At 53.1% G+C, this 115,343-nt stretch carries 117 protein-coding genes, 1 other RNA gene and 3 other annotated features (2 of these 121 running past the window's edge); of the genes, 93 read left to right on the top strand and 25 right to left on the bottom strand.

All coding sequences use genetic code 11. The features are described from left to right. From KNP75_RS09765 to KNP75_RS09705, 13 genes are all read left to right on the top strand, one after another. On the top strand, positions 1–721 hold the 3' portion of the coding sequence (locus KNP75_RS09765; RefSeq protein WP_215190280.1) for a DUF2785 domain-containing protein. 116 nt of this gene lie to the left of the window's left edge; only the last 721 of its 837 coding nucleotides appear in the window; its start codon lies beyond the left edge, outside the window; its stop codon occupies positions 719–721. Between the two features lie 204 nt (positions 722–925). Further along, complete coding sequence (locus KNP75_RS09760) at positions 926–1,963, top strand: rod shape-determining protein (protein WP_034776859.1); 1,038 nt, start codon at positions 926–928, stop codon at positions 1,961–1,963. Positions 1,964–1,976: 13 nt separating this feature from the next. After that, complete coding sequence (mreC, locus tag KNP75_RS09755; RefSeq protein ID WP_034776861.1) at positions 1,977–2,867, top strand: rod shape-determining protein MreC; 891 nt, start codon at positions 1,977–1,979, stop codon at positions 2,865–2,867. Between the two features lies 1 nt (position 2,868). Then, a complete protein-coding gene (gene mreD, locus KNP75_RS09750; RefSeq protein WP_052090206.1) occupies positions 2,869–3,363 on the top strand; it encodes a rod shape-determining protein MreD in 495 nt (164 codons plus the stop codon). 5 nt (positions 3,364–3,368) lie between these two features. Next, entirely contained in the window at positions 3,369–4,037 is a 669-nt protein-coding gene (locus KNP75_RS09745) for a septum site-determining protein MinC (RefSeq protein WP_232939187.1), read from the top strand. Positions 4,038–4,042: 5 nt separating this feature from the next. Beyond that, a complete protein-coding gene (gene minD, locus KNP75_RS09740) occupies positions 4,043–4,900 on the top strand; it encodes a septum site-determining protein MinD (RefSeq protein WP_051627738.1) in 858 nt (285 codons plus the stop codon). 42 nt (positions 4,901–4,942) lie between these two features. Next, positions 4,943–6,268, top strand: a complete 1,326-nt coding sequence (locus KNP75_RS09735; protein WP_215190279.1) for a ribonuclease E/G — start codon at positions 4,943–4,945, stop codon at positions 6,266–6,268. Positions 6,269–6,323: 55 nt separating this feature from the next. After that, positions 6,324–6,395, top strand: a sequence feature (ribosomal protein L21 leader region). Between the two features lie 15 nt (positions 6,396–6,410). Next, positions 6,411–6,719 carry a 50S ribosomal protein L21 gene (gene rplU, locus KNP75_RS09730; RefSeq protein ID WP_015881153.1) on the top strand — a complete coding sequence of 103 codons (309 nt, stop codon included), beginning with the start codon at positions 6,411–6,413 and terminating at the stop codon, positions 6,717–6,719. Positions 6,720–6,722: 3 nt separating this feature from the next. Further along, positions 6,723–7,058 carry a ribosomal-processing cysteine protease Prp gene (locus KNP75_RS09725; protein WP_034776866.1) on the top strand — a complete coding sequence of 112 codons (336 nt, stop codon included), beginning with the start codon at positions 6,723–6,725 and terminating at the stop codon, positions 7,056–7,058. Between the two features lie 12 nt (positions 7,059–7,070). Then, on the top strand, positions 7,071–7,352 hold the full coding sequence (rpmA, locus tag KNP75_RS09720) for a 50S ribosomal protein L27 (protein ID WP_016508537.1): 282 nt from the start codon (positions 7,071–7,073) through the stop codon (positions 7,350–7,352). A 76-nt stretch (positions 7,353–7,428) separates the two neighbouring features. Next, positions 7,429–7,869: a Spo0B domain-containing protein gene (locus KNP75_RS09715; protein ID WP_034776867.1), complete on the top strand. Its 441-nt coding sequence runs from the start codon at positions 7,429–7,431 to the stop codon at positions 7,867–7,869. Then, complete coding sequence (gene obgE, locus KNP75_RS09710; RefSeq protein WP_215190278.1) at positions 7,870–9,159, top strand: GTPase ObgE; 1,290 nt, start codon at positions 7,870–7,872, stop codon at positions 9,157–9,159. It begins immediately after the preceding gene. A gap of 15 nt (positions 9,160–9,174) precedes the next feature. Next, the gene (locus KNP75_RS09705) at positions 9,175–10,461 is read left to right on the top strand and encodes a hemolysin family protein (protein ID WP_034776869.1); all 1,287 of its coding nucleotides are present in this window, start codon (positions 9,175–9,177) and stop codon (positions 10,459–10,461) included. 44 nt (positions 10,462–10,505) lie between these two features. Here KNP75_RS09705 and KNP75_RS09700 read toward each other — a convergent pair whose 3' ends face one another. The 4 genes from KNP75_RS09700 to KNP75_RS09685 all read right to left on the bottom strand — a co-directional run bounded on the left by KNP75_RS09700 (position 10,506) and on the right by KNP75_RS09685 (position 13,740). Next, positions 10,506–11,282 (bottom strand): NUDIX domain-containing protein, encoded by a 777-nt coding sequence (locus KNP75_RS09700; RefSeq protein ID WP_034776870.1) that lies wholly within the window; start codon positions 11,280–11,282, stop codon positions 10,506–10,508. A gap of 124 nt (positions 11,283–11,406) precedes the next feature. After that, a complete protein-coding gene (locus KNP75_RS09695) occupies positions 11,407–11,988 on the bottom strand; it encodes a DedA family protein (RefSeq protein ID WP_215190277.1) in 582 nt (193 codons plus the stop codon). Positions 11,989–12,092: 104 nt separating this feature from the next. Further along, positions 12,093–12,632, bottom strand: a complete 540-nt coding sequence (locus KNP75_RS09690; RefSeq protein ID WP_034776872.1) for a transcription repressor NadR — start codon at positions 12,630–12,632, stop codon at positions 12,093–12,095. Then, positions 12,610–13,740 carry a cysteine desulfurase family protein gene (locus KNP75_RS09685; RefSeq protein WP_251128226.1) on the bottom strand — a complete coding sequence of 377 codons (1,131 nt, stop codon included), beginning with the start codon at positions 13,738–13,740 and terminating at the stop codon, positions 12,610–12,612. The genes KNP75_RS09690 and KNP75_RS09685 overlap by 23 nt, the downstream gene beginning before the upstream one ends. Positions 13,741–13,835: 95 nt before the next feature. Here KNP75_RS09685 and KNP75_RS09680 point away from each other — a divergent pair, with 95 nt between their 5' ends. The 9 genes from KNP75_RS09680 (at position 13,836) to KNP75_RS09640 (ending at position 23,326) form a co-directional block, all read left to right on the top strand. After that, positions 13,836–15,269: an L-aspartate oxidase gene (locus KNP75_RS09680; protein WP_215190275.1), complete on the top strand. Its 1,434-nt coding sequence runs from the start codon at positions 13,836–13,838 to the stop codon at positions 15,267–15,269. After that, the gene (gene nadC, locus KNP75_RS09675; protein WP_214752550.1) at positions 15,223–16,092 is read left to right on the top strand and encodes a carboxylating nicotinate-nucleotide diphosphorylase; all 870 of its coding nucleotides are present in this window, start codon (positions 15,223–15,225) and stop codon (positions 16,090–16,092) included. Before KNP75_RS09680 ends, nadC begins: the two co-directional genes overlap by 47 nt. Next, the gene (gene nadA / locus KNP75_RS09670; RefSeq protein WP_215190274.1) at positions 16,055–17,134 is read left to right on the top strand and encodes a quinolinate synthase NadA; all 1,080 of its coding nucleotides are present in this window, start codon (positions 16,055–16,057) and stop codon (positions 17,132–17,134) included. Before nadC ends, nadA begins: the two co-directional genes overlap by 38 nt. 83 nt (positions 17,135–17,217) lie before the next feature. Beyond that, positions 17,218–17,805 carry a Holliday junction branch migration protein RuvA gene (ruvA, locus tag KNP75_RS09665; protein ID WP_034776877.1) on the top strand — a complete coding sequence of 196 codons (588 nt, stop codon included), beginning with the start codon at positions 17,218–17,220 and terminating at the stop codon, positions 17,803–17,805. Between the two features lie 10 nt (positions 17,806–17,815). Continuing rightward, on the top strand, positions 17,816–18,811 hold the full coding sequence (gene ruvB / locus KNP75_RS09660; protein WP_034776878.1) for a Holliday junction branch migration DNA helicase RuvB: 996 nt from the start codon (positions 17,816–17,818) through the stop codon (positions 18,809–18,811). Between the two features lie 19 nt (positions 18,812–18,830). Next, positions 18,831–19,874, top strand: coding sequence for a tRNA preQ1(34) S-adenosylmethionine ribosyltransferase-isomerase QueA (gene queA / locus KNP75_RS09655; protein WP_215190415.1), 1,044 nt, complete (start codon positions 18,831–18,833; stop codon positions 19,872–19,874). Further along, the gene (gene tgt, locus KNP75_RS09650; protein WP_021066897.1) at positions 19,871–21,016 is read left to right on the top strand and encodes a tRNA guanosine(34) transglycosylase Tgt; all 1,146 of its coding nucleotides are present in this window, start codon (positions 19,871–19,873) and stop codon (positions 21,014–21,016) included. The genes queA and tgt overlap by 4 nt, the downstream gene beginning before the upstream one ends. Positions 21,017–21,100: 84 nt before the next feature. After that, the gene (yajC, locus tag KNP75_RS09645; RefSeq protein ID WP_021066898.1) at positions 21,101–21,379 is read left to right on the top strand and encodes a preprotein translocase subunit YajC; all 279 of its coding nucleotides are present in this window, start codon (positions 21,101–21,103) and stop codon (positions 21,377–21,379) included. A 186-nt stretch (positions 21,380–21,565) separates the two neighbouring features. Then, positions 21,566–23,326 (top strand): methyl-accepting chemotaxis protein, encoded by a 1,761-nt coding sequence (locus KNP75_RS09640; protein ID WP_215190273.1) that lies wholly within the window; start codon positions 21,566–21,568, stop codon positions 23,324–23,326. 40 nt (positions 23,327–23,366) lie between these two features. On the opposite strand, the gene zupT is transcribed toward KNP75_RS09640, so the two are convergent. Next, on the bottom strand, positions 23,367–24,221 hold the full coding sequence (gene zupT, locus KNP75_RS09635) for a zinc transporter ZupT (RefSeq protein ID WP_034776881.1): 855 nt from the start codon (positions 24,219–24,221) through the stop codon (positions 23,367–23,369). A gap of 220 nt (positions 24,222–24,441) precedes the next feature. Here zupT and secD point away from each other — a divergent pair, with 220 nt between their 5' ends. The 9 genes from secD to KNP75_RS09590 all read left to right on the top strand — a co-directional run bounded on the left by secD (position 24,442) and on the right by KNP75_RS09590 (position 37,020). Then, positions 24,442–25,743, top strand: a complete 1,302-nt coding sequence (gene secD / locus KNP75_RS09630; RefSeq protein WP_200881475.1) for a protein translocase subunit SecD — start codon at positions 24,442–24,444, stop codon at positions 25,741–25,743. Continuing rightward, positions 25,733–26,656, top strand: coding sequence for a protein translocase subunit SecF (secF, locus tag KNP75_RS09625; protein WP_200881476.1), 924 nt, complete (start codon positions 25,733–25,735; stop codon positions 26,654–26,656). The genes secD and secF overlap by 11 nt, the downstream gene beginning before the upstream one ends. A 102-nt stretch (positions 26,657–26,758) precedes the next feature. Next, positions 26,759–29,050 (top strand): single-stranded-DNA-specific exonuclease RecJ, encoded by a 2,292-nt coding sequence (gene recJ, locus KNP75_RS09620; protein ID WP_214797087.1) that lies wholly within the window; start codon positions 26,759–26,761, stop codon positions 29,048–29,050. Between the two features lies 1 nt (position 29,051). Further along, entirely contained in the window at positions 29,052–29,570 is a 519-nt protein-coding gene (locus KNP75_RS09615) for an adenine phosphoribosyltransferase (RefSeq protein WP_034776883.1), read from the top strand. A 244-nt stretch (positions 29,571–29,814) separates the two neighbouring features. Further along, positions 29,815–31,947, top strand: coding sequence for a RelA/SpoT family protein (locus KNP75_RS09610; protein WP_371743396.1), 2,133 nt, complete (start codon positions 29,815–29,817; stop codon positions 31,945–31,947). 16 nt (positions 31,948–31,963) lie between these two features. After that, positions 31,964–32,407: a D-aminoacyl-tRNA deacylase gene (dtd, locus tag KNP75_RS09605; protein WP_034776885.1), complete on the top strand. Its 444-nt coding sequence runs from the start codon at positions 31,964–31,966 to the stop codon at positions 32,405–32,407. A gap of 38 nt (positions 32,408–32,445) precedes the next feature. After that, positions 32,446–32,681 (top strand) — a binding site (T-box leader). A gap of 39 nt (positions 32,682–32,720) precedes the next feature. Then, a complete protein-coding gene (gene hisS, locus KNP75_RS09600) occupies positions 32,721–34,001 on the top strand; it encodes a histidine--tRNA ligase (protein ID WP_215190272.1) in 1,281 nt (426 codons plus the stop codon). Next, complete coding sequence (gene aspS / locus KNP75_RS09595) at positions 33,998–35,770, top strand: aspartate--tRNA ligase (RefSeq protein ID WP_215190271.1); 1,773 nt, start codon at positions 33,998–34,000, stop codon at positions 35,768–35,770. The genes hisS and aspS overlap by 4 nt, the downstream gene beginning before the upstream one ends. A gap of 116 nt (positions 35,771–35,886) precedes the next feature. Then, positions 35,887–37,020 (top strand): hypothetical protein, encoded by a 1,134-nt coding sequence (locus KNP75_RS09590; RefSeq protein ID WP_215190270.1) that lies wholly within the window; start codon positions 35,887–35,889, stop codon positions 37,018–37,020. A gap of 99 nt (positions 37,021–37,119) precedes the next feature. On the opposite strand, the gene KNP75_RS09585 is transcribed toward KNP75_RS09590, so the two are convergent. The 3 genes from KNP75_RS09585 to KNP75_RS09575 form a co-directional block, all read right to left on the bottom strand. Beyond that, the gene (locus tag KNP75_RS09585; RefSeq protein ID WP_215190269.1) at positions 37,120–37,971 is read right to left on the bottom strand and encodes an alpha/beta fold hydrolase; all 852 of its coding nucleotides are present in this window, start codon (positions 37,969–37,971) and stop codon (positions 37,120–37,122) included. 84 nt (positions 37,972–38,055) lie between these two features. Then, positions 38,056–38,274, bottom strand: coding sequence for a hypothetical protein (locus KNP75_RS09580; protein ID WP_214797082.1), 219 nt, complete (start codon positions 38,272–38,274; stop codon positions 38,056–38,058). Further along, the gene (locus tag KNP75_RS09575; protein ID WP_034776892.1) at positions 38,247–38,597 is read right to left on the bottom strand and encodes an iron-sulfur cluster biosynthesis family protein; all 351 of its coding nucleotides are present in this window, start codon (positions 38,595–38,597) and stop codon (positions 38,247–38,249) included. Before KNP75_RS09575 ends, KNP75_RS09580 begins: the two co-directional genes overlap by 28 nt. Positions 38,598–38,716: 119 nt before the next feature. Between KNP75_RS09575 and KNP75_RS09570 the strand changes: the two genes are divergently transcribed. Together KNP75_RS09570 and KNP75_RS09565 are read left to right on the top strand one after the other, a co-directional pair. Then, positions 38,717–40,429 carry an ABC transporter ATP-binding protein gene (locus KNP75_RS09570; RefSeq protein WP_214752572.1) on the top strand — a complete coding sequence of 571 codons (1,713 nt, stop codon included), beginning with the start codon at positions 38,717–38,719 and terminating at the stop codon, positions 40,427–40,429. Between the two features lie 91 nt (positions 40,430–40,520). Further along, on the top strand, positions 40,521–41,555 hold the full coding sequence (locus KNP75_RS09565) for a zinc-binding dehydrogenase (protein ID WP_215190414.1): 1,035 nt from the start codon (positions 40,521–40,523) through the stop codon (positions 41,553–41,555). 47 nt (positions 41,556–41,602) lie between these two features. On the opposite strand, the gene KNP75_RS09560 is transcribed toward KNP75_RS09565, so the two are convergent. After that, positions 41,603–42,247 carry a YczE/YyaS/YitT family protein gene (locus KNP75_RS09560; protein WP_215190268.1) on the bottom strand — a complete coding sequence of 215 codons (645 nt, stop codon included), beginning with the start codon at positions 42,245–42,247 and terminating at the stop codon, positions 41,603–41,605. 344 nt (positions 42,248–42,591) lie between these two features. Here KNP75_RS09560 and KNP75_RS09555 point away from each other — a divergent pair, with 344 nt between their 5' ends. The 3 genes from KNP75_RS09555 (at position 42,592) to KNP75_RS09545 (ending at position 44,930) form a co-directional block, all read left to right on the top strand. Next, a complete protein-coding gene (locus KNP75_RS09555) occupies positions 42,592–43,806 on the top strand; it encodes a DASH family cryptochrome (protein ID WP_215190267.1) in 1,215 nt (404 codons plus the stop codon). A 75-nt stretch (positions 43,807–43,881) separates the two neighbouring features. Next, positions 43,882–44,068: non-coding RNA, 6S RNA (gene ssrS / locus KNP75_RS09550), on the top strand. 94 nt (positions 44,069–44,162) lie between these two features. Beyond that, positions 44,163–44,930: a tRNA threonylcarbamoyladenosine dehydratase gene (locus KNP75_RS09545; RefSeq protein ID WP_034776899.1), complete on the top strand. Its 768-nt coding sequence runs from the start codon at positions 44,163–44,165 to the stop codon at positions 44,928–44,930. 23 nt (positions 44,931–44,953) lie between these two features. Here KNP75_RS09545 and KNP75_RS09540 read toward each other — a convergent pair whose 3' ends face one another. Further along, positions 44,954–46,261, bottom strand: coding sequence for a replication-associated recombination protein A (locus KNP75_RS09540; protein ID WP_034776901.1), 1,308 nt, complete (start codon positions 46,259–46,261; stop codon positions 44,954–44,956). Between the two features lie 60 nt (positions 46,262–46,321). On the opposite strand from KNP75_RS09540, the gene cymR reads away from it, so the two are divergent. The 4 genes from cymR to KNP75_RS09520 are packed head-to-tail and all read left to right on the top strand — an operon-like array spanning position 46,322 to position 49,678. After that, positions 46,322–46,729: a cysteine metabolism transcriptional regulator CymR gene (gene cymR, locus KNP75_RS09535; RefSeq protein WP_021066920.1), complete on the top strand. Its 408-nt coding sequence runs from the start codon at positions 46,322–46,324 to the stop codon at positions 46,727–46,729. A 17-nt stretch (positions 46,730–46,746) separates the two neighbouring features. Beyond that, positions 46,747–47,883: a cysteine desulfurase family protein gene (locus KNP75_RS09530; protein ID WP_215190266.1), complete on the top strand. Its 1,137-nt coding sequence runs from the start codon at positions 46,747–46,749 to the stop codon at positions 47,881–47,883. Between the two features lie 3 nt (positions 47,884–47,886). Beyond that, complete coding sequence (gene mnmA, locus KNP75_RS09525) at positions 47,887–49,008, top strand: tRNA 2-thiouridine(34) synthase MnmA (RefSeq protein WP_034776905.1); 1,122 nt, start codon at positions 47,887–47,889, stop codon at positions 49,006–49,008. Between the two features lie 4 nt (positions 49,009–49,012). Continuing rightward, positions 49,013–49,678: a tetratricopeptide repeat protein gene (locus tag KNP75_RS09520; RefSeq protein WP_215190265.1), complete on the top strand. Its 666-nt coding sequence runs from the start codon at positions 49,013–49,015 to the stop codon at positions 49,676–49,678. Positions 49,679–49,722: 44 nt separating this feature from the next. Here KNP75_RS09520 and KNP75_RS09515 read toward each other — a convergent pair whose 3' ends face one another. Beyond that, positions 49,723–50,169 (bottom strand): hypothetical protein, encoded by a 447-nt coding sequence (locus KNP75_RS09515; RefSeq protein WP_215190264.1) that lies wholly within the window; start codon positions 50,167–50,169, stop codon positions 49,723–49,725. 334 nt (positions 50,170–50,503) lie between these two features. Continuing rightward, complete coding sequence (locus KNP75_RS09510; RefSeq protein WP_235420143.1) at positions 50,504–51,052, bottom strand: VOC family protein; 549 nt, start codon at positions 51,050–51,052, stop codon at positions 50,504–50,506. 118 nt (positions 51,053–51,170) lie between these two features. On the opposite strand from KNP75_RS09510, the gene KNP75_RS09505 reads away from it, so the two are divergent. The 15 genes from KNP75_RS09505 (at position 51,171) to KNP75_RS09435 (ending at position 67,725) form a co-directional block, all read left to right on the top strand. After that, positions 51,171–51,857 (top strand): magnesium and cobalt transport protein CorA, encoded by a 687-nt coding sequence (locus KNP75_RS09505; protein ID WP_215190263.1) that lies wholly within the window; start codon positions 51,171–51,173, stop codon positions 51,855–51,857. Positions 51,858–51,927: 70 nt separating this feature from the next. Continuing rightward, on the top strand, positions 51,928–54,135 hold the full coding sequence (recD2, locus tag KNP75_RS09500) for an SF1B family DNA helicase RecD2 (RefSeq protein WP_251128225.1): 2,208 nt from the start codon (positions 51,928–51,930) through the stop codon (positions 54,133–54,135). A gap of 310 nt (positions 54,136–54,445) precedes the next feature. Further along, complete coding sequence (gene alaS, locus KNP75_RS09495) at positions 54,446–57,085, top strand: alanine--tRNA ligase (RefSeq protein ID WP_034776913.1); 2,640 nt, start codon at positions 54,446–54,448, stop codon at positions 57,083–57,085. A gap of 37 nt (positions 57,086–57,122) precedes the next feature. Beyond that, a complete protein-coding gene (locus KNP75_RS09490) occupies positions 57,123–57,389 on the top strand; it encodes an IreB family regulatory phosphoprotein (RefSeq protein ID WP_029595797.1) in 267 nt (88 codons plus the stop codon). A gap of 1 nt (position 57,390) precedes the next feature. Next, entirely contained in the window at positions 57,391–57,813 is a 423-nt protein-coding gene (ruvX, locus tag KNP75_RS09485; RefSeq protein WP_034776916.1) for a Holliday junction resolvase RuvX, read from the top strand. Positions 57,814–57,826: 13 nt separating this feature from the next. Beyond that, positions 57,827–58,129 (top strand): DUF1292 domain-containing protein, encoded by a 303-nt coding sequence (locus KNP75_RS09480; protein WP_034776918.1) that lies wholly within the window; start codon positions 57,827–57,829, stop codon positions 58,127–58,129. Between the two features lie 71 nt (positions 58,130–58,200). Next, on the top strand, positions 58,201–59,343 hold the full coding sequence (gene mltG / locus KNP75_RS09475; RefSeq protein ID WP_034776920.1) for an endolytic transglycosylase MltG: 1,143 nt from the start codon (positions 58,201–58,203) through the stop codon (positions 59,341–59,343). Between the two features lie 66 nt (positions 59,344–59,409). Then, positions 59,410–60,051: an O-methyltransferase gene (locus KNP75_RS09470; protein ID WP_138859710.1), complete on the top strand. Its 642-nt coding sequence runs from the start codon at positions 59,410–59,412 to the stop codon at positions 60,049–60,051. A 16-nt stretch (positions 60,052–60,067) separates the two neighbouring features. Next, positions 60,068–60,703: a uridine kinase gene (gene udk, locus KNP75_RS09465; RefSeq protein WP_034776924.1), complete on the top strand. Its 636-nt coding sequence runs from the start codon at positions 60,068–60,070 to the stop codon at positions 60,701–60,703. A gap of 66 nt (positions 60,704–60,769) precedes the next feature. After that, the gene (gene greA, locus KNP75_RS09460) at positions 60,770–61,243 is read left to right on the top strand and encodes a transcription elongation factor GreA (protein WP_029595793.1); all 474 of its coding nucleotides are present in this window, start codon (positions 60,770–60,772) and stop codon (positions 61,241–61,243) included. Between the two features lie 55 nt (positions 61,244–61,298). Continuing rightward, positions 61,299–62,003 carry a 5'-methylthioadenosine/S-adenosylhomocysteine nucleosidase gene (mtnN, locus tag KNP75_RS09455; RefSeq protein WP_029595792.1) on the top strand — a complete coding sequence of 235 codons (705 nt, stop codon included), beginning with the start codon at positions 61,299–61,301 and terminating at the stop codon, positions 62,001–62,003. Between the two features lie 75 nt (positions 62,004–62,078). Beyond that, entirely contained in the window at positions 62,079–63,038 is a 960-nt protein-coding gene (locus tag KNP75_RS09450) for a beta-ketoacyl-ACP synthase III (RefSeq protein ID WP_034776926.1), read from the top strand. Then, positions 63,035–64,267 (top strand): beta-ketoacyl-ACP synthase II, encoded by a 1,233-nt coding sequence (fabF, locus tag KNP75_RS09445; protein ID WP_214823285.1) that lies wholly within the window; start codon positions 63,035–63,037, stop codon positions 64,265–64,267. The genes KNP75_RS09450 and fabF overlap by 4 nt, the downstream gene beginning before the upstream one ends. Positions 64,268–64,333: 66 nt before the next feature. Then, positions 64,334–65,866 (top strand): peptide ABC transporter substrate-binding protein, encoded by a 1,533-nt coding sequence (locus tag KNP75_RS09440; protein WP_215190261.1) that lies wholly within the window; start codon positions 64,334–64,336, stop codon positions 65,864–65,866. Positions 65,867–66,069: 203 nt separating this feature from the next. Next, positions 66,070–67,725: a peptide ABC transporter substrate-binding protein gene (locus KNP75_RS09435; protein ID WP_215190260.1), complete on the top strand. Its 1,656-nt coding sequence runs from the start codon at positions 66,070–66,072 to the stop codon at positions 67,723–67,725. Between the two features lie 110 nt (positions 67,726–67,835). On the opposite strand, the gene trpS is transcribed toward KNP75_RS09435, so the two are convergent. After that, positions 67,836–68,837 (bottom strand): tryptophan--tRNA ligase, encoded by a 1,002-nt coding sequence (gene trpS, locus KNP75_RS09430; RefSeq protein ID WP_034776932.1) that lies wholly within the window; start codon positions 68,835–68,837, stop codon positions 67,836–67,838. A 49-nt stretch (positions 68,838–68,886) separates the two neighbouring features. Next, positions 68,887–69,094, bottom strand: a binding site (T-box leader). Positions 69,095–69,140: 46 nt separating this feature from the next. Next, the gene (locus KNP75_RS09425) at positions 69,141–69,509 is read right to left on the bottom strand and encodes a DUF3899 domain-containing protein (RefSeq protein ID WP_034776934.1); all 369 of its coding nucleotides are present in this window, start codon (positions 69,507–69,509) and stop codon (positions 69,141–69,143) included. Between the two features lie 272 nt (positions 69,510–69,781). Between KNP75_RS09425 and KNP75_RS09420 the strand changes: the two genes are divergently transcribed. The 5 genes from KNP75_RS09420 to KNP75_RS09400 all read left to right on the top strand — a co-directional run bounded on the left by KNP75_RS09420 (position 69,782) and on the right by KNP75_RS09400 (position 75,700). Next, positions 69,782–71,398, top strand: a complete 1,617-nt coding sequence (locus KNP75_RS09420) for a peptide ABC transporter substrate-binding protein (RefSeq protein ID WP_215190259.1) — start codon at positions 69,782–69,784, stop codon at positions 71,396–71,398. Positions 71,399–71,700: 302 nt separating this feature from the next. After that, positions 71,701–72,627 (top strand): oligopeptide ABC transporter permease, encoded by a 927-nt coding sequence (gene opp3b / locus KNP75_RS09415; protein ID WP_034776936.1) that lies wholly within the window; start codon positions 71,701–71,703, stop codon positions 72,625–72,627. Further along, positions 72,627–73,652, top strand: a complete 1,026-nt coding sequence (gene opp3C, locus KNP75_RS09410; protein ID WP_034776938.1) for an oligopeptide ABC transporter permease — start codon at positions 72,627–72,629, stop codon at positions 73,650–73,652. The genes opp3b and opp3C overlap by 1 nt, the downstream gene beginning before the upstream one ends. Positions 73,653–73,676: 24 nt before the next feature. Further along, the gene (locus tag KNP75_RS09405) at positions 73,677–74,750 is read left to right on the top strand and encodes an ABC transporter ATP-binding protein (protein WP_215190258.1); all 1,074 of its coding nucleotides are present in this window, start codon (positions 73,677–73,679) and stop codon (positions 74,748–74,750) included. Beyond that, on the top strand, positions 74,750–75,700 hold the full coding sequence (locus tag KNP75_RS09400) for an ABC transporter ATP-binding protein (RefSeq protein ID WP_034776942.1): 951 nt from the start codon (positions 74,750–74,752) through the stop codon (positions 75,698–75,700). Before KNP75_RS09405 ends, KNP75_RS09400 begins: the two co-directional genes overlap by 1 nt. A gap of 73 nt (positions 75,701–75,773) precedes the next feature. Here KNP75_RS09400 and KNP75_RS09395 read toward each other — a convergent pair whose 3' ends face one another. Next, complete coding sequence (locus KNP75_RS09395; RefSeq protein WP_034776944.1) at positions 75,774–76,304, bottom strand: HD domain-containing protein; 531 nt, start codon at positions 76,302–76,304, stop codon at positions 75,774–75,776. 544 nt (positions 76,305–76,848) lie between these two features. Here KNP75_RS09395 and spxA point away from each other — a divergent pair. The 3 genes from spxA to KNP75_RS09380 all read left to right on the top strand — a co-directional run bounded on the left by spxA (position 76,849) and on the right by KNP75_RS09380 (position 79,385). Further along, positions 76,849–77,247 carry a transcriptional regulator SpxA gene (gene spxA, locus KNP75_RS09390; RefSeq protein WP_015881217.1) on the top strand — a complete coding sequence of 133 codons (399 nt, stop codon included), beginning with the start codon at positions 76,849–76,851 and terminating at the stop codon, positions 77,245–77,247. Between the two features lie 180 nt (positions 77,248–77,427). After that, entirely contained in the window at positions 77,428–78,084 is a 657-nt protein-coding gene (mecA, locus tag KNP75_RS09385) for an adaptor protein MecA (RefSeq protein ID WP_034776946.1), read from the top strand. A gap of 68 nt (positions 78,085–78,152) precedes the next feature. Next, entirely contained in the window at positions 78,153–79,385 is a 1,233-nt protein-coding gene (locus tag KNP75_RS09380) for a DUF2254 domain-containing protein (protein ID WP_215190257.1), read from the top strand. A gap of 43 nt (positions 79,386–79,428) precedes the next feature. Here KNP75_RS09380 and KNP75_RS09375 read toward each other — a convergent pair whose 3' ends face one another. After that, positions 79,429–80,151: an SDR family NAD(P)-dependent oxidoreductase gene (locus KNP75_RS09375; protein ID WP_214752607.1), complete on the bottom strand. Its 723-nt coding sequence runs from the start codon at positions 80,149–80,151 to the stop codon at positions 79,429–79,431. 81 nt (positions 80,152–80,232) lie between these two features. On the opposite strand from KNP75_RS09375, the gene cls reads away from it, so the two are divergent. From cls to pepF, 3 genes are read left to right on the top strand one after another with little or no spacing between them, the layout of a single operon-like run. Further along, complete coding sequence (gene cls / locus KNP75_RS09370) at positions 80,233–81,744, top strand: cardiolipin synthase (RefSeq protein WP_034776952.1); 1,512 nt, start codon at positions 80,233–80,235, stop codon at positions 81,742–81,744. A 12-nt stretch (positions 81,745–81,756) separates the two neighbouring features. Further along, positions 81,757–82,818: a competence protein CoiA gene (locus tag KNP75_RS09365; RefSeq protein ID WP_215190256.1), complete on the top strand. Its 1,062-nt coding sequence runs from the start codon at positions 81,757–81,759 to the stop codon at positions 82,816–82,818. A 17-nt stretch (positions 82,819–82,835) separates the two neighbouring features. Beyond that, entirely contained in the window at positions 82,836–84,638 is a 1,803-nt protein-coding gene (gene pepF / locus KNP75_RS09360) for an oligoendopeptidase F (RefSeq protein WP_214823279.1), read from the top strand. A gap of 221 nt (positions 84,639–84,859) precedes the next feature. On the opposite strand, the gene KNP75_RS09355 is transcribed toward pepF, so the two are convergent. Both KNP75_RS09355 and KNP75_RS09350 read right to left on the bottom strand, forming a co-directional pair. Next, positions 84,860–85,633, bottom strand: a complete 774-nt coding sequence (locus KNP75_RS09355; protein WP_214823278.1) for a DsbA family protein — start codon at positions 85,631–85,633, stop codon at positions 84,860–84,862. Between the two features lie 85 nt (positions 85,634–85,718). Next, entirely contained in the window at positions 85,719–86,300 is a 582-nt protein-coding gene (locus tag KNP75_RS09350) for a CYTH domain-containing protein (RefSeq protein WP_200881479.1), read from the bottom strand. 107 nt (positions 86,301–86,407) lie between these two features. On the opposite strand from KNP75_RS09350, the gene yjbM reads away from it, so the two are divergent. From yjbM to KNP75_RS09335, 3 genes are read left to right on the top strand one after another with little or no spacing between them, the layout of a single operon-like run. Next, positions 86,408–87,052 (top strand): GTP diphosphokinase, encoded by a 645-nt coding sequence (gene yjbM, locus KNP75_RS09345; protein WP_034776960.1) that lies wholly within the window; start codon positions 86,408–86,410, stop codon positions 87,050–87,052. Between the two features lie 11 nt (positions 87,053–87,063). Continuing rightward, complete coding sequence (locus KNP75_RS09340; RefSeq protein WP_034776962.1) at positions 87,064–87,861, top strand: NAD kinase; 798 nt, start codon at positions 87,064–87,066, stop codon at positions 87,859–87,861. A gap of 3 nt (positions 87,862–87,864) precedes the next feature. After that, a complete protein-coding gene (locus KNP75_RS09335) occupies positions 87,865–88,731 on the top strand; it encodes an RluA family pseudouridine synthase (protein WP_215190255.1) in 867 nt (288 codons plus the stop codon). Positions 88,732–88,771: 40 nt separating this feature from the next. Here the strand turns inward: KNP75_RS09335 and KNP75_RS09330 are convergent, their stop codons facing one another. Then, positions 88,772–89,938: an FtsW/RodA/SpoVE family cell cycle protein gene (locus tag KNP75_RS09330; protein ID WP_034776964.1), complete on the bottom strand. Its 1,167-nt coding sequence runs from the start codon at positions 89,936–89,938 to the stop codon at positions 88,772–88,774. A gap of 149 nt (positions 89,939–90,087) precedes the next feature. Between KNP75_RS09330 and fabI the strand changes: the two genes are divergently transcribed. After that, a complete protein-coding gene (gene fabI, locus KNP75_RS09325) occupies positions 90,088–90,861 on the top strand; it encodes an enoyl-ACP reductase FabI (RefSeq protein WP_215190254.1) in 774 nt (257 codons plus the stop codon). Between the two features lie 85 nt (positions 90,862–90,946). Next, positions 90,947–91,135, top strand: coding sequence for a hypothetical protein (locus tag KNP75_RS09320; RefSeq protein ID WP_021066964.1), 189 nt, complete (start codon positions 90,947–90,949; stop codon positions 91,133–91,135). Between the two features lie 2 nt (positions 91,136–91,137). Here KNP75_RS09320 and KNP75_RS09315 read toward each other — a convergent pair whose 3' ends face one another. Beyond that, positions 91,138–91,647, bottom strand: coding sequence for a YjcG family protein (locus KNP75_RS09315; protein ID WP_034776969.1), 510 nt, complete (start codon positions 91,645–91,647; stop codon positions 91,138–91,140). A 173-nt stretch (positions 91,648–91,820) separates the two neighbouring features. Between KNP75_RS09315 and KNP75_RS09310 the strand changes: the two genes are divergently transcribed. The 7 genes from KNP75_RS09310 to KNP75_RS09280 all read left to right on the top strand — a co-directional run bounded on the left by KNP75_RS09310 (position 91,821) and on the right by KNP75_RS09280 (position 97,421). Next, a complete protein-coding gene (locus KNP75_RS09310) occupies positions 91,821–92,366 on the top strand; it encodes a phosphatidylglycerophosphatase A family protein (protein ID WP_034779805.1) in 546 nt (181 codons plus the stop codon). After that, positions 92,366–92,950 carry a phosphatase PAP2 family protein gene (locus KNP75_RS09305; RefSeq protein ID WP_215190253.1) on the top strand — a complete coding sequence of 195 codons (585 nt, stop codon included), beginning with the start codon at positions 92,366–92,368 and terminating at the stop codon, positions 92,948–92,950. The genes KNP75_RS09310 and KNP75_RS09305 overlap by 1 nt, the downstream gene beginning before the upstream one ends. After that, a complete protein-coding gene (locus KNP75_RS09300; RefSeq protein WP_215190252.1) occupies positions 92,947–93,480 on the top strand; it encodes a hypothetical protein in 534 nt (177 codons plus the stop codon). Before KNP75_RS09305 ends, KNP75_RS09300 begins: the two co-directional genes overlap by 4 nt. Next, a complete protein-coding gene (locus KNP75_RS09295; protein ID WP_214823275.1) occupies positions 93,477–93,668 on the top strand; it encodes a hypothetical protein in 192 nt (63 codons plus the stop codon). Before KNP75_RS09300 ends, KNP75_RS09295 begins: the two co-directional genes overlap by 4 nt. 170 nt (positions 93,669–93,838) lie before the next feature. Then, a complete protein-coding gene (locus tag KNP75_RS09290) occupies positions 93,839–95,863 on the top strand; it encodes a BglG family transcription antiterminator (protein ID WP_215190251.1) in 2,025 nt (674 codons plus the stop codon). Then, on the top strand, positions 95,860–96,126 hold the full coding sequence (locus KNP75_RS09285; RefSeq protein ID WP_034776979.1) for a PTS sugar transporter subunit IIB: 267 nt from the start codon (positions 95,860–95,862) through the stop codon (positions 96,124–96,126). Before KNP75_RS09290 ends, KNP75_RS09285 begins: the two co-directional genes overlap by 4 nt. A 32-nt stretch (positions 96,127–96,158) precedes the next feature. Continuing rightward, a complete protein-coding gene (locus KNP75_RS09280; protein WP_214797064.1) occupies positions 96,159–97,421 on the top strand; it encodes a PTS ascorbate transporter subunit IIC in 1,263 nt (420 codons plus the stop codon). Between the two features lie 53 nt (positions 97,422–97,474). Here the strand turns inward: KNP75_RS09280 and KNP75_RS09275 are convergent, their stop codons facing one another. Together KNP75_RS09275 and KNP75_RS09270 are read right to left on the bottom strand one after the other, a co-directional pair. Continuing rightward, entirely contained in the window at positions 97,475–97,702 is a 228-nt protein-coding gene (locus KNP75_RS09275; RefSeq protein WP_251128224.1) for an FHA domain-containing protein, read from the bottom strand. 333 nt (positions 97,703–98,035) lie between these two features. Continuing rightward, a complete protein-coding gene (locus tag KNP75_RS09270; protein ID WP_215190250.1) occupies positions 98,036–98,767 on the bottom strand; it encodes a hypothetical protein in 732 nt (243 codons plus the stop codon). Positions 98,768–98,918: 151 nt separating this feature from the next. On the opposite strand from KNP75_RS09270, the gene KNP75_RS09265 reads away from it, so the two are divergent. The 8 genes from KNP75_RS09265 (at position 98,919) to nadE (ending at position 104,507) form a co-directional block, all read left to right on the top strand. Beyond that, on the top strand, positions 98,919–99,488 hold the full coding sequence (locus KNP75_RS09265; RefSeq protein WP_034776985.1) for a GNAT family N-acetyltransferase: 570 nt from the start codon (positions 98,919–98,921) through the stop codon (positions 99,486–99,488). Beyond that, a complete protein-coding gene (locus KNP75_RS09260) occupies positions 99,488–100,201 on the top strand; it encodes an alpha/beta fold hydrolase (protein WP_215190249.1) in 714 nt (237 codons plus the stop codon). The genes KNP75_RS09265 and KNP75_RS09260 overlap by 1 nt, the downstream gene beginning before the upstream one ends. Further along, a complete protein-coding gene (locus tag KNP75_RS09255) occupies positions 100,194–100,754 on the top strand; it encodes an NADPH-dependent FMN reductase (RefSeq protein WP_034776989.1) in 561 nt (186 codons plus the stop codon). The genes KNP75_RS09260 and KNP75_RS09255 overlap by 8 nt, the downstream gene beginning before the upstream one ends. A gap of 69 nt (positions 100,755–100,823) precedes the next feature. After that, positions 100,824–101,063: a hypothetical protein gene (locus tag KNP75_RS09250; protein ID WP_138859680.1), complete on the top strand. Its 240-nt coding sequence runs from the start codon at positions 100,824–100,826 to the stop codon at positions 101,061–101,063. 71 nt (positions 101,064–101,134) lie between these two features. Continuing rightward, positions 101,135–102,226, top strand: a complete 1,092-nt coding sequence (locus KNP75_RS09245) for a virulence factor (protein ID WP_138859679.1) — start codon at positions 101,135–101,137, stop codon at positions 102,224–102,226. Positions 102,227–102,469: 243 nt separating this feature from the next. Beyond that, positions 102,470–102,664 (top strand): hypothetical protein, encoded by a 195-nt coding sequence (locus KNP75_RS09240; RefSeq protein ID WP_021066980.1) that lies wholly within the window; start codon positions 102,470–102,472, stop codon positions 102,662–102,664. Between the two features lie 100 nt (positions 102,665–102,764). After that, on the top strand, positions 102,765–103,574 hold the full coding sequence (locus tag KNP75_RS09235) for a BsuPI-related putative proteinase inhibitor (RefSeq protein WP_353049026.1): 810 nt from the start codon (positions 102,765–102,767) through the stop codon (positions 103,572–103,574). Positions 103,575–103,691: 117 nt separating this feature from the next. Next, positions 103,692–104,507, top strand: coding sequence for an ammonia-dependent NAD(+) synthetase (nadE, locus tag KNP75_RS09230; RefSeq protein ID WP_215190248.1), 816 nt, complete (start codon positions 103,692–103,694; stop codon positions 104,505–104,507). Between the two features lie 379 nt (positions 104,508–104,886). Here the strand turns inward: nadE and KNP75_RS09225 are convergent, their stop codons facing one another. Then, a complete protein-coding gene (locus KNP75_RS09225) occupies positions 104,887–105,276 on the bottom strand; it encodes a disulfide bond formation protein B (protein ID WP_215190247.1) in 390 nt (129 codons plus the stop codon). A 110-nt stretch (positions 105,277–105,386) separates the two neighbouring features. Here KNP75_RS09225 and KNP75_RS09220 point away from each other — a divergent pair, with 110 nt between their 5' ends. The 5 genes from KNP75_RS09220 (at position 105,387) to KNP75_RS09200 (ending at position 110,857) form a co-directional block, all read left to right on the top strand. Beyond that, on the top strand, positions 105,387–106,265 hold the full coding sequence (locus tag KNP75_RS09220; RefSeq protein WP_034776997.1) for a transcriptional regulator CcpC: 879 nt from the start codon (positions 105,387–105,389) through the stop codon (positions 106,263–106,265). Continuing rightward, positions 106,262–107,383, top strand: coding sequence for an N-acetyldiaminopimelate deacetylase (locus tag KNP75_RS09215; RefSeq protein ID WP_034776999.1), 1,122 nt, complete (start codon positions 106,262–106,264; stop codon positions 107,381–107,383). Before KNP75_RS09220 ends, KNP75_RS09215 begins: the two co-directional genes overlap by 4 nt. Positions 107,384–107,652: 269 nt before the next feature. Beyond that, positions 107,653–109,041, top strand: a complete 1,389-nt coding sequence (locus tag KNP75_RS09210) for a cytochrome ubiquinol oxidase subunit I (protein WP_034777000.1) — start codon at positions 107,653–107,655, stop codon at positions 109,039–109,041. Between the two features lie 14 nt (positions 109,042–109,055). Then, positions 109,056–110,087: a cytochrome d ubiquinol oxidase subunit II gene (locus KNP75_RS09205; protein WP_034777001.1), complete on the top strand. Its 1,032-nt coding sequence runs from the start codon at positions 109,056–109,058 to the stop codon at positions 110,085–110,087. A gap of 107 nt (positions 110,088–110,194) precedes the next feature. After that, positions 110,195–110,857, top strand: coding sequence for a potassium channel family protein (locus tag KNP75_RS09200; RefSeq protein ID WP_034779811.1), 663 nt, complete (start codon positions 110,195–110,197; stop codon positions 110,855–110,857). A gap of 28 nt (positions 110,858–110,885) precedes the next feature. On the opposite strand, the gene KNP75_RS09195 is transcribed toward KNP75_RS09200, so the two are convergent. Then, positions 110,886–111,662, bottom strand: a complete 777-nt coding sequence (locus tag KNP75_RS09195) for a Cof-type HAD-IIB family hydrolase (RefSeq protein ID WP_034777002.1) — start codon at positions 111,660–111,662, stop codon at positions 110,886–110,888. 221 nt (positions 111,663–111,883) lie between these two features. Here KNP75_RS09195 and rnjA point away from each other — a divergent pair, with 221 nt between their 5' ends. Together rnjA and KNP75_RS09185 are read left to right on the top strand one after the other, a co-directional pair. Further along, the gene (gene rnjA / locus KNP75_RS09190; protein WP_034777003.1) at positions 111,884–113,551 is read left to right on the top strand and encodes a ribonuclease J1; all 1,668 of its coding nucleotides are present in this window, start codon (positions 111,884–111,886) and stop codon (positions 113,549–113,551) included. Between the two features lie 65 nt (positions 113,552–113,616). After that, on the top strand, positions 113,617–115,074 hold the full coding sequence (locus tag KNP75_RS09185) for a phospholipase D family protein (protein WP_215190246.1): 1,458 nt from the start codon (positions 113,617–113,619) through the stop codon (positions 115,072–115,074). A gap of 99 nt (positions 115,075–115,173) precedes the next feature. Here KNP75_RS09185 and KNP75_RS09180 read toward each other — a convergent pair whose 3' ends face one another. After that, a protein-coding gene (locus KNP75_RS09180; RefSeq protein ID WP_215190412.1) for an alpha/beta hydrolase crosses the window boundary here: on the bottom strand, positions 115,174–115,343 show its end. It continues 1,456 nt past the right edge of the window; the window shows 170 of its 1,626 coding nt (coding positions 1,457–1,626); the start codon falls outside the window, past its right edge — the gene reads right to left on this strand; the stop codon is at positions 115,174–115,176.

The following is a 115,343-nucleotide window of genomic DNA, read 5'->3' as shown; positions in this document are numbered from 1 at the left end:
CCATCATATCGGATCGACGGATGCGGAGCTCCGAGATCAGTTGATTTACACGTTATTCTATCGATTCATCATCGAAGACGAACAACTGGCGAACGAACAACTGATTTATCTATTCAATATGACGCTCAAATACCACTTGTTTCATGGTATCGGGGAGACGTCATCAGATACCGTCTTCACGCGGGCGTTCTCGACGCTATTGATCGCCTTGATTTTGTACCAAGACCGTCAACAAGAATTTTTATCGGAACCGAATCTCGAGATGTTGAAAGCGAAGCTCCTGGCATATCTCGATTGTGAAATCGATACGAGAGGGTACGTGCCCACAAAAGGTTGGGCCCATGCGATCGCCCATGTGGCCGATGCCTTCGACGAGCTCGTCCTGCATCCGCACCTCGACGAGACGGAGTTCGGTGAGATCCTCGAGGCGCTATGGGACAAAGTGATGTTTCCGACCGTTTATTTGCACGACGAGGATGAGCGCTTGCTGAATCCCATCTTCGCCTTGCTAGAGCGAGGAATGGACGAGCACGAAATCGTCGTTCTATTAGACGGCTTACCGGCTCAACTGAGCGCACAAAAGCAGCAACTCGAGCCCGAGCAGTATTGGCACGTCGTCCACAACGTGAAAACGTTTCTAAAGAGCTTCTTCGTGAAATTGTACGATGCAAACCGACCGATGCTTCAAACCGCCGTATTCGAGACGTTAAAGCAGATTTGACGAGAACCCATAAAAATCTAGGCAGGCGCTTTCACGCGCTTGCTTTTTGATTTGCCTTTTTGCCGAAAAGAAGGCACACTAATAAACGGTGAGACAGGACTGAGATTCGCGTTATTGTAAATAACCTGTAATCGAATGAACGTTTTCAAACATGATTTTTCCGTTATAATAAAAAATAGTGTAACCAAGAGAGGAGCAGCACGTATGTTTCGTAGTTTTAACCGAGAAATCGGAATCGACCTTGGAACGGCAAATACGCTCGTTTATGTAAAAGGTCAAGGCATCGTTGTTCGTGAACCGTCCGTAGTGGCGTTCCGTACAGATACAGGTAGAATTGAGGCCGTGGGTAACCAGGCCAAGGATATGATTGGACGTACGCCGGGCAACGTCACGGCACGCCGTCCGATGAAAGATGGGGTTATCGCCGACTTCGAGACGACAGCGACGATGATCAAATACTTCATGGAGCAAGCACAGAAGTCGAAGAGCGGTTTGTTCTCATCGAAGACGAACGTCATGATTTGTGTGCCAAGCGGCATCACGTCAGTCGAAAAACGTGCCGTCGAAGACGCAGCCAAGCAAGCGGGCGCACGTGAAGCGTACACGATCGAAGAACCGTTCGCGGCAGCAATCGGCGCCGGTCTCCCGGTTTGGGAACCGACAGGCTCGATGGTCGTGGATATCGGTGGCGGTACGACCGAAGTCGCAGTGATCTCACTCGGCGGCATCGTGACGAGCCAATCGATTCGTGTCGGCGGTGACGAAATGGATGACGCCATTATTCGTTACATCAAAAACAAATACAACCTCATGATCGGGGAGCGGACGTCAGAGACGCTCAAGATGGAAGTCGGTTCGGCTCGCATCGACGCTTCGAACGAGAATGAGAAAATGGAAATCCGTGGTCGCGACCTCGTGACAGGTCTTCCAAAACAAATCGAAGTCTCGGCTTCTGAAGTGTGCGAAGCACTCTCGGATACGGTCGAAGCGATCCTCGCGGGCGTGAAACAAACGCTCGAGCAGACGCCGCCGGAACTTGCTGCTGACGTCATGGACCGCGGCATCGTCCTCACAGGCGGTGGAGCCCTCCTTAAAAACTTGGATGACGTCATCTCGGACGAGACACACATTCCGACACTCGTCGCGGATGAGCCGCTCGATTGCGTCGCCATCGGGACAGGAAAATCTCTTGAAATGATGGACGTCCTCCGTTCAAAATCAGGCATCTCGTCGCGTCGATGAGTGGTGACACACGATGAGCCGGTTCGTACGCAATAAAAAGCTCATCATCACGCTGATCGGTATCATCTTATTCGTTGTGATTTTAGGGGTTTCGATTCGAGGACGGTCGGAATCCGCCTGGTACCAAGACGTCACGCGTGATGTGGTCGGAACGTTCCAACGGGTGTTCACGGTGCCGATCGGCTGGATGGACAGTACCGTGTCCTCGATTTCGAACGTACGAGATATTTATGAAGAGAACCGTCAATTGAAACAACATTTGACGAAATACGCGGAAGTGTCGGTCGAGGCCGATGACTTGCGCCGTGAGAACGAAGAATTGCGGCAAATGGTCGAGGCGTCCGACACGTCGCTCCGTGACTTTGACTTGATTCCCGCCGAAGTGATCGGGCGTACGCCGAACGACTGGCAGCGCTACGTAACGGTCAACGTCGGGGAAGAGCGCGGTGTCGAGAAAGGCATGGCCGTCACGGCCGCCGGCGGTATGGTCGGTCGCGTCATCCAGACGAGCGCCTATACGTCGCAAGTGCAACTCCTCTCTGACAACAACCGGACGAACAACGTCTCGGCCGTCGTCAAGGATGCGGACGGCAAAGCGACGTACGGGACGATCGATGGCTTCGACAGCGAGACGAACGAGCTCTTCTTCACGAAGGTCTCGAACAGCGTCAAGTTGAAAGAAGGCGAAATCGTGTCGACGTCAGGTCTCGGTGGGCGCTATCCGGCCGGTCTCGTCATCGGTACGGTCGAGTCGATCGAAACCGACGAATACGGCGTGTCTCAAGTCGCCCGCATCAAACCTGAGGCGGACTTCAACGAGTTCTCGCAAATGTTTGTCATCGATCGAACGCTAGACGAACCGTTCTTGACGGGTCCCGAGGAAGGAGGAGCAGCGGGTGAGTAACATGAAAGTGTTCATCGCCCTGTTCCTCCTCTTTCTTATTGAAGGGACATGGGCCGCCATCTTCTCATGGCACTATGTGACGCCGTTCTTGTATTTGACGTTGATCGGCTTGATGTACGTCAGTTTGTATGGCCGCTGGGAGTCGGCGCTCGGATTCGGTCTCGTCTTCGGGCTATTGTATGACATCGTCTACACCGACTTGCTCGGAATTTACTTATTTACTTTTTCACTCATTCCTCTCTTAGTCAGCTTCGTGTTAAAATATATAGGTGAGAACTTCTTCTCGGTCGTCATCACGTTCACATTCATGATCCTCGTGTTTTCTTTCGGGATTTTCAGTGTCATGACGGCGGTCGGTGGGACGACCATGACCATTCAAACACTATTAGTTGAACAGATTCCAGGGACGCTCGCCGTCAACGCTGTCGCCATCGCACTGTTATACGTGCCGATGACACGATACGTGGCGCCGCGGCCTGTAGCGAAAAGAGGGTAGCCATGATGGAGCGTAAACGACATATTACGATAAAAGGACATCGCAACGGTATTGCAATCCACTTCAATCCACGGAGTGGCATCGATGAGGTGCTCGGAGAGCTTGAGGCCACGTTACAAGAAATGGAGCCGCCCTCTGGGAAGATTGCACTCAAATTGCACGCGGGTACTCGTTACATCGACGAGGAGCTGTCACGTCAAATTCGTGAAGTCGTCGCTCGTCATGGCGTTTTTTATATCGAGGAGCTATCGAGCGAGGTCATGTTGACCGAAGAAGCGAAAGCGACCTACGGCAAAAAGACGTTCCACTACCATAGCGGGACGATTCGAAGCGGGCAAGTGCTCGATTTCGATGGCTCGGTGCTCATTATCGGAGACATCAACCCGGGGTCCGAGGTTCGGGCAACGGGCAGCATATATTGTTTAGGGACGATACGAGGAAATGTGCGTGCCGGTGTCGAAGGATGGGAGGAAGCGGTCATCACCGCCAGTCTGCTCCATCCGAAGTTTTTAGCGATCGGTGAACATGTGCTCGCGTCGGACGACGACGAAGAGCTTCCGGAGATCGAGATGGGATGCGCGTATCAGACGAATCAGGGCATTGAAATGACGCGTCTTCGTCAAGTCATGACTGGGCTGAAAGACGCATATGCAATGGAATTACAGAGAGGGTGAGTTTGATGGAGCAAGTAGTAGAGCCTGTACATACAGCTAAAGAAGTGAAGAAAGGTCGGGCCATCGTCGTGACGTCGGGGAAAGGTGGCGTCGGGAAGACGACCACGACCGCGAACCTCGGGACGGGCCTCGCATTGTCTGGCCACTCGGTCTGTCTCGTCGATACGGATATCGGTCTACGGAACTTGGATATCATCTTAGGACTCGACAACCGGAGCATCTATAACCTCGTTGACGTCATCAACGGGCAGTGCAAGCTGCATCAGGCGCTCGTCCGTGACAAGCGGTTCGAAGAGATGTATCTCTTGCCTGCGGCCCAGTCGAAAGACAAGACGTCGGTCCAACCGGAGCAAGTGAAAGAGATCATCGACCAGTTGAAGACCGAATACGACTTCGTGTTGATCGACTGTCCGGCCGGTATCGAGCAAGGTTTCATGAACGCCATCGCCGGCGCCGACGAGGCTGTCGTCGTGACGACGCCTGAGAAGGCTGCCGTTCAAGACGCGGATCGCATCATCGGCATGCTCGAGCAAGCGGAACACGTCGCGGCACCGAAACTGATCGTCAACCGCGTCAAGAACCACCTCGTCGAATCAGGCGACATGCTCGACATCGATGACATCATGCGTATCTTGTCGATCGACTTGCTCGGCGTCGTCGTCGACGATGAAGAAGTCATCGCTGCTGCGAACCGCGGAGTGCCGGTCACGATGAACCCGGACAACAACGCTGGACAAGCGTACCGCAACATTACGCGCCGCATTCTCGGCGAGTCGGTGCCGCTCATGTCGATTCAGACCGAACAAAAACCGGTCGGTTTCTGGACGCGGCTCATGATGAAGTTTGGAATGAAAAAAGCCTAAGGCAACGAAAGTTGCCTTTTTGTGTCGAAAGGAGAGATACGTGTGCGATTGATCTATGAACGGACCCCGTCCATCGAACGGGCCATGCTCGTCGATGGGGAACGCCTCCTCGAGGTCGAGGAACGCTTCATCGACCAACTGTCGGTCGGGACGATTCTCGAGGCCGCGATCGAACGGATTCACCCGTCGCTCGGCGCCGCGTTTTTGACGACCGGCGAGACGACGTTCTTCCTGCCGATTGCCGAGACGCTCAAAGCGCTCGAGGCGTATCCGAACGTGCCGGGCATCGGCCAGGCGGCCGTCGTCGGTGACAAACGCCTCGTCCAAGTGACGAAAGAAGGCATCAACGGAAAACATCATAAAGTGACGGAAAACATCCGCTTCGGCGGACGCTACATCGTTTACTTCCCATACGGCCGGCGTAAGCTGTATAGCCGGAAGCTCGACCTCGTCACCCAGGACCGGTTATCTAAAGTGTTCGAGCTCGAAGAAGCGGAAGGGGTCTTGTTTCGGACGGAGTCAGGGCAAGCGAGCCCGGACGTCCTTCAAGAAGAACTTGCCTTGCTTCGGCGTCGCGCCGCGGACGTCGTGACGGCACGACGCGGGCAGGATGAGCTGCTGTGTGAACAGTTCGTGCGCCGCCATGCGGTCGAGTCGGTCATGTTGAACGACAAGGAAGCACAAGAGCGGTTATCACGGCTCGAGGTCAACGTCGAACGCCATGTCGGCAAAGGTCGGATGAAAGAAGCGGCCCGGCTCGACGGGGCGATTGAAAAGCTCGGACAGCGCGTCGTCTGGCTTGAAGGTGGTTCTTACGTCTTGGTCGAACAAGTTGAGACGATGACCGTCATCGACGTCAACAGCGGCAAGAACGTCGCCGTCAAGGACAAGGGACGGGCAGCCGACACAATCAACGAGGCCGCCCTCTACGCGGTCATGGAGCAGCTCCGGCTGCGCAATATCGGCGGCATGGTCGTCATCGACTTCTTACGCGGGTCAAAAGACGGGCAGAACCGGCTCTTGAAAAAGATGAAAGAGCTCGGCGCCCGTGATCCACGCCGCGTCGAAGTGTACGGTTTCACGCGTATGGGCTTGTTCGAGCTGTCCCGGGAACGCACGGGACGTTCGATTCAAGACCGGATGACGCACGACGGGAAGCCGTCGAAGCTCGCCCTCTTCTCTCGGATTGAACGTGCTTTGATGGAGCTCGCGCCGGAAGTCGAAGCGGTCGTCTTGACGCTCCCGGGCAAGTGGCACGACGCGTCGTGGGATGGGTTTGCCTGCACGGTCCTCCTCGTCGAGGGAGAACCGGATGTGGCGTTCTACGGGACGCTCGAGGAATGTCAGAATTTCGTATCTCGTCATTGACAACGATGAAACGAGAGTGGTATTATCTATAACGTTAGTTCGTTTGGAAGCACCCAAATGGCTACAACCGCACAGAACGGGTTGAAACGGTTTCGCCCTGCCCTGGATGGCGAGTCTGAGTTTAATAAGGAGGTGCACGTATATGTACGCAATCATCAAAACTGGTGGTAAGCAAATCAAAGTTGAAGCAGGTCAAGAGATCTACATCGAAAAACTCGATGCTGATGTCGAGGGTACTGTAGAATTCGGTGAAGTTCTTTTCGTTGGTGGTGACGATGTTAAAGTCGGAGCTCCACTCGTAGAGGGCGCTAAAGTTGTCGGTACTGTGGTAAAACACGGCCGCGCTAAGAAGATCACTGTCTTCAAAATGAAAGCTAAGAAAAACTACCGTCGTAAGCAAGGTCACCGTCAGCCTTACACGAAAGTTCGCATCGAGAAAATCGAAGCGTAAGCTATGATTCGAGTAACGGTCAGACGAGACGAGACGAAGTCGATTCGTTCCGTCGAAGTGACAGGTCACGCCAACTTTGCCGAACCCGGTTCTGACTTGGTATGTGCCGGCGTTTCTGCCATCATCTTTGGGGCATACAACGCTGTCGAGGTACTCGCCGGTCAGTCGCTTCTTGTAGAAATGGCAGACAAAACAGAGGGTGGCTACTTTTATGTCGAGACGTATCCTGACCTATCACCGGAGGATATGACTCGCACCCAATTGTTATTAGAAGGGATGCTCGTGCAACTAGACACGATCGCCCAGAGTTACGGTGATTATATCCAAATTGAACAATAGGAGGTGGACCTCATGTTACAATTGAACCTTCAGTTCTTCGCATCGAAAAAGGGAGTAGGATCGACTAAAAACGGTCGTGACTCGATTTCGAAACGCCTCGGCGCTAAACGCGCTGACGGACAAACGGTTTCAGCTGGATCGATTCTCTACCGTCAACGCGGTACGAAAATTCACCCAGGTGAAAACGTCGGCCGTGGTGGCGACGACACATTGTTTGCTAAAGTTGACGGCGTAGTACGCTTCGAGCGTCTTGGTCGCGACAAGAAACAAGTGAGCGTTTACCCAGTTGCGTAAGTAGAACCACGCAGAAGACTCTAGCCACTTATTTGGTTAGAGTCTTTTTTACTAGTTTTACCTAGGAGAGGATTGCATGAACTCACAGGCAGCACTGAAACTATTATCGACCGTCCGTCACGAATGGATGAATCGGCTTCAGATGATCTCCTTGTATGCGGCGCTCGAGCCTGAAAAACTCGAGGAGCTGTACGAGCGATATCGTCAGCACGCCGACGAGGAGAGTGCGCTCATTCGTTTGGATTTGCCGATGACGAGTCTCGTCATCATACAAGCGAATTGGGAAGGACGGTTGACCTACAAGGTATCGGCCGACCGTGTGTCGCTCGACGACGCGCGTGTGGCGGACAAACTTGTCCGTCTTCTGTCAGGAACGGATGGACCGATTCATGTGACGTTCACGGACGGACTGATGGTCCGCGTCTTCGGTCATGTGCCGGACGACGTGTTCACGTCAGACGAAGTGTACGAGCAGACAGTAGAATGTTCTACGTTCGTTATAAAGGAGGGGAATTAAATGTTTGTCGATCAGGTTAATATTTTTGTAAAAGCTGGAGACGGCGGTAAAGGGATGGTCGCGTTCCGCCGCGAGAAGTATGTTCCAGACGGTGGACCAGCAGGAGGAGACGGCGGTCACGGTGGTGACGTCGTATTCGAAGTAGAAGAAGGATTGCGCACGCTCGTAGATTTCCGCTTCTCGAAAAAGTTCATCGCCCATGACGGTGAAAAAGGGATGTCGAAAGGCATGCACGGACGAAAAGCGAAGCCGCTCGTCGTCAAAGTCCCACCAGGTACGATCGTATTTGATGCATCGACCGATACGGTCATCGCCGACCTTACCGAGCACGGCCAACGGGCCACGATCGCCAAAGGCGGACGCGGTGGCCGCGGGAACTGTCGTTTTGCGACGCCAGCCAACCCGGCACCAGAGATCGCCGAGAACGGGGAGCCAGGTCAAGAGCGCGAATTGCGTCTTGAGTTGAAATTGCTCGCTGACGTCGGTCTCGTCGGATTCCCGTCAGTCGGGAAATCGACGCTCTTGTCAGTCGTCTCGTCGGCACGCCCGAAAATCGGCGCGTACCACTTCACGACGATCACACCGAACCTCGGTGTCGTCAAGACGGCGGACGACCGTGACTTCGTCATGGCCGATCTTCCAGGACTCATCGAAGGGGCGAGCCAAGGCGTCGGTCTCGGTCACCAGTTCCTTCGTCACATCGAGCGGACGAAAGTCATCGTCCACATGATCGATATGAGCGGCATGGAAGGGCGCGACCCGTTCGAAGACTACACGACGATCAACCGCGAGCTCGAGTCGTATAACTTACGCCTCCTCGAGCGTCCGCAAATCGTTGTCGCCAACAAGATGGACATGCCGGATGCGCCGGAATTATTGAAAGAGTTCCAAAAGAAAATCGGAGATGACGTCAAAGTCTTCCCGATCTCGGCACTCGCCAAAGAAGGACTTCGCAACCTGCTCATCGAAGTAGCTAATCTCGTGGACTCGACACCTGAGTTCCCACTCGAAGAGCTCGAAGAGAAGACGGCCACACCACGTGTCGTTTATCGTTACGAGAAGGAAGAGAAAGGGTATCAGATTCATGTCGATGAATACGAACGCTTCGTGATCACGGGGCCGCGCATCGAGAAGCTCTTCAAGATGACGAACTTTGATCACGATGAATCGATCAAACGCTTCGCGCGTCAAATGCGTCAAATGGGCGTCGATGACGACCTTCGCAAGTTGGGTGCCGAAGACGGCAGCGTCGTCGCCATCTTGGACTTTGAATTCGAATTTGTCGAATAATCTTTTATTAATGAAATGGAGTGTGAAGTAAACGTGGACCCTGTGCCCTCGTCTAGTTTAATTCTTTATGCAGTTTTAGTTATGTTGTCAGCCTTTTTCTCTTCTGCCGAGACCGCGCTCTCGAGTGTGAACCGCGTCCGGATGATTCGTATGAGTGAAGACGGGGACAAGGGCGCCAAGCGCGTCCTCCACCTCGTCGACCGCTTCGATGACACGCTCTCGACGATCCTTGTCGGGAACAACATCGTCAACATCGGTGCCGCGACGGTGTCGACGGCCATCGCCACGAGTATTTACTCGGGTGGGGCCGGACTCGTCATCTCGACGTTCGCGACGACGATTGTCATCTTGATTTTCGGTGAGATTTTACCGAAGTCGCTCGCGAAAGAGTTCGCGGAGAAGTATTCGCTTCTCATCAGCGGCATTTTGTTGTTCCTCGTCAAAGTCTTGAAACCGGTGACGATGATCTTTACCGGGTTGAAGAAGTTGGTGCTCCGCATGATTGGGATGAACGACAAAGAGCCGTCGGTGACGGAAGAAGAGTTGAAAGTGCTCGTCGATATGGGAGAAGAAGAAGGGGTGCTCGGCGAGACCGAAGCGGAACTCGTGCATAGCGCCTTCGCCTTCAACGACATTACCGTCGACGATGTGTTGACGCCGCGGATTGATATCCTCGCCGTCGACATTGACGATACGCTTGAAGAGATCAAAGACACGATCTTTAGCGGTGGACATTCTCGTCTGCCGGTGTATAAAGACTCGATTGACAACGTCATCGGGGTGTTGTCAGAGCGTGATTTCCTTCGTTCGATGATGCGTGATGAAGTGACGGACGTCCGTTCGCTCATTCGTCCGCTCACGTACGTATCGCCGCAGACAAAATTGATTGAGCTGCTTCCTGTACTCCAGCAAAAACAATCGCACATGGCCGTCGTCCTCGACGAATTCGGCGGGACGGCCGGTCTGATCACACTCGAAGATATGCTCGAGGAGCTCGTCGGAGACATTTGGGACGAGCACGACGAATCGATCGTCTATTTGAGACGACTCCGTGACGGCGTCTACGAGTGTATGGCCGACATGGATGTCGATGAGTTCGCTGATGAGATGGGAATTAAAGAACCTGAAGTAGATGCCAACACGATGGGTGGTTGGATCGTCGAACTATTAGGAGACATTCCAGAGAAAGGTGCGCGTGTCACGTACGATGACATGACGTTCACCGTTCTCCACGTCGAAAAGCGTCGGATTCGCAAATTGCTCGTCGAGACGGGTCAATCCGAACCGGTCGAACAAGCGTAAACGAACTGAAGGAGGGGCCGCCAACTGGCGGTCCCTCCTTTTGTTTAGACGGTATGATGGCGCTCGACGCGTTCGAGCAGCTCGTATGGCCGAACTTTATAGATGGCGTGCGGCATATACGTCGGGTCGATCGCATCAACGAGACGCATTTGGAAGTGCTCCCGTTTGATGTAGTCGCCGACGTTCGACGCATCGACCTTGAAGAAGCCGACCTCTTGCGTCTCGCCTTCCTGCGGTTGCAGGTCGCCGGAGACGTAGCGGGCACGGAACGTGACGCAGAGCACGCGCGAGGAGACGTTTTGATAAATACCGGTGATGCCTTCGACTTCAATATCGACACCGGTCTCTTCTTTTACTTCACGATGCACGGCGTCGACAATCGATTCATGCTCCTCGACTTGTCCGCCCGGCATCTCATACGTGTCGCTCCGGTGCGTGTTTTGAACGAGCAACACTTCACCGGCCTCGTTCGTGACATAGGCGGTCACGGAGACAATCGTGCGCGGCGGGGTATAGTGACCGGTCGGCATCATGAATTCCTCACTCGACTTGATATATAAATCTTTCCCGAGACGGGCTCGCTTCTTCATCGCCTCGCGGCGCAAGCCGCTCGAACGGTAATCGCGTTCGACTTGCTCGTAGTGCTCGCGGTCGCGGTATTCCCACAGGGCCATGACCTCGCTCTTGTCTTCGGTCACCCAACGACCGACGAGACGGGCGCCGTGCGATACCTGAATCGGATACAGGTATGTATGGAAAAACTCGGTGAATTCATCTAAGCGTTCAGGACGGATGGTGTACGTTTTTCGACGATGGAACATGGTAATTCCTCCTTTGAAGGTGGTATCTCTATTCCGAGAAAAAAACGCTTTCCTCATGACTCTATATTCGTCATCACGATCCGTTTTCCCTCTATATCAAAAAAGTCAGCTCGAGCGCATCTGCTCAGGCTGACTTTTTGAATAGGCGCGGATTCGCGCGGACGTAGCGGACGAGAAAGAACAGTCCGATGCCGATGCCGACGTACGGCAAGAACCCGTGTGTGACTTCACCGATGTGACGCCAATTGTCGCCGAGCATCATCCCGAGTTTGACGAAGATGAACGACCAGACGGCGAAGATGAGGACGGTCACCGTCAAAAACTTCCGGAACGATAACCGCATGACCCCGGCGCTGACGGCGAACAGTTGGCGCCAAATGACGCTCAGACAGACGATCCAGGCGCCATACGTCTCGAACCAGACTTCGGCCCGGCGTTGCTTCGCCTCGTTGATGCGGAACGACCGATAGAGGCGAAGGGCGACAGGGCGTCCTCCGTAGCGGCCAATCCCATATAAGACGATTTGACTGATGACGAACGCCGCCCAGGCAAGCAGGAAGACGAACAGGAACGACGTATCAAGGGAACCGATCAAGTGGCCCCCGTAAGCGAGCACGAGCTCGTTCGGGATGAATTGGATGAAGATGCCGAGCGGGACGCTGAAAATGCCGCACCCGAGCAACAGTTGTTCGAGAAAGTGCCACATGACCGGTTCCCCCTTTCCAAATTTTGTACAGGATGCATTCCATCCATCAGTATAACGAACATGAGTCGAAAGCAAAAGAAAAGATGTCACGTATTTGTGACATCTTAGTCGAGCTCGGAGACGAGGACGCCGAGTCGTTCAAGTTCTGAGACGGCGGCATCGATGGCGTCTTCACTATCGGCCTCGAGCGTATGAATGTGGAGACCACCCGTCAAATGCGACAACGGGGCGGCCTGGTTCGCCTCGACCCGTTCGAGGAAAGCACGGACGTCGCGGCGGCTCTTCACCATCAATTGTCCGGTCAATGAACCGTAGACAGGATGGTCGATGATGACGTCGCGAATCGTGACGCCCTCGTCGACGATGGCGTTCATCTCCGCCTCCATGTCCTCGGCCTCGTGGCGACAGACGATTTTGCGGGTATAGGCGGACGGTGACGCCTCACCTGGTAAATAGACGTACCCGCGGGCGGTCGCGACGATCTGATGGCCCTTCGCCTTCAAGAGCGACAAGTCTTGGACGACGACTTGTCGGCTGACGGCGACGCGGCGGGCGAGCTCGGAGCCGGTGATCGGCTCGGAACTCTGTTCAATCATTTCCAGTAACGTGCGCCGGCGTTCTTCACCGGCTAAGCGTTTGTTCATAAGATCCTACTCTCCTTGCTAAAGTGACGATGGCTTCGGCGAGTGCCGTCGTGGCCTCGACGGTCGTGTCTTCGCCGAAAGAAATGCGGACGAGCCCGTGACAGGCGCTCGTCTCATAGCCGAGCGACTCGAGCATGCGGTTCGGTCCGTTCTGGCCGGCCCGACAGGCCGACCCTGCCGACACTTGGAACCCGAGCCCGTCGAGTTCGGTCATCCACCATTGCCCGTCCCGCTGTTTCGAGACGAACGAGAAGATGGCGGGGCTCTGCTGGTCGAACTCGAGCCAATCCACGTAAGACGATGTCTTCTCTTTCAAGATAGCACGAAACGCCAAGAAATTTCTTTCATGACGTGTCCGTTGCTCGTGACGGTCGGTGAACGCTTTGACGAAAGCGCAGATGCCGGGCACGTCGATGGTGCCGGGACGGATGCCGTATTGATGGTGTCCCGGATAATAGGGCGGTGGCAACAGCCTTTCCATATAGAGGCCGCCGACGCCTTTCGGGCCCCCGACTTTATGGGCGCTGAACGAATAGGCGTCAATCCCGTCGACGGAGACCGGGATCTTGCCGAGCGCCTGGACACCGTCGACGTGGAACAACACTTTCTTATATTTCAATTGGCAGAGGATGTTGTGGAGCGGGAGCGTCCAGCCGGTGTCCGAGTTGACGTGTTGAAACGTGACGAGCCCGATGTCACGGTCGAGCAAATGCGTGAACATCTCGTGGTCGAACCGTCCGTCCTTCAGCTTCAAGCGGTGAACGGTCACGCCTTCGGCTTCCCACTCGTCAAGCAGAAGCGCGACCGAGTCGTGCTCTTGCCACGACGTGATGACTTCACGACCTTTCATGCGCTTCCGGAGACTCGTGAGGGCGATGTAGTTGCTCTCGGAGCCGCTTCCGGTGAAGAGGAGCTTGCCGCGGAGCATGTCGAGCCCGAGCGCCTGCTTCAACAGACGTCGGGATTCGGTCAAGTAATCTTCCGCCATATAGCCGTGCGTGTGCAGGGAAGACGGGTTACCGTATACGCTTCGTGCCATGGCCACGTAATGGTCGAGAGCGGATTTTGTCATCGGGTGCGTCGCCGCATAATCAAAGTAACGGTTCATCGTAAGTTCCCCTTTTCTCATGTTGTCTTCTTCACAAAATTATGCGAAACTAGTTTACAAGTCAACATTACATATGAAAAACAGGTGATATACAGATGTCTTTACAGTTTGAACGGGTCGATGTGTTGATCGTTGGGGCTGGCTTGGCCGCTGTGACGGTGGCACTCCATTTGCCTCATTCATTGAACGTCCTTGTCGTCTCTAAGCATGAAGTGACAAGCGCGAACTCAGATCTGGCCCAAGGCGGGATTGCGAGCTCGTATTTGGAGCCGTCGAGTGTCGACCATGAGCGGGATACGCTCGTCGCCTCGAAACTCGCAGCCGTGCCCGACCGTGTCTATACACTCGTCGAAGAAGGGCGGAGCGCGATCCGCGATTTGGAGCGCTTCGGTGTCGTCTTCGACCGGGAGGGTGCTGAGTACGCCGTCGGACGTGAAGGGGCGCATGGCATGAATCGGATCTTTCACGTCGGCGGGGACGAGACCGGACGGCACGTCATGGCGACGCTTCGTCGTCAATTGCCGGATAACGTGACCGTCATGGAACACGTATTGATCGATTCGTTGGTGAAGACCGACGGCCGCGTGACCGGGGCGACCGGATTCAACGGAGAGACACGTCTTCACGTCCAGGCCGGAGCCGTCGTCTTGGCGACCGGGGGAATCGGTGGACTCATCGATTGGACGTCGAACTGTCGCTCGGTCACGGGGGACGGGCTCGTCTTGGCGGATGAGATCGGAGCGAGACTCACGAACTTGTCTCGTATCCAATTCCACCCGACGTTACTCGCGGTCGATTCGCCCCACCTCGTCACGGAAGCGTTAAGAGGAGCAGGCGCGACGCTCGTCGATGCGTCAGGACGTCACGTGATGGCCCACCATCCGCTCGGAAGCCTCGCCCCTAGGGACGAGGTCGCTCGGTCACTCACGCGTCATGACGGCACCGTCTACTTGGATACGAGTCGCGTCGAGCGAATTGATGAACGGTTCCCGAAACTCGTCGAGACGTGCCGGATGTATGGGCTCGACGCGACGCGAATCCCAGTGCGGCCCGGGCTACATTTTCATATGGGCGGTGTGGACGTCGACGTAGACGGGCGGACGACCGTCGCTGGGTTATATGCGGTTGGTGAGGTCGCCGATTCGGGCGTCCACGGGAATAATCGACTAGCATCAAATTCGTTACTCGAATGCTGGGTGTTCGGAAAGCGGGTGGCGGCAGCGGTGATGGTGGAGGAGAAGCCGTTCACGGTGAACGAGACGACCGTGTATGAGGTTTCGGATGATCTGTTCAGCCGCTATCGGCAACAGATTGGGGAATGGTTGACAATCTCGCCTCAGATTGGCGAAATCGTAAGTTTCTTAGAAAATACCCAACAACTGGCACAGACGAAACACGTGTCAAGACAATTAAGTGAACAGACGTTGAGTCTGAAAGCGGCACGCCTGTTGGCCAGTGCCGTCATAAGAACGGAGGATTCAGATGAACAAAATCGCCTTGCGCGAACAGCTGACAGCATTTTTACATGAGGACATCGGGTTTGGGGACGCCTCGAGTGCCTTGATTGACCACCGCGAGACGTCGCTCGCCACGGTCAGCGCCAAGGCAGACGGCGTCTTCTGCGGCATGGACGTCGTCCTCGAGCTGGCGCAGTTGCAACGTCTCGTCGTCGAATCGTGCCAACCGGACGGCACGAACGTCACGGCAGGTGACACGCTCTTTATTTTGCGAGGCAAGACGCGGACGCTCCTTGAGACGGAACGGGTGCTGTTGAACCTCGTCCAGCACTTGAGCGGGATCGCGACGATGACGCGGCGCTGCGTCGAACGGCTCGACGACCCGACGATCGCCGTCACGGACACCCGAAAGACGACGCCCGGGCTTCGTATGCTCGAGAAACATGCCGTCCGTTCGGGTGGTGGGAAGAACCATCGGCTCCGTCTCGACGATGCCATCATGATCAAAGACAACCACATCACGGCCCTCGGCGGGATCACGAACGCGGTCGCACGGGCTCGGATGCTTGCCGGCCACACGACGCCGATTGAAGTCGAGGTCGAGACGCTCGAACAATTGCATGAGGCGATCGCGGCGAACGCCGACATCATCATGTTCGACAACCGGGCGCCCGAAGAACTGAAGGCGTGGCGTGCGCTCGTGCCAGAGCATATTAAAACGGAGGCGTCAGGAGGCATCACTGTCGAAACGATTGCAGCGTATCGCGGTACGGGTGTCGACGTCATCTCGATCGGACAGTTGACGCATTCGGTGACGGCGCTCGATTGCAGTCTAAATCTTGTAGGAGGAATCAAACATGCAATTACTCGGAACGATGCCAGCGCAGTACGCTGAGTTGACGATTGAACAGATGGAACAACGGATTGAAGCCATCAAATCCAGGCTCGGCAGCCGCCTGTTTTTACCGGCCCACCATTATCAAAAAGACGAGGTCGTCCAGTTCGCGGACGCGACCGGAGATTCGCTCCAGCTCGCACGGCTCGCCGAACAGATGAGCGAGGCGGAGTTCATCGTCTTCTGTGGCGTCCACTTCATGGCCGAGACGGCCGACATGCTGACGCGTGACGACCAGCTCGTCATCTTGCCGGACATGCGGGCCGGATGCTCGATGGCGGACATGGCCGATATCGACCAGACGGAGGTCGCTTGGGAAGAGCTGACCGATACGTTCGGCGATGATATCATTCCAATCACGTACGTCAATTCGACGGCGGCGATCAAGGCGTTCGTCGGCAAGAACGGGGGCGCGACGGTCACATCTTCCAATGCCCATGACATCGTCCGTTGGGCGCTCGAAGCGGGCGAACGGATTCTGTTCTTACCGGACCAGCATCTCGGACGGAACACGGCGTTTGATTTGGGTGTGCCACTCGAGGCGATGGCCGTCTGGGACCCGCTCCGGGAACGACTCGTCTATGAGGGTGACATCGAGGATGTGCGGGTCATTCTGTGGAAAGGGCACTGCTCGGTCCATGAGAAGTTCAACGTCGCCCAAATTGAGGCGTTACGGAAGAACGACCCGGAACGACGCATCATCGTCCATCCCGAGTGCACGTTCGACGTCGTGCAGGCGGCGGACGAGGCCGGATCCACGTCATACATCATCGACCAAATCGAAGCGAGCGCGCCGGGGACGAAGTGGGCCGTCGGCACCGAGATGAACTTGGTCAACCGTCTCGCGGCGACGCACCCCGAGCTCGATATCATCTCGCTCAATCCGTACATGTGTCCATGCTTGACGATGAACCGCATCGATTTGCCGCATCTGCTCTGGGCGCTCGAGTCGCTCGAGACCGATCCGGTCAACGTCATCCGTGTCAATCTAGAGACGACGAAGTGGGCGACACTCGCCCTCGAGCGGATGCTCGCGCACTGAGGACAGGCAATCGCCTGTCCTTTTTTCGTGGCGGTGGTTATGGTACAATGAATGCAGTTTTCCCATGAAGAGGAGATATGACCGTGATTGAATTCGTAAAAGGCTCCGTCGCCTATGTGTGCGCGGAATATATAACGTTGGATGTTTCGGGCGTCGGCTACAAAGTACATGTGCCTAACCCGTTTTTTTATCGTGAACAAGACGAACATGTAATCGTGTTTACGCATCATTATGTGCGTGAAGATCAACAGACGCTGTACGGTTTCCGCTCACGTCGGGAACGCGAACTGTTCAATAAACTGCTCGGCGTCAACGGGATCGGACCGAAAGGCGCACTCGCCATCGTCGCCTCAGGCGATATGGACGCGCTCATCGACGCAATCGAGACCGAGAACGAGAAGTATTTGACGAAGTTCCCGGGTGTCGGCAAGAAGACGGCGAAGCAGATGGCGCTCGATTTGAAAGGCAAGCTGTCCGAGCTCGCCCCGGATTACGTACCGAACACCGGACTGTTCGCTCAAGGGGCTTCCGAACTCGACGAGGCGTGCGAAGCGCTCGTCGCACTCGGGTATTCAGAGCGTGAGATCACCCGTGTCCGCAAGGAACTGAATTCAGAAATATTGACGACAGACGCTTACATAAAGCGCGCCCTGCAATTGCTATTGAAATAAGGAGGAGACCATGGACGAACGATTGTTGTCACAATCCCATCAACAATATGAAGACTCTGAAGAGTGGAGCTTGCGTCCGCAAAAGTTCGAGCAGTACATCGGACAGGAGAAGGCGAAAGGCAACTTGTCGATCTTTATCCAAGCCGCGAAGCTCCGCAGCGAGACACTCGACCACGTCCTCCTTTACGGTCCTCCGGGACTCGGAAAGACGACGCTTGCCCAAATCATCGCCAACGAGATGGGCGTCGGCATCAAGACGACGGCCGGCCCGGCCATCGAACGCCCGGGTGACCTCGCGGCGATCCTGTCGACGCTCGAACCGGGCGACGTCCTGTTCATCGATGAGATTCATCGATTGAGCCGCACGATCGAAGAGATTCTCTATCCGGCGATGGAAGACTACTGTCTCGACATTGTCTACGGACAAGGCGAGATGGCGCGAAGCGTCCGCATCGATTTGCCACCGTTCACGCTCGTCGGCGCGACGACGCGGGCCGGCATGTTGTCGGCGCCGCTCCGTGACCGTTTCGGTGTGACGTTGAAGCTCGAATACTACGAGCCGCATGAGCTCGCCGCCATCGTCAGTCGGACGGCCCAGTTGTTCCGCCTGTCGATCTCACCAGAGGCGAGCGGTGCCATCGCGAAACGTGCACGCGGTACGCCGCGGATCGCCAACCGGCTGTTGCGCCGGGTTCGTGATTTCGCCCAAGTGGCAGGAACGAAAGAAATCGATCCGGTGCTCGCCTCAGACGCGCTCGACCGGTTACACGTCGACGCCCTCGGGCTCGATGAAGTCGACCACCGGCTGTTACGGGCGATGGTTGAACGGTTCGGCGGTGGACCGGTCGGACTCGAGACGCTCGCCGCGACGATTGGGGAAGATGCTCAAACGATCGAGGACGTGTATGAGCCGTACTTGTTGCAACAAGGTTTTCTGCAACGGACGCCGCGCGGCCGGATGATTACCCAGTACGCAAAGACGCATTTTGGCTATGAAGAGGAGTAACGATATGCAAGACATTCAATTGAACGTAAACGACTATGATTTTGACTTACCGGAAGAACTGATCGCCCAAGTACCGCTTCTTGACCGGACGAGCTCACGACTGCTCGTCCTCGACCGCGATACGGGCGATATCGAGCACCGTCATTTCCGTGACGTGCTCGACTACTTGCAGGCAGGCGACGCTCTCGTCGTCAACGACTCGCGCGTGCTCCCGGCCCGATTGTTCGGGGCGAAGCAGGAGACGGGCGGGAAAGTCGAACTGCTCTTACTCAAACAGACGGAAGACGATGTCTGGGAAGCGCTCGTCAAACCGGCGAAGAAAGTGCGCGTCGGCGCCATCGTCGAGTTCGGCAACGGGTTGCTCCGGGCTGAATGTGTCGAAGAACTCCCAGAAGGTGGTCGCCGCTTCAAATTCGACTACGACGGCATCTTCTACGAGATTTTAGATGAGCTCGGCACGATGCCGCTTCCGCCATACATCCGTGAACAGCTCGACGACCAGGATCGTTATCAGACGGTGTACGCCCGTGAACGCGGGAGTGCGGCCGCACCGACGGCAGGCCTCCACTTCACGGAAGAACTGCTCGCAGCGGCAGAGGCGAAAGGCGTCAAGCTAATCCCGCTCACGCTCCACGTCGGGCTCGGTACGTTCCGCCCCGTCACGGCCGATACGATCGAAGAGCACACGATGCATAGCGAGTATTTCGAACTATCGGCCGCTTCGGCCGAGGCGCTCCGCGACGTCCGTGCAAGCGGCGGCCGCGTCTTTGCCGTCGGGACGACGTCGACCCGGACGCTCGAGACGATCGTGCGCGACCATGGGAATTTCGTCGAGTCATCGGGCTGGACGGATATCTTTATTTACCCGGGAGTCGAGTTGAAGGCGATTGATGGACTGATCACGAACTTCCATCTGCCGAAGTCAACGCTCGTCATGCTCGTCTCGGCGTTCGCGTCGCGCGACATCATCTTGAACGCGTACCGCACGGCGGTACAAGAACGTTACCGCTTCTTCAGCTTTGGAGACGCGATGCTCATCACGAGGAAGGAAGAGAACAAATGACCAAACATGCAGTCACATACGAACATATCCACACATGTAAACAGACGGGAGCGCGGCACGGAATCGTCCATACGCCGCACGGCTCGTTCGAGACACCTGTCTTCATGCCGGTCGGCACACAGGCAACCGTCAAGACGATGGCCCCGGAACAAGTTAAGGCGATGGGAGCGAACATCATCCTCTCGAACACGTACCACCTTTGGATTCGTCCAGGACATGAGGTCGTCAAACAAGCCGGCGGCCTTCATAAGTTCATGAACTGGGACGGCGCGATTTTGACGGACTCGGGCGGCTTCCAAGTCTTCTCGCTCGCCGACCTTCGCAACATCCAAGAAGAAGGCGTCCATTTCCGCAACCACTTGAACGGCGACAAGTTGTTCTTGTCACCGGAGAAGGCGATGGAGATTCAAAACGCGCTCGGTTCGGATATCATGATGGCGTTCGACGAATGCCCGCCATTCCCGGCGACGCATGAATACATGAAGAAATCGGTCGAGCGGACGAGCCGTTGGGCAGAGCGTTGCCTCGCGGCACACGAACGTCCGGAAGACCAGGCGTTGTTCGGTATCATCCAAGGCGGCGAGTACGAAGATCTCCGTCGTCAAAGTGCGGCCGACCTCGTCTCGCTTGATTTCCCAGGTTATGCCGTCGGTGGATTATCGGTCGGTGAACCGAAAGACGTCATGTACCGCGCACTCGAGTTCACGACACCGTTCATGCCGGAGAACAAGCCGCGCTATTTGATGGGCGTCGGTTCACCGGATGCGTTGATCGAAGGCTCGATTCGCGGCATCGACATGTTCGACTGCGTCTTGCCGACCCGGATTGCCCGCAACGGGACGCTCATGACATCGAAAGGCCGCGTCACGATCAAACATGCGAAACATAAGACGGACTTCGGACCAATCGACGAGAAGTGCGATTGCTACACATGTAAGAACTATTCGCGCGCGTACGTGCACCACTTGATTCGCGCCGACGAGATGTTCGGGCTTCACCTCTGTTCGACACACAACCTTCACTTCCTCGTGAACTTGATGAGTCAAGTACGTCAAGCCATCCGCGAAGACCGTCTCTTGGACTTCAAGGAAGAGTTTTTCGAAGAATATGGGTATAACAAACCAAACGCCAAGAATTTCTAAATTGTTCTGACAGCGATTATGTGACAACGTTTCAGTTTCACGGTATAATGAACCTGATATTGAAGGAAAGGGTGAATTTTACGCATGGAAACTCTCGTAGCACTATTACCGATGATCCTTATTTTCGTCGTGTTCTACTTCTTGTTGATCCGTCCGCAGACGAAACGTCAGAAGGAAGTACAATCGATGCAAAACGCGCTTGAGCGTGGGGATCACGTCGTAACAATCGGCGGCCTTCACGGCGTCGTCCACCAAATTGAAGACACGCAAGTCACATTGAAATGTGACCAGTCACTCCTTAAGTTCAATCGCAGTGCGATTGCTGAAGTGACGAAAAAAGGCAACTCATCATTCGCTGAGTGACCAAACAACGCCTGGCCATCACTGGTCAGGCGTCTTTTTTTTGTCATATCTTGAAAAATGATTTATTTTTGACAAACTTCGTCAATCCGCCGAATCATCCACCTTATTTCCAAAAATCAAATTGAATCGTGAAAACGTTTGCATTATCGTCAAGTTGAGAAGAATTGGAAAGAAGGAGAAGAGAACATGGATGTGAAACGATTGCTACGCCCACTCAAAAAATGGAAGGTACGACGTCGCCCTGACCGCGTGAAAGGACGCTCGTCGATGCGCCGTAAGATGGCGATGGCGCTCGTGCCGACACTGATCGCTTTATTGATCGTCGGTGCGCTCGGCTCGTATCAATTACAGAACGCGACGTCAGAGTATGACCGCGTCTTGAACGAGCGGCTCCAAGATATGCTCGTCGCCGAAGATTTGGCGTTGACCGTGACCGATGCCGAGCGTTATTTGAACTACTACCTGCTCGTCTCGAACCCGAAAACGTTGATTAGCCTTGAGGCTTCTCAAACGAAACGGGACGAATTGATGAATACGCTCCAACAGTCGACAGAAGATCCGAAAGTGCTCGCCTGGCTTGATGATCTCGAGAAGTTCAATCAACATCTCGACACGGAGATGGCGCGCGTCATCGACCTCCGTCAACAACAAGACGAGATCGGATACAAGACGGTGCTCAATACGAGCGTGACACCGACGACGGATCGTGTCCGAATGACGGTGACCGACCTCGTCACGTATCAGGGCGAAGCGCTCGCCGCTGAGTCGGAAGCGGTCCAGTCGAGTGCCGGGCAATCGATCATCTGGATGGTCGTCATCAGCATCATCGGCGTCGCTGTCGGTCTACTTTCACTAGTAGCCCTCCAAAAGCTGTTCTTGAAGCCGATCAATCGACTCGTCAGCGAAGCGCGCGTCGTTGCCGAGGGAGACTTGACCGGAGACGATATCGAGGTCGGTTCAAACGATGAGCTCGGTGACCTCGTCACGGCGTTCAACGATATGAAACGGAACCTCGTCGGCCTGATTCGCCAAGTCGGTGCAGCCTCGGATAAAGTGACGGCCTATTCGGAAGAGCTGTACGCCAGTACGGACCATGTCGCCACGACGACACAAGGCGTGGCCGGCCTGTTCGAACAGATGAACCTCGGCGCCCAAGTATCGGCGAAACGGGCTGAGGAAGGGACGTCCGGCGTCAACCAAGCCGTCGTCGGGTTGAACCAGATCGCCGCGGCCTCGCAAGGCGTGAACGAACAGACGATTCATACGCTTGAAGCGGCTAGTGGGGGACTTGAGACAATCCAGTTGGCCGAACGACAGATGCGTGAGATTCAACAAGCGAACGACTTGACGCAACAGATGGTCGAGCGCTTGTCGAACCAGTCGCTCGAGATCGAGAAGATCACGCGCTCGATCACCGCCATCACGGAACAGACGAACTTGCTCGCCCTAAACGCCGCGATTGAAGCGGCCCGGGCCGGTGAACACGGGAAAGGGTTTGCCGTCGTCGCGGCCGAGGTCCGAAAACTCGCCGAAGAGTCGAAACAGTCGGCCAAACAGATTCAAGCGGTCGTCGTCGACATTCAGCGTGACACGTCGGAAGTCGAAGCGGCGTTCGACGTCACAAGCCAGCATGTGACGAGCGGCGTCACCCAAATGGGAGAAGTCGCCGGTGCGTTCCGTGAGATCGTCTCTGTCATTCAAGAGACATCTCGTCAAATGAGTGAGATTGCGGCGGCGACGGAAGAAGTGAGCGCGAACACGACCGAGGTAGCGGTCTCGGTCGAAGATATGTCGACGAATGCCGTGTCGACGCAACGAAGCGTGGAAGAAGCAGGCGCGAACGTCGAAGAACAACTCGCCGCCATTCAAGAAATCAACGGCATCGCCGAGACGATGAGCCATATGTCCGTCGAGTTGAAAGATCTTGTTCATTTATTCAAGGCATGAAAACAGCGTCTCCTCGACAATCGGGGAGACGCTGTTTCGGTTACATTAACAAAATCAGACTGGCTGCCATGACCATCATACCGGCGACCATGCCGTACACCGCATGGTGGGCCCGTCCGTATTCACGGGCAGCTGGGAGTAACTCGTCGAGCGAGATGAACACCATGATGCCGCCGACGCCTGCGAACAAGAGGCCGAACACCGTGTCACTCAAGAATGGCATCAAAAGAAGGAAACCGACGACCGCTCCGAGCGGTTCGGCAAGTCCGGACAAGAAGGACAGTTTCAGCGCCTTCTTCCGAGAACCGGTCGCATAATAAATCGGGACCGAGACGGCGATGCCTTCCGGAATGTTGTGTAACGCGATCGCGATCGCGATGGCGAGACCGACCGCTGGGTCATCGAGGGCCGAGATAAATGTCGCCAAACCTTCCGGAAAGTTATGGATGGTGATGGCGAGCGCCATGAACAGACCCATTTTATGAAGCCGCTGTTTCGTCTCTTGGTTCAACGGGACACGTTCGGTCGCCGTCGTCGCAAGTTCCTGGGACGACGGGTCGTTTTGCATCGTCTCGACGAATTTGACTTCGTGTGGGTTTTCCGGAGACGGGATGAACTTGTCGATCAAGGCGATCAACAACATCCCCCCGAAGAAGGCGAGGACGGTATAGAGCGTCCCAGCCTGCTCTCCGTGGGCCCCGACGAGTTCATCGAGCGCTTTCGGAAAAATCTCGATAAAGGATACGTAAATCATGACCCCACCTGAGAAGCCAAGGGATACCGACAAGAATGCCGTGTTGGTCCGTTTGGCGAAGAAGGCGATCATACTTCCGATCCCCGTCGCGAGTCCAGCGAACAGCGTCAGTAAAAAGGCATAGAGTATCGTACTATCCATTAGAAAGGACTCCTTTGCATGTAGTGTGTAAGTTGATAATCACATCATAGCTCAAGTTTTGCCCTAATGCAACTTTTAGTCGCAAGTGCAAAAAAGCGTGGGAAATCAACGTGTGGGTGTTACAATTTCAGGAAAACGATTGATAAATGTTTAGAATATTTGTAATGTTAACGAGAGAAGTTTTTTTACGAGAACATGTGTTTAGAAAGGAAATAGTCGTATGTACAAAAAAGGGAATATCGCGATTTTTGCGGTCATCATGATTGCAACGATCCTGCTCGCCGCCTTGTCGACGCCATGGGTCGTCAAGAACACGAACCTCGGCCTCGATCTTAAAGGCGGGTTCGAAGTGCTGTACGAAGTCCAGCCGCTCGAAGACGGCGATGTCATCGATCAATCAGCGATGAATGCAACCGTTCGCGCCATTAACAACCGTGTCAACGTCCTCGGTGTCTCGGAACCGGACATCCGGATTGAAGACGAGAATCGCATCCGCGTCCAACTCGCTGGCGTAGAGAATCAAAACGACGCCCGTGAAGTGCTCTCGTCGACCGCCCAGCTCACGTTCCGCGATGTGGATGATAACGTCCTACTCGACGGGAAAGACCTCGCTCCGCGTGGCGCAGCACTCAGCTATGACCCACAAGGCAACCCGGTCGTTGAACTGACGTTGCAATCGGCGGACCAGTTCGGTGAAGTCACGTCGCAAATTGCCCAGCGTCCGGCACCGGAAAACCGGCTCGTCATCTGGCTTGATTATGAAGAAGGCGACACGTACGCCGAAGAGATTCAAAAAGAGAACTCGAAGATCGTGTCGGATGCATCCGTCACGTCTCCGATCCTATCGGATAAAGCCATCATCTCAGGTGGCGGCATCGATGCCGAGAGTGGTCAACGTCTCGCTGACATCTTGAACGCCGGGGCGCTCCCGGTCAAACTTGAAGAAATCTATTCGACGTCGGTCTCGGCCCAGTTCGGTCAAGACGCGCTCGACAAGACCGTGTTCGCGTCTCTCATCGGGATTGCAGCCATCTTCTTGTTCATGTTGTTCTTCTATCGTTTACCCGGTCTCGTCTCGATCATCACGCTCATTTTGTATATCAATTTGATTATGTTGTTCTTTAACGGCATTAACGCCGTCTTGACGCTCCCTGGTATTGCCGCTCTCGTCCTCGGTGTCGGGATGGCGGTCGATGCGAACATCATCACGGCCGAGCGCATCAAGGATGAACTCCGGTCAGGGAAGTCGGTCCTCTCGGCATTCCGTGCCGGGAACCGGCGCTCGCTCAGTACGATCATCGATGCCAACTTGACGACCCTCATCTCGGCAGCGGTCTTGTTCTATTTCGGGACGAGCTCGGTCCGTGGGTTCGCCATCATGCTCATGATCTCGATTGCGATGACGTTCATCTCGAACGTCTTCATCTCGCGTTATTTGATGCACCTCCTCGTCTCGAGTCGTCTGTTCGACAAACGAAAAGGCTGGTTTGGTGTGAAGGAGAGTGAAATCCGTGAACTTTAAGCTCACTGAATTAAACTATGTGAAACATATGCGCACGATGTTCATCGTCTCGTGTGCCATCGTCATCATCGGTCTCGGCATCTTGTTCTTCCGTGGCTTGAACCTCGGGATTGACTTCGCATCCGGTACCCGGGTCGAAGTGTTGACCGAATCACAAGTATCGCAAGAAGAATTGGCGTCGGCGTTTGAAGAAGCCGGTGTCGATGAAGAGATTTCGTCGGTCCAATACGCGGAAGGCGGAACGCTCGCCAACGTGACGTTCGTCGGCCAGCTCGCTCAAGACGAAGTCGCGTCGGTGAAGACCGTGTTCACGGAAACGTTCGGGAACGACCCGAACATCAGCACCGTGTCGGCCGAAGTCGGCCGTGATATCGCTCGGAATGCCATCTATGCGGTCGCACTCGCGTCGCTCGGGATTATCCTCTATATCACGTTCCGCTTCCAATTCTCGTATGCGGTCGCAACGGTCGTCGCCATGCTTCACGATGCGTTCTTCATGATCGTGGCGTTCTCGATTTTCGGTATCGAGGTCAACTTGTACTTCGTCGCCGCCATCTTGACGATTATCGGTTACTCGGTCAACGATACGATCGTCACGTTCGACCGCGTCCGTGAGAACATCCAAGCGTATGAGAAAGAACGGAAAATCAAATCGATGGACGTGTATCGTGACATCGTCAACACGTCGATTCAAGAGACGATTGTCCGCTCGGTTAACACGGTCGTCACCGTGCTCTTGACGGTCATCGCCTTGTACGTGTTCGGTGCCGAGTCAATCCGTGGCTTCTCAATCGCGTTGCTCATCGGTCTCGTCATGGGGATGTACTCATCGATTTTCATCGCCTCGTACTTGTGGATGCTCCTCAAAGGCATGTCGCTCAACAAAAAGAAAGAAACCGCCCCAGAGGCGTAACAGCAGGTCTCCCGCATCGTTCGGGGGACCTTTTTTGAATGTCAAGACGGCACTTCACTCGCTCGTTCTGATATAATCAACAATTGATTGGAGTGAAGGACTATGTATCATGCAAAGAAACGATGGGTGTATCCGGAGACGGATACGGCCGCGGTTGAACAGTTACAGACAGAATTGAATATATCGGAGCAACTCGCGACGCTCCTCATGCAGCGGGGGCACCGTGACGTCGATGCGGCGAAGGCGTTCCTGCACATCGAGGACGAGTTGACGTTCCACGATCCGTACTTATTTGAACAGATGAACAAAGTCGTTGACCGTTTGAAACGCGCGGCCGATGACGGGGAGATGGTGCTCATCTACGGCGACTATGACGTCGATGGTGTCAGCGCCTCGGCCGTCATGTGGCACGCCTTGACCGAGATCGGTGTCATGGCGGAATGTTATATCCCGAACCGGTTCACGGAAGGATACGGTCCGAACAAAGAGGCGTTCAGCTGGGCCGCGGGTGAAGGGTTCACGCTCATCATCACGGTCGACTGTGGGATCTCAGGGATCGAAGAGGCAGCGCTCTTAAAAGAGCTCGGTGTCGATTTGATCATCACCGACCACCACGAACCGAAAGAGACGCTCCCAGATGCGTTCGCCATCATCCATCCTCACATCGATCCGTCATATCCGTATGACAAGCTCGCCGGGGCAGGCGTCGCACTCAAAGTGGCCCATGCCGTGCTCGGACGGATGCCGGAAGAGTTGCTCGACTTGGCCGTGCTCGGTACGATTGCCGACCTCGTCCCGCTCGACGGGGAGAACCGTTTGCTCGCGAAGCTTGGTCTGAAAGCGCTCGATGACTCAAAACGTCCAGGCATTCTCGCGCTCCGCGAAGTGTGCGCGTTGACGGACGGGACATTGAACGAAGAGTCGGTCGGTTTTGCGTTTGGACCGCGCATCAACGCTGCCGGTCGTCTTGACTCGGCGATGCCGGCGCTCCAAATGTTGCTCGCCGAGAGCGTCGAGGAAGCACTCGAACTGGCTCAAAAGCTCGACAAACAGAACAAAGAACGTCAAGACATCGTCAAGACGATCGCCAAAGAAGCGACGGAACTCGTCGAGGCATCGATGACGGACGACCGCGTTCTCGTCGTCGCCAGCGAACGATGGAATCCGGGTGTCGTCGGGATCGTCGCCTCAAGACTCGTCGAGGCGTACTATCGTCCGGTCATCCTATTGTGCCACGACCCGAAAACAGGGAAGGCGAAGGGGTCGGGCCGTTCGATCGACGGTTTCGACTTGTTCAAAGAACTGTCGAAAAATGAAGACATCTTGCCGCACTTCGGCGGACACCCGGCCGCAGCCGGGATGACCTTGTTATCGGAGAACGTGGCCGAACTGCGCCGGCGTCTGAACGAACAAGCCGAATCGATTCCGGACGAGACGTTCGTCGCCCGCGTCAACGTCGACTTGAAGCTCGACGTGAACGACGTGTCGCTCGACTTGATCTCAGAGATTGGCAAGCTCGCCCCGTTCGGGATGGGTAATCCGTCACCGCGTGTCGTCGTGGCAGACGCTAGACTTCGCGATATCCGTCAAATCGGGCGCGACAACACCCATTTGAAGGTTCAGCTCGCCGGGGATAAGCGGGAACTTGATGGCATCGGCTTCGGTTTCGGTCACGTCGTCTCTGAAATCTCGAAGATGGCCCACGTCTCGGTCATGGGCAGTCTGCAAGTAAATGAATGGAACGGGATGCGCAAGCCGCAGCTCATGATTCAAGACATCCGTGTCGACGGGTTCCAAGTGTTCGATTATCGGGGCAAGAAAAATTCGCTCGACGAATTGAAACAGCTCCCGGGCGACACGACGTCGTTCATCTCGTTCCAAGGCCGGGACGACTTCCCGCTCCACGATCTCAGCACGCCGCTCAAACCGTTCGTCGTCCTGCTCGATTTGCCGGACGAGGAAGATGTGCTCGCAGACATGTTGACCGAGGATGTCGAGCGCGTGTACTGTGCGTTCGGACAAGGCGGCTCATTTTTTGAGAAGTTGCCGACGCGAGAAGATTTCCGAACATATTACGTCCATATGGCGACGTGCGAACGGAAAAACCTGCGCGAAAACTTGATTCGTTTGTCAATCGAGCGAAAATGGTCAAAAAATACGATTCAATTTATGCATCAAGTATTCTCTGAACTCGAATTTCTTGTTACAATGGAAGACGGACTGCCTGGAGTGAATCCAGAAGCGCCGAAACGTGATTTGACCGAAGCGCCATGTTATAAGCGCCGGGTCGGACGAGTCCAACTCGAGGAGCGTTTCATCTATGCGTCGTTGGCAGAACTGAAAGAGCGGTTACAATCATTGCGATCGAACAAGATGCAGGAGGCTTACACATAAAATGGATTTCAAACAGCATATTAAAGAAGTAGCGGATTACCCGAAAGAAGGGATCAGCTTCAAGGACATCACGTCACTCATGCAAGACGGCCCGGCCTATAAAAAAGCGGTCGACGAGCTCATCGCTTACGCACAGGAGCGCGGTGCTGAACTCATCGCCGGCCCTGAGGCACGCGGCTTCGTCGTCGGTTGCCCGGCAGCGTACGCACTTGAGCTCGGGTTCGTCCCGGTCCGTAAAGAAGGCAAGTTGCCACGTGAGACGGTTCGCGTCTCTTACGGACTCGAATACGGCACAGACATTTTGACGATGCACAAAGACTCGATCAAACCGGGCCAACAAGTCGTCATCTTGGATGACTTGCTCGCAACAGGCGGAACGATCGAAGCGACAATCAAAATGATTGAACAGCTCGGCGGCGTCGTCGCTGGGATCGGATTCTTAATCGAGCTTGATGGACTTGGTGGACGTGAGCGTCTCGAAGGATACGACGTGTTCTCACTCATCCGTTACGAAGATTAATCAAAGGGAAGCGATGGCTTCCCTTTTTTAAATAGTTTTTTAAGTAAAACAACCCACAACCTTTGACAGGTCGTCAGATTTTTTCGATAATAGTAAGTAAAATTAGAACAACCACGTACGTTAACTACTACCATGCTGCGACTTGTCCGAGTCGATTGGAGCGGTAAGAAAAAGGGTGTCGAATGTTATGACCAAAAAACAAATCGTAAGTATTGAGGACCTTCTCGACGCGCTCGGGGAGTATATGGGTGAAGACGAGATTGCCGAAGTAAGACGCGCTTACGAATACGCCAAACTGCATCATACCGGTCAGTTCCGACGTTCAGGCGAACCCTACATTCTGCATCCGGTCCAAGTGGCTGGTATTCTCGTTGATATCGGGTTAGACGCGACGACCATCATCGGGGCGCTCTTGCACGACGTCGTCGAGGATACGGACGTCACGCTCAAAGAACTCGCCGATGAGTTCGGTGTCGATGTGGCCATGCTCGTCGATGGAGTGACGAAGCTCGGTAAAATCAAATATAAATCGAAAAAAGAAGAACTCGCTGAGAATCACCGTAAAATGATTATCGCGATGGCAGAAGACGTGCGCGTCATCTTGATCAAGCTGGCCGACCGTCTGCACAACATGCGGACGCTTCAACATATGCCGAAAGAGAAACAAGTTCAAAAGGCGGAAGAGACGCTCGAAATCTTCGCCCCGCTCGCCCACCGGATGGGGATCTCGACGATCAAATGGGAGCTCGAGGATATCTCGTTACGTTACATCAACCCGCAGCAATACTATAAGATCGTCTCGATGATGAAACAGAAGCGCACTGAACGCGAAGCGCTCGTCACATCGGTCATCACGGAAGTGAACACCGTTCTCGAGGACGTGAGCATCGAGGCCGATGTCAACGGCCGTCCGAAGCATATCTACTCGATTTACAACAAGATGGTGAAGCATAAAAAAGAGTTCAATGAAATTTATGACTTGATGGCCGTCCGGATCATCGTCGATTCGATTCGCGACTGTTACGCCGTCCTCGGCATCATCCACACGCAGTACAAGCCGATGCCAGGTCGGTTCAAAGACTACATCGCCATGCCGAAACCGAACATGTATCAGTCGCTCCACACGACGGTGATCGGACCGAAGGGTGAGCCGCTCGAAGTGCAAATCCGCACGAAGGACATGCACTTCATCGCCGAGTTCGGGATTGCCGCGCACTGGGCGTATAAAGAAGGAAAGAGTGTCGCGACGAACGGGTTCGATGAAAAGATCGCCCATTTGCGCGAGATTTTAGAGCTACAAAAAGATACGACCGACGCTGAGGAGTTCATGGAATCGCTCAAAGTCGATTTCTTCAGCGATATGCTCTACGTCTTCACACCGAAAGGGGACGTCTTCGAGTTACCGAAAGGCTCGGTCCCGATCGATTACGCGTACCGCATCCATACCGAGATTGGTCACCGGATGACGGGCGCGAAAGTGAACGGACGGATGGTGCCGCTCGACCATAAACTCGAGACGGGTGACATCATCGAGATCATCACGTCGAAACACAGCTACGGGCCGAGCAAGGACTGGCTCAAACTCGCCGTCTCGAGCCAAGCGAAGAACAAGATTCGCCAGTGGTTCAAGCGCCAACAGCGTGAAGAGAACGTCGAGAAAGGCAAAGAGCTCGTCGATGTCGAGATCAAGAAGCTCGGTTTCGAACCGAAAGAAGTGATCGATGACCAGTCGCTTGCCGTCGTCGTCGAGAAGTTCAACTTCGGGAACGAAGAAGAGATGTACGCCGCGGTCGGGTATCATGGCATCACGGCGGCGCAAGTGGCCCACAAGTTGACGGAGAAGCAGCGGAAAGAACCGAAACTCGAACTGTCGGACGCGATCAACGAATTGAAAGTCAGTCAGTCACCGAAGAAGAAGACGGCCGAGGCCGGCGTCTCGGTGAAAGGGATCGACAATATGCTCATCCGCATGAGCCGATGCTGTAACCCGGTACCGGGCGACGAAATCGTCGGGTATATCACGCGCGGACGCGGCGTGTCGATTCACCGGAAAGACTGCTTGAACATCATCAATGAGCAGCATCCGGAGCGGCTCCTCACGGTCGAGTGGGAAGCCGGGCAAGCAAAAGAGAAGAACTATAACGTTGACATCGAGATCACAGGCTACGACCGTTCAGGGCTCTTGAACGACGTGCTTCAAGCCGTCTCGGCGACGAACACGAACATCGTGGCGGTGAGTGGACGCGGAGACCAGAACAAACAGGCCCGCATCTCGATGACGATCTCGATTCCGAACGTGAACCATCTGCAAAAAGTCGTCGACCGGATCAAGCAAATCTCGGACGTGTACTCGGTCAGCCGAGTCATGATGACGTAACGAAAGGAAGATTTCAGTGCGTGTATTGTTGCAACGAGTGAAACAAGCCTCGGTCACCGTCGACGCGGAGACGGTCGGCCAAATCGAGGCCGGCTATCTGCTCCTCGTCGGGGTGACCCACGAGGACACCGAGACGGAAGTAAACTGGCTCGCCGACAAGGTGGCCGGACTCCGTGTCTTTGAGGACGCGGACGAGAAGATGAACCTATCGATTCAAGACGTCGACGGGAAAGTATTGTCCGTATCACAGTTCACGCTGTACGGCGACACGCAGAAAGGCCGTCGTCCCGCGTTCACGCAAGCAGCGAAGCCGGACATCGCCGAACGTCTTTACGAGAAGTTCAACGAGCGTTTGCGGACGCACGGGCTCGTCGTCGAGACCGGACAGTTCGGGGCGATGATGGACGTCGCACTCGTCAATGACGGACCGGTCACGCTCATGCTCGAAAAAAACGCTTGACAGAAGCGGGCACGATTCGGCATCATGAACCATATAACCTAACACCTGCGATAAAGAAGAGTACGGTCACCCCACCAGCAAAGAGAGCGATGCCTAGGCTGAAAGCATCGACTGGATGATGACCCGAACGACACTTTGGAGGTGCTTCCTTGAACGCTTAGTAGGGGGAGCCGTTTCATCGGGCGTTAACCGATTTCGAGTGGCAGAGTTTCAAGTATTGGCTCTGCAACGAGGGTGGTACCACGGGAAACTTTAACAGGCTCTCGTCCCTTTGCGGACGAGGGCCTTTTTGTATTCTAAGGAGGGAAATTGGATGAAAGCACCACGCGGCACACAAGACCTGCTTCCGGGCACGGTCGAGACGTGGCAGTATGTCGAAGAGAAACTACGCGACATCAGCGCCCGTTACAACTATAAAGAGATTCGTACCCCGATTTTTGAAACGACCGACCTATTCACAAGAAGCGTCGGCGAGACGACGGACATCGTCCAAAAAGAGATGTTCACACTCGTCAAGAAAGGCAAGGACGAGTATACGCTCCGTCCGGAAGGAACGGCCTCGGTCGTCCGCGCCTTCGTCACGAACAAGCTGTTCGGTAGCCCTGACCAGCCGACGAAACTGTATTACATGGGACCGATGTTCCGCTACGAACGTCCACAAAAAGGACGGTTCCGCCAACTGCACCAATACGGTGTCGAGGCGATCGGCAGTAGCGACCCAGCCGTTGACGCCGAGGTCATCAGCCTCGCCTACACGATTTACAAATCGTTCGGGCTTAAAAAAATCAAAGTCGTCGTCAACTCGCTCGGTGACGCCGAGAGCCGCAACGCTCACCGCGAATCGCTCATCCGTCACTTCGAGCCGGTCCAAGACGAGTTATGCCAAGATTGCCAGACGCGGCTTCACCAGAACCCGCTTCGCGTCCTCGACTGTAAAGTCGACCGCGACCACCCGTCGATGAAATCGGCACCATCGATTCTCGACTTCTTGAACGAAGAGTCGAAGACGTACTTCGAGAAAGTCCTCGCGCACTTGGACGCGCTCGGTGTCGCCTACGAGGTCGACCCGACGCTCGTCCGTGGTCTCGACTACTACACGCACACGGCGTTCGAGATCATGTCAGAAGCAGAAGGCTTCGGCGCCATCACGACGCTTTGCGGCGGTGGACGCTATAACGGTCTCGTCCAAGACATCGGCGGACCGGATATGCCGGGCATCGGCTTCGGGATCGGGCTCGAGCGACTCATCCTCGCTCTTGAGAACGAAGGAGTACTTCCTGAACTCGAGACGGGACTTGACGTCTTCGTCGTCGCCCAAGGCGGCACGGAAGTCGAAGTGACGGCGACACGCCTGTTGCAACTGCTTCGCAGCGAAGGCTTCAAGGCGGACCGCGATTACCTCGGCCGCAAGTTCAAAGGCCAATTCAAACAAGCCGACCGCTTGAACGCGAAGTTCACCGTCATCCTCGGAGACGATGAAGTCGAACGCGGCTCAGCTTCCCTCAAGGTCATGGCGACCGGGGAACAAGTCGACGTGCCGCTCTCGGCCGTCGCAGACAAAATTCGTGAACTATCGGAAGGAGCAGGACAATGATTGGACGCACACATATGAACGGCCGCGTGACAGAGTCACTCATCGGCCAAGAGGTACAACTTAAAGGATGGGTACAAAAACGTCGCGACCTCGGAGGCCTCATCTTCATCGACCTTCGTGACCGCACAGGCATCGTCCAAGTCGTCGTTCGCCCGGAAAACGAAGCGGTGCACCAGCTCGCCGAATCGATTCGCAGCGAATACGTGCTCGATATCAAAGGGACAGTCCTCGAACGTGAGAACAAAAACCCGAACATGCCGACCGGGAACGTTGAAGTCATCGCTTCAGAGATTAACATCTTGAACGCGGCGAAGATGACGCCGATTCCAATCGGTGACGAGGCCGAGAACGTATCGGAAGACCTCCGTCTCAAATACCGTTACCTTGACCTCCGTCGTCCGGCGCTCCAAGAGACGTTCCGTCTTCGTTCGAAAGCGTCGAACACGATTCGTAACTTCTTGACGGAAGAAGAGTTCCTCGAAGTCGAGACGCCGATTTTGACGAAATCGACACCAGAAGGCGCGCGTGACTATCTCGTCCCAAGCCGTGTCCACGGCGGCGAGTTCTACGCGCTCCCGCAATCACCACAATTGTTCAAACAGCTCCTCATGGTGGCCGGGTTCGACCGTTACTTCCAAATCGCACGCTGCTTCCGTGACGAAGACCTTCGGGCCGACCGTCAACCGGAATTCACGCAAGTCGACATCGAGACGAGCTTCATGGACGTCGAAGACTTGATGGCGATGATGGAATCGATGATGGGGCAAGTCATGGAAGCGACGCTCGGTCGCACCGATACGCCGGCCAAATTCGAACGGATGACGCACGAGGAAGCGATGCGCCGTTTCGGTTCAGACAAACCGGACACACGTTTCGCTCTCGAACTCATCGACGTCGCGGACGCGGTCACAGGTGCCGGTTTCAAAGTGTTCGATATGGCCCTCGAGTCAAACGGACAAGTCAAAGCGATCAACGTCAAAGGCGAGGCGGACAAGTTCTCGCGTAAAGACATCGACAAGCTTCAAGAGTTCACAGCCGTCTACGGTGCCAAAGGCCTCGCTTGGCTCAAAGTGACGCCGGAAGGCTTGAACGGACCGATCGCCAAGTTCTTTGATGAGACGTACGCCCAGAAGTTGATGGAAGCAACGAACGCGGAAGCGGGCGACCTGCTCCTCTTCGTGGCGTCAAAACCGACTGTCGTCGCCGACAGCCTCGGCGCACTTCGCGTCAAACTCGGTCATGAGCTCGGTCTCATCGACGAGTCGAAGTTCAACTTCCTTTGGGTGACGGACTTCCCGCTCGTCACGTTCGAAGAAGAAGACGGCCGTTTCTACGCCAACCACCACCCGTTCACGATGCCAAACCGTGACGACCTCCACTTGCTTGAGACGGACCCAGCGAGCGTACGCGCACTCGCCTATGACCTCGTCTTGAACGGGTATGAGCTCGGCGGCGGATCGCAACGGATTTATGAGCGCGACATTCAAGAGCGCATGTTCAAATTGCTCGGCTTCACAGAACAAGAAGCGGTCGACCAGTTCGGCTTCTTGCTCGAAGCGTTCGAATACGGTACACCGCCGCACGCAGGTATCGCCCTCGGTCTCGACCGTCTCGTCATGATCCTCGCGGGTCGTTCGAACCTTCGTGACACGATCGCCTTCCCGAAAACGGCGTCGGCGAGCGACTTGCTCACACAAGCACCAAGCCCGGTCGCGGATGCACAACTCGAGGAGTTGTCGATTCGGACAGCGGTGAAAGAGAAAAAATAATAGTTAGTCACAAGGACCCGTCACTTGGCGGGTCTTTTTGCGTATATGTGAATAAGTGGAAAGGTGATATAGTTATGGAATAAATTGTATGATGAAGATGGGGGAGCCGGGGAAGCATGAAACCAAGAAAAATTATTCAATCGATCGGGTTGGTGATTGGATTGACGACAATCTTAGCAGGATGTAATCAAGAAACGGAAGCGACGCCGAAAGTTGACCAGACCGTCGAGGAGGCTAAATCGGAAGATTCGGAAATGATTCGATTGCGTCCCGTTGCCGAGGACGCCTCAATCGGGGCAGTGAAGGACTATGACCTATCGTCGTTCTTCCAACATAAAGTTGCGATGATTGCACCGGAGCATATGGTCGATGAACACATTGTCTATACGGATTCTGTCGGTGAAGTCGGCCATGAAATCTACGTGTATGATACGGAACAAGCAACTAATCGGTCGTTACATAAGACATCGAGAACAATCGGTAGTCTCGTCGGCATCAAAGATGAAATATTTTGGATTGAATACGAACTGACTGAAGATAACGGATATACTTGGTCCATTTTCCGGATGAAGCTCGACGCATCGGAACTGACTGAACTATATAACGGCGTCAGTATGTTCGAGACGCCCGTTCCTCATTTGAATGCATCGGATGATCGCGTCACATGGGTTGATTATGAGGCATCAGAAACGATGACGACGTCGGCGGTGATGCAGTATTTGTATGATACGGCCACGGTGGAAACGATTCAAACGTACACGCTTCAAGAAGGGGAGAAACGAGATGGCGAGTACGTGTTCGATTACAGAGTTGGTGAGGACGGTGTCATCGTCCATCGAAGCTCATTCGCTGATGGGGAAAAGACGACAAAGCTAACCACGCTCGATGGAACGTTTGACGAGGATATGGGCGCATTGGTCGACTTTGAAACAGGTGCGGACTATGTTGCTCTTGGAAAAGAAGGACGTGCCGATTTTGTAGGGCTGACGGGGGGAGCGAAACAGTTCCAACATAAAAGCACACAGTCAAAGATTACATTTGACTCATTTCGTTTCTTGCCGGATCAGCGAATCCTATTCCGTGAAGGCATGAATCGCTTATTAGTTGCGGATTTGAATGAAGCGACGGTCTCGTATTTGCCGAGTCGAGGCGGCACGACGTCCAAGCCGATCTATCGTGATGGCCAAATCGCCTACGCCGAACTTGGGGCTGGCGGGTTGATTACGTTCTACACCATCGATGTGGACTGACATGGAGACCAAAAATCGTCACCTCCGGTTATGGAAGTGACGATTTTTTCATGCTCATTCAAGCATCTCAATCTTATGCGAGTCCATCCGATCTCATACTTATAGCGAGACAGACGTCACCCAATTTTCACGTATCTCTTGAACGACGTGGTCTGGATTTTCCCAATGGAGCATGTGTGAAGCGGATGGGACGGCTTTGACGACGGCACCGGTCAATTCGGCGAACTGACTTGATGCATCGATTTTAAAGGACTCATCTGATTCTGGAAGCGTCGCCCGTAACAGGATGATCGAGTTCGATTGCACCCGGCTCGAAAAATCGAGCACCTCATCGCGATACATTGATCGAATGATGGCTGCACCAGTTTTTCCTCTGGCGTGCCAATAGTAGCGATTGTCTCTATGTACGGCAAGATCTTGAGCGGCCAAGTCTAGGAGAGAGGAACGTCTCGAGATGCCATCGTACACTGCAATCGATTCGAATTCGTCCCACGTCTCACAAAAATCTTCAAAATTTGTTTCGTAATACGCCGCCTCTTTCTCCGAAGAGCGTCCGCGCAGCCGTTTACTCTGATACCCGCCATCGATCAAGATCGAACCGTCAACGCGATCGCCTTGATTGATCAAATAGTAGAGGTGGACGAAAGACCCCCAGGAATGGGAGAGGAAATAGAATCGATTCACATCGAGCATATCGAGCACTTGATTCAGCCACTCACAAAAGCGGGGGAAGTCGTATGCATGGTCATCCTGGAAAGATTGGGACATCCCATGACCCGGTGCATCAATCGCAAGGATGCGGAAGTCGTGTTGCAGTTTGTCCGCAACTTCGATGAAACTGAGTGCTGTACTGCCTAGGCCATGCAAACAAAAGATGACCGGCTTGTCGCGATCGCCCCATTCGGTGACGCGGACATCGATGTCTTGGCAATGAATCATATAGCGTTTCAATTTAAAATCCCTCCAAATCATATGTATTAAAAAAGAAGGGCCGACCGAATTGTCCGACACCTTCTCTTCATTCTTTATCTGTGGTTAATTTTCCTTTTGGTCATTCATCTTCTTTGCCGTCCGCTGCAGGGCAAAGCCAAAGGCGAACAGCGAGGCGATCACGGCCGTCATCGTATAGACGGAGTCGGTGAAAGCGAGGTAGATGCCGAACAAGCCGAGCCCGAAGCTAAGGATGAACCACAGCCAGAGGCTCGGATGGTCTCGTAACGCCTGTTTCATCGGCTCGGGACGTTCAACTGGCAACCGGTCCCGTCGGTCACGAGCAAGTTCGAGTTGAATACTTGGCCGTTGCTCTTCAAGACGAGCGATCGTTTATCTTCGCGATAGTCGATGATCATGTCTTCGTCGAGAAACACTTTCGTCCAGTTCTTGATGAGGATAGGGCCGATGTTCGAATCAATCTCGACGTCTTCCGGTGTCGTCTCGGTCACGTAGCGAATCTCGAAGATGCCGCTATTGCCGCAGCCGCAACCTTCCGTCTCATAAAACAAATGCATCTGTCCCTTACGGTCGCCTTTTAAAGCGTCAATCCGCTCTTGGGCGCGTTCTGTAATTTGTACGTTCATTTGAATCAGCTCCTTATGTCTATTATACCGCGCTGGAAAAAAGATTGAAAAAGACGTGCTTCCCGTTTTCCACTTCCTGCAAAAAGGCGTAAACTATTTGTTTAGAAGGGGGAAACGAAATGATCTCACGTTTTTTTAGTTATTACCGTCCACATAAGAAGTTATTCATCCTCGATTTCTCGTTCGCCATTCTCGTCGGTCTGCTCGAGCTCGGCTTTCCGCTCGCCGTGCAATGGTTCATCGACGATTTGTTGCCAGGTGGGGAATGGAACTGGATTATCATCATCAGCATCGGCTTGCTCATCCTTTACATACTCGCCATGATGATGCAGTACGTCGTCAACTATTGGGGGCATAAGCTCGGCATCAATATCGAGACCGATATGCGGGAAGAGCTGTTCACCCATATCCATAAACAGTCGTTCCGGTTCTTCGATAACCACAAGACCGGCCATTTGATGAGTCGGGTGACGAACGACTTGTTCGATATCGGAGAAGTGGCGCACCACGGGCCTGAAGATTTCTTCATCGCCATCATGACGCTGCTCGGTGCGTTCGGGATCATGTTCTCGATCGACCCGCAACTCGCGCTCGTGACGGTCGTCGCCGTGCCGTTCCTCGTCATCATGATCACGTACGCCAACAAGAACATGAACAAGGCGTGGCAAAAGATGTATACGAACATCGGCGAAGTGAACGCCCGTGTCGAGGACAGCGTCTCTGGGGCACGCGTCGTCCAATCGTTCACGAACGAGACGTTCGAAATCAACCGCTTCCAGAAAGACAACAATTTTTATCGCGGCTCGAAAATCGAGGCGTATCGGGTCATGAGTAAGTCGCTCGCCGGGATTTACATCACGACGCGGCTCATGACGCTGCTCGTCCTTGTCTACGGCGCATATTTGACGTATCAAGGTCAACTCTCATACGGTCAGCTCGTCGGGTTCATCCTCTATATGAACTTGCTCATCAAGCCAATCGAGAAAATCACGGCCCTCCTCGAGATGTACCCGAAAGGGATGGCGGGCTTCAAACGATTCACGCAACTCCTCGACGAGGCCCCGGACATCGAGAACCGTCCGGACGCCGTCGACGTCAAGACGCTTAAAGGCGACATCGCTTTCCAAAACGTCTCGTTCGGCTACTCGGACTATCGGCAAGTGTTGACCGACATCGACCTCGACATCAAGGCCGGAACGACGGTCGCCCTCGTCGGTACGAGCGGGGCCGGGAAGACGACAATCTGTTCGCTCATCCCGCGTTTCTATGATGTGACGAGTGGGAAAATCACAATCGACGGCATGGACATCCGTGATATGACGAAAGAGAGTCTGCGCCGCCAAATCGGGATCGTGCAACAAGACGTGTTCTTGTTCGCCGGGACGCTCCGTGAGAATATCGCCTACGGAAAACTGGACGCGACCGACGCGGAGATTATGCATGCGGTCGAGAAGGCGCATTTGAACTCGCTCGTCGAGGAGCTCGAGCATGGTCTCGAGACGCAAATCGGGGAGCGGGGCTTGAAACTGTCGGGCGGTCAGAAACAACGGATCGCCATCGCCCGCATGTTCCTCAAAAATCCGCCGATCTTGATATTAGATGAGGCGACGTCCGCGCTCGACACGGAGACGGAAGCAATCATTCAAGACTCGCTCAATGAACTCGCGGCTGACCGGACGACGCTCATCATCGCCCACCGTTTGGCGACGGTGAAGAATGCTGACCGCATCCTCGTCGTTACCGCTGACGGCATCGTCGAGGACGGGACGCACGATGAATTGAGCATGAAAGGCGGCGTGTTCGCCGGATTGCTCAGACGCCAACAACTATAAGGAATGGGCAGCCACCAATAATTTTTGGTGGCTGTCGTGCGTTAGTTGGGTATAGACAAGCAAATAGTGGTTATGAGGAGGAAAACAAGTGATGAAAGCCGTACAAGTCATCGGTTACGGGGACGTCGATCAATTACAGGTCGTCGATGTCCCCATTCCGAGCCCGAAACAAGGGGAAGTGCTCGTGCGCGTGAAGGCGTGCGGGATTAACAATACCGAGATTTGGATGCGAGAAGGCGCGTATGGGACGGACAAAGAGTCGGGCTGGCGGCCGGAAGGGGTCCAATTCCCGCGTATTCCTGGTTCCGATATCACGGGTGAAGTCGTAGAGGTCGGCAGTGGGGTCGAGGAGACGATGGTCGGACGCCGCGTCGTCCTATTCCCGTTCACATCGAGCGGGCCGGAAGGGGACGAGCATATCGCTGACGATATGTCGTTCATCGGCTCCGAGTACGACGGCGGATACGCCGAATATGTCGTCTGGCCGGCAGAGCTCTGTTTCGATATGCCGCTCGACAGTTTCGTCGATAGCGCCGTCTTCACGGTGAGCGGGTTGACGGCGTGGCATATGAACGAACAGATTGAGATTCAGCCGGGGCAGACGATCGTCGTCACGGGTGCGAGCGGTGGCGTCGGTTCGTTCAACGTCCAAATCGCGGCGAACGTGCATGGGGCGAACGTGTTCGCCATCGTCGGGGACTTGAAAGATGAAGCGAAGCTGAAGGATCTTGGGGCGGACCATGTCTTTTCATACCGCTCCGAGAGGCTCGCCGATGAGATTCTCGAGGCGAACGGAGGACCGGTCGATGCCGTGCTCGATGTCGTCGGCGATGCCTTGTTCGCGACAGCGCTCAAGGTGTTGAAGAATGGCGGCAAGTTCTGTATTTCCGGTTCGGCCGGGGGACAACAGACGAACCTCGACTTCCGGACGATGTATTTGAAACACATCACCATGTACGGTTCCGTGCTCGGCACACGCGCGGAGTTCCAAACGATGCTCGAGGCGATTAAAGCTGGTAAGGTCAGGCCGATCGTCGACCGGGCGTTCCCGCTCGCTGAGGCACGGGATGCGCAGACGTATTTCAAACAGCGCGGCAAGTTCGGGAAGATCGTCCTCGTCCCATAACCAAAAAGAGAGGAAACCGGACGCTGACATCCGATTTCCTCTCTTTCTTATGCCACCACTTTCGCCCGGTCGATGACCGAGACGAGACGCCGGAACTGTTCAAGCCAAAACTGGAAGAACGGACCGATCAAGAAAATCGACAGCAAAGTCCCGAAAAAGACAGGTCCGCCCAGTACCCAGCCGATGAGGCAAGCCGTCAGTTCCATCCACGTCCGCATCATGCGGACCGACGTGTTGAACCGGTCGGCCAAGGCGAGTGTCAATCCGTCCCGTGGGCCGGCCCCGTAGCCGATAGCGACGTACAAGCCGGCACCCATGCCGATGACGAAGATGCCGAAAACGAGCCAGGCGATATTGAGCGCGATGCCTTCCAGTTGCGGCAACCAGTGGCGCTCGAGAATCAAATTCATGAACACCCCGACGAAGACGGCGTTGACGAGCGTCCCGAACTGGGGCCGAATCCGGTCCAGTATGTACTTGCAGAAGACGAGCAAGAGACCGACGAGCAAGATGATCGTCCCGACGGAAATCGGCGTGTGGCGGGCGAGGCCGAGATGGAGCACGTCCCACGTCGACACGCCGAGGTCGGCCGTGATCATCATCGATGACCCGAGGGCGAGCAGGAATAGACCGCTCATGAACAACGTCCACTTCAAGCTGATTCGTAAAGATTGTACCCATACCGCGTGCATGTTCGTCGCCTCGATTCCTAAAATGTTCCATCATCATATCATAGTTGGTTTCACGACAAGAAAAAAACGCCTCAGACGAAGTCCGAAGCGCTTTGCTCACTTTTTAGGTGTCGAAGCTTTTTTTGCTTTGTTCTTTTTATAGTAATCGTAGACGAACGGTGCGACCGCTGTCGCGACTTTAATGAGTGTACCAAATTTACCTTTTCTAGCCATATTGCTGCACCCCTTTCTGTTTCTAATGATGTATATTCCACCCGTTGCGGAAATGAAAACATGTTTTGGACAGCTTCACCTTATGTAAGACAAGCATTCATGACCCATAATGAGGTCAGGAGGCGAAATCAATGAAGACGATTATCTGGTATCAAAACGATTTGCGGGTCGATGACCATCGTCCGCTCGAGGAGGCGCTCCGGCACGAGGACACGATTGAAGGGCATTATTTCATCCGGGAAGATGAGCTCTCAGAGAACCGATTCGGGCATTCCCCGCTAGGACCGAGACGGCTCCAATTTTTGAACGAGGCGCTCGAAGATTTAGGCGGGTCGCTCGCAACGCTCGGCATCCCTCTGTTCGTCCATGTCGGGCATCCGCTCGACGTGCTCGACCCGAACGACCGGCTATTGTTCCAGCGATCGATCGGCTTTAACGAACGGCTGCGCGAACGAGAAATCATGACCGCGTGGCGCGGCTCGAGTCAGGCGTTTGACGGCTTCACGCTCTATCCGCGGGCAGAAATCCCGTTCGAGCGCATGCCATTCCTCTTCACTGAGTTTCGAAAAGCTGTCGAAGCTGATGCGAGACCGGAAAAGCGCTTCGACCGGACGCGTGAAGGGGAAGCATATCCGATTGATTTCCCTGTCGCCTATGAACGGGCCGAGCAGGGCAAGCATACCGCGTTCCCGTTCAAGGGCGGGGAACGGGCAGGGCGGGAGCGGCTCGCGGCCTATTTGGCGGGGCCAATCCGGACGTATAAAGAGACACGAAACGGCTTCGGAGTCGACGACTCGTCGAAGCTGTCGGCTTATCTCGCCAACGGGTCGCTCTCACCGCGCCGGGTGCTACACGAGCTCGAGCAACATGAGCGGTCACACGGGGCGAACGAGTCGACGTATTGGATCTATTTTGAATTGCTCTGGCGTGATTTCTTCCAATGGGTCGCACTCGAGCAAGGGAAACGACTCTTCCGGGCCCAAGGCATCCGTTCGAAACGAAAGACGTGGCGCGTCGACCCTGACGTCATCGCGCGTTGGCAGGCGGGTGAGACAGGCGTCGACTTTGTCGATGCGTTCATGCGTGAGTTGAACGCGACGGGATGGATGTCGAACCGGGGCCGTCAAATCGTCGCGAGCTACTTCGCGAAAGAACTCGGGCAAGACTGGCGCATCGGCGCGTCCTATTTCGAATCGACGCTAATTGACTATGATGTCGCGAGCAACTACGGTAATTGGGCGTACCAGGCCGGTGTCGGCAACGACTCACGCGACCGGCATTTCAACGTCAGTCGGCAACAAGACACGTACGACCCGACCGGTGCGTTTCGTAACATGTGGTTGTGACGAAACTGTCACGAGAAGTCATCGTTTCTGATTGACTTCTTTTTACAGACAGTGCTATAGTAAGGTCAACAGATGGGATACCTGAGGTGTACGAGAGCCGCCTTCGTTATTTTGAGCCAACACTTTGAATACGGGAGACCGAACTGCTATCCAGATCAACTGCCTCATCACGTGCAGGAGGACTTGTGAAGGGGACGCTAGGTCACCCACCTGCTTAAGCAGGTTCAAAAGCAGGGCATCGTCACGGCACTCCGGGTCCCATCGATTTTATTGTAAAACGTCGCTAGGCGTCTTTTTTTTGATTATAATTCCGAGTAAAATAGTGTGAGAAAATAGGATTCATTTGGAGGAAGAGTATGTTACACCAGTTTTCACGTAATGAGTTGGCCATTGGTCAAGAAGGTTTAGAAACATTGAAAGGGAAGACGGTCGCCATCCTCGGTGTCGGCGGTGTCGGGTCGTTCGCGGCCGAGGCGCTCGCACGCAGTGGCGTCGGACGAATCGTGCTCGTCGATAAAGATGATATCGATATCACGAACGTCAACCGCCAGATTCACGCGCTCTTGTCGACGGTCGGGCAACCGAAAGTCGAAGCGATGGCGACACGCCTCCTCGATATCAACCCTGAGCTCGAGCTCGTCAAATTAAAAATGTTCTACACGGAAGAGACGTTCGAGGAATTCTTTGCGCAAGACCTCGACTTCGTCATCGATGCCTCGGACACGATCATCTATAAGATCCACTTGATCGTCGAGTGCAAACGTCGTGGCATCCCGGTCATCTCGAGCATGGGCATGGCCAACAAGATGGACCCGACGCGCATCAAAGTCGTCGACATCAAGGATACGACATACGACCCGATCGCCAAAATGGTCCGGACGCGTCTTCGTAAAGAGCGCATCCATAAAGGCGTCCCGGTCGTCTTTTCAGACGAGTCGCCGATCGTGACACGCGAAGACGTGAACGAGGTCGTCGGGAAGAAAGATGCCCCGATCCGTAAAGCGAAGATGCCGCCGAGTTCGAACGCGTTCGTCCCATCGGTCGCCGGCCTCGTCGCAGCAGGGTATGTCATCAACCAAATGCTTGAGACAGCTGGTGTCGAGATCAACCGCATCCAGAAATGAAAAAACGACGCGGCTCAAAAGAGTCAGCGTCGTTTTTCCCAATAATCGAGTCGTTTTTGCAGCTGTTGCTCGAAGCCACGGCTCGTCGGTGTATAATATTTAGGACGTTTTCGGGCCAAGTTCTCCGGCCAGTAGTTTTGCGCGACGTAGCCGTCTTTCTCGTCGTGCGGGTATTTGTATCCGGCACCGTTGCCGAGCTCGCGGGCGCCTGGGCTGTGCGCGTCACGGAGATGGACGGGTACCGGACCGCCTTCGACCGTCCGGACGTGGTGAATCGCCTTATCGATGGCGGTGATGACCGCGTTCGATTTCGGTGCCGTCGCGAGATATAGGACGGCCTGTGCCATTGGGATCCGTGCCTCGGGGAAACCGACGTGTTCGCTCGCGCGAGCGGCCGCATCGACGATGACGAGCGCGTTCGGGTCACTGAGCCCGATATCTTCGGCCGCATGCACATAGAGCCTGCGCATGATGAAGCGCGGTGATTCGCCGGCCTCGATCATGACGGCGAGCCAGTACAGGGCCGCGTCCGGGTCCGAGCCGCGAATCGACTTGATGAACGCCGAGATGACGTCATAGTGCCGGTCACCCGTCTTGTCGTACTTGATGGCTTTTTGTTGAATCGACTCCTCGGCCACGTCGAGTGTGATTTGAATCTTGCCATCGACCTCGGGCGTCGTCAATACGGCCAGCTCGAGGGCGTTCAACAGGACACGGTAGTCACCGTCCGCCATTTTGATATAATGGTCCACGGCGGCTTCCTCGATTTGGACGGGATAGTTGCCGAGTCCCTTTTTATCAGCGAGAGCCCGCTCCAAGACGACACGAAGTTCGTCTGGTCCAGGCGGTTCGAGCCGAAACACGGTCGCGCGCGACAGCAACGCCGCGTTGACCTCAAAACTCGGGTTTTCGGTCGTCGCCCCGATCAAGATGAGCTTCCCGGCCTCTAGTGCCGGGAGCAGGGCGTCTTGTTGCAGTTTATTGAAACGATGAATCTCGTCTAAAAATAAAATCGTTCGTTCTTGCTCAAAATCAAACCGGGACTCGGCCTCGCGGATGACGCTCCGGAGTTCATCGAGTTTGGCCGTGACGGCGTTCAATTGCACGAACGTCGCTTTCGTATAATTCGAGATGACGCGGGCGAGCGTCGTCTTGCCCGTTCCCGGCGGTCCATACAAGATAATCGTGCCGAGGCGGTCGGCCTCGATGGCCCGCCGCAGCAATTTGCCTTCGCCGATGATGTGGCGTTGACCGATGACTTCGTCTAACGTTTCAGGCCGCATCCGATTGGCGAGCGGGCCGCTATTCGATTGCTGGAATAAATCACTCATACGTACACATTCCTTTCGACAAACGTTTGTTCGACTAGTATAGCAGAAGGAGACATGAAGATGAAAATATCTACAAAAGGTCGTTATGGATTGACGATCATGATCGCACTGGCCCGGGAAACGGACAACAAACCGCTCAGCTTGAAAAAGATTGCGGCCCGGCATGACTTGCCGGAACATTACTTAGAGCAGTTGATCGGTCCACTTCGCAACGGCGGTCTCGTCAAGAGCGTCCGCGGGGCGTACGGCGGCTATCAGCTCGTCAAACCGGCGACGGACATCACGGCGGGAGAAATCATCCGCTTGCTCGAAGGGCCGCTCACAATCGTCGAAGACTCAGAAGCGGACGATGCCGTGAAACGGAAGCTTTGGGATAAAATCAAAGCGGCGATCGAGAAAGTGCTCGAAGAGACGACACTCGCCGATCTCGCTGAAGAAGATTCTGATGGCTATATGTTCTATATATAAAGATGAGGTGAACGAATATGAACTATTTTGATCATGCCGCAACGACGCCGATGCGTCCGGAAGTGCTCGAAGCGATGACACCTTATATGCTCGAACATTATGGCAACCCGTCGAGTATCCACGGCATCGGACGGACGGCGCGCGCCGCACTGGATACTTCGCGCCGGACGCTCGCCACGTGGATCGGGGCGACCCCGAACGAGATCGTCTTCACATCGGGCGGCACCGAGTCGGACAACTATGCGTTGTTCGGTACGGCTTACGCGAATCAACATAAAGGCAAACATGTGATCACGACGAAAGTCGAACACCACGCCGTCTTGCACGCGATGGAGCAACTCGAGCGGGAAGGCTTTGACGTGACGTATCTCGATGTCGACGCGACGGGTGCGGTGACGCTTGACTCCGTTCGTGCTGCGCTCCGGGACGATACGATCCTCGTCTCGGTCATGTACGGCAACAACGAGGTCGGCACACTTCAACCGATTGCGGAAATCGGTGCACTCCTCGCCAACCATCAGGCTTACTTCCATACGGATGCCGTCCAAGCGCTCGGTACGGAAACGATTGACGTCAAGGCGCTCGGGGTCGATTTATTGTCGGCCTCGGCCCATAAAATCAATGGCCCGAAAGGTATCGGTTTTCTTTTTATAAAAACAGGTGTAAAATTAGCGACGCGTTCTTTTGGAGGACAACAAGAACGGAAACGTCGAGCCGGCACGGAAAACGTTCCGGGTGCTGTCGGGTTCCAACAAGCAGCCGAACTGGCCAAAATCGAACAGGTCGAACGAGTGGGCGCGTACCAGCAAATGACCGAGGCGCTCTTCAAGCGACTCGATGAACTCGGAGTCGAGTATGACGTGAACGGGGCGAACCGCTTACCGCACATCGTCAACTTGTATCTCCCGGGCATCGAACTTGAACCGTTCCTCATCATGATGGACATGCGCGGCTTTGCCATCTCGAGCGGCAGTGCCTGCACGGCAGGGTCGATTGAACCGTCACACGTCTTGACGGCGATGTTCGGGACGTCGGATCGGACGAAACAGTCCGTCCGCATCAGCTTTGGACATGGCAACTCGGTCGCAGACGTGGAGCGGCTCGCCGAACGACTCTCTGAGGTCGTCTCGACATTCACGAACGGAGTGAGATAAATCATGAACTTACGCACAAAAGCCCCTGCCGAGACGACGGTCGTCGTCGGGATGTCAGGCGGCGTCGATTCATCGGTGACGGCCCATTTGCTGAAAGAGCAAGGGTATAACGTTATCGGAATCTTTATGAAAAACTGGGATGATACGGACGAGAACGGTGTCTGTACGGCGACCGAAGACTATGAAGACGTCATCGCGGTCGCGAACCAAATCGGAATCCCTTATTATGCGGTCAACTTTGAGAAAGAATATTGGGACCGCGTGTTCGAATACTTCTTGGCCGAGTACCGTCTCGGACGGACGCCGAACCCGGACGTCATGTGTAACAAGGAAATCAAGTTCAAGGCGTTCCTTGACCACGCGCTTCGCCTCGGTGCCGACTTCGTCGCGACCGGTCACTACGCACGGGTCGAGTACGTCGACGGTGAGCATCGACTTCTTCGTGGGAAAGATGACAACAAAGACCAAACGTACTTCTTGAACCAGTTGTCACAAGACCAACTCGCGCGGACGATGTTCCCGATTGGTCATATGGACAAGAAAGACGTCCGTGTCATCGCCGAAGAAGCGGGACTCGCGACAGCGAAGAAAAAAGATTCGACGGGCATCTGCTTTATCGGAGAGCGCAACTTCAAAGAGTTCCTCTCGGAGTATTTGCCATCACAACCAGGCATCATGCAGACGCTCGATGGGGAACAAAAGGGAAACCATGACGGGCTCATGTATTACACGCTCGGTCAACGCCACGGCCTCGGCATCGGCGGCGACGGGGACCCATGGTTCGTCGTCGGCAAAAACGTGGAAGAAAACATCCTCTACGTCGGCCAAGGGTTCCATCATGACGCGCTCTATTCGGACGCGTTGCTCGCCTCGAAGTTGTCATGGACAGGTGCCGTCCCAACAGGTGAGTTCCGGGCGACGGCGAAATTCCGCTACCGTCAACAAGACGTACCTGTGACAATCGCACCACTTGAAAATGGCGAAGTGCTCGTGAAATTTGATGAGCCGCAACGCGCCATCACACCGGGCCAAGCGGTCGTCTTCTATGATGGCGACATCTGCCTCGGCGGTGCGACGATTGACGAAGCGTATCGAAACGGAAAACGACTCGACTATATCGGATGAGGTGATGATTTTGAACGCAAACGAATTAGGCATCCAAGCGATGCAACAAGGTGAGTTCGAACAGGCGGCCAAGCAGTTCAACGCTGCCATCGAAGCGGACTCAACCGACCCGACTGGTTACGTCAATATGGGTACGCTCCTGCAAGCGATCGGTGACCATGAACGGGCCATCGTCTTTTACGATAAGGCGCTCGAACTCGACAACGCGTTCGGCGCGGCGCATTATGCGAAGGGAGCGCTCGCCTATGAGCTCGAACAGCTCGACTTGGCGGAGGCTTCGCTTCGTCAGGCGCTCCTTGCCGGGATGGACGACGCCGACCTTCATTTCATGCTCGGCTTGACGTACAAGGCGATGGGCGATTTCGTCCGGGCGTTGCCACGTCTTCGCGAGGCGATGAAGCAGGCGCCAGAAGACGTCGAGATTTCGTTCCAGTACGGGCTCGCGCTCGCACAGAACGAACAGCTCGACGAGGCCGTCGAAGCGCTCGAGCATACGCTCGACCTCGACGCGAGCCATACGGACGCCCGCTACAACTTGGCGATCGCTTACGCGTTCCTCGGAGAACAAGACAAGACGTACGCCGAGCTTGAACGCGTGCTCGAGTTGCAACCGGACCATGCGCTCGCGTATGACGCGAAAGCGAAAATGGATGAGCTGCTCGGTAACTAAATCAATAAAGCGCTTCTCGCAGTGTTTGCGAGAGGCGCTTTTTGTTAGTCCCAATAATGGAAGATGACGTTACCAATTGTTTCTGGTTCCCAATATTCGATTTCTCCGCGTTCCGCCTTGTTCAGAAACGGCTGTAGCGACAAATCGAACCGCTCATTCAACTCCGCCGCTGATGGGATTTGATATAAATCAGGAAACAAATCGGTCAGTTCGGGCACATCGATATACTCGTACTGAAACGGTTCATATTTTGAGATGCCGATGACAGGATAGTTTCTGCTGAGCAGGACATAGATGGTTTGCTCACTCCATGTGATACTCGCCTGGTGATAATTCGGAGTGATTTCGTCCCCAATGGTAAAGGAACATATTCCTCGTTTAATCCGGGTGAACTCAAAACAAATCGATTTGAACGTCTTCCAATCCGACCCTGGGGCGGAACAGTCGCCGTATGAAAAGCCGGTGATACATTCAGGGAGGGTGAGCGTCATGAGGACACCTCCCCGATGACCCAAATCAAAAGATTAAAAGTCATCAATACCAGCGTGCCGGAGAGCGCGAGGTAGCTCCACAAGACACGCTTTCCGGACTTGGCTCGTCGTACACCATCCATCAAGATCAGGAAACTCGTCCCGAATGAGACGAACGCCAACGCTGCAAACGAAGTGGGTCGATCGAGCGTGGGAAACGCATCGATTACAAAATACAGCCCAAAGGTGAGCAAGCCTAAACAAGCCATGAGGAAAAGCGGGAAGAAACGCATATGGCACGACCTTTTCCATTTTCTCTCATCGTATCATGTAGGTTGTCGAGCGTACATGTGAATCAGAGCTGTTTCGTCGTGATCTTCACGGGCTCGCCGGCGAACTCACCGTAGGCCTCGTCCATATTTTTCGTGTATAGCTCGATCACGTTCTTGCTCGGGTCTTTGAAGTAAGCCGAGCGCTCTTTACCGTTGACCGTCTCGTCCTCGTCCCACGTCCGTAGTTTCGTCGGGATGTTTGACGCCTCTAACACTTCGAGCGCTTGGTCGAACGACTCCATCGGAACGAAAAATGCGCAGTGGACGTGGGCGCCGCCTTCATCATAGAGCGTGTCCCACTCGGTCACGTCCTCTTGGCGATTCGATTCTTCTTCTGACGTGAAATCTCGTTTCAGCCAAAGGCCGAGGCGAGTATTCCCACCGACATAGAGCCACGTCGCCCAAGGTTCGTCCGCGTGCTCCTGTGCCTCGCTCGGCTCGGCATCATCACCGACCCATTGTTCGACGACGGGCAGTCCGAGCTTGCCGTGCCAAAAATCGACGGCCTCGGTCATGTCGGTCACTTCTAACACGAGTTCACACAGGCCACTGATTGGAATACGGTTCGTCATACATAATCCCTCCTTCATAGGTTCACTCGAACAGTTCCCGCTTTGATTCGACGAAAAACGTGCATAGCCGCCCGAGTGTTCGGGAAATGGATTAGCAATGTGAGAGGGGAGAAATCATATGCGGATGTTTAGTTTGGTCAGCGTCGTTATTTTTTTCATCATCGAATGGTTCATGCTCGGTCGTCTGTTCATCGAAGTCGATAATCGTCTCGCGACGGGCGAGTGGACGAATAATCTCTTGTTCCGGGTCGTCGTCGAGTCGGAACGGGCGACGACCGTGCTGTTACTCTTGTTTGCGACATTTTTTGTGATCGGTGTCGTCATGCATTGGGTATTGTCGGCGAACAAGTCCTGGCCCGTGACGTTTGGAGCGGTCGGGGTGGCGTGGGTCGTCCCGGCCCTGCTTGCCCTCGTGGCTTGGTTCATCCCGAACCCGTACGTCCAGCTAGGGATCATCGTGTTGCAGTTGTCGTTCATCCCGCTCGTCCCGTTCGTCGGACAGACGGTACGGCTCGGTCACGTCGTGTTGAACTGGGGCGTCCACGTCATCGCCGCGGGACTTGTGCTGTTGATTCAGCGACCATCGCTTGAGCAACTGTTTCGTGTCGAGCGGACCGAGCTGTTCGAACGGCTCGAAGGTTATGTCAATTCGGGGGAGTTGGAACGGTTCGAACGACTGCTTGAAACCGTGGACTTGGAGCAACTTGAGCGCATCTTGAACCGAATCGATGTCGATCAGCTGATTCGGATTCTTGAACGTGTCGACCTCGACCAGCTCGAGCGCATCCTCAACCTATTCAGTTAGGCGATTTGTCCTACCGTTCAAACTCGGGCTATAATGGGGGATGGAAAACTAGCTGGAGGTGGCTCGAATGATGGCAGCACCTTACGAGTTGACAGGAAAAGTCATCCGCGTCCTGTTTCAATCGGAAGAAGAAGCGCACACGATCGCGCTCGTACGTATAAAAGAAAAGAACTTTGAGACAGACGAGACCGAGATGGTCATCGCCGGTGTCGGCGTCGGCATTGAAAAAGGCGAGACGTATAAAGCGCACGGGCGTCTCGTCGACCATCCCCGATTCGGGAAACAGATGAAAGCGGAATGGATCCGCCGTGTCGTCCCGATGACGAAACGGGCGGCAGTCCGGTTTTTGACGAACGGCTCTTTCCCGGGAATCGGACAAAAGACGGCCCAAAAGATTGCTGACGCACTTGGAGACGACTGCATCGACCAAATCGTCAAGCATCCGAGTATCTTGTCGAACGTCGACGGCTTGAAAGAAAAGCAGGCCCGTGTCATCACCGAGCGGTTGAACGTGTTGTATGGGGTCGATCAGTTGCTGTTGTTTTTGGCGCCGTTCGACGTCACACCACGACTCGCCTCGAAGATTCATAAAGAGTATGAAGGTCGGGCGATGGAGACGATTGAGAAAAATCCATACGCCCTCATGTATGACGTTCAAGGCATCGGCTTTAAGACGGCCGACGCCATCGCCGCCCACTTTGGCATCCAAGGGATTCACCCGGAACGGATCGCGGCGGCCGTGTTGTACGTGCTCGAGCTCGAGCAAGGGAACGGGCACTTGTTCGTCACGGCCGATCAGCTCGCGAGTGAGATGCCGCGCATCATCGGCGGTGATCCGGGCGAGGCACTCGTTTCGGCGCTCGAGACGCTCGCGAATGACGAACGAGTCATCGTCGAGGACGGGGTCGTCTATCATCCACGCGTGTACCGGGCCGAACAAAAAGCGGCCGAGGAACTCGCGCGCATCATGTCGACATCGACGACGGAAGACGTCGATATGACGACAATCTTTGATGCGGTCGGTCGCGTCGAGGAGATGTTCTCGATCGAGTATGCCAAGCAGCAACGTGAGGCAATCGAGCTTGCCTTGAAGTCGCCGCTCATGGTGCTGACAGGCGGACCCGGGACCGGTAAAACGACCGTCGTCCGCGGTATCATCCACGCGCTCAGCGACGTGTTCGACTGGAAGCTCGAACCGGTACAGAACCAACCGTTCCCGTTCGTGCTCGCCGCACCGACCGGCCGGGCCGCGAAACGGCTCAGTGAGTCGACGGGCTTGCCAGCCTCGACGATTCACCGTCTCTTAAAGTTTGATGGTAGCTCGTTCCAAGTCGATGACACGAATCCGCTCGTCGGAAAAGTGCTCATCGTCGACGAGGCGTCGATGATTGATATCTTCTTGTTCCGCAGCCTGCTTCGGGCAGTGCCGAACGGGATGAAAATCCTCTTCGTCGGTGACCGGGATCAATTGCCTTCGGTCGGACCGGGCCAAGTGCTCGCCGATTTGATGGCGACCGACGGGATTCCTGTCGTCCGGCTCGATGTCGTCCATCGGCAGGCGTCCGAGTCGAGCATCCTGCGTCTGGCGCACGCACTCAACGCGAAACAGATGCCGGACGATTTGCTCGCGGCACTGCCGGACCGTCGCTTTTATACGGCCAACCAAGAGACGGCACTCCAGGCGATCTGTCAAATGGCCGGGGCCGCGCTGCGAAAAGGTTATTCCCCATTCGATATTCAAGTGCTCGCGCCGACGTACCGTGGGGTATGCGGCATCGACGGATTGAACGAGGCGCTCCAAAACGTGTTCAATCCGAAATCGGCGGCCCGGGAAGTGAAACACGGCAACCGGACGTACCGAAACGGGGATAAAGTGCTCCAACTCGTCAATAACGCCGAGGAGAACGTCTATAACGGCGATATCGGTGAAATCACGAACATTTTCTATGCGAAAGAAAACGTCGACAAGGTCGACAAAATCTATATCCGCTTCGATCAGACCGAGGTCGAGTATAACCGGAGCGAATGGGACCAGTTCACCCACGCCTATGCCATCACCATCCATAAGTCACAAGGGTCCGAGTTCCCGATCGTGCTCATGCCCGTCTTCTTCAACGGCGGCTTCCGCTCGTCGCGCAACTTGATTTATACGGCCGTCACCCGGGCGAAGAAGAGTTTGCTCTTATTCGGAGACGTCCGTGCGCTCGAGGCGGCGACGCGAGAAGAAGAGCCGGTGCGGCGGACGAAACTCGTCGAGCGGCTAGGCGGCAAGTCTTGACGTCTCCCGATTGACGTGTGATAATGACGAATAGAAAACTGAAACGATTAAAGACGATGAAGGAAATGAGTACGTCGTAACCGCCTCACCAGAGACATCTTCCTAGGCTGTGAGAAGATGGGGGTCCGGTCGACCGAAGCTAGTCTGGAGTCCCCACTCACCCTGGGCGTCTCATCCGCGTTATCGGATGTTCGAGGCACGGCTTTGCCGTGCGAACGAGGGTGGTACCACGAAGCGATGCTTTCGTCCCTTTCCACAGGGATGAGCATCGCTTTTTTTCGTTTCGTTTAAACTGAAGGAGGAATTGTTGATGAAACCGCTCAAACCATTAACTGGCGCACAGATTCGCCAAATGTATTTAGATTTCTTCAAATCAAAAGGACACAGTGTCGAGCCGAGTGCCTCACTCGTACCGGTCGAGGACCCGACGCTTCTTTGGATCAACTCAGGCGTCGCGACGCTCAAAAAATACTTTGACGGCCGTGTCATTCCAGCCAACCCGCGCATCGTCAACGCGCAGAAGTCGATTCGGACAAACGATATCGAGAACGTCGGGAAGACGGCGCGTCACCATACGTTCTTCGAAATGCTCGGGAACTTCTCGGTCGGTGATTACTTCCGCGAAGACGCGATCAAATGGGGCTGGGAACTTCTGACGAGCGACGAATGGTACGGGCTCGACCCGGATCGCTTGTCCGTGACGATTCACCCGGAAGATGAAGAAGCGAAACAACTTTGGCTCGCACTTGGCGTGCCGGCCGACCGCATCATCCCACTCGAAGAGAACTTCTGGGAAATCGGGGAAGGCCCGTCTGGCCCGAACACAGAAATCTTCTTCGATCGCGGACCTGCGTTCGGCGACGACCCGACCGACCCAGAACTATACCCGGGCGGCGAGAACGAGCGTTACCTTGAGATTTGGAACATCGTTTTCAGTCAGTTCAACCATGACGGGCACGGCAACTATACCGAGCTCCCACGGAAAAACATTGATACAGGTATGGGTCTCGAGCGGATGGCGAGCGTCATGCAAGACGTACCGACGAACTTCGACACGGACTTGTTCATGCCAATCATCCGCGAGACAGAGAAAATCAGCGGCGAGACGTACCGCACCGACAGCAGCAAAGACGTGGCGTTCAAAGTCATCGCTGACCACATTCGCACCGTCTCGTTCGCGATCGGAGACGGGGCGCTCCCATCGAACGAAGGCCGTGGCTACGTGCTTCGTCGTTTGCTCCGCCGTGCCGTCCGCTATGCGAAGATGCTAGGCATCGAGCGTCCGTTCATGTACGAGCTCGTCGACGTCGTCGGCGACATCATGGTCGACTTCTACCCTGAAGTCCGTGAGAAGAAAGACTTCATCAAGAAAGTCGTCAAGAATGAAGAAGAACGTTTCCACGAGACGCTCCATGATGGTCTCGCTATCTTGAACGAAGTCGCGAAAGCGCAAAAAGCGGCCGGTTCGAACGTCATCAGCGGTGAAGATGCGTTCCGTCTCTACGATACGTACGGTTTCCCGCTCGAGTTGACGATCGAGTACGCCGAAGACCACAAATTGACGGTCGACGAGGATGGATTCAAACAAGCGATGAACGCCCAGCGTGAACGCGCTCGGACTGCCCGTGCCGACGTTGAGTCGATGCAAATCCAGTCAGGCGTTCTTGCAGAAATTACGCTTCCATCATCATTCGTCGGATACACGAACCTCGGAACGGAAGCGAAAATCATCAGCTTGATTCATGATGGAGAGCTCGTTGACGTCGTCGCAGCAGGGGAAGAAGCGCAAGTCATCCTCGATCAGACGCCATTCTACGCTGAGAGCGGCGGTCAAATCGGCGATAAAGGACAAATCGTCGGGTCGGACTTCGTCCTTCACGTAAAAGACGTCTCGAAAGCACCGAATGGCCAAAACTTGCACACGGTCACGGTCACGTCAGGTGTCGCCAAGGCAGAAGTCGCGGTGACGGCTACGGTCGACTTCGATTCGCGTCAAGCGATCATCAAAAACCACACAGCGACGCACTTGTTGCATCGCGCGTTGAAAGACACGCTCGGTGAGCACGTCAACCAAGCAGGTTCACTCGTGACACCAGACCGTCTTCGCTTTGACTTCTCGCACTTCGGCCAAGTGACGGCTGAAGAGCTTCAATCGATCGAACGTCAAGTGAACGAGCGCATCTGGGCGTCAATCGCTGTCGATATCGAAGAAATGAACATCGCCGATGCGAAAGCGAAAGGTGCGATGGCGCTCTTCGGTGAGAAGTACGGGGATGTCGTCCGCGTCGTCGCTGCCGGTGACTCGGTCGAACTTTGCGGTGGTTGCCACGTCGGCAATACGGCGGAAATCGGTCTCTTCAAAATCTTGTCGGAATCAGGAATCGGAGCCGGTACACGTCGCATCGAGGCGGTCACAGGAGCTGGTGCTTACGAAGTGATGAACCAGCACATCGAGACGCTCGAGACGGCAGCAAAACTGCTCAAGACAAAACCACTTGAAGTGCCGACGCGTGTCCAAGCGCTTCAAACTGAAATGAAAGAACTCGAACGAGCGAGCGAATCGCTCAAAGCGAAACTCGCCAACATCGAAGCGTCGTCACTCACAGACGCCATCGAGACGTTCGGTGATGTCCAATTGATCGCTAAGCGCGTCGACGGACAAGATATGGACGCGCTCCGTGGTATGGTCGACGAATTGAAAGGCAAGCTCGGCTCGGCCGTCATCTTGCTCGGCTCGGCGAACGGCGACAAGGTCAACCTCGTCGCAGGTGTGACAAAAGACTTGAACGACCGTGGCTTCCATGCCGGGAAATTGATCAAAGAAGTGGCGACACGTTGTGGCGGAGGCGGCGGAGGCCGTCCTGACATGGCGCAAGCCGGAGGCCGTGATGCGACAAAACTGGATGAAGCATTGAAGTTTGCTTCACATTACGTTCAATCACTGGCATAATAGAGTGTGAAGTGCAAACGGAAAGAGGTGGATTCTTGTGAGCCAAATGGATCGCACGATGCAATTCAATTTTCCAGAAGATGATAATCGAGCCAACACTCGGGAGACACTGATCACGGTGTATCAAGCACTCGAGGAGAAAGGCTACCAACCGATCAATCAAATCGTCGGATACTTGTTGTCAGGTGACCCTGCCTACATCCCGCGTCATAACGATGCGCGAAACTTAATTCGCAAAATCGAACGAGATGAACTGCTCGAAGAGCTGGTCAAATCGTATTTGAACGATCGTAGAGAGGATTAATATGAAGCGAGTCATGGGGCTCGATGTCGGTTCGAAGACGATTGGGGTCGCCGTGAGCGACCTCATGGGATGGACGGCGCAAGGTGTGGAGACGGTCTACTGGACCGAGCCGGACTTTGAGGAAGCCGTCCGTCTGCTTCAACCGATTATTGAGCAGTACGATGTGAAAGAAGTCGTTGTCGGCCTCCCGAAGAACATGAACGCGACAATCGGACCTCGGGGCGAGGCGTCACAGGCGTTTGCCGCGGCCCTCACCGAAGCGACCGGTTTGCCGACGGTTCTCGTCGACGAGCGTTTGACGACGATGCAAGCGGAGCGGATGCTCATTTCAGCAGACGTCAGCCGAAAAAAGAGAAAGGCCGTCATCGATAAGATGGCAGCCGTCATGATTTTACAAAATTACCTGGATCGTGCAGGCAAATAAGGAGGAATTACTCATGGCAGAAATCCGTCGTGAAGAAGAAATGTACCGTATTCCAGACGAAAATGGAGACGAGCATTTATTTGCAGAAATTTTCCGGATGACGAGCGACCGCTCGAAGAAGACGTTTGTCGTTCTTGAGCCGGTCGGCAATCCAGAAACAGAAGACGAAGATGACGACACAATCGAAGTGTACGCGTTTGAAATCGAAGAACTTGAAGATGGCGAGTTCATCTTGAAGCTCGTCGAAGACGATGATGACTTCGAGGAAGTCATGGAAGCGTTCGATATCGTCAATGACGAAGTTGGTTTAGACTAATACGTGGACGGGCGACTAGGGGAAACCCTCGTCGCCCATCTTCATAACAGAAGAACAGGGGAGAAATGCGCATGAACCATCCATCGATGTTTGATGAGAAGCGTGCACGTAACCGGATCGTTCGGCGAATTACGGTCATCATCCTTGCTGTCTTTCTTCTAGTGATCGCCACAGGTGCCGCGGTATCTTATGCGTTCGTGAAACGATCGCTCGAACCCGTTGACCCAGCTTCGACCGAAACGGTCGAGGTCGAGGTTCCACTCGGTGCAGGTTCTGGTTACATTGGCGAACTACTCGAAGAGAATGGCCTCGTGAGGAATAGCACGATTTTCCGTTTTTACACACGGTTTAAAAATGAATCATCGTTCCAAGCGGGGACGTATACGTTGTCTCCGTCACAATCACTTGACGAGTTGATCGCCACGTTGAAGACGGGGAAAGTCATCGTCGTCCCGGATATCAAATTGGTGATTCCGGAAGGCTTTACGATCGACCAAGTCATCTCGCGTCTCGCAAAACAGGCTGATATTCCGAAAGAAGAGATTTCGGACCAACTGAGCGACGAGGAGTATATCCGCTCGCTCGTCAATGAGCATGAGATGCTGACGGACGAAGTGCTCGCCGACGGAATTTATCACCCGCTCGAAGGTTACTTGTTCCCGGCAACGTATGAGTTCGATAAAGGTGTGACGCTCACTCAGATCATCGATGAGATGCTCAAGCCGACCGAACAGCTCTATCTCGAATACGGCGATGCGGTCGAAGCGTCGGGACGCACGTTCCATGAGACGTTATCGCTCGCCTCGGTCGTTGAGAAAGAAGCGGTCTCGACGGAAGACCGTCAAGAGATCGCGGGTGTGTTTGAGAACCGTCTGGCCGATGGCATGAAGTTGCAGTCCGACCCGACCGTCTGGTACGGTACCGGGGAGACTTCGATTTTCACATCGTTCAACGATCTCCAAAACGATTCACTTTATAACACATACCGCTACGAAGGGATCCCAATCGGACCAATCGCTGCGGTCAGTCGTGACGCATTCGTCGCCACGCTCAATCCGAACGATACGGATAACGTTTATTTCTACGCCCGACCACCGCGTGAAGGATTCCCGAACGGGGAAGTCTTGTTCGAAGTGGAGTACGAGGCGCACCAACAGAACGTCAACAAGTATCGTCCAGAATGGGAAGCGTTCGAAGAAGCAAACAACAATTGACGGATATGCGACCGGAAGCCTTGGCTTCCGGTCGTTTGAATGATTAGAGAGTAAGAGGTGTACGACGTGGAACATTCATCCTATGAAGGTTACGTGGAGAACTTGGTCACGCCCCGATCGCCGTTATTGGCGGAGATGGAGGCGTTCGCCCGAGAACATCACGTGCCGATCATGGACTTGACCGGATCTGAAGTGTTGCTGTCGCTTCTCGCGATGCAACGTCCGAAACGGATCCTTGAGGTCGGTACGGCAATCGGATACAGTGCGATTCGAATGGCTGAACTGTTGCCGGACGCGGAAATCGTCACGATCGAACGAAACGCACGACGTCACGAAGAGGCACTCGGCTTTATCGGACGCTCGGACGTATCGGACCGAATCACTGTCATTCATGGTGATGCGGTGGAGTTGATCGGGACGATTGAAGGAGAATTCGATGCGGTCTTTATCGACGCGGCCAAAGGTCAGTATCAAAAATTCTTTGATGGGTATGGCGCTTTAGTACCAATTGGTGGTACGATTTACAGCGATAATTTATTTTTACGAGGGGACGTCCTGCTCGAGGATGTGTCAGTGCTTGACCGTCGACGCCGCCGGCTCGTTCGTCTCGTAAAAGAGTTTACTGAGCAATTGATGGCACGGACCGATTATCATACTGCAATTTTGCCCCTTGGTGATGGCCTAGCAATCAGTCGTAAATTACGATGAGGAGGACTTAACTTTGATGCAACATAAACCCGTCATTATCGGCGTGGCCGGGGGGACCGGATCAGGTAAGACGACCGTGGCCCGCGCGCTCGTGGATGCGTTCAAAGGACAATCGGTCGTCATGATCGAGCAAGACGCGTATTATAAAGACCAGTCAGAGATGACGATGGAAGAACGATATAAGACGAACTATGACCACCCGTTCGCATTCGATAACGATCTTTTGATCGAGCATATCAAGCAGTTACAAGAGCACAAGGCCATCGAGAAACCGGTGTATGACTATGCAGCGCACACGCGCTCGGACAAGACGATCTTGATCGAGCCGGTCGACGTCGTCATCGTCGAAGGTATTTTGGCGCTCGAGGACGATCGTCTCCGAGACTTGATGGACATTAAAGTGTTCGTCGACACGGATGCGGACGTCCGCATCCTACGCCGGATGCAGCGCGATCTCAATGAGCGGGGCCGGTCAATCGACTCGGTCGTCGCCCAATATACGAATGTCGTCCGGCCGATGCATCTTCAATTTTGTGAGCCGACGAAACGTTATGCGGACATCATCGTACCTGAAGGTGGAGAAAACTTTGTCGCCATCGATTTGCTCGTGACGAAGATTCGCTGGGTGCTCACAGAACGCAACCGGGCATAAGGAAATAAATCGTTTTCAATTTAACCTAGCTGTAATATACTAGGAGACAATGAAGGAGTGACAGAAATGGCTGAAAAACAACATTACATGACGTTAGACGGAAAAGCTAAGATCGAAAATGAATTGAACGAACTGAAGACGGTGCGCCGTAAAGAAGTCGTTGAGAATATTAAGATCGCCCGCGATTTCGGAGACTTGTCTGAGAACGCTGAATATGATGCAGCGAAAGAAGAGCAGGCAATGGTCGAAGGACGCATCGCCCAACTTGAAGAGATGCTTCGTAACGCCGTCATCATCCAAGATGACGTAGCCGACAACTCGATGGTCGCCATCGGGAAAACGGTAACGTTCTTCATTCAAGAAGATAACGAAGACGAGACGTACACAATCGTCGGTGGCGCCGAGGCCGACCCGTTCACAGGGAAAATCTCAAACGAATCACCGATCGCCAAAGCGCTTCTCGGCCGTACGGTCGGAGACGTGGTCAACGTTCAAACGCCAGGCGGCGACATGGTCGTCGAAATTAAAGAAATCAAGTAACACTAACGAGCGACATCCATCTGGAGGTCGCTCTCTTTCTGAGGAGGCACATATCATGAAAATCGGAATCATTGGAGCGATGGAAGAAGAAGTAAACTTGCTCCGCAACGAATTGACAGAACGGACAGACACGGAAATCGCCAACTATCACTTCTATGAAGGATACCTTGGCAACGTCGAAGTCGTCATTTTAAAGTCAGGCATCGGCAAAGTGAACGCGGCCATCGGGACAACGCTCTTAATCGATAAGTTCAAACCGGACGTCGTCATCAACACCGGTTCAGCCGGCGGCTTCAAAAAAGGGATGAAAGTCGGCGATGTCGTCGTCTCGACAGAAGTCCGTCACCACGATGTCGACGTGACAGCGTTCGGCTACGAGTATGGGCAAGTTCCAGGTATGCCGGCGGCGTATACGGCCGATGCGCACTTGATGGACGTCTGTAAAGAAGTCATCGAGAGTCTCCATGACGTGAACGTCCATACGGGCCTCATCGTGACGGGCGACTCGTTCATCAATGACTCGAAACGGGTGGCGGACATCCTCGGACATTTTGATGGCGTCGCCGCCGTCGAGATGGAAGCCGCTCCGATCGCGCAGACGTGCTACCAGTTTGGTGTCCCGTTCGTCGTGACGCGTTCGATCTCGGACAGCGCCGATGAGGAAGCGAACTTGTCGTTCGACGAATTTTTGGAGACGGCATCGATCAACTCGGCGAAAATGGTCATGGCTGTCACGAAACGACTCGGCCAAAGTGAATAATCGAGAGGGATGCGTTGACATCCCTTTTTTATTCCCTTATATTAGTACCAGATACTAAGAATAGGGGTCATCAACATGAACATTGGAATCATTGGCATCGGTTCGTTCCTTCCGGACAACCGGATCACGAACATCGATTTGGAAAAACGAATGGATACGAGCGACGAATGGATTCGGACCCGGACCGGGATCGAGGCGCGCCATTTGGCAGACGCTGATTTGAGCGTTGCCGATATGGCCACAAAGGCTGCCGAACGGGCGCTTCAAAGTGCGGGTGTGTCGATTGAAGATATCGACGCAATCATTTGCGCGACGGCGACGGCGCCATCATTCCCAGCGACGGCTTGTCTCGTGCAAGCCAACCTTGGGGCTAAGCAAGCGGTCGCCTTCGACGTCAGCGCCGCTTGTAGCGGCTTCATCTTCGCGATGGATACGGCGAAGAGCATGATGCTCGCGAAAGGGTTGAAGCGCACACTCGTCATCGGAGCTGAGAAGATGGGCAACTTGATCGATTGGGACGACCGTTCGACCGCCGTCTTGTTCGGTGATGGGGCGGGTGCCGTCGTTCTCGGCGAAGACGAGGTGGCCGCCATCGAGTCGGTCATTCTCGGAAGTGACGGAACCGGCGGAAAGTTCTTATATGAGAATGAAGAAGGTAAGATTGTCATGAACGGTCGTGAAGTGTTCAAATTCGCCGTCCGTAAGATGCCTGACATCGTCTTAGAGGCGTTGCAAGGGGCCGGGAAGACGATTGAAGACCTCGACGTCCTCGTGCCGCACCAGGCGAACCGTCGTATCATTGACGCAGCGATTGAACGGTTAGGGATTGACGAAGCAAAAGTTGTCGTCACGATTCAAGACCATGCGAACACGTCAGCTGCTTCAATTCCACTTGCTTTGGCCGAAGCGGTCAAGCAACGGAAAATCTCAAACGGTCAAACGATCGTCGTCGCCGGCTTCGGCGCCGGGCTCACATGGGGAGCGAGCTGTTTAACATGGAATAACGCTAACATCACGGAGGAGATTAACGCATGAAACGAGTAGTCATCACAGGATTAGGAGTCGTTTCCCCACTCGGGAACGACGTTACGGCAATGTGGGAGCGACTGTTAAACGGGGAAAATGCAGTCGATACGTTAACAAAGATTGATATTAGCCAGTATCCGGCGAAAGTCGGGGCGGAAGTAAAGGAATGGAACATCGATCATTTGGTCGAACCGAAGGAAGCGCGCAAGATGGATTCGTTCATTCAATATTCGATTCTTGCGGCTGACGCTGCGCATCGGGATAGCGGTCTAGATGTGAAAGCAATCGCGGACGATGTCGGGATTTGGATCGGAAGCGGGATCGGTGGTGTCGAAACAATCGACAAACAAGCGAGTATCTTGCATGAACGGGGACCACGTCGCATCAGCCCATTCTTCATCCCGATGATGATTCCAAACATGGCGAGCGGTCAAGTTTCGATTTACCTCGGAGCAAAAGGGCCGAGCAACTGCTCGGTCACAGCTTGTGCATCTGGAACGAACTCAATCGGTGAAGCGTTTAAAGTCATCCAACGTGGTGATGCCCTCGCGATGTTCGCAGGTGGGGCCGAAGCACCAATCACGCCGCTCTCATTCTCAGGATTCTGTGCCAACAAGGCACTATCGACGAATCCAGACCCGAACACGGCATGCCGCCCGTTCGATAAGAACCGTGACGGCTTCATCATGGGTGAAGGCGCGGGCGTGCTCGTTCTCGAGGAATATGAGCATGCGAAAGCGCGCGGAGCCAAAATGTATGCGGAAGTCGTCGGGTATGGCATGAGTTCGGACGCTTATCACATCACGGCGCCGTCACCTGAGGCAGAAGGTGGATCAAAAGCGATGAACGAGGCGCTTCGTGACGCGGGAATTCGTCCAGAAGACGTTCAATACATCAACGCACACGGGACGAGCACACCACTCAATGACATGCTCGAGACGAAAGCGATCCACAACGTCTTCGGTGACCACGCGCACAACTTGGCCGTCAACTCATCGAAGTCGATGATCGGGCACTTGCTCGGCGCAGCCGGCGGAGTCGAGGCCGTCATCACGGCGTTATCGATTCATGAGGGACGGATTCATCCGACGATCAACTGTGAGACACCAGCTGATGATTGTGATTTAGACTATGTCCGTGACGGAAATCGGGAACTTGATATCCAGTACGCACTGAGCAACTCGCTTGGCTTCGGGGGCCACAACGCGACGCTCGCATTCGCGAAAGTGAACGACTAATAGTAGAAAAAAGTGACAAAAACGGGTAGGGTATAAGGGTTGGTCTAACAGAGAGGAGAATGCCAGATGAAACGATTTTTCATCGGTGCCGCCTTGTTGGGTTCAGTCCTTATCCTTTTTTTCGTTATTTGGTACGGACAACGAGAGCAGGCACGAGAATTACTACCACCAGAAGAACAAATCGTGACGATCCATGGAGAGACGTTGCCGGAGCAGCCGAACACGCTGCTCGCGATCGATCCGAGTTCGCAAACTGTGTTATCGCATATTTATGAAGGATTGTATCGCTTCGGAGCGGACGGTGAGATTGAACCGGGACTCGTTGAGACGATGACGCGTTCCGAGGACGGGGCGACATATACGTTTAACTTGAAGGCAAGTCAAACCGTCAATGGAAATGCGATCACGGCTGAAACGTTCGTCGAGCATTTTCGCAGGCTCGCCGATGACGATACGAATTCCCCGTTCAGTTTCCTCCTCGGAGATGTATTGAACGCGAAAGCGATCAGTCTCGGGACGAAAGAACCAGAGACGCTCGGCGTGAAAGCGATTGACGAACAGACACTTGAATTGACGCTCGAGCGGCCGATGGAAGGGTTCGAGCAGATGTTAGCGATGCCGGCCTTTCTGCCGCAGACGATGATCGGGGAGTGGCAAGAACTTGACGCGAACGGCCCGTTCCAAATCGAGTCAATCGACGCGGCCCAGGCGACGTTGATAAAAAACGAGGCTTATTATGATGCAGATCGCGTCACACTCGAAAAGGTTATCATCTGGGCGGATGAAGGTCTAAGTTCAGAGCCCGCCGGTATTCACCCGATCCCTTACGGCACGGACGAGGGAACAATCGAATCACTCGAAGGTAAGCTCGTTGATGTCCCACGAAGCGGTGTCTTCTATTTGAAACCGAACGTCGACGAGTACCCGTTCGACGATGCCGATTTCCGTCGCGCGCTCGCGCTCGCCTTAAACCGTGAAGCAGTGGAAGGGTCGCTCGCAAGAGCCGAACGGACGACCGAACGATTGCTCGTCACCGATCAAACGGAAGTGGAACCATCGCTCGATGGGGACGCAGCCAAGCTGTTCGAGAAAGTGCTCGGACGACTCGAAGAAGAGGAAATCGAGATTGAGTTGCTCAGCTTTGTCGATGAAGAGGCGAGACAGATCGCCCAGACGATTGAAACAGAGCTTGAACAACTTCCCGGTCTTCAAGTGAACGTCATCGAGTTGCCGCTCGGTGACAAAGTTAGGAAAGAAGTCGCAGGCGATTACGCGTTGTCACTATCAGGCTGGCAACCGGACTACCCGGCATTCAGTGCCTATTTGACCCAATTCGAGACAAATAACTATTTGAATTCGAGCGGGTACACGGACGACACGTTCGATCGTTTGATGGATGAGGCCCGCTCGACAGAAGTACTTGCGGACCGGAATGAGACGTATCGACAGGCGGAAAAACGGCTGTTGGAAGAAGCTGTCGTTATCCCAATCTACCAAGCTGGAAGATCTTACGCAGTCGATTCCAAATATGCGGAAATCGGTTTTCCGGTCATCGGTCCTTCGTACGTCCTAACTTTTTCTAAAGTTTATGAAAAATGAGCTAAAAGCCCGTCTCCCTAGGCGGGCTTTTAGCCTATAATAAAAATTTTTTAGAAAAATCAAAATAAACACTTTGCAAAATTATCAGAATATTGTATTATTGCTTCAACGGGATTGTGGTAGCAAATTTTGTAAAGTGAGATATCTGAATTTTCTACCATCGTTCATTTCGTTAAACCGAAAAAAATCAGGGGGTCATCGCAATGAATAAGAAAAAAGGTTTTGCTTTAGCAACGTCGGTAACGCTTCTATCTAGCGCATTCCTAGCAGCTTGCTCGGGTGGGGAAGAAGAGACATCATCAAATAATCAAGGTTCTGAAGGCGGCGCAGACGAGGAGCAAGTCCTCAACTTGCTCGATAGTTCTGACATCCCTTCACTTAACCCTACACTCGCGACTGACGCGGTTTCGTTCAACGTCTTGAACAACGTTAACGAAGGTCTCTATCGTATGGACGACGAAGATAACCCGACACCGGGGATCGCGGAGTCACACGAAGTTTCTGAAGACGGTAAAACGTACACGTTCAAAATCCGTGAAGGCGCAACTTGGTCTAACGGTGAGCCTGTAACAGCTAACGACTTCGAATACGCTTGGAAAGAAGTCCTTAACCCGGACAACGCTTCACAATATGCTTACGTCATGTCAATCATCGAAGGTGCTGAAGCCTACAACACAGGCGAAGGTGAGCGCGACGCTGTCGGCGTCACAGCTACTGATGATCAGACACTTGAAGTTAAATTGACTGCACCAGCTGAGTACTTCCTCGGCCTCACAAGCTTCGGCGTATTCATGCCTAAACTTGAGTCGTTCGACAAAGAGCAAGGCGAGAACTTCGGTACGTCTGCAGAGACAACGCTCTACAACGGACCGTTCAAACTCGAAAGCTGGGAGCGCGAGCAAGGCTGGAAAATGGTCAAAAACGACGACTACTGGGATGCTGAAGCCGTCAAACTTGACGAAATCAACGTTAAAGTCGTTAAAGAAGTTTCAACAGGTGTTAACTTGTACGAAAACGGCGACGTTGACCGTACTGGTTTGACTTCTGAGCTCGTTGCGCAATACCAAGACAACGAAGACTTCTCGACTGTCGTCGAGCCAACACTCTTCTACCTCCAGTTCAACACTGCGGTTGAAGCACTCGACAACCAAAACATCCGTAACGCGATTGACGCGGCATACGATAAAGCAGCGATCTCTGAAACGCTCCTTGCGAACGGTTCAATCCCTGCGAACTACCTCGTACCAAAAGACTTCGTAACTGGACCAGACGGCGCGGACTTCCGTGAAGCGAACGGCGACATCGGCGGCTACGACGTGGACAAAGCGAAAGAACTTTGGGAAAAAGGACTTGAAGAGCTCGGCCAAGACTCTGTCGAAATCGAACTCCTCAACTACGACTCAGAATCTGCGAAGCAAATCGGTGAGTTCATCAAAGGTGAACTTGAGAAGAACCTTCCAGGTATCACGCTCACAATCAAGCAACAACCGTTCAACAACAAACTTGACCTTGAAAACAAAGGTGATTTCGAGTTGACATTCGCTGGATGGGGCCCTGACTACCAGGATCCAATGACATTCGTTGACCTCTTCGTCACTGACGGACCATACAACCGTGGTAAGTGGTCGAACGACGAATTCGACAAACTCATCGAGTCTGCGAAATCAAGCACAGATGCTGAACAGCGTTGGGCGGACCTTCAAGCTGCAGAGAAAATCGTTCTTGAAGAGAACGCGATCTCGCCAGTTTACCAACGTGGATCGGCTCGCCTCACGAAGCCATACGTTAAAGGAATCGTTGAACACGCGTTCGGCGCTGACTACTCGTACAAGTGGGCATTCATCGAAGGCAAACAATAATTCGAAACAACACGAAAAGAGACAGGGACGCCTGTCTCTTTTTTTGTTGCATCCAATTTGAAATCGCTACGCAGAAAAGCCGCCCTTTGAGTGTAAAGGGCGGCTTCGTCTTATTTTTTCACTTTGGCACGTTTTCGGTTGAGGCCCATCGCTTTTTCGATTTTCGCGAGATTTTTGTTGGCGACAGCTTCTGCCTTTTCACGTCCTGCATCGAGGATCGCATCGAGCTCAGCTGAATCGACGAGTTCATGATAGCGATTCTGAATCGGCTCGAGCATGGCGACGACCGCTTCAGCGACATCTTGTTTGAACGTCCCGTAGTTCGAATCTTGATAACGTTCGACGAGTTCATCGATTGGCGTATCGGTCGAGAGTGAATAAATCTCAAGCAAGTTCGAGATTCCCGGCTTGTTCTCTCGGTCGAAGCTGATGATCCCACTCGAGTCTGTGACCGCGCTCTTGATTTTCTTGCGGATGACGTTCGGCTCATCGAGCATCGAGATGAAGCCTTTCACGTTCGCATCCGATTTCGACATCTTCTTCACTGGGTTCGTCAAACTCATGATGCGGGCGCCTTCTTTTTGAATGAGCGGCTCAGGAATTGTGAACGTCTCGTAGTATCGCTTGTTGAAGCGCTCGGCCAAATCACGCGTCAACTCGACGTGTTGTTTTTGGTCATCACCGACCGGGACGAGTTCTGTCCCGTACAAGAGGATATCGGCCGCCATGAGCGTCGGATAGACGAACAGGCCGGCACCGATATTTTCACTGTTTTGGGATTTGTCTTTATACTGCGTCATCCGGCTCAGTTCACCCATGCCGGCGATACACGTCAACATCCATCCGAGCTGGGCGTGCGCCTTCACTTCCGACTGGACGAAGATCGTCGACTTCTCAGGGTCGAGACCACAAGCGAGATAGAGCGCCGCAAGTTTACGCGTGTTGTCCATCAACTCGACCCGGTCAAGCTGGACCGTGATCGAATGGAGATCGACGACACAGTAGAACGCTTCGTGCTCGTCTTGGAGCTCGACAAACTGTTTCATCGCCCCTAAGTAGTTACCGAGCGTCACGACGCCGGTCGGTTTAATGCCAGAAAAGATTTTTGCCATGATTGCACCTCCATAGAATATAAAAAAAACCGCGGTTCCCCGCCCGAAAAATCGGGACGAATAACCGCGGTGCCACCCAAATTTGCATGAAGTTCATGCCACTTGATCGCGTTAACGGGCGTGACCGTCTCACCATACTATCGTTCAGGTGAGCCACTCCGAAGTCCATTCGCTCGACGCTCTCCATCTACTCGCAGCAACGTAGACTCTCTGGGGGAAAGGGGAATCGAGGTACTTGTCTTCTTCATCGTGTTTCCTATTGTTCTAGCCATAGTGTAGCATATCGTCTGAAAAATCGGAAGGTCAAACGAGGGTGATCACGTAGGAGAGGATGATGCTACCGACGCCGACGTACACCCAACGCGAAGCCGAATGTTTTTGAGCGGCCCGTTCTTCCGGAGTCGCTTCTTCGTCTTCCTCGTAATCCGGATCAATTTCTTTCAACTTGGCGCGTCGGTTACGTTTGAACCCGTACATGATGCCGTCGAATAGTCCGGACGCGCTCATTTGAGAGAACATACCGATTGCAAAGACGAGCATCCCGGCGACGAACAGACCGCCGCTCAAATGAAACAATAACGTTTCATCCTGGTAATAAGAGAGGCTCGACCAGACCGTGTAGGCAATTGTGACAATCCCCCAAACGATTAATATACTTCTAAAATTTTTCAATGTGACAAACTCCTTTCAGCTTGGATGTGCTCCATCGAGTCATCCGCCCTATGGCTCTATGATACCTGTTGCTTGGTGGAGAAGGCGAGAAGTTCGTGTTGAAAATGACAGCGGTTTATTAGGGAGTTGACAGTTTGATTAAAAATTTTTTACAATAGCCCTAACGTTCTTTCGTCGGATACAAAATGAAATATTCAGAAAATTAAAGAAAAAGTAAGATGTTATCGTCCGACGAAACGCCATGCTTCACGATTCAGAAAGGGGACATCGCAATGAAGAAAAAATCGATTTTGCTCATGATGACACTCATCTTGGCACTCGGTTCAGTGCTCGCCGCTTGCTCGACTGGCGGAGACTCTGACGGCGGTTCGTCTTCGAACGGAGAAAAAGTTCTCCGCTTGACGGACACGTCTGATATTACAACGGCTGACCCGGCGCTCGCGACGGACGCAGTCGCGTTCAACTTGATCGCCAACACGATGGAAGGTCTTTACCGTCTGGATCAAGACGGGAATGCCGTTCCAGCAATCGCCGAAGGAGAACCAGAAGTGAACGAAGACGAAACGGTCTACACGTTCACACTCCGCGACGCGGAATGGTCTAACGGCGAACCTGTCACAGCGAACGACTTCGTCTACGCTTGGCAACGCGCTGTGGATCCAGAAACTGGTTCACAATACGCGTACATCATGAACACAGTAAAAAATGCTGAAGCCATCAACACAGGAAATCTTCCAAAAGAAGACCTCGGCGTGAAAGCAATCGATGAGAAGACGCTTGAAGTCACACTCGAGCGTCCGGACCCATCGTTCATCTCGCTCACATCGTTCGGTACATTCACACCGATCAACGAAGCGTTCGCTACTGAAAAGGGTGCGGATTTCTCAACGACTCCAGAGAACCACATTTACAACGGTCCATTCACATGGTCGGAGTGGGATCGTGAGCAAGGGTACGTGTTGACGAAAAACGACGCGTATTGGGATGCTGAAAACGTCGCCTTGGAAAAAGTAGACGTACGTGTCGTCAAAGACACATCGACGGTCGTCAACTTGTATGAAGCAGGAGAAGTCGACTACGCCGGCCTTTCATCTGAACAAGTTGCTGCTTTCCAAGAGAACGACGACTATAACACAGGCCTTCGTTCAAGCGTCGGTTACTTCAAGTTCAACCATGAAGATGAAGTCTTCGCTGACGTCAATGCCCGTAAAGCAATCGCTCGTGCGGTCGACCCAGCCGGAATCATCGACCAACTCTTGAACAACGGTTCAATCGCCACGACTTCGTTCATCCCGAAAGACTTCATCAAGTATGAAGACGGCACGGATTACACGGAAGGCGTGACGCACTTTGAAACGAACGCTGACGAAGCGGCATCACTTTGGGAAGAAGCGACTGGCGGCGAAGCTGCTACAATCGAACTTCTCTCATTCGACAGCGAAGTATCGAAACAAATCTCAGAGTACATGAAAGGCCAAATCGAATCGAACTTGCCGAACGTGACCGTGAACATCTCACAACAACCGTTCAATAACAAGCTCGAGCTCGAAGCGAACGGAGAGTACCAAATGTCATTCGCCCTTTGGGGACCTGACTATCAAGATCCGCTCACAAACCTTGGCATCTTCACGTCTGACAACGGTCAAAACGACATCAACTACAAGTCTGCTGCCTACGACAAGTTGATTGATGAAGCATCTGCTGAAACAGCAATCGATGCCCGTTATGACAAATTTAAAGAAGCAGAGACGCTCTTGATTGAACAAGACCAAGCCATCATGCCGATTTACCAAGCTGGTGTCGCTTACTTGCTCCGTCCGAACGTCGAAAACTTCAACCGTCAACTATTCGGTGCTGATTACCAGTACAAATACGTCGATATCAACTAAATGAGAAGGGGGCATGCAACGTGCATGTCCCCCCTTTTCTAAAAAAAATCCGGAAATGAGAGAAAATACTATTCAAATGTTTTGTTGGTAAAGTATAATGTAGTAACAGTGAAAATTCAGAATACTTTACAAACTAAGGATTCTTCAATTTTCATGTGCTGTGTTAAGAGCCTTGAGATGACGTTTGACCTATTCTTTCAGAAAATTCCTTTCATTTTGTGAATTCAAGAAAAGGGCAATATGTCATAGTGACGCTGTTGGTGCAAGCATAGACACATTAGAAAAACAGGGGGTATTTATTTATGGGACGTTATATTCTGCAACGGCTGACTTACGGCCTCATCACGTTCTTCTTGATTGCGACGTTCACGTTTTTCCTGATGGACCTGCTTCCAGGTTCGCCGTACCAAAACCAGGAGAAATTGACTGAATCACAAATTCAACTCTTGAACGATCGTTACGGACTCAATGATCCACTTCCAGTTCGTTATGCGACTTACTTAGGGAACCTTGTGCAAGGTGACCTCGGCGTATCGTTCCGTACGGCCAACCGGCCAGTGACGGATTTGATTATGGAACGGATCGGACCTTCAGCTCAACTAGGGATTCAAGCGCTCGTCCTCGGGACGTTTGTCGGATTGCTCCTCGGGATTGTTGCAGCCATCCGTCATAACACGTACATCGACTATGGTTCAATGTTCGTATCGGTAATCGGGATTTCTGTCCCATCATTCGTATTTGCAGCCCTCCTTCAGTACTATGTAGGGGTTAAGTTGCAAATCCTCCCTGTCGCGTTCTGGGATTCACCGGCTCATACGATTTTGCCGACCATCTCGCTCTCGCTCGGTGTCACGGCGGCGATCGCTCGTTTCGTTCGGACCGAGATGCTAGAAGTGACCGGACAAGACTATGTCACGCTCGCTAAGGCGAAAGGATTGACCGGAAACGCCATCGTTTGGAAACACATGGTGCGTAACGCGATGATTCCTGCCATCACAATTCTCGGACCAATGACGGCCGGCCTGTTGACAGGTACGTTCGTTATCGAAAAGATCTTTGCGGTTCCGGGACTTGGTGAGTTGTTCGTTACATCAATTACGTTGAATGATTACTCGGTCATCATGGGCACAACGCTCTTCTTCTCGGCCTTGTTCATTATTATCATTCTACTTGTCGACTTGCTCTACGGAGTCGTTGACCCACGTATTCGTCTTGGGGGGGATAACTGATGATTGAAAATAAAAAGAATTTCGAGCAGTTCGACCAAGACATGTTCCAACGTGTCGAGATGAATGAACAGCTCGGTGAACGTATTGCCGGTAAAAGTTTGAACTTCTGGCAAGACGCTTGGATGCGCCTAAAGAAAAACAAAGCCGCCATCCTCTCGTTGTCAGTCATTGTCATTCTCGTCTTGCTCGCGTTGTTCGGTCCGATGCTTTCAGGCCGTGACGCTTATGAACAAAACATCTCACAAGCAAAACTTCCACCTAAAGTCACTGGACTTGAGTGGGCAGGGTTTGATGGGATGGCCAACCTCGGTGGACGCGACATCGATTTCTATGAACAGAAAAATGTCGAAGAGAACTTCTGGTTCGGTACGGATTACCTCGGCCGTGATCTTTGGTCACGTGTTTGGGAAGGAACGCGCATCTCGCTCTTCATCGGTTTGATGGCTGCGATCATTGATACGGTCATCGGTGTCGCATACGGTGGGATTTCGGCTTACTTCGGTGGCCGCACAGATAACATCATGCAGCGGATCGTTGAAATTTTGACAGGTGTTCCGAACTTGATTTTGATCATCTTGTTCATCTTGATCTTTGACCCAGGGGTGTTCACGATCATCCTCGCGATGACGATCACCGGCTGGATTGGGATGAGTCGACTTGTCCGCGGTCAAATCTTGAAACTTAAAAACCAAGAGTTCGTCTTGGCAGCTCGTACGCTCGGTGCTTCAAGTAACCGTTTGATCTTCAAACACTTGATCCCGAACACGCTCGGCGCCATCATCATCACACTCATGTTCACGATTCCATCTGCCATCTTCTTCGAGGCGTTCCTCAGTTTCATCGGGATCGGACTTCAACCGCCACAAGCGTCACTTGGTACGTTGATCAACGACGGATACAAAGAGCTACGGACATTCCCGTACTTGCTCGTCATCCCGTCAGTCATCATCGTCTTGCTCATGGTCAGCTTCAACTTGCTCGCCGATGGCTTGCGTGATGCGTTTGACCCGAAAATGCGTAAATAATTATAGAAACAGGGGGACTCGTGAATGGAAACGATTTTATCTGTCCGAGACTTAGCGGTCTCGTTCCATACGTATGCTGGAACGGTACAAGCTGTTCGCAACGTATCGTTTGATTTGAAAAAAGGCGAGACGCTCGCCATCGTTGGTGAATCGGGTTCTGGTAAATCCGTCACTTCAAAAGCGATCATGCGTCTGATCCCGAACCCGCCAGGTGAAATCACGAACGGAGAAATCTTGTTCGAAGGTAAAGACTTGGCGAAGTTGTCGGAAAAAGAAATGTTGAAGATCCGTGGCCGTGATATCGCTATGATCTTCCAAGATCCAATGACATCACTCAACCCGACGATGACGATCTTCAAACAGATCGCTGAAGGATTGAAGCAACACCAAGGTCTTACGGGTGAGGATGCGAAGAAGCGTACGCTTGAATTGCTCACACTCGTCGGGATTCCAAACCCAGAAGCACGTCTTAAGCAATATCCGCACCAACTCTCAGGTGGTATGCGTCAACGGATCGTTATCGCGATCGCGCTCGCATGTAACCCTAAAGTATTGATCGCCGATGAGCCGACGACAGCTCTCGATGTAACGATTCAAGCTCAGATTTTGGAGCTTTTGAAAGACATCCAACAAAAGACCGGCACAGCGATTATCTTCATCACGCACGACCTCGGTGTCGTCGCGAACATGGCTGACCGTGTTGCCGTCATGTACGCTGGTAAAATCGTCGAGAAGGGAACGGTCGATGAGATCTTCTACGAGCCGCGTCACCCATACGCATGGGGACTGCTCGGATCGATGCCGCGCCCATCTGATGACCCGAACGAGGCGCTTCCGGCCATCCCAGGTACGCCGCCGAACTTGCTCGACCCGCCAAAAGGCGATGCGTTCGCACCACGTAACCCGTATGCGATGAAGATCGACTTTGAAAAAGAACCACCGATGTTCCAAATTAGCGACACGCACTATGCGGCAAGTTGGTTATTGCACCCGCAAGCACCGCAAGTGAGCCCGCCGAGAGCAATCCGTGACCTTGCACTCAAGTATCGTCCGGACAGCGCGTTCGCCAAATCGATTTTGAAAGGTGGTGCTGAATAATGGAACGCGAGAAATTACTCGAAGTAAAAGACCTGAAGCAGCACTTTAAAATTGGCCGAGGCCGCGTCGTTAAAGCGGTCGATGGCATCTCGTTTGATATCTACAAAGGTGAAGTACTCGGTCTCGTAGGGGAGTCCGGTTGTGGGAAATCGACGACAGGTCGTACCATCATCGGTCTTTATGACGCGACGGACGGTGACGTCGTCTTCAAAGGCGAAAACGTTCATGGCAAGAAGTCGAAAGCGGAGAAGTTGAAATTCAACCGGGCCATGCAAATGATTTTCCAAGATCCTTACGCATCGCTCAACCCGCGGATGACGGTCGCTGATATCATCGCTGAAGGCATTGATATCCACGGCCTTGCCAAGACGAAGGAAGACCGGATGAACCGTGTCTATGACCTTCTTGAAACGGTCGGTCTTACGAAAGAGCACGCGAGCCGTTACCCGCACGAATTCTCGGGCGGTCAACGTCAGCGGATCGGGATTGCCCGCGCTCTCGCGGTTGAACCAGACTTCATCATCGCCGATGAGCCAATCTCGGCTCTCGACGTATCGATCCAAGCTCAGGTCGTCAACTTGATGAAAGAATTGCAACGCGACCGTGATTTGACGTACTTGTTCATCGCCCACGATTTGTCGATGGTCAAGTATATCTCAGACCGGATCGGTGTCATGTATCAAGGTCACCTCGTCGAACTCGCTCCAGCAGCGCGTTTGTATGAGAACCCGATTCACGCCTATACGAAGTCGCTTCTCTCGGCGATCCCGCTTCCGGATCCAGAGCACGAGCGCACACGTAAGCGGATCGTGTATGAGTCGAAGTCACTCGGTGCCGTCGGACGTTCGGATGAGGATTCAAGCATCCCACCGCTCCGTGAAGTCGAGCCAGGCCATTACGTCTCATTGACAGACGAAGAATACGAAGCGTATAAAGCGCAACTCGTATAATTAGAAAGTCCCGAATCCAACCGGATTCGGGACTTTTTTTGAGCGCAAAGAAAAACACCGTCCAAGGACGGTGTCAGGCGTTTGAGATGCGTGGCAAGTTCGAGAGCCGTTCGACGACCGCGTCAATCAGGCGGACACGGGCAAGGGCATCTTCGATTTCCATCGTCTCATAGTGATGCAGTCCGCCAGGTTGTTCCACGTACGTATCCGCATCATGGACGAGCTGTTGGAGTGGGGTACGTTGAATCCGGTTAGGCGGGAGATAGGAATCAGTATGAAGCAAAATCATGACCGAGATCTCTTTCGCGCGTGCCGGGTCTTCCCCGAGACGAATCAATAGCTTATGGGCGCGTTCGGCCCCTTTAATGGCATGAATGTCGTTTTGACGGTATAAATCGTAGTTCCATTTGCCTTCGGTGTACCATTCGTAGTGACCGATGTCATGGAGCAGAGCGGCTTTCGTCGCTAAATCCGTATCAAGCCCTCGTCGCGTCGCCAATTCGAGAGCGCGTTCACACACGTCGACGGCGTGTTTCAGACCGGAACGGGTCAAATATTTTTGGGTGACCGGATGTTGCATAATCGTCTCTAGCGTAATTCTCATATTCGCTCTCCTCCTTGGTGATTTCAAAGGTTATTTCTATTAACTATACGGGAATTGAAAAAGAAAAGCAAATTTGGAACGTGTGAAATGATGAAAATCTTCGAGATTGTTCAACCATTTTCATAAGAATGTGCTATAATTTAATTGTAGATTAGTGCAAGTTCAAGATTTTCAGATTCAGTAACGGTCGGTGGGTCGAGTCCTTATGGCGTTGGGGGTGAGAGACCATGAAAGAGCGTGACAAAGTATTGCAACAGAAAAAGAAACTTCTGAAGGAAGTCCTCAAGAAGAAATTGAAAGACTTACAAGTGAAGCCTGGCAAAGAGACGGTATCACAACCGGTTTCTCGAATGCCGGCGTCCTAGAACGGTCGATCAAGGGTCGCATTCTCCTGAGTGCGTCCTCTTTTCTTACCCGAGTGAGAAAAGTTATCATTGAAGTTTCAATAAATAAGAATTATTATAATTAAGTGGACGAATTTTTGGGTATACAAATAGAGTCACTTGAAAAAGATGAACGAACACTTGATCAGGGAGGAACGAAAATGGTCACATTGTACACGTCTCCGAGCTGCACATCGTGCCGAAAAGCACGGGCATGGCTCGAGGAGCATGATATTCCATTCACGGAACGGAACATATTTTCAGAACCACTCTCACTCAATGAGATCAAACAAATCCTACGTATGACAGAAGATGGGACAGATGAAATCATCTCGACCCGGTCTAAAGTTTTCTCGAAAATCGACGTATCGGTCGATGCGCTTTCACTCCAACAACTATATGATTTGATTCAAGAATATCCAGGATTGCTCCGCCGTCCGATTCTGATTGATGAAAAACGTCTTCAAGTCGGGTACAACGAAGATGAGATTCGTCGATTCTTGCCGCGCAAGGTCCGGACGTTCCAACTTCAAGAAGCGCAACGACTCGTCAACGAGTGAGGAAGCATACTGTCTAAGCAGTGTGCTTTTTATTATTCCGTTTTTCCGATAAAATAATAGTAACAACCCCATCATCAATAGATTGACACGTTAAAAAAAGGGTACTATGATAACAAGACAATTTCCCCTCTCCTCCTTAATTGTTGAAGTAGGAGTGAGGTGAGAAGGGAGTGGACAATCGTGAAAATTGAGCGCATCAACGACAACACCGTCAAATTTTTCATTACGTATGTCGATATCGAGAAACGCGGTTTCGCTCGTGATGAAATCTGGTATAACCGAGAACGTGGTGAGCAGCTGTTCTGGCAGATGATGGACGAAGCGCACGAACGAGAAGATATCTCGTTTGATGGTCCACTATGGATACAAGTACAAGCGTTTGAAAAAGGACTTGAAGTGACCGTGACGATCGCGAAAAATGTGATTGACTCTGAAGACGATTCTGAGCTCGGGTCACTATTGCGCTCGGCAATCGACGAGGCGCGCGATCAGCAATCGGTGCTTGATCAATTGAGTGAACTTGATGAAATCGAAGCCGAGCCGGAGGCGTGGGCTCCGCTCGCCATGGAAACGGATGACTTTGAGGCGATCATCTCGCTCAGTAAACGAGCAGGAGAGGCGTTGAACAACGTCAACCTTAAGTTATTCCATTACGACAATCGGTATTACTTGTGGATTGACTTCCCAGACGAGATGGAACCGGAAGAAGAAGAGAACGTATTAAGTCTCTTAGCCGAGTATTTGACGTTCAGCACGCAGACGTTAGCGATGCTTGAAGAATACGGCAAGCTCATTCTCGACGGGGATGTCTTCTCAAAAGTCCGTCACTATTTCTAAACCCTAATCGCCTGTTCATGTGGACAGGCGATTTTTTTACCAATTTATACATATGAAGAGGTGTCGTGATGCTCAAGCGGATTCAATTAAAGTTGGAAGATAGCACCTGGTTCGTCCCGTTTTTATACGGAGTGGGAGGGATCGCGTTAACGTTCCTGACTCAATATTTTGGAAGCTTCTTTCGGGAGCTGTTACCGGAAATCATTTATTTAGACAAGGATTCAGCAGCTTCTGTCCTGTCTTCGTCGTTCACGAGCCTCATGACGATGATGACGTTCAGCTTTTCGACGATCCTCGTCGTTTTGACGACGTATTCGTCGCAGTTCTCGCCTCGGACGATCAATAACTTTTTGACGAACTCGGCGTCGAAGCATACACTCGGCCTGTTCATCATGACGACGGTGTACGGCATTACGAACTTGTTCCTTATCCGGACATCGGATGAAGACGTCGTACTCGCTTCAGGCATCAGTGTCCTGCTCGTGGTCAGCTCGATTTGGGCGTTCGTTAAATTCATTCAAACGATCAGCGTCTCGATTCAAGCGGAACGCCTCTTATCGGCATTGCACCGCGAAGCGCTATCCGTCATCGAAAACCAAAGACGGGCGGTCGAAGAGGAAGACATGTATATCGTCCCGAAACGAACGGTTCACACGTTCGAAGGACAGGCGGTCTATGCCTCTCGAACGGGCTACGTCCAACTGTTCTCGAGCGAGAAGCAGGAGAGCCGTGACGCTGACTTCGAATCGGTCGTGGCCGTTGGGGACTTTGTAGCGGAAGGAGATATTCTCGGCTATTGGCTCGCAGAAGAAGCGCCCGATATCGACGTGTTCCAAATCGGCGAGATCCGTTCATCGATTCAAGACCCGGCGTTCGTCATCGAGAAGTTGAGTGAGATCGCGCTGAAAGGCGTCTCACCGGGCATCAATGATCCGAATACGGCGATTCACGCGATTCATTACATCGGCGATATTTTACGCGAACTGAGCCGATTGCCGGCAGGCGACTTTTTATTCTCCAACGACAAGAGCAACTGGCATGCCAAACGTAAAACGATGGAAGCGACATTGTTCGAGGCGTTCGCTCCTGTGAAGACGTATGCGAGTCACGACATTTTCGTGATGGCATCCGTCTTCGAGGCGATCCGAATCGCGCGGATTCAGGCACACGCCTCGCATGACGAAACGTTCGAGGACTTCATCGACTACTTTGAGGAAGCGCTCGACTTGGATGAGTTGCATCCACGAGAGAAAGCGTTCTTGACGAATCAGATGACGAAAGCACGGAAAATACGTGATTAACGAGAAAGGAAGGGGTCCGAGAAGACCCCTTCCTTTCTGTGCATCATGAGAGGGTATAGCCCCCATCGACCGTAATGGCTTGGCCGTTGATATAGCTCGACGCCTCACTCAACAAGAAGGTCACGACCGGCGCCACTTCATCCGGTTTAGCGGCATGTCCCCGGAAATGATGGGTCATCGCCTCTTGGAACTTGGCTTCCCCGCCGTACAACTTGTGACTGAGCGGGGTGTCGACCGGACCGAAACAGACCGCATTGAAGCGGATTTTGCCTTTCATTCGATGGGCGAACGTCTTCGTCAAGGCGATGACGGCCGCTTTGGAGGCGGCGTATGGACCGAGCATCGGTGGGAATTTGACGTGGCCGACGATGGCAGCGTTGTTGACGACGCTCGCTCCATTCGCGAGGAGCGGGATAGCGCGTTGGATGAGTCGGTTTGTCGCGAGCACGTTCAGTTCGAAGACGTCATCGAACGCGGACGCAGGCAACCGTTCGGGCGTCCCGGGGCGCCCGAACGTCGCCGCGTTATTGAATAGGCCGTCTAACGTGATGGCCCGGTCTTTGAGTTCGTCCATCATCGCCTCGATGTCATCGGGTTGGGACAAATCGCATGCCATAAACGTGATGCGAGCGGATGCCGCCTCGATTTCTTCGCCTCGTGCCTCGTCTCGGCCGATGCCGATGACGTCATGTCCTTCCTCTGCTAACCGGAGGGCGACGGCCCGTCCAATCCCACTCGTCGCTCCCGTAATCAAAAATGTGCCCATATTTCGTTCGCTCCCCTCAAAAGATGGCGTTAAGTTGTATAATTATGATAATACAAGATAGAAACGGGGTCAGTTTATAATATGTTGCGACGCATACAAGTCCTTTTATCCCTGATTTTGCTCGCAGGTCTCATTGCCGTATTATCATATTACTGGAGCTCCCAAGTGATTGGCTTGTTCTCGGTGCTCGTCTTTTTGACGACGTTCAGCATTTTGCTCGTCATCTTGCTCGAGAACCGCAATCCGCAACGGACGCTCATTTGGGCGATCGTCATGCTCGGCTTCCCGGTCGTCGGTCTGTTCGCTTATTTCGTGTTCGGTCAGAACTATCGCCGGAAGCGGATGTTCAAAGAGAAAGCGATGCTCGATGAAGAGACGTACCTCGCCTATCGGCAGAAGGCGATGACGTTGTCGCCGTCACTCATGTTCTCCCACGATGATTATGAGAAATTGCTCCATTTGACGTCGTCACTCAATCAATTACCCGTCTCATCGAACACGTATACGCAAGTGCTGACGAACGGGCAAGAAAAGTTTTCGAAACTGTTGCCCGCCTTGAAAGGGGCGACCCGCCACATCCATCTCGAATATTATATTTTCCGGGAAGATCGTATTTCTCGGGAAATTCAACGCATTTTGATCGACAAGGCGAGGGCGGGGGTCGAGGTCCGCTTCTTGTACGATGCCGTCGGCTCGATCCATACGAGCGGGACGTTCTTCGACGAGATGCGGCAAGCAGGCGTCCACGTCCAAGCCTTCTTCCCGGTCGTCTTACCGCTCGTGTCGAGTAAGACGAACTACCGGAACCACAGGAAGATCGTCGTCATCGACGGCACGGAGGCGTTCACCGGCGGGTTGAACGTCGGTGACGAGTATTTGGGCGAACATTCGAAGTTCGGCTTCTGGCGTGACACGCATCTGTACGTCAGAGGGGAAGGGGTGTCGGAACTGCAACTGATCTTTTTGCAGGACTGGTACTATATGACGGGCGAGCGCCTGTTCACTCCGTTTTATCTCGAACCGCTCGAGACGGTACGCAGCGCGAGCGGGGGTGTGCAGATCGTGGCGAGCGGACCGGATGAACCGTATGAGACGATGAAGTCGATCTATTTCGCGCTGATCAACGCCGCGAAAAAATCGGTCTATATCTCTTCGCCGTATTTGATTCCCGATGAGGACATCATGAGCGCGCTCAAGACCGCCTCGCTATCCGGAATCGATGTCCGGATCGTGCTCCCGAGTTATCCGGACCATAAGATCGTGTTTTATGCGAGCCGGTCGTACTTCGAGGAGCTGCTCAGCGCCGGTGTGAAGATTTATCTGTATGAAGAAGGGTTCATGCACTCGAAAGTCATCGTCGTCGACGATGGGCTGGCGACAATCGGGACGGCGAACATGGACTTCAGGAGCTTCCACCTCAATTTCGAGGTGAATGCGCTCTTATACAACACGAATTCCGTCCATCAACTCAAGCAAGATCTCTATAAAGACTTTGAAGGGTCACACGAGTTGGAGTTGCAGGCGTTCTCGGAACGGTCGTACTTCATCAAACTCGTCGAGTCATTGGCCCGAATGTTTTCACCACTACTATGAGGGGGAAGCGGCATGCGGTTTGCCATCGATCGGACAGGGGGGTATGTCGATGCCCTTACGTTAAGTCGGGGGCGGATCGAACCGTTTGCCCCTTTTGTGTGTCCAGAATGCGGGGAACGGGTCATCGTCAAGCAAGGTGTGAGGCGACGGCTTCATTTCGCACATGTCCATCCGTGTGGACGAGGCGAGTCGACGGGGCACCACGAAGACAAATGGGGTGTTCGGCAGTGGCTTCAGACACAAGGTTACGCCGTCGAACAAGAAGTCGTCATCGGCGCACGTCGTGCCGATTTGCTGGCCCGACGCGACGATACGAGGCTCGTCATCGAAATTCAGGCGTCGACGCTCACAATCGAGTCTTACGTCGAGCGGACGAGACATTATCGCGACAACGGACTCGATGTCATCTGGCTGGCGAGCGGATTAGAACCTAGTGCTTGGCCTTCATTGCAGCCTTGGATGCGTCACGAACTGTTTAGACGGCATGGCCTCCTTGTCCCATGCAAGCAATCACTTTATCGTTTCACCGGCTTCCCGATATCGGTTCGACGCGGCGTTGGTCATTGGCAGACCGTATCGTCATTCTCGAGTTCACCGTTCGAATGTTATTATCGTTTCGACGCCCAGCAATGGGTTCAACTCGTCCGGCGCCGCCGCATGACCCCGCCCTATCCGACGCCGCAGTACCGCCGGCTCGTCTTGAACCGATTGTATCCGATCGGAATGTTACCATCTCTCATGCCGAGTTGCTGTTACTTGCCGTTATCCTCGCTTTGGGGCATCCACGTCCATCCGTTCACATTTCAGACGGTGCTTTATTTGAATCGGCGTGAGCGTCCCGACGACTCCGTCGCATGGAGTATCGAGAAGACGTGCCGCCAGTTTGACGTGACCCCGACAAGCGACTTTCTCCAAGCGTTTGAAGTACAATGGAGACAACTCTTGAACGTGTTTGATATGACGGAGTCGGTGCGGGATTGGCACGTCCCAAAGACGCTAGAGACGGCCCTTCTCCACGATCTTCGATTATTTCAAGGGTTTCAGCGATTCATGGCGAAATCGTATACAAACTAGGAAAAGGAAGTGGACATATGTCAGAAGTACTCACACGAAAACAAGTACCCGTCGAGGAGACGTGGAACTTGGAGACGATTTATGCGGACGATCAGGCGTGGGAACACGATTTTGAGGCATTGAAAGCAAACGTGCCGGCCTTGGTCGAGTTTAAAGGTAAACTCGGGGAATCAGCCTCTACTTTGTTTGAAGGCCTGCAACTTCGCGACGACATCTCGCGTCAATTGCATAAACTGTATACATACGCCCATATGCGTTATGACGAAGATACGTCGAACAGTCATTACCAAGCGTTGAACGACCGGGCGGGCTCGCTCGCGGCCCAAATCTCGGCTCAGCTCGCATTCATGACGCCGGAACTGCTCGCCATCGATGAGAGTCAAATCGAGGCGTTCATGGCGGAACACGAATCGCTCAACGTCTATCGCCATGCGTTCGACGAGTTGGCGCAAGAGCGTCCGCACGTGTTGACGGAAGCCGAAGAGGCGATTCTCGCTCAAGCTGGTGACGTGCTCGGCCAATCGAGTTCGACGTTCGGCATGCTCAACAACGCCGATTTGAAATTCCCGAAAGTGAAGAACGAGAAAGGTGAAGACGTCGAATTGACGCATGGCCGTTACATCACATTCCTCGAGTCGAGCGACCGTAGCGTCCGCGAAGGGGCGTTCAAGGCGATGTACGGCACGTACGAGCAATATTTGAACACGTTCGCCTCGACGTTGTCAGGCAGCGTGAAGAAGGATAACTTCTATGCGACGGTCCGTAAGTTCGAGAGTGCCCGTCAAGCGGCGCTCCATCATAACGCCATCCCGGAAGCGGTATACGACGGTCTCGTCGAAGCGGTGAACGAGCGCCTCGACTTGTTGCATCGTTACGTCGCGCTCCGGAAACGGGCACTCGGTGTGGACGAGCTGCATATGTATGACTTGTATACACCGCTCGTGAAAGACGTGGACATGAAAATCCCATATGACGAAGCGAAAGACTTGATGGTCAAGGGACTCGCACCACTCGGTGACGAGTACGTCCAAATCGTCAAGGACGGTCTCGATTCACGCTGGGTCGACGTCCGTGAGACGCGTGGCAAACGGAGCGGTGCTTACTCTTCAGGCGCGTACGACACGCAGCCGTTCATCTTGATGAACTGGCAAGACAACGTCAACAACTTGTTCACGCTCGCCCATGAGTTCGGTCATTCGGTCCATAGCCATTACACGCGGGCGTCGCAGCCGTATCCATACGGGGACTACTCGATCTTCGTGGCCGAAGTGGCATCGACGACGAACGAGGCGCTCTTGAACGACTATTTACTGAAGACGCGTACAGACCGCCAAGAGCGGCTCTATCTCTTGAACAATCAGCTCGAGACGTTCCGTGGCACGTTGTTCCGTCAGACGATGTTCGCCGAGTTCGAGCATATGATCCATAAAGCGGCCCAAGATGGCGTCTCGCTCACACCTGAGTACTTGAATGAGACGTACCTCGAGCTCAACAAGCGATACTTCGGAGACGAGCTCGTCATCGATGGGGAGATCGCCTTCGAATGGGCACGGATCCCGCACTTCTATTACAACTACTACGTTTATCAGTATGCGACGGGCATCTCGGCGTCGGCCGCATTGTCGCAACAGATCATGGACGAAGGGGAACCGGCCGTCCGTCGTTACATCGACAAGTTCTTGAAGGCCGGGTCGAGCGATTATCCAATTGAAGTATTGAAGGCGGCTGGAGTCGATATGACGACGAAAGCACCGGTGCTCGCAGCGCTCGATCAGTTCGAGGCCGTGCTAGACGAGATGGAAGCGTTACTTTTCCAATAAAAGAAGCGGGGCGTGAACATTATGTGACAATATGAACAAAGTGCTTGTCACGGTGCGCTCGTCTCGGTATATTATAAGTGTGAAATCAATCACAAACCCCTTTATTGACCGTAAACTTTCTCCCAACCTGTGATCTGTATAGATACTCGGGTACGATGTTTTCCGTCCCCGCGGGAAACATCGAAAAAACCCACGGCTCCCCGGCCGTGGGTTTTGTTGTGTCATTTATTCGTCGCCCAAGCTTCGCCGCTGCAGCCCGGGACAGGCCGGCAACGTTGTTGGAGCGACAGTTTTTTTAATTCTCTTTCGATGACAGGCTTGTCGAGCTCTAAAATGAAAGCGAGCTCGGTAATCGTCGAGGCGTCATAGTGTCCTAACACTTTCTCGACGTTCCAATCGGTCTCACGGGTCGGTACATAGCCGAGCAGTTCGGCCATGACAGCCTGATAGACGTCATACGGATAGAGTCCTTCGATTTTGAGCGCCTCGTCACGCGTGACGAACGTCAAGGCGGGAAGCGATTCGATTTCCCAGTCTTTCAAGATCTCATGATCGACCGCCAGTGCGCTCAGCAGTTGATTGGATTGGATATCGGCAGCCAACTCATCGATGTCGAGTCCATAACTGACGAACGAGCGGGCAATTTCCCATAAGTCGCTGTCGCTAGAGCCATCCTTCAAAAAGATATCGTTAATATGCAGATGGCGCATGAAGCGCATCGCATGACGTTTCCCTTGTAACTCCATAGCCTTGATCATCGTGAGAAGGCGAACCTCTTCTTGACATCCGCCAACACAACTAGGAACCGTCGAAACCATACGGAAACGAATCAAGTGCCCGTATTCAAGTTCGAGTTTTTTAATGAGTGTCATCACGTGAAGCCCGTTTGGATCTGAGATGTCCATGAAATAGAATAACTCTAATGGCTTATATGTTACTTGGATAGAAGATTCTTCCAATGAACAGGATGACTCATTACATTGTTCAAGTTCCATTGTGTCGCCTCCTCTCGTAAACAAAAATCAAATATATCGTATGCTCATTGTAGCAACGAAAAAAAAAGGTTGGCAACGTATCTGCTCAACCTTGGTTTCGACGCATCTTTTCTTCCATGAATCGAACGATTTTATTTTTGGCGGGCCGGAGGGGAATGCCATGGCGATGAAGAAGCTGTTCGAACGCGAGTTTGCCCTTCGCTTCATCGGTCACTTCAAATTCTATTTCATAGTCGTGAATCTCCAAATAATGACTTTCGTCAAGGACGAGCAGACCGTCTGGCGTCTCGATTTCCGCACGTTTCGTCTCAAGGCGACCGAGATGTTCGAGCGGGCCGGACAAGTCGAACGCGGCGAGCGCCTCTTTCATTTGGTCATCATGGATGATGCCGTATTTGAACAGGTTCTCGGCCTCTGCCTCATTGATTGGGGCATGTGTCTCGAGCAGTCCAACGTCATGCGGTTGTTTGAGTGTCAACACTTGGCCATGTTTTTTCTCGCGAATCCGTAGGGCGGCGCCGTGCTTCTTCAGTTCGAACGTCGGTGTATCGAAATAGTCATTCGCCTGCCATTTCACTTTGTCCGTTAAATCGTAGGCGGTGAGCAAGGTCTCATACTCGTCTTTCGTCAACATCGATTTGAATTCAATTTCCACTTCTTGGGTCATAAATCATCGCTCCATTCTATGAACAATTGTTCGTTTATGATACCATACAATCGGATACATACGGAAAAAGCAGGGTTTTCCGAAATGAACGAAAGTGGTGACAGCATATGCAATCAATGGATTGGGATCAATTTTTAGTGCCGTATCAAATCGCGGTCGATGAACTGAAAGTTAAATTCAAGGCGATTCGGAAACAATATAAATCTCAAAACGACCACTCACCAATCGAGTTTGTCACGGGACGGGTCAAACCGGTCGGTAGCATTCTCGAGAAGGCGAAGCGAAAGCAAATCCCTTACGACAAGTTGTCGACGGAGATGCAAGACATCGCCGGACTCCGCATCATGTGCCAATTCGTGGACGATATCGTCCACGTCCTTGAACTGCTCCATCACCGGACCGACTTTAAAATCGTCGAGGAACGTAACTATATCACGAACCAAAAGGAATCAGGCTACCGCTCTTACCATTTGATTCTCGAATACCCGGTTCAAACGATTCATGGCGAGTTCCCGACGCTTGTCGAAGTCCAAGTGCGGACGCTTGCGATGAACTTTTGGGCAACGATCGAGCACTCGCTCAACTATAAATACGACGGGGATATGCCGGTCGAGGTGCAGGAGCGCCTGCGCCGGGCGGCTGAAGCGGCATTTTTGCTTGATGCCGAGATGAGTCAGCTCCGCGTTGAGATTCAAGATGCACAGCAAGTGTTCCGGGATAAAGAAATGAACGTCCAAACGGACCAAGACTAGGGGGCCAAGGCATGCAGTTTGCGATTGTAGCACGGGGAGACGCGCGTTCGGCCGATATTGCGCGCGAGTTGACGAATAAATTGACCGAAGCGGGGCATTCGGTCTCGAAAGAGCCGCGGATCGTCGTCTCGGTCGGTGGGGATGGGACGATGCTCCAAGCGTTCCACGAATATATCGACCGGCTCGATGATACGCTGCTCGTCGGGATTCATACGGGCCATCTCGGTTTTTACGCCGACTGGCAACCAGACGAGCTCGACGAGTTGACGGAAATGATCACGAGCGAATCGTTCGAACCGGTGTCTTATCCGCTCGTCGAGGTGCTCATCGATTACGAGGACGGGACGACCGAACGACAACTCGCCATGAACGAGTGTACGATTAAAAACTATAAACGTACGCTCGTCTGTGACTTGTCGATTCGCGACGATTATTTCGAGACGTTCCGCGGTGACGGGTTATGTATTTCGACACCATCCGGGTCGACAGCCTATAACAAAGCACTCGGGGGTGCCATCGTCCATCCGTCGATTGAAGCAATCCAAGTGACGGAGATGGCGTCAATCAATAACTTGGTGTACCGGACGATCGGTTCACCGCTCTTGTTGCCGAAGCATCATCAAGTGAAGATCGAGCCGCACACGAAAACAGAATTCGAACTCGCGTTCGATCACCAAGAAGCATTATCTTGGTCGAACGTGCGCTCGATTCGCTGTGCGGTCGCGAAAGAAAAAGTGACATTTGCCCGGTTCCGCCCGTTCCCATTTTGGCGACGGGTCCGGGAATCGTTCATTGAGGAAGGGAAGTAACCGATGTACGGATTCACATTGCATCGCGTCGCGGGGACGAACGTCCCGCTGCGCGATTTTTTAATGACAGACTGCGGCATCTCGCGCAAGATGTTGACCCAAATCAAACAAGGGGGGCTCATCCTCGTCAACGGAGAGCCGCGGACGGTACGTTATGACATCAGCGAAGGAGATGATGTGACGGTCCATTTCCCGGTCGAACAGCCGGCGGAGACGATGGTCCGCTCGTCACGCCCGCTCACGATCCTGTTTGAGGACGACTATTTGCTTGCCGTCGATAAACCGGCTGGGATCGCGACGATCCCGTCTCGGCTTCATCCCGACGACACGCTTGCCAATGCGGTGCTCGGATATTACGAGCGAATCGGATTGCAGTCGGCGATTCACGTCATCAATCGACTCGATCGTGACACGAGCGGCGTCGTCTTGTTCGCAAAATATGCGTACGTGCACCATCGGTTCAGTGAATTGCAACAGACCGGGGGCTTGTCACGGACGTATCTCGCTCTCGTCGAAGGCGAGGTTTCGCCACAGACGATTGACGCTCCTATCGGCCGTGCCCCGGATTCAATCATGGAACGAATCGTGACGGCAGACGGACAGCACGCCGTGACCCATATTCTCGAAGCAGAGCCGCACGAGGCATATACGGCGCTGACGATCGCCCTCGAGACCGGACGGACGCATCAAATCCGCGTCCATCTGCGCCATATCGGCCATCCGCTCCTCGGGGATACGATGTACGGTGGTAAGACCGTACTCGACCGTCACGCGCTCCACAGCGCCTCGGCGACGTTTTGCCACCCGATGACGGGGGAGAGACTCGTTATTGAGGCGACATACCCGCATGACTTTCGACTTGAAGTATAATACAAACAGTCCCGCACTCAGCTGAGCGCGGGACTGTTTTTCAATCGTCGTCGAACATATACGATTTTGATTTCGACGCGACGTTCATGACGAGGCCGATGGCAATCATGTTCATGATGATCCCGGTCCCGCCGTAACTGATGAACGGTAACGTCAGACCGGTGATCGGAAGGACACCGATCGTCATGCCGATGTTCTGGAAAATTTGGAATGTGAACATGGCGATGACTGCGGTCACGATGTAACTGCCGAACGGACTGCTTGCTTCAAGCGCGATATGAATCATCCGGTATAAGAACAGGAAGAAGACGATAATCACGATGGCCGCACCGATGAACCCATAATGTTCAGCGATGACGGCGAAAATGAAGTCGGTCTGCGACTCCGGCAAATAGACCAAACCTTGACCGTAGCCGGCCCCGAACATTTGACCGGACCCGATCGCCTGAAGCGATTTAATCAATTGGAACGCCAAGTCGTCGGAATACTCATACGGATAAATCCACGCTTGGAATCGATTCAAGGCGTGTCCCGGAACAAAGCTTTGCAACACCTCGAAATGGGAGAAGAACAGGTACATGAAACCGCCGATCGTCACGGCAGCGGCGCTGAACAGACCGAGCAACCATTTCCAGCCGATTCCGGAGACGATGATGATGGCCCCGAGCATCGTGATGAGAACCAGTCCGGTCCCTAAATCCGGTTGCGTGACAATCAGTCCGAGCGGCGGAATGGCGAGTAGGACGAGCTTCATTAACAGCCACGTATCCTGTTGGGATGAGCCATAGCGTTTATTATGGTCATAGACGATCGTAGCCATGGAGATGAGCAAAAACAACTTCATGAATTCGGCCGGTTGAAAACTGAAACCTGGCACGTTGTACCAGCCGTACGCCCCGTTGATGTTTGGAACGAGTGTCGTATCTCGGAGCGGTATCAAGCCCACTAGCAGCAAGAGACCGAAGGAATAGAGATACCAGTGAATTTTTCGCAACTGTTCGTATTCGATCGTCATGATGGCAAACATGGCGACGAACCCGATGATGTAACGGATTCCTTGATCGAATGCGAAGTTGATATGTTGTAATCGTGTCGGCAACATCGGTTGTGCCGTGTAAATGGCGCCTAGACTTATGACCATCAAGAAAAAGACGATTGTCAAAAGTGTCGTGTCTAAACTTCTTAAATAAGATTGAATGCGGTTCATGATGAAGTCGTCTCACCCTTTCTATACGTATTTTATCTTACCGTAAGTTAAAAAAATCGCAATACGTTACACGCTAGTTGACAAAACAGACACCATTCTGTAATCTGATAACAGATGTTATAACCAGGTACTAAAAAGGGGAGTTTACGATGTCAATCTATCCAACGTTAACGAATAAGACGTATGTCGTCATGGGAATTGCCAATAAACGTTCGATCGCATGGGCGATCGCGAAGACGCTCGACGCGGCAGGTGCGAAGCTCGTCCTCACGTATGCGGCCGAACGCTTCAAATCAGGTCTTGAGTCGCTTGCGGCCGATTTGAACGGAGAGGCCCTACTTTTAGAATGCGATGTCACGAACGACGAAGCGATCGAAACGACGTTCCGTACGATTCACGAACAAGCAGGGCCGATTCAAGGGATTGCCCATTCAATCGCATTCGCTGACAAAGAAGCACTCCGCGGCGAATTTTCGGAAATGACGCGCGGGCAGTTCGCGCAAGCGCTCGACATTTCGGCGTACAGTTTGACGGCAGTCGTCAAAGCGGCCAAGCCGTATTTCGCAGAAGACGCTTCGGTCATCACACTCACGTACCTCGGCGGTGAGCGCGTCGTCCCGAACTACAACTTGATGGGTGTCGCGAAAGCAGCCCTCGACTCGAGCGTCAAATACTTGGCGAACGAGTACGGACCTCACGGCGTCCGCGTTAACGCGATCTCGGCAGGACCGATTCGTACGTTATCGGCCAAAGGTGTCGGCGACTTTAACAGCATTTTGTCTGAGCTTGAGCAGAAGGCGCCACTGCGCCGCAACGTCTCGGCAGAAGAAGTGGCCTCGACGGGCTTGTTCTTGTTATCGAGCATGGGCAGCGGTGTGACAGGAGAAGTCATCCACGTCGACAGCGGTTATCATATTTTGTAAATATAGGGGAAGGGCGCAGCGATGCGCTCTTTTTTGTATTATTCCGACCTGATTTCGGGTAAGGACCTGTGAAGGAGGTTGGATCATGGGTCCTTATCAGATTGATTTCACGGTCGTCCAATATGGAAATCGCCAAGTTCAACCGACAGAACGGGCGAATATCGAGCCGGTCACGCGGATTCAGCGTGTCCAACGAATCCGGCCGCGCCAAGAAGAATGGCTAGAAGCCGAACAACAAAACAGCCCCGGTCGATTTGTCGACCGGAGCGTGTAATCTTATCCGCGGAACCGGAACGTCTCATAGACGTTCCATGTTTCGTTTTCGAGCTCATACATGACGGCCATACGGTTGACCGTTTCCTCGAAATGAACTTGCTCCATGCGCATCCGTTCGAGCACGTCGAATAGTTCAGCATCGGTCAAATCTTGCCCGATGGTGATGTGCGGGAGAAACTCGTATTTGGGAGGCTGGTTGAGAAGCCCCTCGTGGAGCTTGTCTTGGAGCGCTGACAGTTCGCGCGTCGGCAACACTTTTAAGTAGAGGACGTTGTTCGTCGGTGCGAACGAGCGGACCCCATCGATTTTTAATTGGATCGGTTTGGTCGAGTCCGCGACTTGTTGCAAATACTCGAGCACTTTCGGTAAATCGGCTTCGTCAATCTCCGTGCGTTCCTTGATTGTCACGTGTGGTGAAATCAAGGCGTACTTCGTATCGTACCGCTTCCGATACGAGTTGGCGAAATCTTGAACTTGTTTTGATGGAAATAAGACTACCCCAATCTTCATTCCAGTTCCCCCTTTATAAAGTGGTCTACTTTTTTATGATGACCGATTTATTGAATGAAGTCAAAGCGGGCTTAGTCTTTTTTTCGAGTTTTCAGTATAATAGAGGTTGAGTACTTCGGGAGAAACCTTCTCGAGATGAAAGGATGTGTAGCGGGAGTGTTCCCGCCTAGATGATGAAACATGTACCACACTCACGAGACGTACGCGAGGCCGCACGGGCTCGCTTGATTGAACGGGGCGTATCGATTGAATCGATCGCCGAGATCGTCTATCAAATGCAGGCGCCGTATTCGCCACACTTGTCATTGAAAGACTGCACGGAATCGGTCGAGGCCGTGTTAGATAAACGAGAGCTCCAACATGCGATTCTCGTCGGATCAGAACTTGATATTCTCGCCGAACGCGGACAGTTGTCCGAGCCACTGTTGTCAATCGTGGCATCGGACGAGGGCTTGTTCGGTGTCGATGAGACGATTGCCATCGGGGCCGTCAACACATATGGTTCCATCGCCGTCACGACGTTCGGATACTTAGACAAAGCGAAAATCGGTATCATCAAACAGCTCGACACGAAAATGGAAGATGGTCAAGTCCATACGTTCATGGACGACCTCGTCGGCGCGATCGCGGCGAACGCATCGGGACGCTTGGCGCACCGCTTGCGCGATATGACCGACTTTGGCGAAGACGAGATGCGGGAACGGAAAGGCTTGTATTAATGGCACCGCGCTCAAACATGTTGGCGATCACCGGGGCGATCAGTTTCGTGCTCTTCTCGGTGGTCGTTGTTTTAGGTTGGGTGGTGCCGGTTGATCGGTTCGTCACGTCTACGCTTGACCCGCTCGCCGGTCCGCTGTTCGTCTATGTGACCGAGCTCGGCAGCGTGAAGGTATTGATCGGCCTGTCGTTTATCGGCATGCTTTATTTTTTGTGGCGGGGCGACCGGTTCGAGGCGTTTCGTTTACCGATTGTCGTCATTACGACGCTACTTGTGACGCAAGGGCTGAAACTCATCTATGGTATCGACCGGCCGTCGATCGATGCGGCGCTCGACGCGACGACGTACAGTTTCCCAAGCGGTCATGCCTCAGGGTCACTCGCGTTGTATGGACTGCTCGCCGTATTGGTGTATCGACGGAATGAGACCGTCGCCGGCTTGATTCTGCTCGTCACACTGACGTTGGCCGTCTCGTTCAGCCGGGTCATCTTGAACGTCCATTATTTTAGTGACGTCATCGGGGGCTGGCTCGTCGCCCTTGTCATCGTGGCGGGATCAGAAATGGTAAGGAGGAAACAAATTTGATTCTTGTAACACAAGTCGAAACATGGTTGTTTATGGACCGCGACCGGGCTGATGCGGCGGAAGCGCCGACGATCCTGGTCGAAAAGGATGCGTCCGGAGCCAAATCGTTCACCGCGATGCGGACATTGTTCCAACTGAAGAAATGGACAGGGCAACACCGCTTCGTGCCGCTCTTGTCATGTGATGAAGCGGCTTATCGAGCCTACGAGGTGTTTCATGTCGATGCCAAGCCTCCGTTCGCCATCCTTGAATCGGGACATGTATTGATGAAGGACAATGAGCGGGATGAGGCCTATGAAGGCGCCCTGCGCGACGCAGATGTCACGACAGACCGCGAGCGGATCGCGTTCGCAGCGGATTACCTTGAACGGGAACTCGGTGAACCGGTCATACTCGCCATCGATGAGGCGATCACGTCGCGTCCCCGCGTGCCAGATGACGTATGCGTACCGGGAAATGTGATGCAGACAAGTGAACGGTTATTCGCTTGGGCAAACCGACAACAAGCGGAGAGAGGTGACGTACGATGAACGAGTGGGAACAAAAAATCCAAGCACTACTCGACGGTTCGGTCGAAGAGTTACTCGTGCCAAAAGACGATTTTTTGACGGTCCGCTCGCTGTTGATTGACAAGGGCTGGATGTTTGAAGTCGTCGGGGAAGCGAAACACGGGGGCGTCACAATTTATCGGAAGAACGAAGCCAGTTCGACAGAATAAGCGGCTACGGATAAAGGAGGGGCAAAGGACAAATGAGGTCCTGTGCCTCTTTTTTCTGGTCGCACGACGAGAGACAGAAGTTTGGGGACGGTGACCCGAAAACTCTGTCGTAAACGCTTACATAATCTAGACGAAACTCGCTTATACTAAACGTGTAGGAGGCCACTACCATGTTATTGAATGAAAAGAGCAAGCGAATCTTGAGCGTTATCATGCACGAACAACGAGTGACGATTGAATCGCTCGAGCTGATGCTCCCGTATTCACGACGGACCATCGAGTATGAGCTGGAGCGAATTCAAGAATGGTTGGTCGATTGTGGACTGCCGGACATGCACACGGACGGGGCGACGATTCAATTGACGCTCACTCCCGAGCTGACGGAGCGGTTTGAACAAGCAGGATTGATTTGGGCTGAAGAAGAGCGCGAATTGCTGATCGTGTTCTTCACATTGGTCAACCGAGAGTTTTTATCGGCGTTTCATTTTCAACAACTCCTTGACGTCTCCAAATTCACGGTGCAAGAAAGTTTGAACGGTGTGAAGAAAAGTGCGGCGCATTTCGGTCTCGATTTCGCCTATACCCGGAAGTCGGGGTATCACGTAAACGGACATCCGCAAACAATCGCCTTGTATTTATATCGGACGATTGAACGTCTCGTCACCCGTTCGACGAAGGAGCGTCTTGTCAGTGCCGTGCTCGCGGATTGGGAGATGGAATATGAAGAGCTGCTTCACCAACTCGAAACGTACGAGACGGTTCGACAGTTCCGCTTGGTCGAGAGCCATCGAGAAAAACTCGCCTACTTCCTCTTGTTCGGAAGCCGAATGGCGTTGCCTACGTCCACCGACGAAGAAGATCACGTCATGGCGGAGAACACGGACGACGCGCTCCGGCACCACTTCAGTCAAATGCCTCATCTCTGGGTGACGCTCGATATGCTGATCAAGAGCGGACCGAAAGTCGAGGAAGAGATGGATGAGGCGACACAACACGAATTGGCTAGCGTCATGATGGATGTGATCGAACGGTTCGAACTTCTCAGTTGTACGTTCATCATCGAGCGGGAAGCACTGTGCGAGAAACTCGTGCTTCATTCGAAAGCGACGATGCAACGCGTCTACACAGGGCTCGAAGCACCCGAAGAGCTCGAACGTTATGTCATGAAAGAACACAAAGTGTTGAACGTGCTCGTAGAGCGATCACTCGAGCCGTTCCGGCAACGTCTCGGCAAAGCCGTTCCGGCGACGGAAGTCATGTATTATACGCTCCATTTTGCTGCGCATCTCCATCAACAAGGACAGCACCTCGATGAGCAGATGAAAGCCATCGTCGTCTGTCCGAGCGGGATTAGCGTCTCGCACATGCTCGACCATATTTTGAAGAATCAATTTCCTGAGATTGTCTTTTTACCGCCGATCTCGCAGCGGGACGTCGAGCAGTACGCGCCGCTCGTCGACTTGATTTTCACGACCGTCCCGTTGCCGCGAACGATTCATGAGTTGGCGAATGTGACACTTGTCCCAGCGTTGCCGACACGGCTTGAACAAATCCAGTTGAAGCGTCAAATCGAGCAACGATTTTTAAAACGGGGCGAGCACGTCACAGTTCAACTCGACGACGTGTTGCAAGTCGTAAAAAAACATGCGACCGTCACGAACGAACGGCAACTGCGCCAAGATTTGCGGGCATTGCTGTATGCAGACACGACTCAAACTGTACACCAGGGGGGACAGCCGGTGCTAAATGAACTGATCACGCGAGAAAATATTCAAGTGCTAGACAAAGTCGAGGATTGGCAAGCGGCCATCCGTCTAGCGGCCAAGCCGCTCGAAGCGAACGAATCGATTGTGACGAGTTATATCGACACGATGATTGACAACGTAGAAGAACATGGACCGTATATCGTCCTCATGCCTGACGTGGCCATTCCGCACGCCCGACCCGAGGACGGGGTCCGAAAGCTCGGCATGAGCGTATTGAAAGTGGGAGACCCGGTCGTCTTCCCCGAAAACAAATCGGTCCGGCTCTTCTTTGTACTTGCGGCCATCGACCAGACGACACATTTGAAGGCGCTCGCCCAACTGACGGAATTGCTCGGCAACGAGGCCGATTTGGCGACGTTGTTGTCCGCCCATACGAGTGACGACATGTTACCAGTCATCAACAAATATTCAGAGGAGGAACAATCATGAAAAAAATCTTAGTTGTATGTGGAAACGGGCTCGGTTCAAGTTTCATCATGGAGTTGAATGTGAAGAAGGCGCTTGATCAAATGGGTGCCGAGGCAGAAGTGTCGCACACGGATATCGCGACGGCACGTACGGAACCGGCCGATATTTATCTGGGGGCCAAAGACATCATCGGTACGCTCGATGACGGGACGCGTGAAATCGTGGCTCTTGAGAACGTCATGGACATTGAAGGGATCAAGGCGCAACTAGAAGGTAAACTGTAAACGACTTCGGGGGTCGGAAGGGGGAACAATGAATGCTTGATTTAATTATGCGAGACATACTAGGGACACCTGCCATCTTGGTCGGTCTGTTCGCTTTGATTGGTCTTGTGCTTCAAAAGAAAGATGTGGCATCGGTCGTCTCTGGGACGTTGAAGACGATCATGGGCTTCGTCATTATCGGGGCCGGGGCCGGGGTCATCATCGCGGCACTTGATATATTCGGGCAGATGTTCGACGAAGCGTTCAGTATTCGCGGGGTCATCCCGAATAACGAAGCGATCGTCGCGGTCGCCCAAGACGCGTTCGGCGTCGAGACGGCGATGATCATGGTGTTCGGGATGGTCATGAACATCGTGCTCGCCCGATTCACACCATTCAAATATATCTTTTTGACGGGTCACCACACGTTGTTCATGGCGAGTTTGCTCGCCGCGATTCTGTCGGTGTCAGGCCTTGAAGGAGTCGTCCTCGTCGCGGTCGGTTCGCTGTTGCTCGGGTTATGTATGGTCCTGTTCCCGGCGCTGTTGCAACCGTTCGTCCGTCAAATCACGGGGTCGGACGACTTCGCGATTGGGCATTTCGGTTCGCTCGGATATTTTGTCTCGGGTACGATCGGCAAGTATGCGGGCAACAAAGAGCATTCGACGGAACACATTCAAGTGCCGAAGCAGCTCGGATTCCTGCGTGACACATCGGTCGCCGTCTCGTTGACGATGACGCTCTTGTTTGTTGTCGTGGCCATCTTCGCGGGTCCCGGTTTTGTCGAGAGTGAGCTATCAGGCGGTTCGAACTATATCGTCTTCTCGATCATTCAAGCGATTACGTTCGCGGCCGGCGTGTATATCGTCCTCGCCGGGGTTCGGATGTTGATCGCCGAGATCGTACCGGCGTTCAAAGGGATTGCCGACAAGATGGTGCCGAACGCAAAACCTGCGCTTGACTGTCCGACCGTATTCCCGTTCGCTCCGAACGCGGTCATCATCGGTTTCTTGGTCAGCTTTGCGGCCGGGTTGATTTCGATGTTCTTCCTCCCGCTGTTCGGGCTCGCGATCATCGTCCCGGGATTGGTCCCGCACTTCTTCACGGGAGCGACGGCAGGCGTGTTCGGCAACGCGACGGGAGGGCGCCGCGGGGCAATTTTAGGTGCCTTCGCGAACGGCGTGCTCATCAGCTTCCTGCCGGCACTGCTCCTACCGTTGCTCGGGAACCTCGGCTTTGAGAGCACGACGTTCGGTGATTCGGACTTCGCACTCGTCGGGATCCTCATCAGCTGGTTCGTCTCCTTGTTCACATGAAGTTGAATCCAAACGAAAGCCCACGTCCGAACGGACGTGGGCTTTCAACTGTTTTAGGCGTTTGAGGCCAATTTGATTTTTTGTCGTTTTAACTTGTGTAATAACCAGGCATGTAACACTTCACAAGAATGGTGAGGAAGGGTCAGTTCAACGAGCGGGTGTGACTGACCGAATATAGTGAAGCGCGAATGGTCCTCGTCGAGCATCGATACTTGAATATCGGTCGCTTCTTGAAGCGAAATCCGTTGCTCGCCGGCTACTGCATCTTTTAGTTTCAGCATTTTTCCATTCGTCGCAAACTTGGTGAACGAAGACATTCCCTGTACTTTCAGTTGTTCCATCTCGTGTATCTATCCATCCGCATGATGAATAGATTTTCACCTCGCTTTCTCTATATTGCCTTCCATTCCTCCAGAAGGTTATTCCTAGTATACCGTCCTCGCGATAAAAGAAAAGACTTAATTTAACGAAAAATTAAGACAATTTGTTATCAATTTTTAAAAATAGTGTCACAGGCGCATCGCTAAGGGATTTAAGGTGTATTCCGTATGGGCGGGATAACAAAAAAGAACCTGATGGGATCAGGTTCGACAAAGATTCATGCAGGGATGAACTCAAAAGTGTTCGATCTCCCACGTGCGCCGGCGATACGTCAATTGTCCCTTCAACGCAATCGATTCCTTCTTCGCGTCAAAGTCTTCCTCGAGGACGGACATGTCCTCGTAACGTCCCGCGACATAGAAGGCGATCGACACTTGGCGATTGAATAGACTCCGTTTCGTATGGTCAAAGTCGATGATCAGGCCTTGCGGTGACAACGCCAAAATTTCATCGATGACCGGGAGGGGGATGGGGACGAAACTGATGTTACGGATGTCCCGATCGAGTTTGCTTTGCAAGACACTTTGGAGAAACTGGCTAATCGTCGACCAGTCTCTGATGTAGAGGCTGCTGTGACGGTCGTTCGACTCGTTGAAGAAAGCGATCTCGTTTTGAATCGAGTTGAGGAACGGCCCCTTCAAACCTCGTTCCATGTGGCTGAGGAACAAAATCTCGGCGATTTCATGGTCTGATAACGATTCGAGCAGGTGGTAGTCGGGAAAGTCGATAGCAGTGAAGCTTGTTTGATTGTTTAAGTATTTCGTCGAGAACGTCGACAGTTCGTGCGCCTCGATATAGCGAAACCGGGTCCGGGACGACTGTCTCATCCCTTTTATGTCCGTGCGACAGATGATCATCGGGCGAGCGAGTGATAGCGCCTCGGTGACATCGCTCAGCGTCACGCCGTGAAGTGTAAAACGTTGCAGTTCTCGGTCTTGTTTAATATAGAACAACTGTTTTGACATGTTTATCCCCTCAGTTCAAAGTCACTATAGTTTGATTTTAGCAAATCCCTATCGAGTGCGCCATGTTTGAGCGGTTCGGGAGGATTGAGATGATGGTTTTTTTGGGAAAATGGTTATAATTGAGGAAAAGAACCAGAAAGGCGGATTCCATATGTGGGGGTTGAAAAAAAGTTTTCCTGAACTCATAACGAGTCGGTTCATCTTAAGAGAACTCGAACCCCGTGACGCGAGGGCGCTCTATGTGATTCTCTCGACCGAGGAAGTAATGCGCTATTACGGGTCTGACCCTTTATTGGCCGTATATGAGGCAAAGAACGTTATCGCTTATTTCAAAGACCAGTTTCAACAAGGCAAAGCGATCCGCTGGGCGATCTGCGACCGTGAGACGAACGAACTGGTCGGGACCATCGGCTTTCATAACTGGACGCCCCAATACTTTCGTGCCGAGATCGGCTTTGAGGTTGCGCCGAACCACTGGCGTCGCGGCGTCGCGCATGAGGCGGCATCGGCCGTCATCCGGCACGGGTTCGACGAGTTCAAGTTTCATCGCATCTCGGCGCTCGTCGCCCCGGAAAACGAAGGGTCGAACCGGTTGGTGCAGAAGCTTGGATTCACGGAAGAGGGGCTACTTCATGATTATGCCTATAGTCATGGCCGTTTCATGGACTTGACGATGTATCGTCTCTTGAAAGAGGAATGGAATGAGAGGGAGGAAAGATAATGAGACAACTTGTGCTGTTACACGGTTTATGTGGGTCACCTGACTATTTTGAGGAACTTATCCCGTTGCTTGATGCGGAAGTATATGCGCTGACGCTGCCAGGTCATGCCGGAACCGAAGCAGGACCTGAGACGATGGACCAGTTCGCAGAGTGGGTGGTCGCCGAGATGCGGCTCCGAGAACTCGACCGGCCGATCGTGCTCGGCCATTCATTCGGCGGCTACATCACGACAAACCTCGTCCGCCGTTATCCGACCGAGTTGTCGGGATTCGGTTTGATCCACTCGACGGCAGCGGCTGACCCGGAAGAAGCAAAAGCCAAACGCAATCAAGCGATCGAACGAGTGATGGAAGAAGGGGTCCATCCGTTCATCGATACGATGATTCCCGGCGTGTTTGCGGCTGATTCCGACACTAGCTTGATTGAACGCGCGAAACAAATCGGGTATGAGATGTCGAAGGAAGGGGTCATGTCTGCCCAGCTCGCGATCCGCGATCGGGCCGACGAAACAGAGACCGTGCGTGAAACGAGATTGCCCGGACTATTCCTCTATGGGGACAAGGATCCGAACATGGACGCGGATCGTGCTTTCTTAGGCGCAGAACATCACACGAAACAAACCGTCCCAGGCAGCCATATGGGGATGATGGAGGAGCCTGAATTAGAAGCGGAACTCATCAACGATTGGCTTAAGGAGGTGCGGCATGTCTAAATTCAAACTTGTCGCCGTGTCAGGGAGTCTTCGGAAAGCGTCGTTCAATACGGCGTTGCTCCACTCGATTATCGAGCTCGGCCGCGACCGCTTCGATGTCGAAATCGCTTCGATTGAGATGCCGCTCTATAACGACGACTTGATTGACCCGGATGAACCCGAAGTCGTGCGCGACTTCAAACGAGCTGTGCGTGAGGCGGACGGTCTGCTCGTCGTCACCCCGGAATATAACCACAGCATCCCGGGTGTGTTGAAGAACGCAATCGATTGGCTGTCGCTCGAACCAGGCACGCCGCTCCGTGAGAAACCGGTCATGATTGCCGGGGCGTCTCCAGGGATGCTCGGGACGGCGCGATGTCAAATTCATCTCCGTCAAGTATTTGCCACAAATCGTGCTAACGTTTTACCAGGAAATGAAATCTTTATCACGCATTGTAAAGAAAAGATTGATGATACTGGATTGCATGATGAAAAGTCGCGGCAACAAATCGACCGAGTATTATCGGAGTATTACAATTGGATTGAATTTTGGAAGCGTCAAGCAAAAAATTAACTTGAAGTCGCCCTGATTGTTTGATAGAAATGAATTGTGAAAACAAACACAAAGGGAGCGACAGCAAAAATGGAAACGTATATTGAACTGTACAATGGCGGCGAGTTAGAGGACCGGGCAGTCATCAATGACGGGATGACGTTCGGCCGGATCACGATTGTGGAATTATTCTATCAGACGGGCCATATTTTCGGATACGTGAAGGCCGATGGAGAGAAACGTTTCTTCCTCGAGCCGGTCGCCGGGGACGATACGTTCATCGTCGAAGGGGATCGTTATTCGCTCCAACAGTTCATCGCCCTATTTTGATGTTCACGACGCAAGCGACTCGCTTGCGTTTTTTTGTCGTTTTCGTCACGATTGAAGGTGAGGTGATGAGGATGAAACTAGTAGCAATTGAACCAACTCCAAGTCCAAATAACTTGAAGATTATCGTGGAGCCGGCTTTCACTGGCCGAGGCGTCACGTATGACAAGGCGAGCCGTGACATGCCTCCGATTATCGAGGACATCGTCGGGTTGCGAGGGGTCAAGTCGGTCTATGCGGTTTCCGACTTCCTCGCCGTCGAACGCCATCCAAAACATGATTGGCACGACGTTATGAACGAGATTCGTCGCGCGTTCGGGGAAGACGTCCCGGAAGTCGAGGCAAACCAGATGGCGGCGGACTATGAACCGGTCCACGTATCGGTCCAGTTCGTACTCGACGTCCCGATGCAGTTAAAACTCGTCAAAGGTGACACCGAAAAACGTGTCGGTCTGTCGAAGAGGTTCGTCGACGCGGCGCTCGACGTGCAAGCACAAGTGAAAAACGTCATTCAAGACCGGCGTTGGGTCGAGCAAGCTCCGCGTTACGGAGAGCTCGAGGACGTGAGCGTCGTCGCGCAAGAAGAACTCGAGGCGGCTTATCCCGAAGAACGGGTCGCGCGCATCGTCGCCCGTGCGTTCGGCCGGGAAGCCGACTATGAAGCGAATGCGAACCAGTTGCAATCAGACGATTGGAAAGCGCGATTGGCGTTCTTGGACGAACTCGAGATCGTTCCGGACAACATGGTGTACTTCCGCCGTGCGCTCGAGGATAAAGTGATGGCGATCCGTCGACAAGCGGTCGTCATGATTGGCATGTTCGAAGAAAACCGCGAAGAGTACGTCACGTATATCGAACAGGCGCTCGTCGACTCGTCACCGATCGTCCGTCGTACGGCCGGCGATACGGTATCGGATTGGGCGTTGCCGCAGTCGCAGCCGTCGATGATCGAGGCGCTCAAAGATAAGAGCAAGCTTGTCCGTTGGCGGGCCGCTCGGTTCTTGTTCGATTGTGGAGATGAGCAAGCGGTGCCGGCATTGAAAATTGCCGAGGACGACCGCGAGTTCGAGGTTTCCCTTCAAGCTCGTCTCGCGAAAGAGCGAATCACGAGTGGAGAGACAGCGCTTGGGACGGTGTGGCAACAAATTTCGAATCGAACGAAGTAACAATCATTCGACAAACAAATATTTAATTTTTTTACAGTTACAGGGAAGAGAGACGAATCCTCATGCGATTCGTCTCTCTTTTCTCGTATTCAATTTGATAATTCATCCAAATGACTAACAATCGATACCAGTTATTCGACAGTTGGGTAAACGGGTCTTTTGGCCTGTCGAACGATGGGACGTTTTTCCTTGCGAATCGTTGATACACTAAACATATCTTATACCAACAAAGGAGCCATACTCATGATGCTTTTTGCAGAAACCCCAGAACTCGTAGCCTATAAGGAAGTCGTCGATGGTATGATCACGGTCATCTTTGAGTCGATTCACAGTGAGACGTTCTCAATCTCTGCACAAGTTCGTTCCGACATCGACGTCGCCGACGCGTTGTTCATGACTGGTTGGCAACAGTACGTGGAAAACGTCCAAGTTTCATAATAAAGGTGAATAATATACGTAAACCCATTACAAACGTCTGCACGAACGTTTACACTAGTGCTATAGACGTTTTTTTATTTTTCAGAGGAGAGTGGGATACGTGAAGAAGACTTGGTTATTGGCCATCGTCACGGCGATGATATTGGTTGTGGCGGCGTGCAGCAAAGAAGAAGCGAACCCGAGCGATGTGGACGACACCGCGTCGACACCGCCTGCTTTATTGACGCTCGATACGGACGTGAGCTACGATGCCGAATCGAAACAACTGTCGACGACGGTGTCGATGACAAACCCGAACGAAGAGCCGGTCAAGGTAACGTTCAACTCGTCTCAACGTTTTCAAATGACGGTGATGAACGGTGATACGACCGTCTTCGATTACGGCAGTGAATATATGTTCACGGAATCGATTATCGAAGAGACGTGGGAACCAGGCGAGAAGAAAGTGTTCGATGAAGTGTTCCCGCTCACACTCGAAGCCGGGGACTACACAGTCGATTTCGTCGGACTGGCCCAAGTCGACGGTGCACCTGAAATGGCGGTCACGGATCAACAGACATTGACGGTCGAAGCGGCGGAGCCACCGGCAGAAGAGGGAACGAGCGAAGAACCGGCGGAAGAACCGACGGAAGAGCCGAGTGATCAGCCGGCCCAAACGAACGGTGCGTTCCGCGATGTCGCCATCAAACTGAACGGTAACGCGATCGACGTGTCTGGCTACACGGACGTCGAAGAGTTTGAGTGGAGTGTGTCGGACGGTCATAACCTATATGCTCAAGGCGCGGCAGAAGTGACGAGCGGCGGCTTTACGTTCGGCGTTCTATTGGACGAAGAACCTCCGGCCGGGAAAACGCTGTTCTTGGAGATGACACCGATTGGCGGAGACGTAGCCTCGTTCCGCATCCAATAAGCGAACGACGGAAACTGAGGTTTCCGTCGTTTTTTTTCGGGAATGAAACAAGTTGACGGCACCCCCAGATTGTCAGACAATTAGGCAAACCGATATCAGTTAGGGAGGAAGTTGAGTATGCAGCAACATATTATCGAATCGACACATGTCAAACCATCGATTAACCCGGCCGAAGAAATTCGTCTTCGGACCGATTTTTTAAAGGCTTATGTTAAACGGGCCGGGGCGAAAGGACTCGTCCTTGGCATCTCGGGTGGACAGGACTCGACGCTCGCCGGTAAACTCTGTCAGCAGGCGATGGAAGAGTTGCGTCAAGAAACGGGCGCGGATTACACGTTCTACGCCGTCCGTCTTCCATATGGGGAACAACATGACGAAGCGGATGCGAAGCGCGCCCTCGAATTCATCCGTCCGGACAAGACGTTCACGGTCAACGTGAAGCCGGCCGTCGACGCCTCGGCTGAAGCGTTCGCACAAGCGACCGGACTTGAGCTCGGTGACTTCCATAAAGGGAACACGAAAGCACGCGAGCGGATGAAAGTTCAATACGACATCGCCGCCACGTTCGGCGCGCTCGTCGTCGGTACGGACCATGCGGCTGAATATGTGACCGGCTTTTACACGAAGCACGGCGATGGGGCTGCCGACTTGACGCCTCTCACCGGACTCAACAAACGCCAAGGCAAGGCGTTGCTCCATGAACTTGAGGCGCATGAGAGTTTAATCTATAAAGTGCCGACGGCTGACTTAGAAGATGACAAGCCGGGACTCCCGGACGAGGTCGCTCTCGGGATGACGTATGATCAGCTCGATGACTACTTAGAAGGCAAAGAGATCGACCCGGCCATCGCCGAGCGGATCGAGACGATCTTCAAGCGGTCGCGCCATAAGCACCATATGCCAGCCTCGCTCTACGACGAGTGGTGGCAGTAATCAAAAAGAACCAGCCCCCGGGTTGGTTCTTTTTGATGTAAAGTTTACGATCCGTTCCTTTTGGCGCCCATGCTTTCAGCAGGCAATCCCGAAGCCTCCTCGCGCCGAATCCGGCACTGCGGGGTCTTCGTCGGATTGCTTTCCTGCATGAGTCAGGGCGCCACGGGACGGATTGCGGAGGCTTTCATAGTATACAGGCCAATCGATGCCATGGCCGGCGCCCGAACTCTTAGGGGAGAGCGAGGCAAGGATGAGCCCGTAAAGCGCGATTTTGCGCTGCGGAGGCATTCGCATCGCCCTTGGAACGGAGGGTGCCAGCAAAGGAATGGCCATAAAAAAGAACCGAGCCATAGCCCGGTTCTTTTTTACGTACGATCCATTAGCGCTTCGAGCGTGTCGGCACGAATTGGATGAGCAAGATGAGCGTGAACGCGATCAAGCTGAGCAGCGGGATCGTGATGAATCCGAAGTAGTTCACCCAACGAATCAAACAGTCGTTACTGCAGAACGCGTCGCCGTTCGGGATGCGTTCGAGAACGACGTGATAGAGGGCGATCGCCCAACCCGCCCCGGCCATGAGACCGACGAACAATCTGTTCACGGAACGGTTCGAGAGGAGCACCGTCAAGTAATAGATGGCGAGCGGATACATAAATATGCGTTGGAACCAGCATAACTTGCATGGCACGTACAGCATGATTTCCGAGAAATAAAGACTGCCGAGCGTCGCGATGGTGGCGACAATAAAGGCAAAATGATGACGTTGCATCTGATTTCCTCCTGACGATTCAAAACTAATCGACAAACATGATATGATACAGTGAAGCAATAACGTATCCAGTATACAATCTTTGAAACGATAGAGAAACAGGTGACGTCATGCAAGTATCAGAAGTGGAAGTGTTGATCGTCCTCGCCGAGGAGTTGAACATGCGCAAAGCAGCGGAGCGGTTATTCGTCTCCCAGCCCGCACTCAGTCAACGTCTCGTCACGATCGAGCACCAATGGGGTAAAAAGATATTCGTCCGTTCGACGCGCGGGCTCGCGCTCACACCAGACGGAGAAAAAATCATCGACTTCGCAAAGAAGATGTACAGCGAAGAACAGGAGCTGCGTGGGGAGTTGACAGCGCAACAAGGTGAGGTGTACGGTACATTAAAAATCGCCGTCGCATCCATCATGGGACAGTATTGGCTGCCCCGCGTCTTGAAACGATTCATGGAGCGGTATCCGTCGGTCCGGGTCAAACTCGTCACGGGTTGGTCAAGCGAGATGATGCGCTATATGCTAGAAGAAAATTTTCATATCGGTATCATCCGAGGGAACCCTGACTGGCGCGGCGAGAAGATGAAACTGTTCTCAGATTCGCTCCACTTGGTCGATATGCGGATGACCGATTTAAAGCAACTCAAAAACAACGAGCGCTCATTCATTCAATTCAAGAGCGACTCGACCTATTATCAAGAGATTCTCGAATGGTGGCAGGAACGGTTCTCGAGCCCGCCGCTGACGACGCTCGTCGTTGATCAGATTGAGACGTGCAAACAGATGGCGCTCCATGGAATCGGCTTCGCGATTTTGCCGGAGTCGACGATCCGCGATGTCGAGGCGATCAATAAGATTCCGCTCACCTCGTCGAACGGGACACCGCTCGTCCGAGATACGTGGATGTTGTCGACCGAATCGATGCTCGAGTTGGCGCAAGTGAAGGCATTTTGGGAAATCGTGGATGAAGTGACAAAGGAGAGTGTGGAATGAGTTGGGCAATTGAAGCAAGACGGCAGTTACATTTGATTCCAGAACGAGGTTATGAAGAGTTTAAGACACAGGCGACGCTTGAGGAGTTGATCCGGTCCCTGAACTCGCCGCGGGTGCATATCTCACACTGGCGCACCGGTCTGTTCGTCCGGGTTGATGGGCTTGTCGGTGAGAAGACGATTGGGTACCGAGCCGACATGGACGGCTTGCCGATCACAGAAGAAACAGGACTCGAGTTCGCCTCGGTCCATGAGGGGATGATGCACGCTTGTGGTCACGACGTTCACATGGCGATCGCCCTTGGGTTGATCAAACGTGCCGTCGAGGAGCCGCTCGACCACGACCTCGTTATCTTTTTCCAACCGGCAGAGGAAGGTCCGGGCGGAGCTGAGCCGATGGCCGTGTCGGAACTGTTCTATCATTTCCGTCCCGATGCAATGTTCGGCCTTCATGTGGCTCCGGAATATCCGGTCGGCACGATCGCCTCGCGCCCGGGTGTCTTGTTCGCGAGTGCGCGTGAACTGCATCTGACGATTCACGGGAAAGGCGGGCACGGGGCCTTCCCGCATGCCGGGATTGACGCCGTAATCGTCCAAGCTGCCTTAATCATGCAACTTCAAACGGTCATCTCACGGAACATCGATCCGATGGGGAGTGCTGTCATCTCGATCGGTAAGGTCGCGGCCGGCACGAAAGAGAACATCATCGCCGACACGGCGAAACTCGACGGGACGATCCGTGCGCTGTCGGATAAGGAGATGGTCGTGCTCGAAGGGCGTATCCGTCAAATCATCGCCGGAGTGGAGATGACGTATAACGTTCAAATCGACCTTGAGTTCGGCAATCGCTATCACGAGGTCGTCAATGACGAACGTTATTTGTTCCAGTTTGAAGAAGTAGTCGAAGAGGTCGGGTATTCGTACAAGACGTGTGTCCCTGCCATGACCGGCGAAGATTTTGGTTACATGTTAAAGCAAGTACCGGGCTTCATGGTTTGGCTTGGCGTGAACGATATGGGTTCAGGGCTTCATCAATCAACGCTCAATCCGGACGAGCGGGCGATCGATGTCGCCATCGAGCTGTTCGATCATTTCTTTCGAACAGCGATCATTAAATGAAGGGAGCGGACATGACCATGTCCGCTTTTTTTGTGCAAAATGTGTTGAATTGTGCGTGAACGGTTAAAAATTCGGGAAGTAAATAAGACTTGTAAAGCGTCGATATTGTTAATCATGCTCAAATGTGAACATTTTGCGAACTCAAGTATTGAGACATTACAGCGCTATATAAAATCATTATGATAAGGGTATCCAAGGGAAATCATCTGTGATGTTGCGCGATAGACATTGGTTTAAAGCGCTAGAGAGAGATAGGAGGTAATCAATAGATGTTTCAAGATCCTGTCCTGATGAGCCGGGCGTTAACGGCACTCACGTTGGGTTTCCACGTGATTTTTGCCACAATCGGCGTCGGGGTTCCACTTTTAATTTTATTGGCAGAGTTTCTAGGCATTAAAAAGAAAGATCCGAAATATACCTTGATGGCCCGTCGTTGGTCACGGGGCTATGTTGTCACAGTAGCGGTCGGTGTTGTGACGGGTACGGCAATCGGGCTTCAGCTGTCCTTACTTTGGCCGAACTTGATGCGGGTAGCCGGTCAAACGATCGCACTCCCATTGTTCATGGAAACGTTCGCGTTCTTCTTTGAGGCGATCTTCCTCGGAATTTATTTGTACACGTGGGATCGATTTAAAAACCCGTGGCACCATATGCTTCTCGGGATTCCGGTCGCGGTCGGTGCCTTGTTCTCAGGTTTCTTCATTACGACCGTGAACAGCTTCATGAACCAACCGGTCGGATTTGATATCGTCGACGGACGGCTTGCCAACGTGAGCCCGCTTGAAGCGATGTTCAGCCCAGCGATGCCAACGAAAATGGCGCACGTCTTGACGTCGGCTATCTTGACGTCGGCGTTCATCCTTGCGGCGATCGCGGCCGTCCAGTTGCTCCGTCAGCGACGGAACCAGCTCGACAAGTTGTCAATCGAGTATCACAAAAAAGGACTTCGCTTGACGATGACCGTCGCACTCATCTTCGCAATCGCGACAGCTCTTGTCGGGGACTTCTCAGGGAAATACTTGGCGAAGTACCAGCCGGATAAATTGGCGGCTGCGGAGTGGCACTTTGAAACCTCCTCGGAAGCTGAGCTTATCCTAGGCGGCTGGCTCGAGGAAGACGGGGAAGGCGGTTACGAAGTACGTGGCGCTTTGAAGATTCCATACGCCTTGTCCATCTTAGCTGGCGGCGTACCGAACTACGAGGTAACAGGTCTTGATGAATTCGCGAAAGAAGACCAGCCACCGCTATTCATCCACTATCTGTTTGATGCGATGGTCGGGATCGGGATGCTCCTCGCACTGATTTCGTTCTTGTTCGTCCTCGGACGCTATATCAAGCGGTTACCGCAATTCAGTAAACCGATGCTCATCGCCATCGCAGCGGGTGGTCCGCTCGCGATGATGGCCATCGAGTTCGGCTGGTTCTTCGCCGAGTTCGGTCGTCAACCTTGGGCGCTTTATGATTTGATGCGCACGAGTGAAGCGGCCACGACATCAGCGAACGTCGGTTGGATGCTTATCGCCTTTGCGATCCTGTATGCAGTTCTTGGCGTAGTCACGGTGCTCGTCTTGACTCGTCTGTTCAAGGACAACCCAGTAGGGAAAGAACTAAAACAATCGGAGCATCGCGGTGAAGCGATGTTCGCGGATGAAGTGTGATCGGAGGGTATGACATGCAGATTCAAGAACTAGGGATTGCCGTACTATGGACGTTTTTGTACGGCTATCTCATCGTCGCATCGATTGATTTCGGTGCCGGCTTCTTCGCTTTCTATAGTAAGTACACGAAGCGTGACCACATGATCAACCGTCTGATTCAGCGGTACTTGTCACCGACATGGGAAGTGACGAACGTCTTCTTCGTCTTCTTCTTCGTTGGAATCGTCGGGTTCTTCCCGGATACGGCCTACTATTACGGGACAGCACTTCTCGTTCCGGCTTCGGTCGTCTTGATTTTGTTGGCGATTCGCGGGAGCTTCTATGCGTTCGCCAACTACGGTTCAAAAGAGAGCACGTTTTACATGTTCTTGTACGGGGCAACCGGCCTCTTGATCCCAGCCTCGATGTCGACCGTCCTCACGGTCAGTCAAGGCGGGTTCATCAATGAGACCGAGTCCGGCGTCTTCTTTGACGGCATGAAGTTGTTCACCAACTTCTACTCATGGACCGTTGTCTTCTTGGCAATCGTGTCGGTGCTCTACATCAGTGCCATGTTCCTTTTATTCTACGCGGACAAAGCGCGTGACGTTCAAGCGGTCCCGCTCGTTCGGAAGTGGGCCTTGTTCTGGAGCGTGCCGACGATTATCGCCTCGGGCCTCGTCTTCTTCGGGTTGAAGTCGCAGGCGGCTTGGCATTATGAGAGCATTTTGGCAGGCAACTGGTGGTGGTTCGCCGCAAGTTTCATCTTCTTCGTCGTAGCGGTTTCATTCGTCTACTTGAAGCGGAACTACGGCCTCGCTTTCTTGATGGTCATGGGTCAATTCTTCATGGCTTGGTTCGGATATGGTTATACGCACTTGCCATATATCCTTTATCCGTACATCGACATCAACGGAAGCGTCGTCAACGAATCGATGGCGGTCGCACTCGTCGTCGTCTTCATCCTCGGATTGCTCCTCCTCGTACCGGCGCTGTATCTCTTACTTCGCCTGTTCTTGTTCGACAATGACTATGTACGCGGAAAGCGTTCGAGTGGTAAAGCATAAGACCGGATGATTCCGGTCTTTTTTTGTATAGTTTTTTTGGAGGGAATCGGTTACACTGTACGAAGAATCGGGAACAGAAACAGCGTAGGAAAGGGATGTATGAAATTATGACAGGTGAATTTGCAGTCATCGGATTAGGACGGTTTGGCGGCTCAATCGTTCGTGAATTGTCGGCGAACGGTTATGACGTGTTGGCCATCGATGCCGATGAAGAACGCGTCAACGAGTTTATGGGACTGGCGACACATGCGGTCATCGCGGATACGACAGACGAGAACGTATTGAAGAGTCTCGGCATTCGTAACTTTGAGCACGTCATCGTGGCGATCGGGGAAAACATTCAAGCCTCGATTTTGACGACGCTCATTTTGAAAGAGCTCGGCGTTCAAATCATTACCGTGAAGGCGACGAACGATTATCACGAGAAAGTGTTGCGCCGCATCGGAGCCGATAACATCGTCCACCCGGAACGCGACATGGGTGTTCGGATCGCGAACGGGTTGATGAGTCAAAGCATCCTCGACTACCTCGAACTCTCGAACGAGCACTCGATCGTTGAAATCAAAGCGTCGGATAAGTTGTCGAACAAATCGCTCATCGACTTGGACCTCCGTGCTAAATACGGCGTCAACATCGTCGCCGTTCGCCGCGACGACGACGTCATCATCTCCCCGCAAGCCGACGAGATGATTCTGCCAGAAGATATCTTGATTATTATCGGCAAAGATACAGACTTGGACCGACTCGAACGTACCCTTCGGTCTAGATAAAAACGAGAGGCGCGCGCCTCTCGTTTTTTTAGATGAGCTTCATTTGTTTTAAGCCGTACTCGATGCCATCCTCGAGAATCGACTTTGTGACGAAGTCGGCAACTTCTTTCGCCTCGGTCCGGGCGTTGCCCATCGCGATACCGGTCCCGACGTATTCGAGCATTGCCAAGTCGTTCAAGGCGTCGCCGAACGCATACGTGTTTTCGAGTCTGTACCCGTTCGCCTCGATGAAGTGGCGAATGCCATCGGCCTTGCTCGCCCCGCGATTGATGACGTCCATGGCGTGGGGGTGCCAACGGATGAAATCAAATTCGCCGTACGCGTCCAAGTAATGATGCTCTTCTTCCGGTGTACAGTAAAGTAACGTCTGATAGACGGCTTGTTCGATATGGAAGTTCGGTTCGTAAGTCGGGATCGGCATATCGAGTTCTCCAAGCGACTGTTCGACGACATGGTCGTTTGCTTTCGTCGCTCCGCCCCGATCTTGGCCGAGGTAGACAAGCGTGTGGTCGTTCGAGCCCGCATGCGTTGTCAGACGGTGGAGAGCATCTGTCGGTAAGGCATTTCGGTAGACGACCTCACCTTGATGGACGACGATTTGTCCGTTGTAACAGACGAAACTCTCAATCCCGACTTGTGCGGGGATGTCCGACAACATCGCCGGACCGCGACCGGTCGCGATAAACGTCTCGACGCCGTTCGCGCGGAGTTGTTCGATGGCTTTGATTGTCGAAGGTGGAATGTACGACCCTTCGTGGAGCAACGTCCCATCGATATCAAAAAAGACTACTTTCTTATCTTCCATGTTGTTTCACCATGCTTTCTCTGTCTTTATGAAGTCAGTTTTATACTAAAAAGCATAACATGAAATTGAGAAACCGCCCTCAATCTAACGTCATTAGTGAAATATTGTCACAATATAAGCTATAATGAAGAAAGAATCTTACGGAGACATAATTTTAATAGCGAGAATCACTTATGTATCACATAGATGAACATCAACTACTTGTAGTAAGGAGAGATTAAATGAAGTTTGTAAAAAACCACCAAACAGCTGTGTTTGCCTTAGGCGGACTCGGAGAAATCGGGAAGAACACGTACGTCGTTCAATTCCAAGATGAGATTATCGTCATCGATGCGGGCATCATGTTCCCGGAGGATGACTTGCTTGGAATCGATTACGTGATCCCTGATTACTCGTACTTGATTAAAAACAAAGATAAAGTCAAAGGGGTGTTCATCACCCACGGTCACGAAGACCACATCGGCGGTATCCCGTTCCTGTTGAAACAAGTGAAATTGCCGATCTACGCGACGAAGCTCGCGCTCGGCTTGATTAAAGTGAAGTTAGAGGAGCATGGATTGCTCCGCGAAGCGGAACTTCACGAAATCGATGAGGATACGATCGTTAAATTCCGTAAGACGAGCATCTCGTTCTTCCGGACGACCCACTCGATCCCGAACTCACTCGGTGTCGTCGTCAAGACACCACAAGGAAATATCGTTCATACGGGTGACTTCAAATTTGACTTCACACCGGTCGGCGAACCGGCTGACATCGCGAAGATGGCGGACATCGGAAAAGAAGGCGTGCTCTGTCTCTTGTCGGATTCGACGAACGCAGAAGTCGAAGGTTTCACGATGAGTGAGAAAGTCGTCGGCGGGACGATCAGCGAGACGTTCCGGAAAGCGGAAGGCCGCATCATCTTCGCCACGTTCGCCTCGAACATTTATCGTCTGCAACAAGTCGTCGATGCTTGTGCCGAGACAGGCCGCCATTTGGCTATCTTCGGTCGATCGATGGACAAAGTCATGACGATTGGGCAAGAGCTCGGCTTCATCAACGTGCCAAAAGGCATGATCATCGAAGCGAATCAAATGCGGAACTATGAGCCGCATGAAGTGGCAATCCTTTGTACCGGTTCGCAAGGTGAGCCGATGGCTGCGCTCAGCCGCATCGCCAACGGAACACACCGTCAAGTATCGGTTATTCCTGGCGACACGGTCATCTTCTCGTCATCTCCGATTCCGGGTAACGCCATCTCGGTCGGGAAAACGATCGACCAATTGTATAAAGCCGGCGCGGACGTCGTTTACGGAAAATTGACGAACATCCACACGTCGGGTCACGGGTCGCAACAAGAGCAATTGCTCATGATCCGCTTGCTCAACCCGAAATTCTTCATGCCGATTCACGGGGAGTATCGCATGTTGGTGAAACACGCCGAACTCGCCGAATCGGTCGGCATCCCGAAAGAGAACAGCTTCATCATGGATAACGGTGAAGTGCTCGCCGTCGACGCCGACTCGGCCGCCATCACCGGGAAAATCTCGGCCAACGCCGTGTACGTCGACGGAAACGGCATCGGGGACATCGGCAATATCGTCTTGCGCGATCGCCGCATCCTTTCAGAGGACGGACTCGTCGTCGTCGTCATCAGCATCGACGGCAAGACGCGTAAACTCGTCTCAGGTCCGGATATCATTTCACGCGGCTTCGTCTATATGCGCGAATCGGGCAGCTTGATTCGTGACGGCGAGCGCTTGCTCAAGAAGACGGTCGAGCAAGGGTTGTCGAACAAGCAGATGAAGTGGTCAGAGATGAAGCAGCTCGTCTCAGATACGCTCACGCCATACTTGGCACAAAAAACACGAAGACACCCAATGGTTCTTCCGATCATCATGGAAGTATGACCGAGCGGGCTGTAGGTGACTACAGCCCGTTTTTTAGAGGACAAAGATAAAGGAGATGGTGTCTGATGGAACGCAAGAAACGGAAGAAAGGTTGGTTGAAATGGGGCCTGGCCGCATTCGCCTTACTCTTCCTCATCACGATGGTATACCATCAAGTCAAACCGGTGCCGGACGGCGTGTCGCGTGCGTCGGAACCGGTCGCGATTTCGGATGACCAAATCGATTTTTTATTTGATTTGACGTATCAAGGGGAAGACACGGAAGTGAACGAGCAAGAGATCTTTCAAGACGTCGAGCGGTCAATCCGCGAGGCGCGGGAATATATCGTCATGGACTTTTTCTTATTCAACCCATATTCGAATGAAGACCGGCAATATCCGGACATCACGGCCAGTCTATCATCGGCCTTGCTCGAACAGATGAAAGCCTATCCGGACATGAACGTCGTCTTAATCACCGATGAGATCAATACGACGTATAACGGTCATGCGGCCGACCATTTGGATGTGTTGAAGGAAGCGGGCGCGGAAATCGTCTACACGAACCTCGATGCGCTCCGCGACCCGAACATCTTATACTCGACGCTGTATCGGATCGGGTTCCAATGGTTCGGGGACAGCCAGAACGGCTGGTTGCCGAACCCGATGGCCAAATCGGCACCGGACATCACGATCCGGTCGTATTTACGGCTGTTGAACGTGAAAGCGAACCACCGCAAAGTGATGGTGACCGAGAATGACGGCTTCGTCTTATCGGCTAACCCACACGATGCGAGCGGCTATCATTCGAACGTAGGCGTCCGGCTCGACGGTCCAATTTTAGCGGACATCCTCGAAGGGGAGGAAGCGATCGCGACGTTCTCGAAAGGGGATGCCGAACGTTTCCCGAGCGAGGAGAAACTCGCGAATCTGCGCGACGAGCCGTCGGAAGGCCCGATGCAAATCCGCTACGTCACGGAATCCAAGATTCAGGACGCCGTCATCAAGGCGATGGAAGAAGCGGAATCAGGTGAGACGATTTGGATCGGCATGTTCTACTTGGCCGACCGAAACATCATTCAAGCCATTCATGAGGCCGCCGAGCGCGGCGTCTTCGTCAAACTGATTCTTGACCCGAATACGAACGCGTTCGGGCGCGACAAGTCAGGATTGCCGAACTTGCCGGTCGCCGCGGAATTGAACACGGTGAACCCGGAGCAAATCGAGATTCGGTGGTACGAAGTCGGCGAAGAGCAGTACCACCCGAAGATGCTGTACGTGGAAGGGGACCGTCGAGTCGTCGTCATCGGGTCGGCCAACTATACGACCCGGAACATGAACGACTATAACCTCGAAGCGGACGTTGAAGTCGTCACGACCGAGGAGACAGCGTTCATCCGCGAGGTCGACGGGTACTTCAAGCGTCTCTGGAACAACGAGCAAGGAACGTATACGCTCGCCTATGATGAGATTCAGACCGATTTGCCAATCGGAAAGTATGTGATTTATTGGATCCAGAAACTCACTTGGACGATGACCTACTGACACAAGCCCGCCTTCCTGTGAAGGGGGCTTTGTTGTGGACGGGCTACCATCGACATGACGACGAACAAAACCCGCTCTCACAAAGAGAGCGGGTTTTCATCATTTCGTTTCGACTGGATTGAATTCGTTCGTGAACTCGTAAAGGAACCGGCCTGTGTCGCGGAGGACGTCTGTCTTCCGGTGGAGCGAGAAGTGATCGTATGGGACGGTTTCCGTCTCGATGTTGTTCGTATATTCTTCGAGCAAGAGCGAACTCGCTGGCTCAATCA

This window comes from Exiguobacterium sp. s6, from assembly GCF_018618155.1.
GTDB lineage: Bacteria > Bacillota > Bacilli > Exiguobacteriales > Exiguobacteriaceae > Exiguobacterium > Exiguobacterium mexicanum_A.
The sequence above is the reverse complement of the archived record's forward strand: the minus strand, read 5'-3'. Positions and strand labels throughout refer to the sequence as shown.

Bases quoted from the DNA above. Each gene is read 5' to 3' on its own strand.
- yajC (WP_021066898.1), top strand. From the start codon at position 21,101: ATGGAAACTCTCGTAGCACTATTACCGATGATCCTTATTTTCGTCGTG.
- trpS (WP_034776932.1), bottom strand. From the start codon at position 68,837: ATGGCAAAAATCTTTTCTGGCATTAAACCGACCGGCGTCGTGACGCTC.
- KNP75_RS09745 (WP_232939187.1), top strand. From the start codon at position 3,369: ATGGAGCGTAAACGACATATTACGATAAAAGGACATCGCAACGGTATT.
- obgE (WP_215190278.1), top strand. From the start codon at position 7,870: ATGTTTGTCGATCAGGTTAATATTTTTGTAAAAGCTGGAGACGGCGGT.
- KNP75_RS09260 (WP_215190249.1), top strand. From the start codon at position 99,488: ATGAGACAACTTGTGCTGTTACACGGTTTATGTGGGTCACCTGACTAT.
- KNP75_RS09705 (WP_034776869.1), top strand. From the start codon at position 9,175: ATGGAGTGTGAAGTAAACGTGGACCCTGTGCCCTCGTCTAGTTTAATT.
- fabF (WP_214823285.1), top strand. From the start codon at position 63,035: ATGAAACGAGTAGTCATCACAGGATTAGGAGTCGTTTCCCCACTCGGG.
- KNP75_RS09575 (WP_034776892.1), bottom strand. From the start codon at position 38,597: ATGAACGTACAAATTACAGAACGCGCCCAAGAGCGGATTGACGCTTTA.
- KNP75_RS09695 (WP_215190277.1), bottom strand. From the start codon at position 11,988: ATGTGGCACTTTCTCGAACAACTGTTGCTCGGGTGCGGCATTTTCAGC.
- KNP75_RS09375 (WP_214752607.1), bottom strand. From the start codon at position 80,151: ATGGGCACATTTTTGATTACGGGAGCGACGAGTGGGATTGGACGGGCC.
- KNP75_RS09760 (WP_034776859.1), top strand. From the start codon at position 926: ATGTTTCGTAGTTTTAACCGAGAAATCGGAATCGACCTTGGAACGGCA.
- KNP75_RS09505 (WP_215190263.1), top strand. From the start codon at position 51,171: ATGCGGATGTTTAGTTTGGTCAGCGTCGTTATTTTTTTCATCATCGAA.
- mnmA (WP_034776905.1), top strand. From the start codon at position 47,887: ATGAACTTACGCACAAAAGCCCCTGCCGAGACGACGGTCGTCGTCGGG.
- yjbM (WP_034776960.1), top strand. From the start codon at position 86,408: ATGCAATCAATGGATTGGGATCAATTTTTAGTGCCGTATCAAATCGCG.
- KNP75_RS09510 (WP_235420143.1), bottom strand. From the start codon at position 51,052: ATGACGAACCGTATTCCAATCAGTGGCCTGTGTGAACTCGTGTTAGAA.
- KNP75_RS09680 (WP_215190275.1), top strand. From the start codon at position 13,836: ATGTCTTTACAGTTTGAACGGGTCGATGTGTTGATCGTTGGGGCTGGC.
- KNP75_RS09285 (WP_034776979.1), top strand. From the start codon at position 95,860: ATGAAAAAAATCTTAGTTGTATGTGGAAACGGGCTCGGTTCAAGTTTC.
- KNP75_RS09355 (WP_214823278.1), bottom strand. From the start codon at position 85,633: ATGGAACTTGAACAATGTAATGAGTCATCCTGTTCATTGGAAGAATCT.
- opp3C (WP_034776938.1), top strand. From the start codon at position 72,627: ATGATTGAAAATAAAAAGAATTTCGAGCAGTTCGACCAAGACATGTTC.
- cymR (WP_021066920.1), top strand. From the start codon at position 46,322: ATGAAAATATCTACAAAAGGTCGTTATGGATTGACGATCATGATCGCA.
- KNP75_RS09270 (WP_215190250.1), bottom strand. From the start codon at position 98,767: ATGTCAAAACAGTTGTTCTATATTAAACAAGACCGAGAACTGCAACGT.
- KNP75_RS09405 (WP_215190258.1), top strand. From the start codon at position 73,677: ATGGAAACGATTTTATCTGTCCGAGACTTAGCGGTCTCGTTCCATACG.
- cls (WP_034776952.1), top strand. From the start codon at position 80,233: ATGTTGCGACGCATACAAGTCCTTTTATCCCTGATTTTGCTCGCAGGT.
- KNP75_RS09320 (WP_021066964.1), top strand. From the start codon at position 90,947: ATGGGTCCTTATCAGATTGATTTCACGGTCGTCCAATATGGAAATCGC.
- minD (WP_051627738.1), top strand. From the start codon at position 4,043: ATGGAGCAAGTAGTAGAGCCTGTACATACAGCTAAAGAAGTGAAGAAA.
- KNP75_RS09555 (WP_215190267.1), top strand. From the start codon at position 42,592: ATGAAGACGATTATCTGGTATCAAAACGATTTGCGGGTCGATGACCAT.
- KNP75_RS09315 (WP_034776969.1), bottom strand. From the start codon at position 91,647: ATGAAGATTGGGGTAGTCTTATTTCCATCAAAACAAGTTCAAGATTTC.
- KNP75_RS09685 (WP_251128226.1), bottom strand. From the start codon at position 13,740: ATGAACCGTTACTTTGATTATGCGGCGACGCACCCGATGACAAAATCC.
- KNP75_RS09250 (WP_138859680.1), top strand. From the start codon at position 100,824: ATGGAAACGTATATTGAACTGTACAATGGCGGCGAGTTAGAGGACCGG.
- KNP75_RS09690 (WP_034776872.1), bottom strand. From the start codon at position 12,632: ATGAACAAACGCTTAGCCGGTGAAGAACGCCGGCGCACGTTACTGGAA.
- KNP75_RS09210 (WP_034777000.1), top strand. From the start codon at position 107,653: ATGTTTCAAGATCCTGTCCTGATGAGCCGGGCGTTAACGGCACTCACG.
- KNP75_RS09195 (WP_034777002.1), bottom strand. From the start codon at position 111,662: ATGGAAGATAAGAAAGTAGTCTTTTTTGATATCGATGGGACGTTGCTC.
- rnjA (WP_034777003.1), top strand. From the start codon at position 111,884: ATGAAGTTTGTAAAAAACCACCAAACAGCTGTGTTTGCCTTAGGCGGA.
- aspS (WP_215190271.1), top strand. From the start codon at position 33,998: ATGATTGGACGCACACATATGAACGGCCGCGTGACAGAGTCACTCATC.
- KNP75_RS09245 (WP_138859679.1), top strand. From the start codon at position 101,135: ATGAAACTAGTAGCAATTGAACCAACTCCAAGTCCAAATAACTTGAAG.
- KNP75_RS09185 (WP_215190246.1), top strand. From the start codon at position 113,617: ATGGAACGCAAGAAACGGAAGAAAGGTTGGTTGAAATGGGGCCTGGCC.
- tgt (WP_021066897.1), top strand. From the start codon at position 19,871: ATGACCAAACATGCAGTCACATACGAACATATCCACACATGTAAACAG.
- mreD (WP_052090206.1), top strand. From the start codon at position 2,869: ATGAAAGTGTTCATCGCCCTGTTCCTCCTCTTTCTTATTGAAGGGACA.
- KNP75_RS09565 (WP_215190414.1), top strand. From the start codon at position 40,521: ATGAAAGCCGTACAAGTCATCGGTTACGGGGACGTCGATCAATTACAG.
- KNP75_RS09205 (WP_034777001.1), top strand. From the start codon at position 109,056: ATGCAGATTCAAGAACTAGGGATTGCCGTACTATGGACGTTTTTGTAC.
- KNP75_RS09560 (WP_215190268.1), bottom strand. From the start codon at position 42,247: ATGCACGCGGTATGGGTACAATCTTTACGAATCAGCTTGAAGTGGACG.
- KNP75_RS09310 (WP_034779805.1), top strand. From the start codon at position 91,821: ATGAAACATGTACCACACTCACGAGACGTACGCGAGGCCGCACGGGCT.
- KNP75_RS09725 (WP_034776866.1), top strand. From the start codon at position 6,723: ATGATTCGAGTAACGGTCAGACGAGACGAGACGAAGTCGATTCGTTCC.
- secD (WP_200881475.1), top strand. From the start codon at position 24,442: ATGTACAAAAAAGGGAATATCGCGATTTTTGCGGTCATCATGATTGCA.
- ruvX (WP_034776916.1), top strand. From the start codon at position 57,391: ATGAAGCGAGTCATGGGGCTCGATGTCGGTTCGAAGACGATTGGGGTC.
- KNP75_RS09400 (WP_034776942.1), top strand. From the start codon at position 74,750: ATGGAACGCGAGAAATTACTCGAAGTAAAAGACCTGAAGCAGCACTTT.
- KNP75_RS09420 (WP_215190259.1), top strand. From the start codon at position 69,782: ATGAAGAAAAAATCGATTTTGCTCATGATGACACTCATCTTGGCACTC.
- KNP75_RS09335 (WP_215190255.1), top strand. From the start codon at position 87,865: ATGTACGGATTCACATTGCATCGCGTCGCGGGGACGAACGTCCCGCTG.
- KNP75_RS09450 (WP_034776926.1), top strand. From the start codon at position 62,079: ATGAACATTGGAATCATTGGCATCGGTTCGTTCCTTCCGGACAACCGG.
- KNP75_RS09240 (WP_021066980.1), top strand. From the start codon at position 102,470: ATGATGCTTTTTGCAGAAACCCCAGAACTCGTAGCCTATAAGGAAGTC.
- pepF (WP_214823279.1), top strand. From the start codon at position 82,836: ATGTCAGAAGTACTCACACGAAAACAAGTACCCGTCGAGGAGACGTGG.
- KNP75_RS09365 (WP_215190256.1), top strand. From the start codon at position 81,757: ATGCGGTTTGCCATCGATCGGACAGGGGGGTATGTCGATGCCCTTACG.
- KNP75_RS09530 (WP_215190266.1), top strand. From the start codon at position 46,747: ATGAACTATTTTGATCATGCCGCAACGACGCCGATGCGTCCGGAAGTG.
- rplU (WP_015881153.1), top strand. From the start codon at position 6,411: ATGTACGCAATCATCAAAACTGGTGGTAAGCAAATCAAAGTTGAAGCA.
- KNP75_RS09700 (WP_034776870.1), bottom strand. From the start codon at position 11,282: ATGTTCCATCGTCGAAAAACGTACACCATCCGTCCTGAACGCTTAGAT.
- KNP75_RS09215 (WP_034776999.1), top strand. From the start codon at position 106,262: ATGAGTTGGGCAATTGAAGCAAGACGGCAGTTACATTTGATTCCAGAA.
- KNP75_RS09305 (WP_215190253.1), top strand. From the start codon at position 92,366: ATGGCACCGCGCTCAAACATGTTGGCGATCACCGGGGCGATCAGTTTC.
- KNP75_RS09480 (WP_034776918.1), top strand. From the start codon at position 57,827: ATGGCAGAAATCCGTCGTGAAGAAGAAATGTACCGTATTCCAGACGAA.
- rpmA (WP_016508537.1), top strand. From the start codon at position 7,071: ATGTTACAATTGAACCTTCAGTTCTTCGCATCGAAAAAGGGAGTAGGA.
- KNP75_RS09220 (WP_034776997.1), top strand. From the start codon at position 105,387: ATGCAAGTATCAGAAGTGGAAGTGTTGATCGTCCTCGCCGAGGAGTTG.
- spxA (WP_015881217.1), top strand. From the start codon at position 76,849: ATGGTCACATTGTACACGTCTCCGAGCTGCACATCGTGCCGAAAAGCA.
- KNP75_RS09290 (WP_215190251.1), top strand. From the start codon at position 93,839: ATGTTATTGAATGAAAAGAGCAAGCGAATCTTGAGCGTTATCATGCAC.
- KNP75_RS09715 (WP_034776867.1), top strand. From the start codon at position 7,429: ATGAACTCACAGGCAGCACTGAAACTATTATCGACCGTCCGTCACGAA.
- mtnN (WP_029595792.1), top strand. From the start codon at position 61,299: ATGAAAATCGGAATCATTGGAGCGATGGAAGAAGAAGTAAACTTGCTC.
- KNP75_RS09545 (WP_034776899.1), top strand. From the start codon at position 44,163: ATGTTACACCAGTTTTCACGTAATGAGTTGGCCATTGGTCAAGAAGGT.
- nadA (WP_215190274.1), top strand. From the start codon at position 16,055: ATGCAATTACTCGGAACGATGCCAGCGCAGTACGCTGAGTTGACGATT.
- KNP75_RS09340 (WP_034776962.1), top strand. From the start codon at position 87,064: ATGCAGTTTGCGATTGTAGCACGGGGAGACGCGCGTTCGGCCGATATT.
- nadC (WP_214752550.1), top strand. From the start codon at position 15,223: ATGAACAAAATCGCCTTGCGCGAACAGCTGACAGCATTTTTACATGAG.
- ruvB (WP_034776878.1), top strand. From the start codon at position 17,816: ATGGACGAACGATTGTTGTCACAATCCCATCAACAATATGAAGACTCT.
- KNP75_RS09225 (WP_215190247.1), bottom strand. From the start codon at position 105,276: ATGCAACGTCATCATTTTGCCTTTATTGTCGCCACCATCGCGACGCTC.
- KNP75_RS09200 (WP_034779811.1), top strand. From the start codon at position 110,195: ATGACAGGTGAATTTGCAGTCATCGGATTAGGACGGTTTGGCGGCTCA.
- opp3b (WP_034776936.1), top strand. From the start codon at position 71,701: ATGGGACGTTATATTCTGCAACGGCTGACTTACGGCCTCATCACGTTC.
- udk (WP_034776924.1), top strand. From the start codon at position 60,068: ATGCAACATAAACCCGTCATTATCGGCGTGGCCGGGGGGACCGGATCA.
- KNP75_RS09330 (WP_034776964.1), bottom strand. From the start codon at position 89,938: ATGAACCGCATTCAATCTTATTTAAGAAGTTTAGACACGACACTTTTG.
- KNP75_RS09640 (WP_215190273.1), top strand. From the start codon at position 21,566: ATGGATGTGAAACGATTGCTACGCCCACTCAAAAAATGGAAGGTACGA.
- KNP75_RS09350 (WP_200881479.1), bottom strand. From the start codon at position 86,300: ATGACCCAAGAAGTGGAAATTGAATTCAAATCGATGTTGACGAAAGAC.
- recJ (WP_214797087.1), top strand. From the start codon at position 26,759: ATGTATCATGCAAAGAAACGATGGGTGTATCCGGAGACGGATACGGCC.
- fabI (WP_215190254.1), top strand. From the start codon at position 90,088: ATGTCAATCTATCCAACGTTAACGAATAAGACGTATGTCGTCATGGGA.
- KNP75_RS09395 (WP_034776944.1), bottom strand. From the start codon at position 76,304: ATGAGAATTACGCTAGAGACGATTATGCAACATCCGGTCACCCAAAAA.
- alaS (WP_034776913.1), top strand. From the start codon at position 54,446: ATGAAACCGCTCAAACCATTAACTGGCGCACAGATTCGCCAAATGTAT.
- KNP75_RS09255 (WP_034776989.1), top strand. From the start codon at position 100,194: ATGTCTAAATTCAAACTTGTCGCCGTGTCAGGGAGTCTTCGGAAAGCG.
- mreC (WP_034776861.1), top strand. From the start codon at position 1,977: ATGAGCCGGTTCGTACGCAATAAAAAGCTCATCATCACGCTGATCGGT.
- recD2 (WP_251128225.1), top strand. From the start codon at position 51,928: ATGGCAGCACCTTACGAGTTGACAGGAAAAGTCATCCGCGTCCTGTTT.
- KNP75_RS09265 (WP_034776985.1), top strand. From the start codon at position 98,919: ATGTGGGGGTTGAAAAAAAGTTTTCCTGAACTCATAACGAGTCGGTTC.
- KNP75_RS09615 (WP_034776883.1), top strand. From the start codon at position 29,052: ATGGATTTCAAACAGCATATTAAAGAAGTAGCGGATTACCCGAAAGAA.
- KNP75_RS09570 (WP_214752572.1), top strand. From the start codon at position 38,717: ATGATCTCACGTTTTTTTAGTTATTACCGTCCACATAAGAAGTTATTC.
- KNP75_RS09520 (WP_215190265.1), top strand. From the start codon at position 49,013: ATGATTTTGAACGCAAACGAATTAGGCATCCAAGCGATGCAACAAGGT.
- KNP75_RS09440 (WP_215190261.1), top strand. From the start codon at position 64,334: ATGAAACGATTTTTCATCGGTGCCGCCTTGTTGGGTTCAGTCCTTATC.
- KNP75_RS09610 (WP_371743396.1), top strand. From the start codon at position 29,815: ATGGGTGAAGACGAGATTGCCGAAGTAAGACGCGCTTACGAATACGCC.
- KNP75_RS09515 (WP_215190264.1), bottom strand. From the start codon at position 50,169: ATGACGCTCACCCTCCCTGAATGTATCACCGGCTTTTCATACGGCGAC.
- mltG (WP_034776920.1), top strand. From the start codon at position 58,201: ATGAACCATCCATCGATGTTTGATGAGAAGCGTGCACGTAACCGGATC.
- KNP75_RS09295 (WP_214823275.1), top strand. From the start codon at position 93,477: ATGAACGAGTGGGAACAAAAAATCCAAGCACTACTCGACGGTTCGGTC.
- greA (WP_029595793.1), top strand. From the start codon at position 60,770: ATGGCTGAAAAACAACATTACATGACGTTAGACGGAAAAGCTAAGATC.
- KNP75_RS09435 (WP_215190260.1), top strand. From the start codon at position 66,070: ATGAATAAGAAAAAAGGTTTTGCTTTAGCAACGTCGGTAACGCTTCTA.
- KNP75_RS09590 (WP_215190270.1), top strand. From the start codon at position 35,887: ATGAAACCAAGAAAAATTATTCAATCGATCGGGTTGGTGATTGGATTG.
- KNP75_RS09380 (WP_215190257.1), top strand. From the start codon at position 78,153: ATGCTCAAGCGGATTCAATTAAAGTTGGAAGATAGCACCTGGTTCGTC.
- zupT (WP_034776881.1), bottom strand. From the start codon at position 24,221: ATGGATAGTACGATACTCTATGCCTTTTTACTGACGCTGTTCGCTGGA.
- KNP75_RS09275 (WP_251128224.1), bottom strand. From the start codon at position 97,702: ATGCTGAAACTAAAAGATGCAGTAGCCGGCGAGCAACGGATTTCGCTT.
- KNP75_RS09540 (WP_034776901.1), bottom strand. From the start codon at position 46,261: ATGAGTGATTTATTCCAGCAATCGAATAGCGGCCCGCTCGCCAATCGG.
- KNP75_RS09280 (WP_214797064.1), top strand. From the start codon at position 96,159: ATGCTTGATTTAATTATGCGAGACATACTAGGGACACCTGCCATCTTG.
- nadE (WP_215190248.1), top strand. From the start codon at position 103,692: ATGCAGCAACATATTATCGAATCGACACATGTCAAACCATCGATTAAC.
- hisS (WP_215190272.1), top strand. From the start codon at position 32,721: ATGAAAGCACCACGCGGCACACAAGACCTGCTTCCGGGCACGGTCGAG.